This is a genomic window from Pseudactinotalea sp. Z1732, assembly GCF_049724975.1.
GTDB lineage: Bacteria > Actinomycetota > Actinomycetes > Actinomycetales > Beutenbergiaceae > CALKWS01.
Genome location: NZ_JBMPQC010000003.1, coordinates 1 through 112952, shown reverse-complemented (window position 1 = coordinate 112952; position 112952 = coordinate 1). Strand labels below are relative to the sequence as shown.

Here is a 112952-nt window from a genome sequence, read left to right as displayed (position 1 = left end):
GGGCTCGGTCGAAGCCGGGGATGAGATCGTCTACACCTGGACGGTGCAGAACACCTCCCACGCGCAGATCTCCGGCGCCACCGTCACCGCCCAGTTGCGGGATGTGCTCGAGCACGCCGAACTGGTGGAGCCGTTGGCTGAGGAGTTGCGTCTGGTCAGCATCGTCGGTCCGACGATCATGAGGTGGGATGTGCCGGACCTGGCCGCCCACGAGAGCGCCGAGGTGTCCTTCAGTGTGATCGTGCGCGACGATGCCGATGCGGGTGCCGAACTCGCCACCTCGATCACGGCCGGGGCGAACAGTTTCGGCATCACCTACGGGGAGAGGGAGGTCACCCACACCGTTGATCAGCTCTCCTGGGAGGTCAGCGTCCGGGGGGCCCAGGCGAACGGGGTGACCATTCCGCACGAAGGAACCCTCCGCCCGAACGGTCAGGTGAACTACCACGTCGTCGCGGAGAACACCTCCGGGCTGACCATGTCCGAGGGCGCCGTCATCGCGGATGTGTCCGGGCTGCTTCCCTACGCCGACATCGAGGCGTTGACCGCCGGGGCCGAGTTCGACCCGGAGAACGGGCTCGTGCGCTGGTGGTCACCGGAGTTGTCCGGAGGGGAATCGGCCTCCTTCTCCTTCCGGGCGAACCTGCGCTTCGCCGATGCTCCCGGCGCGGTGCTGCCGCTGTCGGTGATCACCCAGGGTCCCGGCGGGGAGTGCGCGAGTGGGTGTGAACTGGTGCACTACGTCACCGCGTTCGAGGCCTCTGTGAGCGCGGACCCGCCCTCCGGGGAGGTGCGGGCCGGGGATGAGGTCACCTACACCTGGCAGGTGCGCAACACCTCTCAGGCACAGATCTCCGGTGCGTATGTCCGCGCCCAGATGGGCGGCGTGCTCGCGCACGCCGACCTGGTCGAGCCGCTACCAGATGGTGTGAACTTCACGATCGGGACCGTGCTGAACTGGTGGATCCCGGACTTGGGTCCCGGTGAGAGTGCCCGGGTGTCGTTCACGGTAGTTGTCGATCAGGACGCGGAGCAGGGCGCCGAGTTCGGGATGTCCATCACTGCCGGTGCGAACAGTTTCGGGATCACCTACGGTGATCAGGAGGTGGACCACGCCGTCACGGTGTCGGTGACTCCTCCGGCCCCGTCACTGCCCCCTGTACTGGCTGTTCTGCTCGGACTGGCCAAGTGGGTGCTCGGTTTCCTGATCTGGCTGTTCTGACCGGTCGAGGTGAGTTGACCGGCTCGGGTGTGTTCCGTCGTCGTCCCGCCAGGACGACGCCGGAACACGGTGTGAGATAGACCGCATCGGAACCGATGCGGGCCGGTTCCATCGAGGCGGATCATGCCGTAAGATTGACCGTTGGGCGCGCTCCGCCATGCTCTCGACCCGGGCAACCGGGCCGGCGGCGCACGGAGCACAGGTCGTACACACGCGCCTCATCGGATCCAGACAGATACTGCAGTTAGCGGAGGATATGGCGAAGAAGGACGGGGTCATCGAGATCGAGGGCCACGTGGTCGAGGCGTTGCCCAACGCGATGTTTCGCGTCGAGTTGAGCAACGGCCACAAGGTACTCGCTCACATCTCGGGCAAGATGCGGCAGCACTACATCCGGATCCTCCCCGAGGACCGTGTGGTGGTCGAGTTGAGCCCCTACGACCTCACCCGCGGTCGAATCGTCTACCGCTACAAGTAACAGACCACGATCTCGCCGCCGCGAGGGGGAGGCCCATGGGAGTTCCCGAGCGTGCGCGGCGGTGCAGAGGAAGCATCATGAAGGTTAAGCCGAGCGTCAAGAAGATCTGTGACAACTGCAAGGTGATCCGTCGCAACGGTGTCGTGCGGGTGATCTGCACCAACTTGCGTCACAAGCAGCGCCAGGGCTGACGCCCTGCGTTCGGGCCGTCCGCGGCCCACCACAACTGCACACCGCCAGCGATCGCCCTGCGATCGCAACCCTCGGCTCGGAGGCCGGGGCCCGCAGCCCGCGGGACGGCGATGTGGAAGACCTCCGATGACTCACAGGAGTGAGAAAACAATATGGCACGACTCGTCGGCGCCGACCTCCCCCGCGACAAGCGGCTCGAGGTGGCGCTCACCTACATCTTCGGCGTGGGCCGCACCCGCGCTGCCGAGACGCTCGAGGCCACCGGCCTGAGTCCGGACCTGCGCGTCAAGGACCTCAACGACGCGGACCTGGTCGCATTGCGCGACTACCTCGAGGGCAACTACAAGCTCGAAGGTGACCTGCGCCGTGAGGTGGCCGCAGACATCCGCCGCAAGGTGGAGATCGGGACCTACCAGGGCCTGCGGCACCGCCGTGGCCTTCCGGTGCGCGGACAGCGCACCAAGACCAACGCGCGGACCCGCAAGGGCCCCAAGCGCACTGTGGCCGGCAAGAAGAAGGCCGCTCGCTAAGCAGTTCGCTCTCCGCCACCGTGCGGATGCGGATCGACGACCTCGAAGAGAAGAGATTTGTAGATGCCCCCCAAGACTCGCCAAGCCGCCGGTGCGCGCAAGCCGCGCCGCAAGGAGAAGAAGAACGTCTCCGCCGGTCAGGCCCACATCAAGTCGACCTTCAACAACACCATCGTCACGATCACCGATCCCTCTGGTGCCGTGATCTCCTGGGCCTCCTCCGGCCAGGTGGGCTACAAGGGTTCGCGTAAGTCGACCCCCTTCGCCGCCCAGCTCGCCGCCGAGGCCGCCGCCCGCAAGGCGCAGGAGCACGGCATGAAGAAGGTGGACGTGCTGGTCAAGGGCCCCGGTTCGGGCCGGGAGACCGCGATCCGTTCGCTGCAGGCCACCGGCCTGGAGGTCGGGTCGATCCAGGACGTGACCCCGCAGGCGCACAACGGCTGCCGCCCGCCGAAGCGTCGCCGGGTCTGAGTCCGGTGTGGTGCGGGCTGAAGCCCGCACCGTCGGTGTGGCCGCCCGCAGGTCGGCCCGCCCACCACCGTTAGTTTCACCCCCGGTTCGGACAGATGGGCCGGGGTCTTGCACGACGTCATATAGCGGACGTTTGCTGAAAGGAATCACCAATGCTCATCGCACAGCGCCCCACACTGACCGAAGAAGTCGTCGACGAATTCCGGTCCCGTTTCGTCATCGAGCCTCTTGAGCCGGGCTTCGGTTACACCCTCGGTAACTCCATGCGTCGTACCCTGCTCTCCTCCATCCCGGGTGCGGCCGTGACCAGCATCCGCGTGGACGGGGTGTTGCACGAGTTCTCCACCATCTCCGGTGTGAAGGAGGACGTCACCGAGATCATCCTGAACATCAAGGACATCGTGGTCTCCTCCGAGCACGACGAGCCTGTGGTGATGTACCTGCGCAAGCAGGGCCCCGGCACCGTCACCGCTGCCGACATCACGCCCCCGGCCGGTGTGGAGGTGCACAACCCGGACTTGCACCTGGCGACCATCAACGCCAAGGGCAAACTCGAGATCGAACTGACCGTCGAGCGTGGCCGCGGGTACGTCTCTGCGGTGCAGAACAAGCAGGCCGACGCCGAGATCGGCCGTGTGCCGGTGGACTCGATCTACTCCCCGGTGCTCAAAGTGACCTACAAGGTCGAGGCCACTCGTGTGGAGCAGCGGACCGACTTCGACAAGTTGATCGTGGACGTGGAGACCAAGCGCTCGATGTCCCCGCGTGACGCCCTGGCCTCGGCCGGTTCCACCCTGGTGGAACTGTTCGGGCTGGCCCGCGAACTCAACACCGAGGCCGAGGGGATCGAGATCGGACCCTCCCCGACCGACGCCGCATTGGCCGAGGACCTGGCGATGCCGATCGAGCAGTTGGATCTGACCATCCGGTCCTACAACTGTCTCAAGCGGGAGGGCATCCACACCGTTGGCGAGCTCGTGGCTCGCAGCGAGGCCGACCTGCTGGACATCCGCAACTTCGGCGCCAAGTCGATCACCGAGGTGAAGGAGAAGCTGGTCGGTCTGGGTCTGTCCCTGAAGGACAGCCCGAGCGACTTCGACCCCTCCCTCGTGGCCTCGTACGACGGCGACGACTACGACTACAACTGAGCGTCGCTCGCACCCTAGGAGATTCCCATGCCCAAGCCCACGAAGGGGCCCCGTCTCGGCGGTAGCCCGGCACACCAGCGCCTGATGCTGGCGAACCTGGCCCAGTCGCTGTTCGAGCACGGCAGCATCCGCACCACCGAGACCAAGGCCAAGCGGTTGCGCCCGTTCGCCGAGCGACTGATCACCAAGGCCAAGCGCGGTGACCTGGCCGCCCGTCGTCAGGTGCTCGCCGTGCTGTCCCGCAAGGACGTGGTGCACGAGTTGTTCACCGAGATCGCTCCGCGATTCTCCGAGCGTCCCGGTGGCTACACCCGGATCATCAAGGTCGGCCCCCGCAAGGGTGACAACGCGCCGATGGCAGTGATCGAACTCGTCACCGAGCCCTACAGCCCGAAGCAGGCCACCGTGAAGGAGGCTGAAGGCGCCACCAAGCGTGGCGCGAAGGAAGCCGCCGCCCAGCAGGCCGCCGAGGCCCCCTCCGCCGAGGAGACCACGGACAGCCCGGACAGCCCCGACTCCCCGGAGTCGGCGGCGAGCCCGGACAGCCCGGATTCGGCACCGTCGGCCGACTCACCCGCCGAGGCCGACGAGACCGAAGCCAAGGACGACGCCGGGGAGGCCGGCAAGTCCTGACCCGACGTTAGTCAGCGCATTCGCAGGCCCGCTGCCGGACCACTCCGGCAGCGGGCCTGCGTGTTCTGTGCCCGGCCCGCTGACCGCTCAGCGCGTGCGATGGTTCGGGTGGCGGCGTGAAGGGCGTGGCACAGTGGTGTCCATGCCCGTGGATCATCAAGACCCTGAGCGCGAACCGGCCTTCAGGGTGAGGGTCGCCCAGCCCGCCGAGCGGGACCGGCCCGGCGAGCCCGGCATGCAGGACGAGCCCGCCCAGCCATCAGTGCTGTTCGTGCACGGCATTCGCAGTTCGGGGACCATGTGGCGGGCGCAGGTGGAGCACCTCAAGGCGCTGGGGGTGACTGCGCGGGCGATCGACCTTCCCGGCCACGGCGCGCAGATCAGTAGTGCGTTCTCGCTCGCGATGTGCCGGGAGGTGATCGAGCAGGCATGGCAGGAACTGCCCGCCGGGAGACGCATCCTGGTCGGGCTGTCGCTGGGCGGCTATCTGGCGTTGGATTGGGCCGCTCGAACAGCGAGTCCGGTCGACGCGGTGCTGGCGGCCGGGTGCAGCGTGCGTCCGCGGGGGGCGCCGCTGGCGGCCTACCGGCGCCTGGCCGGGCTGATCAATCGGTTGCCCGACCGGGGTGGCTGGCTGAATGACACGCTGGCCACCCGGATGCTCAGCCCGGACGCCGCCCGGGACGTCGCTGCCGGCGGGGTGGCGCTGGACGTGATGGTGCCGGCGCTCACGGCGATCGCGCAGGTGGATCCGATCACGGACCTGCGCCGTATCGAGGCCCCGGTGTGGCTGGTGAACGGGGCATGGGACCACTTCCGGGTGGAACAGGGCCGGTTCTGGGCCGCAGTTCGAACAGGTCGGCTGATCGTCCTGCCCCGGACCGGGCACCTGGTCAGTCTGGAGCGCCCGGACCTGTTCAACGCCGTGCTGGCCGCGCTGGTGGCCCAGGTGCGCGAGTCCGGTCCGGACCTCGCCCCGGGCGCCGGTCCGGATGTCTCAGCCCGGCAGTGACCAGGCCCGCACGCCTCCCACGATTCCGGCGCTGTTGGGCACCACGACCACGTCGTCGCCCGCCTTCGCCAGCACCACCGGGGTGATCCGGCGGGAGTTGCCACCGCCCAGGTAGAGCCGGTCCCACAGGAACACCGGGCGCAACGCGTCGATCACGCGGCGGACGCGCCGCGACCACATCGCATCCCCCAACCGCAACCGTTCGTGCTCGCCGACGTACTCGTCGTAACTCAGGCCCCAGCGCACCGGGCTCTGGGACAGTTCCGTGTGCGGGGCCAGCCGGCCGCCGTCGAACACTGCATTGCCCAACCCGGTGCCGAAGGTGAGCATCAGTTCCAGGCCTGCGCCGGCGATCACGCCGGCTCCGTGCACCTCGGCGTCGTTGAGGATCAGGGCGGGCTGGTCGAGCCGCTCCTGTACCGCACGGCGCATGTCGAAGCCCGTCCACGCCGCTCTGAGCTCGGGCAGTACCTTCGTGCGCGGGCCGGCCCGGGTGATGTAGTGGGGGGTGTGCACCACCACACCGTGGCGGATCATGCCCGGCATGCCTACGGTGATCCGGTCGGTGGGGGGCAACCGTTCGGCGAGGTCGGCGATCACCTCGAGCAGGCTCTCCGGTGGCAGCGGGTAGGGTGTGGCGGTGCGTACCGGCTGGGCGTGCATGGTGCCGACATCGTCCAGCACCGAGGCCTTGATGCCGCCGCCCCCGCAGTCCACCGAGAGGGTCACCGGGTCGGAAGTCACACCCTGATGCTACTGGCGCAGCGTGAAGCGGGCCCGCTGTGAACGTGCGGAGCGGACACGATGTGATGAACTGTTCCCGTGTCCGAACCAGACAGGCCCGCAGCGCCACCGGCCGGGAATGAACCGGCTGTGCGCATCCGGCTGGACCTGGCCTATGACGGCACCGAGTTCTCCGGGTGGGCCGCCCAACCAGGGTTGCGCACCGTCGAGGGGGAACTGCGGCGCGGGCTGGGGACCATCCTGCGCACCGAACCACCGCGGCTGGTGGTGGGTGGGCGCACCGATGCCGGCGTGCACGCCAGGGGCTCGGTGGTCCACACCGACGTCGACGCAGCTGCGTGGGAGTCCCTACCCGGCCGATCCGACCGTGCCCCCGCTCAGGCGGCCCTCACGCGGCTGGCGGGCGTGCTGCCACCGGACATCGTGGTACGCCGTGCCACCGTGGTCAGCACCGACTTCGATGCCCGGTTCTCCGCCCTGCGACGACGCTACTCCTACCGGCTGTGCGACCGTCCCGCCCTCGCCGATCCCCTACGTCGAAGGGACACGGTGATCGTGCCCAGACCGCTGGACTCCGAGGCGATGAACACCGCAGCCGACATGCTCTGTGGACTACACGACTTCGCCGCGTTCTGCAGACCACGGGAAGGGGCCACCACGATCCGTACGCTGGAGGACTTCTCCTGGCAACGTCCCACCGAAGGCGTGCTGGAGGGCACCGTGGTGGCCGACGCGTTCTGCCACTCGATGGTGCGTGCCCTGGTCGGGGCGGTGGTCGCCATCGGGCAGGGCCGCCAGGAACCGGGATGGGCCGCCGCGGTGCTGGCTGCCCGCAGACGGGACCCGGCGGTGATGGTGATGCCCGCGCACGGACTGTGCCTGGAGGAGATCACCTACCCGCCCACGCATGAACTGGGTGCGCGCGCCACCCAGGCCCGTGCCGTGCGCGAACTCCCGTGAGGTCTCGAGCGGGAGGTGGCGCGGCGGCGTTCCCGGTGTCGCAGTAGGTGACCGGGGGTCAGAGCGCGGGGTCGGCCTCGTCGTCGGATGCCGGTGTCTCCCACACCTCCGGCTCCTCGATCTCCACGCGCTCATCGATGCCGTCCGGAGTCATCTCATCCGCCACGGTCTGCTCATACAGGGGGCCCGGTGCGTCCGGGGCGTTGAAGCCCTCATCCACCAGGTCCCGCCCGCCGGTGTCCTCCAGGGTGTCCTCGGCGGGCAACTGCCGGATCGTTCCGGTGGCCCCGACATCCGGATCGGCCTCACCGGTGTCATCGGGTTCGGGCTCACCATCCTCTTCGGGGGAGGCGGTGGTGTCCGACGGGGGCAGGTCCGAGACCTGATCGGCGTTGGCCAGTTCCTCCGGGCTGGGCTCGTCCGGAGAGAGTTCCTCGGGGATGGGTGTGCTCGCGTCCATCCACCCACACTGACACTGCCGGCACACCCGCGCATCCGCAGACGTTGCGGCACAGCGGCTCCCGTAAAACGGCTTGGCCCACCGCCACCGGACCGCCATCCTGGGGCCATGGCGCACCTCGATCTGGCCGGGATCACCTACCACCTCCCCGACGGCAGGGTGCTGCTGAACGAGGTCGACGCGCACGTGGGCGAGGGCCAGCGGGTGGCGCTGATCGGTCCGAACGGCGCGGGCAAGAGCACCCTGATCCGGATCGCCACCAAGCAGATAACGCCGCACGGGGGAGCGGTGACCACCGCGGGCGAGATCGGGGTGATGGCCCAGTGGGTGGGTCGCCGCGCGGTGGCACTGGTCGCGACTGCTGACGACGAGGCACCCGGGGCGTGCATGCCCGGCGCCCGGGGTGCGGGTCACCCAGGCGGCGGCGAGGTCCCGGGCAGCGCTGCCGCCCCGCCGCCCGGTTCCGAGCGGGAACCGACCGTGCAGGACCTGCTGACGGCCCATGCGCCGGCGCGTCAGCGCGAGGTCGCCCAGCGGCTGGCCCGAGCCGGGGCGGCGATGACCGGGGCCGAGAACCAGGCCGCCCAGTTCGATTACGCACAGGCGTTGGCAGACTGGGCCGACGTGGGCGGGTACCAGCTCGAGGCGCAGTGGGATGAGATCTGCTCCGACGTGCTCGCCCAGTCCTGGGATCGTGCCGCGTCCCGAGGCCTGTCCACCCTCTCCGGTGGTGAGTCCAAGCGGTTGGTGCTCTCCGCGCTGCTGCGCTCCAGCGCGCAGATCCTCATCCTGGACGAGCCGGACAATGCCCTTGACGTGCCCGCCAAGCGGTGGTTGGAGGCCCGGCTGGGTGAAACAGATAAGGCCGTCTTCTTCATCAGCCACGACCGCGAGATGCTCGAGGCGGTCGCCACCGCCGTACTCACCTTGGAACCGGGGGCGGCCGGGTCCACCGCATGGCGCCACGGCGGTGGCTTCGCGGGCTATGCCCAGGCCCGCACGGATCGGATGAGCCGGCTCGCCGAACTGCGCCGGCGCTGGGACTCCGAGCACGCCCAGTTGCGGACGTTGGTGCAGATGTACAAGCAGAAGGCCAGCTACAACTCCGATATGGCCTCTCGGTTGCAAGCGGCCCGCACCCGCCTGACGGCGTTCGAGAAGGCGGGGCCACCCCAGGCGGTGACTCGTGACCAGCACGTGCAGATGCGGTTGCGGGGCGGACGCACCGCCAAGCGGGCTGTGGTGCTGGACCGGCTCGCCCTGAACAGCCTGACCGAACCCTTCGACGCCGAGGTCTGGTTCGGCGAGCGAGTCGCCGTGCTCGGGGCCAATGGCACCGGTAAGTCCCACCTGCTCCGGTTGCTGGCCGGCGGTGGTACCGATCCCGACACCGGCAACGCCCCGGCCAGCGAGCACCTACCCGCCGCCGTCGCGCACAGCGGCTCCGCGCGGCTGGGTTCCCGGGTACGCCCGGGCTGGTTCGCCCAGCAGGACGCCCCCGCCCACCTGGTCGGACGGACCCTGCTGCAGGTGCTGCACCGCGGTGATGGCACCCGGAACGGAATCGCCCGTGAGGATGCCGGCCGGGTACTGGACCGGTACGAACTGGCCGCCGCGGCCGAGCAACAGGTCCAGACCCTCTCCGGCGGCCAACTGGCCCGGTTCCAGATCCTGCTACTGGAGTTGTCCGGCGCCACGCTGTTGTTGCTCGATGAAGCCACCGACAACCTCGACCTGCACTCGGCCCAGGCCCTGGAGCAGGGGCTGGAGGCGTTCACCGGAACGGTCCTGGCCATCACCCACGACAGGTGGTTCACCCGCTCCTTCGACCGCTTCTGGCACGTCGGCGCCGATGGCAGGGTGAGCGAGACCACCGCCCCGGTATGGGACGATGACGGCGCAGCCCGCCGCCGCTGAGGGCAGAACGTGAGCAATATCGCTCGTGCGGGCCGGTTGGACGGCCCTGCGGCTTTGACCACCGGGCCGGCCTGGCAGTACAGTGACGTGTTGTTGTGCGTCCGTGCTGCCGGTCGGTGTCTCCCACTCACCACCACGCGCGGGCATCGACGCTAACGACCGACCACCGGTTCGGCGGGGCGGATGTGTGCCCAGCCAGACGGGCCCGTGACGCCCGGACCGACCAGACCGCAGCACCGATCCAGAACGAAGGCCAACACCGTGCGTACGTACACCCCCAAGGCAGGCGAGACCGAGCGCGCCTGGTACGTCATCGACGCTACCGACGTCGTCCTCGGTCGGCTCGCCACCCACGCCGCTACGTTGCTGCGTGGTAAGCACAAGCCGACTTTCGCCCCGCATGTCGACGGCGGTGACTTCGTCGTCATCATCAACGCCGACAAGGTCGCCCTGACCGGAAGCAAGGCGGAGCAGAAGACGGCCTACCGCCACTCCGGCTACCCCGGCGGTCTGCGCGCCACCAGTTACGCCGAGCTGCTGGAGAAGCACCCCGAGCGAGCGGTCGAGAAGGCCATTCGCGGCATGATCCCCAAGACCAGCCTGGGCCGGGCGCAGCTGCGCAAGCTCAAGGTCTACCGCGGCGCCGAGCACCCCCACACCGCCCAACAGCCCCAGACTTTCGAGATCACCCAGGTGGCGCAGTAACGCACGGCGTTGCGCGATCTGTAGATGCGAGGAGAACCAGTGACCGAGAACACCGCAGTGGCGGACGTCGAGGACGTTCCCACCGAGTACACCTCCGAGTCGGAGGCCCCCACCGGGCAGGGTACGTCGCGCACCGCACCGGGCGCAGCGCTGGGGCGGCGCAAGCAGGCCGTGGCGCGGGTCCGGCTGATCCCGGGTGAGGGCACCTGGAACATCAACGGGCGCGACCTGGAGACCTACTTCCCGAACAAGATCCACCAGCAGTCGGTCAGCGCGCCGCTGGTGGCCATCGACATGCTCGGCCGCTTCGACGTGATCGCCCGGATCGACGGCGGCGGTACTTCCGGTCAGGCCGGCGCCCTGCGCCTGGCCATCGCCCGCGCGCTGAACGAGATCGACCCCGAGGCCAACCGGCCCGTGCTGAAGAAGGCCGGCTACCTCACCCGCGACGCCCGCGTGATCGAGCGGAAGAAGGCCGGGCTGAAGAAGGCCCGCAAGGCTCCCCAGTACTCCAAGCGCTGATCAGCGCCCGATCGCGGGCCCTCGCGGGCTAGGACGTGGCATCATCGGCCCCGGCGGGAACCCACCCGCCGGGGCCGATGCGCTGCGTGGTCGCGCGGGGCCCGCGTGCGCCGCCGGCGGCGTGGTAGCGGAAGGACAGTGAACGATGGCTCGACTCTTCGGAACCGACGGAGTGCGGGGGTTGGCGAACCGGGAGGTCACCGCCGAGTTGGCGCTGCGCCTGGGCATGGCCGCCGCCTCGGTGCTGACCGCGCACGGCCGGTTCGAGGACCGCAGGCCCAAAGCGATCGTGGGGCGTGACCCCCGTGTCTCCGGCCAGTTCCTGGCTGCGGCCACCATCGCCGGGCTTTCCAGCGCCGGTGTGGATGTGGAGGACCTGGGCGTGCTGCCCACCCCCGCGGTGGCGCACCTGACCAGTGTGGAGGACGCGGACCTGGCCGTGATGATCTCCGCCTCGCACAACCCGATGGCGGACAACGGGATCAAGTTCTTCGCCCGGGGCGGGCACAAACTCGATGACGATGTGGAGGACGCGATCGAGGCTGCCCTCCATGCCCCGGTCGAGCTCCCGGTGGGGGACGACGTCGGACGCGTCGTGCTGGACCGTGGGGTGGGTGGGGACCGTTACGTCCAGCACCTGCTGAGCACCACCTCCATCCCGCTTCGGGGCCTGCGCATCGCGGTGGACTGCGCCAACGGCGCGGCCAGCGAGGTCGGGCCGCAGGCGCTGCGGGATGCCGGTGCCGATGTGGTGGTCATCAACGCCTCTCCCGACGGTCGCAACATCAACGAGATGTGTGGATCCACCCATCCCGAGCAGCTCCAGGCGGTCACCGTGGCCTCCGAGGCGCACCTGGGGGTGGCGTTCGACGGTGACGCCGATCGGTGCCTCGCGGTCGATCACACCGGCGCACTGGTCGACGGCGACCAGATCATGGGCATCCTGGCCCAGGCCATGAAGGAGGCCGGCACCCTGGCCTACGACACCCTGGTGGTGACGGTGATGAGCAACCTCGGCCTGCTGTTGGCCATGCGTGAGGCCGGCATCACCACGGTGCAGACCGGGGTCGGCGACCGGTATGTGCTGGAGCGGATGCGCGCCGGCGGGTTCAGCCTGGGCGGGGAGCAGTCCGGACACCTGGTGCTGGCCGATCACGCCACCACCGGGGACGGCCTCCTCACCGCCTTGCACCTGGCGGCACGCGTGGCCCAGACCGGACGTAGCCTGGCCGACCTGGCCGGTGCGGTCCCGCGCCTGCCCCAGGTGCTCATCAACGTCAGCGGAGTGGACAAGACGCGGGTGGACTCCGATGCGGAGGTGCGTACGGCCGTCGCGGCCGCCGAGGCCCGGTTGGGCGAGACCGGCCGGGTGCTGCTGCGCCCCTCGGGCACCGAGCCGCTGGTACGGGTGATGGTGGAGGCCGCCCAGCAGGACCAGGCCGAGGAGGAGGCCCGGGTACTGGCCGATGTGGTCCGCGCGCGCCTGGCACTGGCCTGAAGCGGATCGGATATCCCCGATGCGTACGCGCTGACCAAGAATTTCGCCGGCGCGGGACTCGCACACGAACTGGTGGTGCCTGAGACCTCTCCGTGACATACGCTGGCGGCGTCGCCACCGGGTGCGGTGGCGTCATGGTCATCGACACCACGCTCGAGGAGTTCATCTGTGATCGACCTGATCCTCGAGGGTGCCGCGTCGCCGTGGTCCCTGGTGGTCCTTCTTGCGTTCTGTCTGATCGACGGGATCTTCCCGCCCGTCCCGAGTGAGTCCCTGGTCATCGCGATGGCCTCGTTGAACGCCCAGGGCGAAGGACAGAGCCTCTGGCTGCTGATCCCGGCCGCCGCACTCGGTGCTTTCTGCGGGGACCTTCTCGCCTACCTGATCGGCACCAAGGTCGACGTGCACAGCCTGCGCCTCTTCCGCGGACCTCGCGGCCGGCGAACCCTGGCCTGGGCGTCCAAGGCGATCCACCAGCGCGGCGGTGCGTTCATCCTCGCGGCCCGGTACATCCCGGTGGGCCGGGTGGCGGTGAACCTGAGCGCCGGCGCCCTCGGTTTCCCACTGCGCCGCTTCATCGGCTTCGCCGCGGTGGCCTCGGTGATGTGGTCGCTGTACTCGGTTGCGCTGGGCGTGGGAGCCGGCGCCTTGCTGTACGGACGGCCCCTGCTGGGTGTCCTGGTCGGCGTCGTGGCCGGGGTGGGCCTGGGAACGCTGATCGACCTGGGGATGCGCAGGTTCTTCCCACCGCCCGTGCCGGCGCCGCCGGTGCTGCCCAACCCCCGCGAGGAGGTCACCGTCAGCGACGGTGGCTGAGAAGGGCGTGCGCCGCACCGACCGTTCGGGCACCCCGGCGAGGCCGACAGGGCCTCAGCGGCCGCGCTCCACCTGCACCGCGATCCGCTCGAAGCGGTAAGGATCCCGGCCGGTCCAGCTCTCGGTGTCGAACACCCGCGCGAACGGTTCGGTCGCGGTGAAGGGGGCCCACCCGGGATCACCGTCGACGATGAAGTCGCCGATCGCCCCGTGCATCTCATCGGCAAGGCCCACCGGGGGTTCCGCACCGGCGGCCCGGGCCACCCGGTCGGCGGTGAGGTTGTGCCAGGCGAAGGGCAGGTCGAGGCAGTGCGAGGACAGGCCCGTCAGCGGTGAGCGCCACCGGAAGTCCCACGCCCAGGTCGGGGCCGAGGTCTCGGCGCGGGCGGCGCCGATGCGCACCACCGGGTACCGGAACAGGCGGTCGGTGATGGCCTGGCCGATCAGTTCGGTGCCGGTCAGATCCGGAAACGCGGCCGGGTACGCCCTGGCCCGGGCGGCAGGCATCCCCAGGCCACGCAGCAGCCGGGAGGTCAGGCCCGGGCCGAGGTCGGTCTGGACCAGCGTCGCGAGATGGTTGAACTCGTGGCTGGTGGCACCCAGGAGCAACGGTCGCTGCGCTGCGGCCAGGTCGGTCATCAGTTCCGAACCCAGTGGTTCTGTTCCCAATACCGGCCCGAACCAGGTGACGTTCTCCCGTTCACGCAACACCCGTCCCAGGTGCCGCAGCCCCTCCCACAGCCCGCCGCCGATCAGCGCCCGCTCCGCGGTCACGAGCTGCTCCCGGGTCACGGCGGACCAGCCGGCCACGGTGTGCTCCACCCCGCAGGCACGGGCCAACTGCTGCCCCACTTCGGCGGCCGTGTCCGCGGTGATGTCGGGCAGTGGTGCCGAGTGGCTGATGGCCCTGCCGAACAGGTCCGCGGTGGCCGGGCTGGCCAGCAGGGCCAGCACGGAGCCACCTCCCGCGCTCTGCCCACCGATGGTCACCCGCCCGGGGTCCCCACCGAAGGCGGCGATATTGCGTTGCACCCACTCCAGGGCGGCGATCTGGTCCAGCAGCCCTCGATTGTCCGGAGCCCCGGGCACGTGGCCGAATCCCTCGAAGCCCAACCGGTAGGTGATCGTCACCGTGACGATGCCCCGGCGGGCGAACCCGGTGCCGTCGAACCAGGCGCCCCCGGGCGCACCGCCGACGTAGGCCCCGCCATGGATCCAGACGTAGACGGGCAACTTCGCTGCCGCGTCGGTGGTGGGGGTGAAGACATTCAGGTTGAGGCGTTCCGAGCCCGGTACGTGCACCTCGGGGACCGTGTGGTTGGCCCGGGTGGGACCCAGGGTGGGGGTGGGTCCGTTCGCCAGCGCCGGCCGCACGCCCTCCCATCCCGGATGCGGCCGCGGGGCGGCGAAGCCGGCCGCACCCTCGGGGGCCGCAGCGTAGGGGATGCCGCGGAAGGTCAGCACATCCGGTCCGGACCTGCCCGCCACCGAACCGGCCTCCGTGGTCACCGGATCGGTGTCCGACACCTGCCCGCCGCGCCGTCGCTCCTTCGGCTCCGGTCCCGGTGCGGGGTCGACGCTGCTCACGGACGTCTCAGATCTTTCGCAACCGGATCCGGGCAAGGCGGTGCTCGGCGTCCTTATGCAGTACCAGGGTGGCCCGGCCGCGGGTGGGCAGGACGTTCTCGATCAGGTTCGGCTCGTTGATCCGGCTCCAGATGTCCAGGGCTTTGGCGCGGGCCTGGGCGTCATCCAGGTCCGCGTAGCGGTGGAAGTACGAGGCTTCCTGGGCGAAGGCGGTCCGGCGCAGCCGCCCGAATCGTTCCACGTACCACTCGCGCACGTGGGCGGTTTTGGCGTCGATGTAGATGGAGAAGTCGAAGAAGTCGCTGACCGCCAGGGAGGGTTCGCCGTCGGCGCTCACCCGGGCCGGTGCCAGCACGTTCAGGCCTTCCACGATGAGCACGTCCGGGCGGTGCACCACGATCTGCCTGTCCGGAACGATGTCGTAGGTCAGGTGGTCATACACCGGCGCCGCCACCGCGTCCGCCCCGCCCTTGACGCGGGCGAGGAAGTTCAGCAGCGCGCGCCGGTCGTAGGACTCCGGGAACCCCTTGCGCTCCATCAGGCCACGCCGCTCCAGTTCGGCGTTGGGGTGCAGGAACCCGTCGGTGGTGATCAGCTGCACCCGGGGTGTCTCCGGCCAGCGGGCCAACATCTCGCGCAGCACCCGGGAGGCGGTGGACTTGCCCACCGCCACCGAGCCGGCCACCCCGATCACGAACGGGGTGGGGCCGTTCTTCTCCCCGAGGAAGGTGGTGGTGGCCTCGCGCAGCCGCTGGCTGGCCGCCACGTACAGGTTGAGCAGCCGGGACAGGGGCCGGTAGGCCGTGTCGACCTCATCCAGGTCGATCGGGTCGCCCAGCCCGCGCAGGTTGTCCACGTCCGCCGCGGTCAGGGGCAGTGGGGTGGAGGCGGAGAGCCGGCTCCAGTTGGCCCGGTCGAACTCCACATAGGGCTCGGCCGATTCCCCGGGCAGGTCGGCCAGGTCAGCGAAGTCGGTCATCACCACGCACCTACTCTCCCACCCCGGGCGGACCGGTGGGGACCGGACCGGACCGCCTCCGGTGTGATGTTGCCGATCGTGGCACCCGGCTTCACGGCAACGCCGGGACGCGGGTTATACAGTGTGCCCCATGTGCGGAATCGTCGGATATGCAGGCCCACCTACCGCTGATGACCGTCCCCTGGAGGTGGTGCTGGAGGGCTTGAAGCGCCTGGAGTACCGCGGCTACGACTCCGCCGGCGTCGCGCTGGTGAACCCGGAGGGACTGGCCACGGCCAGGCGGGCCGGCAAACTCGCCAACCTGCTCGGTGACCTCGAGGCGAACCCGCTGCCGCCGGCCAGTGCGGGCATCGGGCACACCCGGTGGGCCACCCACGGGGCACCCACGGACGCCAATGCCCACCCGCACACCTCCGCGGACGGACGCCTCGCGGTGATCCACAACGGGATCATCGAGAACTTCCACCCCCTCAAGAGCGCGCTGGTGGCCGAGGGTGTGGCCTTCACCTCCGAGACCGACACCGAGGTGGTGGCCCACCTGCTCGGTCAGGCCTATACCGACACCGGAGACCTGACCGAGGCGATGCGTACCGTGGCCGCCCGCCTGGAAGGTGCCTTCACGCTGCTCGCGGTGCACGCCGAGCAGCCCGGCACGGTGGTGGGGGCTCGCCGCAACTCACCCCTGGTGGTCGGCCTGGGGGAGGGGGCGAACTACCTCGGCTCCGACGTGGCCGCCTTCATCGCCTCCACCCGTGAGGCGATGGAGGTGGGTCAGGACCAGATCGTCACCATCACCGGTGATCAGGTGCAGATCATCGACGCCGACGGCGAACCGGTCACCGACGCCAACCGTTACACCGTCGACTGGGACGCCGACGCCGCGGTCAAGGGCGGGTTCGACACCTTCATGGACAAGGAGATCCACGATCAGCCCCAGGCGGTCGCCGACACGCTGCGCGCCCGGATCGGCCCCGACGGGACCCTGATGCTCGATGAGATGCGCATCAGCGAATCGGTGCTGCGCAGTGTGGACAAGATCGTGGTGGTGGCCTGCGGCACGGCCGCCTACGCCGGGCACGTGGCCAAGTACGCCATCGAACACTGGTGCCGCATCCCGGTGGAGGTGGAACTGGCCCACGAGTTCCGCTACCGCGACCCGGTGGTCTCCGAGAAGACCCTCATCGTGGCGATCTCCCAGTCGGGGGAGACCATGGACACCATCATGGCCATCCGGCACGGCCGAGAGCAGGGCGCCAAGGTGCTGGCGATCGTCAACACCCACGGCTCCACCATCGCCCGGGAGGCCGATGCGGTGCTCTACACCCACGCCGGCCCGGAGGTGGCGGTGGCCTCCACCAAGGCCTTCCTGGCCCAGATCACCGGCTGTTACGTGCTCGGGTTGTACCTGGCCCAGTTGCGCGGGTACAAGTACATCGACGAGGTCGCCGGCTACCTCGAGGAACTCGCGGCGATCCCGGCCAAGATCCAGACCGTCATCGACCGCGAGCACGAGGTCCGTGACGTGGCCCGCTCGATGCAGGATGAGACCTCGGTGCTCTTCCTCGGCCGGCACGTGGGTTACCCGGTGGCCATGGAGGGGGCGCTGAAGCTCAAGGAACTCGCCTACATCCACGCCGAGGGGTTCGCCGCCGGGGAACTCAAGCACGGCCCGATCGCGCTGATCGAGCAGGGCCAGCCGGTGTTCGTCATCGTGCCCACGCCGCGCCGCCCCACCCTGCACGCCAAGGTGGTGTCCAACATCTCCGAGATCCGTGCCCGCGGCGCCCGCACCCTCGTGATCGCCGAGGAGGGGGACGAGGAGGTCACCGCCTACGCCGACGTCGTCTTCAGGGTGCCGCGCACCCCCACGCTGATGATGCCGCTGGTGACCGTGGTGCCGCTGCAGATCTTCGCCTCGGCGCTGGCCGCAGCCAAGGGGTATGACGTGGACCAGCCGCGTAACCTGGCCAAGTCGGTCACGGTGGAGTGATCCCCGGGGCGAGCGTCGGAGGAGAGGAACACACGTGATCGTGGGCGTGGGGATCGATGTGGTGGACGTGCAGCGGTTCATGGCCACCCTGCACCGGGCACCCGGACTGCGTGAGCGACTGTTCACCCCCGTCGAGCGGGACCTGCCCGATGCGTCCCTGGCGGCGAGGTTCGCCGCGAAGGAAGCCATCGCCAAGGCGATGGGGGCCCCGGGTGGGATGAGCTGGCAGGACGCCACCGTGCTCCGGATCGCCGGTGGTCCACCGCAGGTGGAACTGACCGGCTCGGTGGCCGCGGCCGCCCAGAACCTGGGGATCCGCAACTGGCTGCTGTCCATCTCCCACGACGCCGGGATCGCCTCGGCGATGGCACTGGCGCAGCGATGATCCGCGGTTACAGCGCCCAGGCGGTTCGCGACGCCGAGGCCCCGGCCCTGGCCGAGGGCCGCCCGCTGATGCGCAACGCTGCCTTCGCCCTGGCCACGCGCACGGTCGCGCTGTTGCGCCGTCACCACATCGCCGTGCCGGGAGCGCGGGCGCTGGTGCTGGTGGGCGGGGGGAACAACGGCGGCGACGGGTTGTACGCGGCCGCGGACCTGATCGATCGTGGCGTTCAGGTGCGGTGCGTCCTGGCCCACGAGCGGCCCCACCCCGAGGGGCTGGCCGCGGCCAGGCGGGCGGGGGCGCAACTGGTGGACCTCGCCGGTGGTGTCGGCGCCGAGGATCTGTCCCGGCTCGGGCAGTGGGCCGATGTGTGGGTGGACGCCCTGGCCGGCATCGGCGTGCAGGGCGCATTGCGCGGCCTACCTGCGCAGGTGGTTCGGGTTCTGCAGCCGATCCGCAGCGGTTCCCCCGTGGACCCGCTCGTGGTGGCGGTGGACGTGCCGAGCGGTGTCGGAGCCGACCCGGTCCGGGCCGCCCCTCCACCTCCTGCGACCGGCGAGAGCGACACCGGCCCGGGCGGGCCGGGTGACCACGATGAGCCGGCCGACGGCGTGCTCCGTGCTGACCTCACCGTCACGATGGGTGCACCGAAGACTGCCCTGCTGATCCCCCCAGGAGCCCAGCACGCCGGCCGGGTGGAGGTGGTGGACCTGGGACTTGACGGGTCGTTCGCCGCGCAGGAGGCGACCGTGCACCGGCTCACGCCCACCGACGTGGCCGACCTGTGGCCCGTCCCCGAACCAGCCGACCACAAGTACACCCGGGGCGTGGTGGGCCTCGTCGCCGGATCACCGCGATTCCCCGGCGCCGGACTGCTGTGCGCGGCGGCCGCCCTGGGAGTGGGCGTGGGCATGGTGCGCTACCTGGGCCGCCGCGAGGTCGCCGATGCGGTGATCGGCGCCCATCCGGAGGTGGTGCCGGAGGACGGGCGCGTGCAGTCCCTGGTGATCGGACCGGGCATGGCCGACGACGACGACCTCGCCGCGGCGATGCGCCGGGCCCTGCGCGGATGGGGCCTGGGCGAGGAGAGCCCCGAGGATGGCGATGCCGCGGTGGCGGTGGTGCTGGACGCCGGCGCCTTGGACCACCTGCCGGACGCCCCGGCCGGGTTGACCCGCAAGCCGGTGGTGCTGACCCCGCACGCGGGGGAACTGGAGACGCTGCTGCGGCGCTTCGGGGATGAGGTCCGGCGCGAACAGATCGAGGCCGACCCATGGACCTGGGCGTACCGGGCGGCCCGGCGCACCGGGACCACCGTGCTGCTCAAGGGCGCCATCACCGTGATCGCCCCGCCCGACGGCGGTCCCGGATACAGCCAGGCCGATGGCACGCCCTGGCTGGCCACGGCGGGTTCGGGTGACGTGCTGGCCGGGATTCTCGGGGCGATGCTGGCTCAGGTCGACTCCGGTGACGTGGCCGCGACAGCCGCAGCCGCCGTCGTCGTGCACGGGCGGGCCGCCCACCTGGCCGGCGGTCCGCTGCGTTCGGTTGACCTGGCCGCGGCCGTCCCGCGCGCGATCGCCGATCTGCTCCGGACGGACCCGAACCGATGAGCACCCGAACCCCGGCGCCGGGCGCCGGCACCGCGAGTGGGGCGCACTACCATCCGGCCGAGGTCATCGTGGACCTGGCAGCCATCCGCGCCAATATCGCCACCCTGGCCGACGCGGCACCCACCGCCGAGGTGATGGCCGTGGTCAAAGCGGACGCCTACGGCCACGGCCTGCTCCCGGTGGCACGTACGGCGCTGCAGGCGGGGGCAACCTGGCTGGGCGTGGCCCAGTTCAGCGAGGCGCTGGCCATCCGCGAGGCCGGGATCACCGCCCCGATGCTGGTCTGGTTGTACACCCCGGGAGCACCGCTGGAGCAGGCGGTGCGGGCCGATATCGACCTGTCGGTCTCGGCCGGCTGGGCCCTGGATGAGGTGGTCCGGGCTGCGCGCAGCAGCGGGCGCACCGCGCGTATCCACCTCAAGATCGACACCGGGATGGGCCGTGGCGGGGTCTTCGCCCGGGCCTGGCCGGATCTGGTGGCCGCGGCCATGCGCGCCCAGGCCGAGGGGGCGGTGCAGGTGGTGGGGGTCTGGTCCCACCTGGCCCGAGCCGATGAGATCGGTCACCCCTCGATCGCGGCGCAGGTGCAGGCGTTCACGGACGCGGTGCACCTGGCCGAGGCCGCCGGTGCCCGGTTGCTGGTGCGCCATCTGGCCAATTCCGCCGGCACCCTGACCGCGCCGCAGACCCACTTCGATCTGGTCCGTCCGGGGATCGCCAGTTACGGGCTGACGCCGGCGCCGCAGTACCGCAGCGCCGATGGGTTCGGCTTGGTCCCGGCGATGCGGATGGAGTCCGAGGTCATGCTGGTCAAGGACGCACCGGCGGACCAGGGCATCTCCTACGCCCACCTCTACACCACCACCGAGGAGACCAGGCTGGCCGTGATCCCGTTGGGGTACGCCGACGGCATCCCGCGGCACGCCTCCAACGCCGGGCCGGTGCGCGTGGCTGGGCGTACCGTGCCGATCGCCGGTCGGGTGTGCATGGACCAGTTCACCATCGACCTTGGTCCCTCACGGCCCGATCACCCCGAGGTGGTACCCGGGGAACGGGCGGTGCTGTTCGGCACCGGCGCCAACGGCGAACCTACCGCCCAGGACTGGGCCGATGCCGCGGGCACGATCAGTTACGAGATCGTGGCGCGGATGGGTGCCCGGATTCCGCGCACGTACCTCAACGCCCTCGGCGTCGATGATGAGTGAGTCGGAGACCGGCTCGGACGGTGGCGACAGCGCCCGCTGGGTGCATCGCCTGGACCTGCCCACCAGCGCCCACACCACCGAGTTCGGCCGTCACCTGGGCACCATGCTGCGGGCCGGCGACCTGGTGGTGCTGACCGGTGACCTGGGCGCCGGCAAGACCACGCTGACGCAGGGGATCGGGTCCGGCTTGGGCGTGCGCGGGCGGATCTCCTCACCGACGTTCATCATCGCTCGCACACACGCCGCCACCGGCCCCGGACCCGCGCTGGTGCACGTGGACGCCTACCGGCTGCGCAGCCTCGCCGAGGTCGATGACCTGGACCTGGACACCACCCTGACGGAGGCGGTCACCGTGGTGGAATGGGGCGCGGGCCTGGTGGAGGGTTTGGCCGAGGACTGGTTGGAGATCATCATCCACCGGATGCGCGGCGCCGGCGGTGATGTGGGAGAGCAACCCCGGTGGGCCACGATCAGCGCCCATGGGGCCCGGTGGGCCGATGTGGCACCGAAGGACCTGACCGGGAGGACCGATGTCGAGGGACACAGTGGTGAGTAAGCACACCGAGGCCGACGCCGGCGAGGGTCTGGTGCTGGCCCTGGACACCTCCAGTGATGCCGCGGTGGCGTTGTGCCGGACCGGGCCGGGGGAGCAATCGGTGCAGGTCCTCGCACGGTCCCGCAGCGGCGATGGCCGCCGGCACGCCGAGACCCTGGTCCCGATGATCCAGCAGGTCCTCACCGGGGCGGGAGCCGATGCAGATCAGGTCGGTGCCGTGGTCGCGGGCACCGGGCCGGCACCCTTCACCGGATTGCGGGTCGGGCTGGTCACCGCGCGCGGCTTCGCTCGTGCTCGCGGCATCAGTGCCTACGGGGTCTGCTCGCTCGACGCCCTGGCGCTCGCAGCCGGTGCCGGCGGGTCGGCTGTCAGCCCCGGTGGTACGGGCGGGCTGGGCACACCGGAGGTACTGGTGGTCACCGATGCCAGGCGCCGTGAGGTCTACTACGCCCGGTACCGGGTGGGCGCCGAGGATGTGACGGCGGTGGCCGGTCCGGCCGTGGCCGCACCGGCCCAGGTGGCCGCCGACCATGCCGACCTGATCGAGGCCGGTGCCGTGTTCGGACCGGCGGCGGTCTTGTATGCCGATGTGTTCACACCCGCCGCCGGCGCCACCCCAGCCGGTGCGGCCGGAAGCGGCGAGGCCGGCCTGGTTCCGGATGGTGCGCTCGCACCCGGTGCGCCGGTGGACCCGGCGCTGCTCGCGCAGATCATGGTGCACCGGCGCTCCCACGATGGGGACCTGTCGCTGGAGCCGAGGTACCTGCGCCGGCCCGATGTGCACCACAGCGCCGGCCGCAAGCGCGCCTCCTGACCACCCGATCAGGCCCTTCGTGCCGGAGCCGCGTCCCGGTAGGCCCGGGTCGCTACGCTGAAATAGGTTGCCAGCCCCTCGACCTGCTTGGCGTCCAGCGTCGCGACCGCGGCTCCGATGGCCCCCCGGACGCCGCCGAGGACCTGGTGCAACTCGGCGGGCAGGTGGCCGGTGTGCGCGATGAGGGTGCGCCGGCGGTCCTGGCTGTCTGTGGTGCGCGAGGCGATGCCGGCCTGCACCAGCCGGTCCACCACCCGGGTAGTCGCGCTGGGGGACAGCCCCAACTCCTCGGCCAGGTCCTGTACGGCCATCGGACCATCCAGGTCCAGCAGGCTGCTCGCCTGATAATCCGTCGGTCCCAGACCACCGGCCTCGGCGGCAGCCAGATGGAACCGCACCACCGTAGCCAGGTAGCGCCGGTAAGTCCCGGTGAGCAGTTTCCCGCCCCGGCCCGCTCCGATGGTGTTCGCTCCCGCCGCACCCGCCGTCGGTGGATCCTGGGGGCGGTGGCGGCGCTGGTCGCGGTCGCGCTCGGCTTGGGCTTGTGGCTGACCTCCCCGGCCCCGCTCGCCCAGACCGGCACGGCGCAGTGCGCAGGCGTGCCGACCACCTCGGCCCTGGATCAGGACGCAACCGAGGACGTGCGTGCCGGTGTCTGTGCGACCATCGCCGGACTGACTCTGGCGTGGGCCGCGCACGACGCAACCGCCTATGGGGCCGGGTTCACCGAGAACGCCACGTACACCACCTTCGCGGGTACCTACTACACCGGTCGCCATGACATCACCGACTCCCACGCCGCGCTGTTCGACGGGGTGCTGGAGGGGACCCGGCTCACGGATGCCTACCTGGGCCTGCAGGTGCTCACCGATGACGTGGCCATCCTGACCACCCGCGGAGACCGGTACGAGAGCGATGACCCCGGCGCCCTGACGAAGGTGCAGACCTACACGCTGGTGCACCAGGAGGACGTCTGGCGGGTGGCGGCCTTCCAGAACACCGCCCGCAGCGAGGCGATGGAGCGCATCCAGTTCATCTGGATGCCGCACACCCGCCCTGCCGCAGAGCGCTGAGCCACCGGGCGCGGCAGCATGGGCACATGTCTGCCGCGCCCCTGATCCGCCCGATGGTCCCCGCCGACCTGGACGACGTGCTCGATCTGGAGCCGGTGCTGTTCGGCACCGGGGCCTGGAACCGGGCCACCTACGAGACGGAACTTGCCATCCCCGGCCGACGTTACGTCGTCGTCGAGCGTGCCGGGGAACTCGGCGGCTACGCCGGGATCGACCTCGCCGAACAGGCGACCATCATGACCGTCGGAGTCGCCCCGGCCCATCGGCGCCGAGGCCTCGGCCGGGCGTTGACGCAGGCCCTGCTGGACCAGGCCGAGGCGGCCGGGTGCGCGGAGGTGCACCTGGAGGTTCGTGCGGACGATCCGGGCGCCCAGGCCCTGTACGCTTCCTTGGGATTCGGGCCCGTGGGGCGCCGGCGCGGTTACTATCAGGGCACCGATGCCCTGACCATGCGGCTGCGGCTGCGCGGGCCGGGTCCGATGGGATCGGAGAGGAGGCAGACGTGAGTGACCACACCACCTTGCGCCGAGGCGTGCTCGTCACGGCCGAGGAACTGGCGCAGATGATGTCGCCGACGCGCACCGACCTGGTGGTCCTGGACGTGCGCTGGTCCCTGGCGGAGCCGGACGGTCACCGCGCCTATATCGCCGGGCACATCCCGGGTGCGCACTTCGTGGATCTGGAACGGGATCTGGCCGGCCCACCGGGATCGGGTGGGCGCCACCCGTTGCCCGACGCTGACGACCTGCAGGCCGCGGCCCGGCGGTGGGGCATCAACAACGGCGATGCCGTGGTCGTCTACGACGACTCCGGGGGCACAGCCGCGGCCCGGGCGTGGTGGCTGCTGCGCTGGGGAGGGCTGTCCGACGTGCGGATCCTGGACGGCGGGTTGCGAGCCTGGAGTCGCAGCGGGGGCATTCTCGAGGACGGCTCGGTCGCGGTGGCCGAAGGCGGTGTGACCCTCTCGCCCGGGCACATGCCGCTCACCGATGCCGAGGGGGCTGCCGACATCGCCCGTCGCGGTGTGCTGCTCGATGCCCGCGACCGGGACCGCTACACCGGAGCGCGTGAGCCGGTGGATCCCATAGCCGGGCATATTCCCGGTGCCCGCAGCGCTCCCACCACGGAGAACCTGCACGAGGACCAGACGTTCCTGACCGACGACGAGATGCGTGAGCACTTCGAGCAGGTCGGGGTGCGCGAGAGTGATCAGGTGGCGGTCTACTGCGGGTCCGGAGTGACCGCGGCGCACGAGGTGGCGGCGTTGAACTCGATCGGCATCAGCGCCGCCCTCTACGCCGGCTCATGGTCGCAGTGGTGCGCCGACTCCGACCGGCCCGTGGCCACCGGATTGGAACCGTCCGGCAACTGAGCGGGCACCGGCTCCGTTGGTCGTGGGGAAGCAGCGACTCAGTGGCCTCGGTCACGCTCGCCCCCGTGGCACCGCCGGATGCGTACCCTGGGCAGGTGCACACTCCCCTGGTCCTGGGCATCGAGACCTCCTGCGATGAGACCGGCATCGCGCTGGTCCGCGGGCTCGATCTGCTTGTCGACGTCACCGCCTCCTCGATGGACGATCACGCGCGGTTCGGCGGGATCGTGCCGGAGGTGGCCTCCCGGGCTCACCTGGAGGCATTCGAACCGACGCTGAACCAGGCGCTCGAGCAGGCCGGGGTGGCGCTGAGCGATGTCGACGCGATCGCCGTGACCTCCGGGCCCGGGCTGGTGGGGTCCTTGACGGTGGGAGTGGCCGCGGCCAAGTCGTTGGCCTTCGGGCTGGGGGTGCCGTTGTACGGGGTGAACCATGTGCTCGGCCACGTGGCGGTGGACGCATTGGTGCACGGCCCGTTCCCGGAGTCCTTCATCGGCCTGGTGGTCTCCGGTGGTCACTCCAGCCTCCTGTTGGTGCGTGACGTCGCCACCGATGTGGTGGAACTGGGCCAGACCCTGGACGACGCCGCCGGGGAGGCCTTCGACAAGGTCGGCCGGCTGCTCGGGCTGCCCTACCCCGGGGGCCCACACGTGGACCGGCTCGCTCAGGACGGTGACCGCACCGCGTTCGCCTTCCCCCGCGGGCTGAGCCGGCCCAAGGACCGGGCCGTGCACGCCTACAACTTCTCCTTCTCCGGCCTGAAGACGGCGGTAGCACGGGTGGTGGAGTCCTTCGAGGATGCCGGCGCGCAGGTGCCCGCCGCCGACATCGCCGCCTCCTTCTCCGAGGCTGTCGCCGATGTGCTGATCGCCAAGACGGTGGCCGCCTGCCGCGAGCACGAGGTCGACACCGTGGTGATCGGGGGCGGCTTCTCGGCCAACTCCCGGTTGCGCGCCCTGGCGGCCGAACGGTTCGTCGAAGCCGGGATCACCCTGCGTCTGCCGCCGGTGCGCTACTGCACCGACAACGGCGCCATGATCGCCGCCCTGGGCTCGGCGGTGGTGGCTTCGGGGTTGGAGCCGTCCCCGTGGGACTTCACCACCGACTCGGCGATGGAACTGACCCAGGTGCTGGCGAGCACCTGAGCGCCGCCGGGGGGGGGCCGGATCCGTGGGTAGCGGCGCGGCGACGTCGTTCGTCACACCAGCCGGGTCTGCGCACCAGGTGCGAGAGTAGGGGCATGCACCACGGTCGATCCCGTTCACGGCGCAGCCCGGTGGCCCTCGGCCTCGCCGCGCTCATCCTGGCCGCCGGGTGCACCGCGCCCGGCGACCAACCCGACACCGGCGCGAGCGACCCCGCGCCCGAGCAAACCGCACAGCCCACACCCACCCCCACGCCGTCGCCCGAGCCGGACCCGGAACCGACGCTGGCCTGGGGGCCTGCGGAGTCCGACCTGGCGTCGGCGACCGAGGTGGCCGAGCAGATGGACGACGACGAGCTGGCCGGTCAGGTGATCATCGCCCGGTACTCCGGAACACACCCGGGCGATGCCGCGGCGCTGGTGCAGACCTACCACCTGGCCGGGGTGATCCTGTTCGCCGAGAACATCACCTCCACCGACCAGGTCCGGGACACCGCCGCTGCCGTCCAGGAGGGGCAGGCCGAGATGGGCCGGGACTGGCCGGCGGTGATCTCGGTGGACAACGAGGGTGGGCCGGTTCAGCGGATGTCGGCTGAGAGGGGGGACTGGACGACGTTCCCGCCGTTCGCCGCCGCCGGGGCCGCCGATCCCGAGGCGGTCTCCACCGCGATGGCGGCGATGGCCACCGAACTGCGTGCCAGTGGGGTGACGATGAACTTCGCCCCGGTCGCTGACGTCTCGATCGGTGCGGCGGACCCGACGATCAACATGCGCGCCGCCGGTGATGACCCCGAACGGGTCTCCGAGACTGTGCAATCGGCCCTGACCGGGTTCGCCGCCGGCGGCGTGCTCACCTCGGTGAAGCACTTTCCCGGCCATGGGGCCCTGACCGTGGACTCCCACTACGACCTACCGGCACTGGAAGCGGGCGAGCAACACCTGGCCGAGCGCGACCTGATCCCGTTCGCCGAGGCGATCGAGGCGGGGGCGCCGATGGTGATGCTCGGGCACATCGCGGTCCGGGCCTGGGACGAGGGGGTGCCGGCTACCTTGTCGCCGCGCGCCTATGACGTGCTGCGGGAGGACCTGGGCTTCACCGGTGTGGCGATCACCGACGGGCTGGACATGGGTGCCCTCACCGCTACTCGCACCTCCGGGCAGATCGCGGTGGAAGCACTGGGCGCGGGTGCGGACCTGCTGTTGACCCCGGCCGACACCGCCGGTGCCCACGCGGCGATCGTGGCCGCGCTCGAGGACGGCTCGCTGGACCGCGATCGGGTGCGGGAGGCCGCGGGGCGGGTGATCGCGCTGCAACGTTGGCAGGCCGGGCTTGCTGAGGAGGCCGGGGAGGTCGACGACGGTGACGTGGGCTCGGCCGCGCAGGCGGCACGGGATCTGAGCGCCGCGGCCATCACCGTGGCGGCGGGGGAGTGCTCGGGGGAACTGGTGGGCCAACGATTGCACGTACGCGGCGGCACGAGTGCGGACTGGACCGCGTTCGCCGAGGCCGCCGAGCGGGCCGGCCTGGACGTGGTGCCGCTGGAGGAGCCCGCCGATACCTCGATCAGGTTGATCAGCGCGGGTACGTCGGCGGCCGGTGGTGACGTGGCGATCGCCCTCGACGGCCCCTGGCAGTTGGCCGGCGCCGACGCCCCCACCTTGATCGCCACCCACGGGCGTACCGCCGGAAGCTTGGAGGCGCTGGTGGAGGTCCTCACCGGTGCGGCCGATGCCCCGGGACGGCTCGCGTTCGCCGTCGAGGGCCTGCCCGCCAGTGCCTGTGCGTGAGATGAGCGTGCGAGACCGGTTGGGCGCCCCTCCGCCCCGGGCGTGAGGTGGCCGCGCCAGCCTAGTCGAACGCCCGCCACACCGGTCGGTCGCGAGGCCGCCTCTCACCGCACCTGACCGGTCTCAGCGGGAGACTGGTGCGGTGGTGCGGCGGTGCTGGTGGCGGGGGAGGAGGCGCCAGAGGCGGGAAGCGAGGACGAAGATGAGAGCGAACGCGATCAGGCTGCCCCAGGAGATACCGGTGAAGGTAGCCCCGAGGTAGGCGTCGTGGGCCTCGGTGGTGATCTGGACGCCGAGGAAGGAGATCCGCACCGGCTCGGCCAGACCGGCACCGAGCAGGGTGTTCAGGCTCCCGAACACGTAGATCGCGCAGGCGAAGAGCCACGCCACCAGGGCCACGGATACGGCCGCGGCCCCGTGGTGCCAGGTGGGCCGGCCGTGAGGCTCGGCGTCCAGGTACTGGCGAGCAAGCGCGCGGGGTCTGCCGTGGTCGCTGATCGCCGCGGACATCCCGTCGCGACCAGCAGCCACCCCCAGGTTGGCCTTGAGTTCGCGCAGCACGTCCTTGCGCCGCCTACGCGGTATCGGGTCCAGCCACAGCGCCACGGTCTGCAGGTACCAGAAGCGTCGCCAACGGTCGGTCAGGGACAGTGCCGCCGGGTCGTCTGGTTCGGTGTTCATACCTCACGCTCCAGATGGGGGATGGCTGTGGTTGGGCGGTCGGTCCGACCTGGCGAAGGGGTCTCGGACAGGATCCTCGTCACCACGTCGCAGAGATAGCCCCAAGATGCCCGGCCGGCAGCCAATGCCTGGCTACCGGCGTCGGTGGGCAGGTAGTACTTCCTCGCGGGCCCCGAACTGGAGGCTTCCAGGCGGGAGGCCAACCTGCCCTCGCGTTCCAACCGGGTGAGCACTGGATAGACCGTGCCGGGGGTGATGGATTCCAGACCGGCCGCGCGCAGCCGGGTCACCAGTTCGTAGCCGTAGGACTCCTGCCGGTGCAACAGGGCCAGCACCAGCATCGGCAGCACGCCTTTGAGTAACTGCGGGTCGCGGGTGACGTCCTCCTGCATGGATAGGAGGCTAAAGCCACTAGTAGGTAATGTCTACTACTAAGAGGTCCGATTAGCCCGCCTGCGTCCCGAGTGCCTCAGTCGATCGGGTGGCCAGCCTTGAACTCCGCGACCAGGTGGGCCACAACCGCGTCGAGTCGTCCGCCATTGCGCCGAGCCACCCGGCGCTGGCGGGACGCGCCGCCACCTGTGTCGATGATCCGGCGCACTCCGGCCAGTTCGCTCGCGCAACCCAGGTCCACCGCGATCGGACCCAGCACCTCCAGCACGTGCTGCAGGTGATCGGTCACCAGTTCCTCGCGGCCGTCGGCGTCCAGGATGATGATCGCCTCCAGGCCGTAGCGAGCCGCACGCCACTTGTTCTCGGCCAGGAACCATGGGGTGATCGCCGGCAGTGCCTCACCGGCATCGATCATCCGGGAGAAGTACTCCACCAGGCAGTGCGTCAGCGCTGTGATCGCGGCCAGTTCGGTGGCGTTGGACAGCCCGTCGCAGATGCGCATCTCGATGGTGCCGAACTGCGGCGCCGGCCGCAGGTCCCAGCGCACCTCGGTGAAGTCCTCGATCACGCCGGTGTGCAGCATGTCGGCCACGTACCGCTCCAGTTGCGCCCAGGTGCGGATCTCGGTGAACGGGAGCCCCGCCGTCGGCAACTGTTGGAACAGGAGTGACCGGTTCGAGGCGTATCCGGTGTCGCGGCCGGACCAGTACGGCGAGGAGGCCGACAGCGCCAGCAGATGCGGGTAGAAGGTGAGCAGTGCCCCCAGGATCGGCAGCACCTTGTCCCGGTCCTCGATGCCGACGTGCACGTGCACCCCGTAGATGAGCATCTGGCGGCCCCACCACTGGGTGCGATCGATCAGGGTGGCGTAGCGCTCCTTGTCGGTGACCTTCTGGCCGCCCCAGTCTGCGAACGGGTGGGTGCCCGCGCACATCAGGTCCACCCGCAGCGGATCGGTGATCGAACGCACCAGGTCCACCGAGCCGGACAGATCGGCCATCGCCTCCGGGGTGGTCCGGCACACCCCGGTGACCACCTCGACCGTGTTCAGGAGTAGTTCCTGGCGGATGGTCGGGTGCTGGGAGCCGTCGTCCGGGGCGACCGCGTCGAGCACCGTCTGGGCTACTTGGCGCAGGTCTCCGGAGTCGGCGTCGACCATCGCCAGTTCCCACTCAACCCCCAGGCTGGACCGGGACGAGGGGGCGAACTCAAGCGTCACGCCCTCATTCTCGTCCCGCGGTCTCGAGCGGGTCCACCACGAGCACCGATTGCTCACCCTGTAGACGGGTGAGCACGATCGTGGCGGAGGCGTCGCCGGAGAGTTGCAGTTGCTGACGCAACTGCTCGGGGACGACGGCGGTGCCGCGCTTCTTGATGGTCACCCGCCCCACGTTCCGGTCGCGCAGGTAGGCCCGGAGGCGTTTCAAGCCGAAGCCGAAATGGTCCAGCACGCGGTAACTGCGGGCGAAGGGAGTGGTTACCGCCTGGGCGGTCGTGATGTAAGCGATCGAGGGATCCACCAGGTGGCCGCCCAGCTGGTCGGCGACGTCGGCGACCAGTCCGGCGCGGATGATCGCCCCGTCGGGTTCGTGCAGGTAGGCGGCGAGGCGGCCGTCGGGCGCCTGGGTCGCGCGGGCATCGGCATCTCCGGACCACCCGAGGTGGTGCGTACCGGCGTCGGTGAGCAGGATCGCGCTGCGGCCGGCACCCTCGGTGGCGAGGCGACCGAACCACAGGCCGGCCTCCACCACCGCTCCGTTCACCGAGACCCATTGGGCGTGGGTGTGGCTGGGCAGCGCGGTGTAGGGGATCCCGGGCGCGACCTTGATGCCCAGGTCGGGAGTCGTGTCGGCCAGGGCGAGCACCGTGTCCAGGTCGGGGGAGTAGGACTTGGGATCGAACACGCGGTTGCCGCGCCGGGTGCGCCGGGCAGGGTCGGCGAAGATCGCGTCCACGCCTTCGGCCACCAGGTCCAGGTCCAGGCCATCGGCGTGGCGCACCTGAGCTTCGGGGAAGGCCCGCAGATTCATCTGGGCGCAGGCGGCGGTGGCCTCATCCTTCTCGATCGCCAGCACCCGCAGGCCCAGGCCCGCCATCGCCAGGGAGTCCGCGCCCAGACCGCAGCCCAGATCGGCCACGAGGCTGGCCCCGGCCCCGGCGTAACGGCGCGCATGCAGCGCGGCCACCTCGAGCCGGGTGGCCTGCTCCAGCCCTTCGGCGGTGAGCAGCATGCCGGAGGCGAACTCGCCGAACTTCTCGACCGCCTTGGCGCGTAGCCTGGACTGGGTCAGGGCGGCCGCCACCAGGTCCGGGTCCAATCCCCGGGCGCGCAAGCCCTCGGAGATGCGCAGGGCTGCGTCCTCCGAGTACGGGGGGAGTTGGCCGAGCAGCGCCCAACCCTCCGGGGTGAGCAGGCGCGCGAGCGCGGCAGGATCCATACTCACGATTCTGCCAGGGTGCACGAGTGCAGCGGTTCGGTGGAGCGACGTGGACCACATGATTAGCACTCACCTTGACCGAGTGCTAACGGCGATCTAGATTGGACCCCGAGGGGCCCCACCCGGGGTCCCGACCGTTCACCAGCGGTGCATGTCCGACCCCCGCGACGGCGGAGGTGCGTAGTTGGTAGCGGTCCATTGTCCTGGTTCCCATCACATGCGAAGGGGAGGTCCGTAGTGTCGGTCTCCATCAAGCCGCTCGAGGATCGGATCGTCGTCAAGACGCTCGAGGCCGAGCAGACCACCGCGTCCGGTCTGGTTATCCCGGACACCGCCAAGGAGAAGCCCCAGGAGGGCGAAGTCCTGGCGGTGGGCCCGGGCCGGATCGATGACAACGGCAACCGCGTCCCGTTGGACGTCACGGTTGGCGACAAGGTCGTCTACAGCAAGTACGGCGGCACCGAGGTCAAGTACGGCGGTGAGGATCTGCTGATCCTCTCGGCACGCGACGTTCTGGCGATCGTCGAGAAGTGACCCGCCGCTAGCGGCTGCGGCTGCTGAGCAAACACCGAGCCCCGGTTCCCTTCAGTGGGAACCGGGGCTCGGTCGCGTTCGGGCGTCCGGGAGGAACTCAGCTGGCGGCGGGCATCCGGGCGGCCAGGATGTCGGTGCGCTCGTCCTCGGTGAGTCCGCCCCAGACGCCGTAGGGTTCGCGCACCTTCAGGGCGTGCTCACGGCACTGCTGGATCACCGGGCACTCGGCGCAGATCGCCTTGGCGTTGGCGTCGCGGCGACGCCTCGATGCGCCGCGCTCGCCTTCGGGGTGGAAGAACTGCTCGGAGCCGGTTGCCCGGCACGCGCCTTCGTACTGCCACTCCCAACGTTCCATGACGGGTCCGGGGAGTCTAGATAGTTCGGCCATCTCAGTCCTTCCATCGGTGGTGGATGAGTTCAACGAGACACACGCTACAACCGCGCCAGAGGTTATTCAAGGGTGATGCGCAAACTATTCGAAGCATTCGTAGATTGTTCAGTGGCGCTCGACGCTTGTTCATGCGTGCGAGTCAACTTGTTCAAAACTGATCCGCCGCCTAGTCTCTAGGGCAGGAATGGCCCGTGCGCGGGCTCGGACAGGTCGCCCGCGTGGGGTCGGTCCGGACAAGTCGCCCGTGGGGGGCCCTGACAGGAAGGGGAGGTGCGCGGTGTCATCAACGTCGCCGGGGCCCCCGGAGGATCTTGGCGACGGCATCCGGTTGACGGTTGCCGGGGTCGCGGCCCGCCTGGGAGTGGCCGCTCCCACGCTGCGTACCTGGGCCCGGCGGTACGGACTGGGACCATCCGGTCACGTGGCCGGCAGTCACCGCCGGTACGAGGCATCCGACCTGGCCAGGCTGGAGACGATGCGCCGCCTCACCTTGGAGGGTGTGGCACCGGCAGATGCCGCCGAAATTGCGCTGCGGGGCACCGATGTGTCCGACGGTGCGGCGAAAGCCGGCGAACCGGACGCGAGGAACGGTGCGGCACCAGCCGGGGAACCGGACGCGAGGAACGGTGCCGCACCAGCCGGGGAACCGGACGCGAGGAACGGCGCCGCACCAGCCGGCGGTCCTGGCTCGGCCGAAGACACCACGCCCGCTGCTGGTCAGCCTGCGCAGAACGGCCGGAAGGGTCATGCGCCGGCTGGGGCCGGGCCGGAGGACGAGGAGCCCATGGTGGCCGACCCGCTCACCGTGGCCGCGGCTGCGGTCGACGGGGATCATCGGCGGCTGGCGCGACTGATCAGGCGAGCCGGACGTGAGCACGGTCTGCTGGACGGTTGGCTGATGGCGGTGCGCCCCGCGATCGAGATGGTCGCCCAGCGCCCGCAGCCGGATCGCCCGGGGCGCGACCCGGAACGGCTGTTGCGTGCCCAGATGCTGACCGTGCTCGCCGAGGCCAGCTCCGAGCCGGAGCCGGATCGGATCCAGGCGTTGGTGCAGTGCGTGCCGTCGATGAGTACCGACGCCCACGTGCTCGCCACCGAGATGACGCTGCGTGGAGCGCACGTTCGGGTGGCGCATCAGCGCCTGGAGGCCGATGGCGGGCAGGCGCTGCTGGACCTGGTAGCCCGCCAGCAGGGAGTGTTGACAGTCATCCTGGGGGAGTCCGAGATCGCAGAGAACCTGGTGCGGGTGCTGTGCGAGCGGGGCGATGAGGTCTTCCTGATCGCCCTCACCGACACCATCGCCCCCCGGGACGGCCTGCACCGCGCCCGCACCCTCAGCGGGGCGCTGCATGAGATCATGAGCCTCCTCACCCAGACCGCTCGATCCTAGATCGCGACGGCCACGTAGACTTGGGGTGTGACCGAACCTCAGCCCGCCGCCACCGCCCCTGATCCCTTCGCGTTCGTCGGACTGACCTACGACGATGTGCTGCTGCTTCCCGGGGAGACCGACGTCATCCCGAGTGAGGCCGACACCTCCACCATCCTGACGCGCCGGATCCCGCTGTCGATGCCGTTGATCTCGGCAGCGATGGACACCGTCACCGAGGCGCGAATGGCCATCGCGGTGGCCCGGCAGGGTGGGCTGGGTGTGCTGCACCGCAACCTGGCCATCGAGGACCAGGCCGCCCAGGTCGACCTGGTGAAGCGGTCCGAATCCGGGATGGTCACCAACCCGCTCACGATCGGCCCCGACGCCACCCTGGCGGAGATGGACGCGCTGTGCGCGCAATTCCGGATCTCGGGTCTGCCGGTGGTCGATCCCGAGGGCGTGCTGCTGGGCATCATCACCAACCGTGATCTGCGGTTCGTGCCCGGCGAGAGTTTCGAGACCACGAAGGTCCATGAGGCGATGACGCCGATGCCGCTGGTCACCGGGGGAGTGGGCATCACCCGGGCCGAGGCCGCGGCGCTGCTGGGTAAGCACAAGGTCGAGAAACTCCCGCTGGTCGATGCCCGCAACGTGCTTCGCGGTCTGATCACGGTCAAGGACTTCGTGAAGTCCCAGCAGTACCCGCTGTCCACCAAGGACGAGGAGGGCCGCCTGCGCGTGGGAGCGGCGGTGGGCTTCTACGGTGACGCCTGGGAGCGGGCCACCGCGCTGGCCGATGCCGGTGTGGACGTGCTGGTGGTCGATACCGCCAACGGCCACGCCCGACTGATGCTGGACATGGTGCGCAGGCTGAAGGCGGATCCGGCCACCAAGGACGTGCAGGTGGTCGGCGGCAACATCGCCACCCGTGAGGGAGCCCAGGCGCTGGTGGACGCCGGCGTCGACGCGGTCAAGGTGGGGGTGGGCCCCGGATCGATCTGCACCACCCGGGTGGTCGCCGGGGTGGGGGTGCCGCAGATCTCCGCTATCCATCAGGCGGCGCTGGCTGCCCGCCCGGCCGGGGTGCCGGTGATCGCTGACGGCGGACTGCAGTATTCCGGCGACATTGCCAAGGCACTGGTGGCGGGTGCGGACTCGGTGATGCTCGGTGGTCTGTTCGCCGGGTCCGACGAGTCCCCCGGTGACCTGGTGCTGGTCAACGGCAAGCAGTACAAGCGCTACCGGGGCATGGCCTCCCTGGGGGCGATGCAGACCCGGGGGGAGCGCCGCTCCTACTCCAAGGACCGCTACTTCCAGGGCGATGTCTCCGATGACGACATCATCACCGAGGGGATCGAGGGCCAGGTGCCCTACCGGGGACCGCTGAGCCAGGTGGTGCACCAGTTGATCGGCGGGTTGCGTCAGTCGATGTTCTACGTCGGTGCCCGCACGGTTCCGGAGTTGAAGGAGCGCGGATCGTTCGTGCGGATCACGCCGGCGGGCTTGAAGGAATCCCACCCGCACGACGTGCAGATGATCGCCGAGGCACCCAACTACGGCGGGCGTCGCTGACGCAGACTGCTCGAGCGGTACTCCCGGCGCCGGCCCCGTCGGACTTGCTCAGGCGACCGAACGGTCGCGGGAGGCCGTGGGCACGGCCGTCGCGTCGTCGTCCTCCCTGCCCAGGGGCCAGTGCAGGCTGGCGCCGGGACCCTCGAACCCGTTGGAGGCGCGCCAGGAGTTGAAGTTCTGCGCCCAGGCCCGGTGCTGCCCGGCCTGCCACTGGTGGAGCTGGTCCAGGTCCTGGGTGAGTAGTTCGGGGTGGCGGTCGGCCTGCGCGGCCAGGACGTCCAGGGTGGCGGCGACGTCGACGTCGGCGGTGTGCAGGTCGCCGGCGTCCTCCACCCCGTACTCCTGGCACAGGTCCACCAGTTTGCGCTTGCCCCGGCGGTAGCGGTCCAGTGCCCGGTCCAGCACCAGCGGATCGATCACCGGCGACAGCGGGCGGCCCAGCCGTTCACCGATCGTGGGCAGCCGGTGGCGTTCCAGTTCGGCCTCGATGATGGTCAGGTCGAAGGTGGCGTTGAAAGCCACCACCGGCACGTCCCGGGAGAAGGCGGCGGTCAGTTCGGCGGAGATCTCGGCCAGGGCCCGCTTCGGGTCCATCCCGTTGGCGCGTGCGTGTGCGGTGCTGATCCCGTGGATCGCGGCCGCCTGCTCGGGGATCTCCACCCCGGGGTTGATCAGCCAGGTGCGCTGCTCGGTGCCGTGCGGACCCCGTCCCACCAGCGCTGCGGTGACGATTCGGTCCCGGAACGGATTCACGCCGGTGGTCTCGGTGTCGAACCCGAGGAGGGGGCCTTGGGTGAGGGCAGTCATGTCAACCTCGCTGGTGCCGGTGGATCGGTATGCCCCGACCATGGCACAGGGCACCGACATCGCCGCTGAGCCGCGCCCGGCGGGTGCCCGGATCGCCCACGCCCCTGCGTACTCCCACCCGCCCGCACCGGTGACCGAGTAGCCTTTGACCCGTGAGTATCGAGATCGAGATCGGACGCGGAAAACGGGGCCGGCGGGCCTACTCCTTCGACGACGTGGCCGTGGTGCCCTCCCGGCGCACCCGTGACCCCGAGGAGGTCTCGGTGGGCTGGCAGATCGACGCCTACTACGTGGACCTGCCGGTGCTGGCCGCTCCGATGGACTCGGTGATGAGCCCGACCACCGCGATCCAACTCGGCAACCTCGGTGGCATCGGGGTGTTGGACCTGGAGGGGTTGTGGACCCGGTACGAGAACCCCGAATCGCTGCTGCAGGAGATCGCCGAGCTGCCGGCCGCCGGCGCTACGAAGCGGATGCAGGAGATCTACTCGGCCCCGATCATTCCTGAACTGATCACCCAGCGGCTGCAGGAGATCCGTGACGCCGGGGTGACCGTGTCCGGATCGCTGTCACCCCAGCGCACCCAGGAGCACTGGCGCACCGTGGTCGAGGCCGGCGTGGACCTCTTCGTCATCCGCGGCACCACGGTCAGCGCCGAGCACGTCTCCGGCCAGGCCGAGCCGCTGAACCTCAAACGCTTCATCTACGAACTCGACGTGCCGGTGATCGTGGGCGGGGCCTCCACCTACACTGCCGCGTTACACCTGATGCGCACCGGCGCCGCCGGGGTGCTGGTCGGTTTCGGCGGGGGAGCGGCGCACACCACCCGCACCACACTGGGCATCCACGCCCCGATGGCCTCGGCGGTGGCTGATGTGGCCGCGGCCCGGCGTGACTACCTGGACGAGTCCGGCGGCCGGTACGTGCACGTGATCGCCGACGGCGGTGTGGGCCGCAGCGGCGACCTGGTCAAGGCGATCGCCTGCGGGGCCGATGCGGTCATGCTCGGCGCGGCACTGGCCCGGGCAGATGAGGCACCGGGCCAAGGCTGGCACTGGGGACCGGAGGCGCACCACCCCCAACTCCCCCGCGGGGAACGGGTGCAGGTTGGCTCGGTGGGCACCATGGAGGAGGTCCTGCTCGGCCCGGGCACCAAGGCCGACGGCACCGTGAACATGTTCGGCGCGTTGCGCCGGGCGATGGCCACCACCGGGTACTCCGACGTCAAGGAGTTCCAGCGCGTGGAGGTCGTCGTCTCTCCCTACCACCCGCGGTGATGTCCGCAGCCGGCGGGGACCCGGGCGGCCTGGGTCCGGCCGGTGCAAGCTCCGCCGGTGTGGGTCCGGGTGCGCCGGGTGTGACGTCCGGGGAGTCTGCCGGTGCGGCGCGCGGGTCCGATGTGATGCCCGACGGCGACACCGGGGGCAGCGGCGTTCACCTCCCGCATGCGCGCGCCACCGAGGCGGACCGGTCGGATGCCGCCGAGGTCATCGCGCTGTGGCACCGCGCGGGCCTGACCCGGCCATGGAATCATCCCGGTTGACTTCCACCAGGCCGGCACCAGCCCGATCTCCACCGTGCTGATCGCCCGCCTACCGGGGCCGGCGGTGATCGAGCAGCACCGGGTGGCCGGGACTCCGGAGGCCTCGCCCCAGCACGGAGACATCGTGACGACCGCCATCGTGGGCGTAGACGGACATCGCGGGTGGATCTACTACTTCGCCACCGACCCCCGGATGCGCGACCGCGGCTACGGGAGCCAGATGTTGACGGCGTGTGAGGAGTGGCTGGCCGGGCACGGCGCCCGCAAGGTGCAGGTGATGGCGCGCCAGGACAACCCGGTGGCGTCCTTCTACACCCGCCATGGCTACACCGACCAATCGGTGACGGTGCTGGGCCGCTGGCTCACCGGGGAATCGAAGGATCCACTCGCCCTGCGTGCCTCCGAGCGCGGAACGAGTACGCCATGACGACCGGCCACCTCGGCGAGTTGGCCGCCGCGATCGAGGCCCTGCTGCTCCCCCCGGAGGGCCCGCCGTCGTGCGTCCCGGTCATGTTCGGGCACTGGCCCGGTGGCAAGCCACTCGATGAGTGGTTCACCGCAGATGCAGTCAGCACCGGTGCCGGTTCACTGCAGGTGAGTTTTGACGAGGGGCAGGACGTGCTCACCGTCGAACACCCCGGACGGTGGTGGTCCGATGAGGACTCGGTGGTGGTCCGCGCCGCACATCGTGTGCACCTGCGCACGCACCGCAGTTCCCCGGCGCCGGCTTACCGCCCCGGGGCACCGCGAACCTTCACCCGTCTCATGGATTACCGCACCGCACGCGGAGTGGTCATCGACCGCGACGGCTCCCGGGCCCGGTGGTATCCACCGGATGCATCGCCACGGCCCTGGCACGTGGGTGCCTCGCGCGCCCCGGCCCTGGAACTGCGGTTGCTGTGGCCTTTGATCGAGGGCGACCGGGCCGGCCGGCGCTAGCGGTGAGCGGGGCCGCAAGCCCCTATGAGGGAGGCTGCGATCGATAGTCGCATGCGCACCGCCAGGGCCGCGACCCGGATCCGCTGAGGCGCCGGTGGGCACGCCGGCGAGATAGGCTGACGGCGACGTTTCCGAGCGTGAAGGTGGAAGAAGTGAACCAGGAGACCGAGTACCGGATCGAGCACGACACCATGGGCGAGGTCCGGGTGCTCAAGAACGCCACCTACCGCGCTCAGACCCAGCGGGCGGTGGAGAACTTCGCGATCTCGGGGATCCCGATCTCCCGGCACCACATCGCCGCACTGGCCCAGGTCAAGCGTGCCGCTGCGCTGGCCAACGCCGAACTGGGCGTGCTGGACCAGGACCGGGCCGAGGCGATCGTGGCCGCCGCCGACCGGGTGATCGCCGGAGAGTTCGACCACGACTTCCCCATCGACGTGTTCCAGACCGGCTCGGGCACCTCCTCCAACATGAACACCAACGAGGTGATCGCGACGCTGGCGAGTCGCTCCGGGGTGCAGGTGCACCCGAATGACCACGTGAACGCCTCCCAGTCCTCCAACGACGTCTTCCCCGCCTCCATCCACATCGCCGCCACCCAGGCGGTCACCACCGAACTGCTGCCCGCGCTGGAGACCCTGGCCGCCGCACTGGAGGCCAAGGCGACCGAGTTCGCCGACGTGGTCAAGGCCGGCCGCACCCACCTGATGGACGCCACCCCGGTCACCCTCGGGCAGGAGTTCGGCGGCTACGCCCAGCAGATCCGCAACGGGATCGAGCGAGTGCGTTCGGCAGTGCCCCGCCTGGCCGAACTCCCGTTGGGCGGCACCGCGGTCGGTACCGGGATCAATACCCCGGTCGGGTTCGGCGCCAGGGTCACCGGGTTGATCGCCGAGCACACCGGACTCCCGCTGACCGAGGCGCCCAACCACTTCGAGGCACAGAGCGCCCAGGACTCCCTGGTGGAGGCCTCCGGGCACCTGCGCACCGTGGCCGTGTCGCTGGTGAAGATCTGCAACGACCTGCGCTGGATGGGCTCCGGACCCAACACCGGGCTGGCCGAGATCGCCATCCCGGACCTGCAGCCGGGTTCCTCGATCATGCCGGGCAAGGTGAACCCGGTGATCCCCGAGGCGATGCTGATGGTGTGCGCCCAGGTGATCGGGAACGACGCGGCGATCGCCTTCGGTGGAACCACCGGGTCCTTCGAACTCAACGTGATGCTGCCGGTGCTGGCCCGCAACATCCTGGAGTCCACCACGATCCTGGCCCGGGCCAGTGAGCACCTGGCGCACAAGTGCGTCGACGGCATCACCGCGAACGTCGAGCGGGCACGGGAACTGGCCGAGTCCTCACCCTCGATCGTGACCCCGCTGAACCGGCTGATCGGATACGAGGCCGCCGCCAAGATCGCCAAGCACGCCGTCACCGAGGGGATCACCGTGCGGCAGGCCGTAGAGGACCTGGGTTACATCGAACGCGGCGAGGTGACACCGGACCAGCTCGACGCCGCCCTGGACGTCACCACGATGACCCACCCCTGACCGCCATCACGCCCCACTGACGGCGCCGGCCCCACCCGGGCGGGACGCCAGGCGTCAGCGGAGGACCCGGTAGCGCAGCGCCCGGCCGACGCGGTGGGCCTGCTCGGTGGCGAACGCGTTCCGGGTGGTGCGCGGAGGCAGCCCCATCGAGGCAGTGTTCAGGTAGACCGTGGTGGCGCCGAAGTCACCCCATCAGCACTCCAGTTTCAGAACATCTCCCCGAAGCCCATCGCGATGAGGTTGTCGCGGGAGATGCGCAGGCACTCGAACACGTCCCGGCCGTAGAACTGGTCCTGCTCCACGAAAAGGTACTCCGCGCCGATCTCGGCCGAGGCGGTGATGATCGAGGGGAAGTCCAGGGTGCCCTCCCCCACCTCGGCGAACTGAACCAGGTCCCGCCAGGCCTCACCGAAGGCGGCGAAGTCCCCGGCCTCGCGGGCCTCGATCGCCTCGGGCGGCATGATGGCGATCCGGTAGTCCTTCAGGTGCACCAACTCGGTCCGCTCGCCGTAGCGGTGCAGCGCCCGCACCGGGTCGTCGCCGCCGCGTTGCACCCAGTGCACGTCCACCTCCAGGCCCAGGTTCGGCGCGGAATCGTAGATGATGTCCAGCAGCGTGCGCCCCTCCAGGCGTCCGTACTCCACGTGGTGGTTGTGGTAGTACAACCGCACCCCCCGTTGGGCCAGTTCCATCGCGACCTTGTCCACACCGGCGCAGAAGTCGGCCACATCGCTGATGCTGGTCAGGTACTGCAGCGGTGCCATCCCGATGCGGAGGTACCGCACGCCCAGGCGCTCGCAGTCGGCGCTGATCTTGTCCAGATCCTCGCTGAGACTGTCCGAACCACGCTGGGGCAGGTAGGAGGCGGACAACGAGGCGATGTCGATACCCAGGTCCTGCTGGGCTCGCTCAATCGCCTCCACGTTCGTCGGCGTCATCGGGATCTGGGACATCTCCACCGCGCGGTAACCGAGTTCGGCCACCCGGCGCAGGGACTCACCTACACCGTGCTCCTTGGCGTGGTCGCGCAGCATCATGGCCTGCACACCGATCGTGGGCATTGTTTTCCTCTCGCTTGCTGGGATGGCTCGTCAAAACGGCCGGACGCCGCGCCACCGGGCTGGATTCAGGCGTGGCGCAGAATCAGTTCATCGATCACGGTGCCGCGTTCGAGCACGTACCCGGACTCCTCGCCCACCATCTGGAAGCCGTTGCGCTTGAGGACCACCACGGCGGCGTCATTGTGCCGCGGGGCGCGAGCCACCACCGGCCGGATCGGCACTTCGTCCAGGAACGCGCGCAACGCTGCGGTGGCCACCCCCTGCCCCCAGTGGGCCCGGTCCACCCAGTAGGAGACCCGGAACTCCCCGTCCACAGGCAGGCCCACGATGTGGCCGAGTACCTCGTCACTCGCGGCGTAGGTGATGGTGCGCGCATGCACCTCGGGATCGCGGAGCAACTTTGCCCATCTGGTCTCGAAGGCGTGCTGATCGTTGGGGTGATCATCGGCGATCGCGGCCATCGCGGCGGCCTGCGGATCGCGCAGGTGCCCGAAGAACACCGGAAGATCCGAGTCGGTCACCTCACGAAGCACCACGTCTGCCCTGTCCTCGGTCACCTGGCCACCTCCCTGGAATCACCCCCATGGTAGTTCGGCGGGCACGCCGGCGCAGCGAACTCGAGGCCCGACATCCTCATCGCGACCACAGCCCGGGCCGTCGCGGCACGCGTACCGAGCGGTGCCCCGGTCGCGGGAGGGCAGATCGGTGCCCCGGCACCGCAGCGCAGAAACGGCCTCAATCGCTGACCACCGAAAGCGCCTGGCCGGCGATCTCCAGTTCCTCGTTCGTGGGTACGACCAGCACCGCCACCGCGGAGTCGTCGGTGGAGATCACGCGGGTGCCCCGCACCGGTGCGGTGTTGCGCTGGGGGTCCACCTCGATCCCCATGCGTTCCAGCCCGGCCAGGGACTCAGCGCGCACCGCCGTGTCGTTCTCCCCGATCCCGGCGGTGAAGACGATGGCGTGCACGTGCCCCAGTGCCGCGGTGTAGGCCCCCACATACTTGCGGATGCGGTAGGTGTAGATCTGCCGGGCCAGGCGCGCATCGGCGTCCCCGGCGGTGATCGCCGCGTCCACGTCGCGCATGTCGGCATGCCCGCTCAGGCCGAGCATGCCGGAGCGGCGGTTCAGCAGTTCGTCGATCTCGTTGATGCCCATCCCCGCGGTGCGGGCCAGGTGGAACACCACCGCCGGGTCGATATCACCCGAGCGGGTGCCCATGACCAGGCCCTCCAGCGGCGTCAGGCCCATCGAGGTGTCCACCGAGCGGCCCTGACGCACCGCGGTGGCCGAGGCCCCGTTGCCCAGGTGCAGCACGATCAGGTTCGCCTCCTCGGGCCCCATGCCCAGGAACCGGGCGGCCTCCCGGGAGACGTACTGGTGGGAGGTGCCGTGCGCGCCGTATCGGTGGATGCGGTGCTCGGCCGCCACCGCCTGGTCGATGGCATAGGTGGCGGCGTAGTCGGGCATGGTCAGATGGAAAGCGGTGTCGAAGACCGCCACGTGTTTCATCTGCGGGAAGTACTCCCGGGCGGCGCGGATGCCCTGCAGGTTCGCGGGATTGTGCAGTGGCGCCAGGTCCACGAGGCTCTCGATGATCTCAATGGCCTCGTCGTCGATGAGCACCGGCCCCCCGAACCTGGCCCCGCCCTGGACCACCCGGTGACCCACCGCGGCCAGGTCCGAATCGTCCAGGTCCGGACCGTGCTGGTCGAAGGCGGACCGCATCAGGGCCATGGCCGCCTCGTGGTCCGGCACGGGCTGTTCGGTGCGCTGGGCCCGGCCACCGTTGGAGTGGGTGCAGATGCCCAGCGGTTGGCCGATGCGTTCGATCAGGCCGGTAGCCAGGGCTTGCTCGGCGCCGGTGTCCACCACCTGGTACTTCAGTGAGGAGGAACCGGAGTTGATCACCAGGACCACCCCGCTGGACCCGCGCGCGCTGCCAGCAGCGGTTGCGCCGTCGTCGCTGGTGGTTGCGCGGCCAGGGGGAGCGCCGCCGTCGCGGGCGTCCGCACCCGGGTTCGCGCCGCCGTCGCGACCGTCGTCGTTCACCATCACCCGATCCCTTCGGTCTGCACCGCCTGGTCGTGCCCGGCTTGAGCAGCGGCCTCGGCCTGCACGGCGGTGATCGCCACCGTGGTGACGATGTCCTGCACCAGCGCCCCGCGGGAGAGGTCGTTGACCGGTTTGTTGAGGCCCTGCAGTACCGGTCCCACCGCCACCGCACCGGCGCTGCGCTGGACCGCCTTGTAGGTGTTGTTGCCGGTGTTCAGGTCCGGGAAGATGAACACCGTGGCGCGGCCGGCCACGGCGCTACCGGGCAGTTTCGCCTTGGCCACCGACACGTCCACGGCCGCGTCGTACTGGATCGGCCCCTCGACCACGAGGTCCGGGCGGCGCTCGCGCACCAGTTCGGTGGCGGTGCGAACCTTGTCCACCTCGGCCCCGGACCCGGATTCCCCGGTGGAGTAGGACAGCATCGCGATCCTTGGGTCCACCCCGAACTGGGCGGCCGTGCGGGCTGAGGAGATGGCGATGTCGGCCAGTTGCTCGGCGGTCGGGTCGGGGTTGACCGCGCAGTCGCCGTACACCAGCACCCGGTCGGCCAGGGCCATGAAGAACACCGAGGAGACGATCGAGACGCCCGGGACGGTCTTGATGATCTGGAAGGCCGGCCGGATGGTGTGTGCGGTGGTGTGCTGTGCGCCGGAGACCATCCCGTCAGCCAGACCCAGGTGCACCATCATGGTGCCGAAGTAGGACACGTCGGTGACGATCTCCCGGGCCCGGTCCATGGTCATCCCCCGGTGGGCGCGAAGCGCGGTGTACTCGGCGGCGAAGCGCTCGGTCAGGTCGGGATCGGTGGGGGAGAGCACCTGCGCGGCGTCCAGGTCCAGGCCGAGACGGCGGGCCCGACCGCGTACCTCGGACTCCTCACCCAGCAGCGTCAAGGCGGCCACGTCGCGGGCGAGCAGGGAGGATGCTGCGCGCAGGATGCGATCGTCGGCGCCCTCCGGCAGCACCACGTGCTTGCCGGCCTGGTGGGCGCGTTCGAGCAGGTCGTACTCGAACATCAGCGGCGTCACGACGTCGGTCCTGGGGATGTCGACCGCATCCAGGAGTTGCTCGCCGTCGACATGGGTGGCGAAGGTGGCTCGGGCGAGGTCGAGTTTGCGCTGGGTGCCCGCGGAGAGCAGTCCCCGGGTCCTGGCGACCTCGCTGGCGGTCTCGTACGTGCCCAGGTCGGTGGTGATGACCGGAAGTTGCAGCGACAGCCCGTCCAGCAACCGCCGGACCGGCTCGGGCGGGCGGAAGCCGCCGTTCAGGATCAGCCCGGACAGGGTGGGGAAGGACTCGGCACGGTTCGCCGACAGCACCGCCAGGATCACGTCGGAGCGGTCGCCGGGCACGATCACGATCGCCCCCTCGGTGAGCCGGTCGAGAATGTGCTCCATGGTCATCCCGCCCACGATCACCCCTTCGGCCTCCCGCTCCAGGAGCGCCTCCTCACCGGCGATCAGGGTGCCGTCGACGGCCTGCATCAGGTCCCGCACCAGTGGCGCCGACAGCAGCGGAATATCGGGCATCACCCAGGCCGGCAGCGGCAGATCGGCCAGCGCCTCACGTACCTTGGGCAACTCATCGGGGTTGGCGCGGTTGGCGACCACCGCGACCACCTTGGCGTGCGCGGAGTGCAGTTCGGCGGTGGCCACGTCCACCATCGAGCGCACCGCCTCAGCAGGCCGGTCGACTGCGGAGGTGACAAGCACGACGGCGGAACCCAGGTTGGTTGCGACGCGGGCGTTGAAAGCCAGTTCGGTCGGGCCGGCCACGTCGGTGTAGTCCGAGCCGACGATCACCACCATCTCGCACTGCCGTTCCACCAGCCGGTACTTGCGGATGATCGTGTTCAGCGCCGCGTCGGGATCGGCGTGCACGTCCTCATACGTCACCCCCACGCACTCGTCGTAGGACAGGTCCACGCCGTCGTGGCTGAGCAGCAGTTGGAGCACCGAGTCCGGTTCGGTGCCGCTGCGGGCCACGGGGCGGAAGACGCCCACCCGGGTGACCCGCCGCACGAACAGATCCACCAGTCCCAGGGCCACCGATGACTTCCCGGTGTGCCCTTCGGGCGAGGTGACGTAGACGCTGGAGACCATGGGATCTGCTCCTCGGGTGGAGTTCAGTGCGGCTGCCTACCCCGCAGGCTATCGGCCACCGGATGCTCCCGCGGCGGGAGCGGGTGTGGGCTGGCTGACGTTGTGCAGGGCGCCGCGGCCAGCGGATGCGCGGATGCCCGAGAGTGCCCGGTTGCGGCTTGGGGGTGTGCCGGCGGGGCGCCCTCGGCGTGGTGATTCCGGCCGCGACGCGGCGTAGGCTGGGTGGGTGGATCAAGGGGTGTGGCGGCAGTGGTTGCGAGCAGCGACCAAGCCTCGCCTGCTCGGAATCCTGGTGATCCTGCTGATCGGTGCGATGGTGTGCGTGCGGTTGGGGATGTGGCAGTTGGAGCGTGCCCAGGTCCGCGGGGACCAGGTTGCGGCGATGGAGCAGGCCGAACGTGAGAGCGCGCCCCCGCAGCCGTTGGGCGAGGTGGTGGGTCCGCAGACCCAACTCGTCCAGGAGATGGTGGGTCTGCGCGTGATCGCCGAGGGAGTGTATGAGCAGGAGGATCAGTTCTTCGTGGTCGGTCGCTCCCACGAGGGTCAGGTGGGGTACTGGGTGCTGACCGCGTTGGTGCTCGGTGAGGGCGAGCACGCCGGAGCCGTGGTTCCGGTGGTGCGCGGCTGGGTTCCCGAGGCCGATCCGGACCTGCTCACCGAGGTGCCGAGCGAGCCGGTGCGGGTGCTGGCGTACCTGGCCCCCTCGGAGGGGGCCGGGGCCCGGCTGCCCGAGCCACACCTGGTGGACGCGGTGAGCTCGGCCCAGTTGGTGAACGTGTGGGGCGGTCCGATCTACTCGGCGCACCTGCGCCTGATCTCCGCCGAACCCGAGGTCGGGCCACCGATGGCGCAGGTCGGCCCACCCGAGATCGCCGACGCCGGACTGAACATCCAGAACCTGGCCTACGCCGCCGAGTGGTGGATCTTCGGCGGGTTCGCACTGTTCCTGTGGTGGCGCATGGTGCGCGATGAGGTCCGGTACGACCGCGAGCAGGCCGCGAAGAGCCGCGCCTCCGCGCCGGCCGGTGCGCCCGGTGGTGGGCCCGGTGGTGGGCCCGGCGGTGACGACGAGGGGGAGGAGGCGCGCCGAGCCGGACCCACCGGTGCTGCCAGCACACAACATGCCGACGACGACGTCGTGCGCGCGCGTGTGCCCGCCCCCTGAGTAGAACGGCGGCGCGGTCAGGAGCCGTCGCGGAGTGCGGCGAGCGTGGTCTCGGTGAACGTGATGTCACTGAAACGTGCGGTGCCGGAGTCACCGGTCGGTGCCTGGGCGAGCATCCCCACCGCCACCGCGTCGGTGGTGGCCAACCGGAACACGCGCACGAAGTCCCACCTGTCTCCGTCGCTGGAGGCGTGCATGGCGTACGCCGGACCGATCCGGGCGATGCGCAGATGGACCGTGTCGCCGTCGACCACCCAGGAGTTCGCGTCGTCGGAGTAGCCGTTCGTGACCACGCTGACCACCATCGCCCCACCCTGCGGCGAGTACTCGAAGCACAGTTTCGCCCAGTGCTCGGCGTCGGCCCACAGGGTCAGCACACCGGCATCGAAGGTGGTCCGGGGACCGGGCACCTGCACCCGGGCGGAGAACTGGAAGTCCCCCTCCGGGACGAACCCCAGGCTGGTGGCGGTCTGCCGGGAGGGCTGGTCTCCCGCGGAGGCGTAGTTGATCCAGTCCACCCGGGCCGCCGAGGTCAGGGTGAGAACACCGTCGGTGAGATCCCACTGACCAGGGCCGTTGGTCCAGGTGAGGTCGGGTAGGCCATCCAGGCGGGGGGCGCTCATCGGTGTCTCCTTGCGTAGGCGGTTGGTGATGAGCACAGCCTGCCAGAGCGCGTCCCCGGCCGTCGGCGGGCTACTCCTGGTTCCAGGACTCCCACAGGGCGGCATAGTCCCCGCCGGCCTCGACCAGGTCGTGGTGCGGGCCGATCTCGGAGATGAGGCCGGCGTCGACGACGGCCACCCGGTCGGCGTCGTGGGCAGTGTAGAGCCGGTGTGCGATCGCCACCACGGTGCGCCCGTGCAGCACCGCCGAGAGGGAACGCTCCAGATGCCGGGCCGCCCGCGGATCCAGCAGCGAGGTGGCCTCATCGAGCACCAGGGTGTGCGGGTCCATCAGCACCAACCGGGCCAGTGCCACCTGCTGGGCCTGCGCCGGGCTCAGGGCGACTCCGCCGGAGCCGACCTCGGTGTCCAGACCGCGTGGCAGGCGCCGGGCCCACCCCAGTGCGTCCACCGCAGCCAGGGCCCGGTGCAGTTCGTCGTCGTCGGCCTCGTTCTTGGCCAGGCGCAGATTCTGGGCCAGTGAGCCCACGAACACGTGGTGCTCCTGGGTCACCAGGGCCACCTGCTTGCGCAGGTCCTCCAGCGGCAGGTCCACCAACCGCACCCCCCCGACGGCCGCCGTGCCGCCGGTGGGCGGGTGGATCCCGGCCAGCATCCGGCCCAGGGTGGATTTGCCCGCCCCGGAGGGGCCCACCACCGCCAGCCGCTCGCCCGGCTGCAGGTCCAGGTCGATGCCGTGCAGCACATCCTGGCCCTCCCGGTAGGCGTACCGCAGGTCCTCGGTCCTGATCTGCTGGTCCTCGGGCTGCTCACCGGAGGCGGTGCGGTCCTTCTCGACCAGTTCCACTCCGAAGATCCGGGAGATGGACGCCGCGCCCACCTGGATTTCATCGAGCCAGAAGATCAACTCCTCGATCGGGTTCATCATCTGCATGGCGTACAGGGCGATCGTGGTGACCGCACCGATGGTGGCGTGCCCGTTTGCGACCAGGTACCCGCCCCACAGCAGGACGGCCACGATCGGCAGGATGAACGCAGCGTCGATCCCGGGGAACAGCACGGTACGCAGCCACAGGGTGTACTTCTCGGCCTTGAACGCCTCGGAGATGTCGGCGTCGATCCGTTCGCGCCGCCGCTTTCCCAGGGACAAGGCGTCCACCGTCCGGGCGCCCTCGACCGACTCGGTCAGGGAGCCGTTGATGGCGGCATAGGAGGCTGACTCGCGCAGGTAGGCCGGGGTGGCCCGGCGCAGGTACCACCGCGTGGCCAGCACCAGCACCGGTACCCCCACGAAGGTGGCCAGCGCCACCAGCGCGTTGGTGAGCAGCCCGGCCACCACGGTCAGCAGGATCGTGGCCAGGCACACCAGCACCCGTGGCACACCGAAGCGCACCGTGTACTGCACCCGGTCGATGTCGTTGGTGGTACGAGCCACCAGGTCACCGGTACCGGTCTGCTCCACCGTGGACAGCGGCAGGGCGGTGATCTTGGCGATGAAGTCCTCGCGCAGGTCGGCGAAGACCTCCTCACCCAGGATCATGGCGTTGCGTTGGGCAAAGCGCACCAGGACCGTCTGGGCGAGCACGGCCGCCACCAGGATGGCCACCATGATGTTCAGCGCGGCGGCGGTGGTGCCGCCGGTGACGTCGTCGATGATCCGGCCCAGCAGCCACGGCCCCACCAGGCCGGCCAGTGCCGCCAAGGTGTGCAGGGTGACCACACCGGTCAGCTTCGCCGAGTGCTGGCGCAGCAGGGTGCCGGTGCGTGAGCGAACCGTCGCCGAGTCGGCCACGGGCAATGTCATCGCGGCACTCCTTCCCCGGTGGCGCCGGCAGGTTCGGTGGAGTCGCGGGCCAGGGTCCGGTCGATCTCGGCCGCGCCCCCTGCGGTCTCGCTGTCATCGGTCTCCCCGTGCCCGGGTTTGCCGTCTGCGAACTCGCCGTCCTCGGCCGCTCCCTCCCCGGGCTCACCCATACTGCGGCTGACCACGTCCCGGTAGCTCCGGGCGTGCTCGAACCCGGCCTCGGCGGCCTCGAGCAGTTCGTGGTGGCCTCCGCGGGCCCGCACCACGCCGTCGGAGCCCAGGAACGCCACCTCATCGACGTGCTCCAGCAGCAGCGGGCTGGCCGAGACGATCACCGTGGTCCGTCCGGCTCGCGCGGTGCGCAGGTTCGCTGCGATCCGGGCCTCGGTGTGGGCGTCAACCGCTGAGGTCGGCTCGATCAGCAGCAGGATCTCGGCATCGGTGGTCAGCGCCCGGGCCAGGGCCACGCGCTGACGCTGCCCACCCGAGAGGGACCGGCCCTTCTCGGCGATCCGCCCGTGCAGGCCCTGCGGCAGCGACTCCAGCACGTCACCGGCGTCGGCGACGTCCAGGGCCGCCAGCAGTTCCTCCGGCGTGGACCCACCGCGGGCGTCGACCTCGGTGGCCAACGTGCCGGTGAATAGGGCGGGTGTGGGCTCACCGAGCACGATCCGCTCGCGCACGGCGGCCAGCGGGTAGGAGCGGATGTCCTGGCCGTCCCAGCACACCGTGGTGTCGGTGTCGATCAGCCGGGACATCCGGATCAGCACATCGGCGCTGGCGTCGGGGTCTGCAGCCACCACGGCCAGGACCTGACCAGGCTTGGCCTCCAGACCCGAGCGCAGGTCAACCAGGGTGGCACCCGGTGCCGGTGCCGCTGCGGTGCCCTCGTCGGCGACGTCCGGGACCACCTGCAGAACCTTGATCATCTTCCGCGCGGCCACCACCGCGCGGGTGCCGTGCTGTACCACCATCGTGGCTGCGCGCAGTGGTTGGGTCAGGAACACCCCGTAGCCGTAGAAGGTGACCAGCTGACCCGGCGTCAGTTCCCCGCGCACGGTCAGGTGCGCACCGAGGAACACCACCAGTGCCAGGAACAACCCGGGCAGCAGTACCTGCAACGCGTCCAGGGTCGACTGGGTCTGCGCCACGGCGGTCCCGCGCCGGCGCACCTGCTGGGACTGGTCGTGGTAGCGCTGCGCAAAGACGTCCTCCCCACCGATCCCGCGCAGGATCCGCAGGCCGGAAACGGTGTCTGAACCCAGCGTGGTCAACCGGCCCTGGGCCTCCCGCTGCGCGGCCTGGCGGCGCTGCAGCGGCCGGACCAGCAGCGCCAGGATCGCCGCCACCACCGGCAGCCCGATCAGCACGGTCAGGCCCAGCGCCGGCGAACTGTTCAGCAGTACCAGGGCGACGACGATGTAGGTCACCACGCCACCCAGGAACCGGGCCATGCCGGCGAAGAGTTCGCCGAACCGCAGCGCGTCGGTGGCCACGGTGGCGACCACCTCACCGGTGGGCAGTTCCTTGGTGATGCCCGCACCGGACCTGGTCACGTGATGGCCCAGCAACTGGGAGGCGTTCAGTGAAGCGCGCAGCCAGTTGGCCACATCGAAGCGGTGCCCGACGGCGTTGGCCACGATCGCGACGGCACCGACACCCAGCAGCACCATGCACCAGAAGATCAACTGCTCGCCCACGCCCGCGGACAGGCCCTCATCGACCGCGCGGCCCAGGATGTAGGGCAGCGCAGCCTGGCACAGGGCACCGAGAACCCCGAATCCGATGGCACCCAGCAGCACCGGCCACTGCCGCTTGGCCTGCCACCAGATGAAGGCGGCTGGACCGGTCAGCGGAGGGCGACCGGGATCGGGGTGAGGAAGGGCTCGCACGAGGGTCAAGGTTAGGCCAGCCCGGACCGGGCGAGCCATGTCTTTTCGGTCACCCGGCCCCGGTGGCGGGAAGGGCGCGGTCTGGCTACGGCGCTGTCGTGCGGCCCGGCGTGGTGGCCGCCTTCACCGGCTCAGGCCGGGGCCTGGTCCAGGGCCGCCGAGAGTTCGGTGGCGGCGCCGGAAAGCGTCGAGCCGAACTCCTCCAGATGCTGTTGTGCGAGCTCGCCGGCACCGGCGCGGTCCAGGTCGGCGCTCGTGGCGTCGAAGTCGGCGCGGGCGGCCCCGATGATGGTCTCGGTCCCGGCCACGTCGTCGTCGGGCCCGCCGTCGGTCAGTTCCCCGTCCCAGGCGCGCCAGGCCCGGGCCAGTTCCGCGGCCTCGAGGGCATCGGCGGCGCACACCGGTGCCAGGTCCACCAGGTAGCACTGGGTGCTCAGCGAGGCTTGGATCTGGTCGTTCGGGATCGCCGCCGCGGCTTCGGCGAGTTCGACGAGCTCGCCCGGGGTGGTGGCCGAGTCGGGGGAGTGTGCGCAGCCGGCCTCGGTGCACCGGAGCGCCTCATCCAGGTCCGCCTGTGCCTCCGCGGCCCCGGCGTGCGCCGCCACCAGCGCCGGGTAGGTCCCGCAGAAGGTCCGCACGGCCGACTCGATGCCGCCGGTGCTGCGCTGGAAGTCCGCCACCGCCAGCTGGTAGTCGCCGAAACGCTGGCCGGTCTCGCCGGCGTCTGGGTGCTCGGTGTCCAGACCCGTCGGAGGTGCCGGGGGTTGGACGGCCTCCTGCCCGGACTGGATGAACGAGGTATAGGCGGTGCACGCGGCGTTGACGGCATCGACGTCGGCCCAGCCTGCGGTGCTGGGTTGCACCGGGTAGCGCACGGGTTGGGTCCAGTCCGGTTCGAACAGCGCGGCAAGGTCGTGCTCGCCGGCCTCGGGGGTGCCGGCCGGGCCGAGCCGTTCTGTGGTGGCCCCGGCCCAGGCATCCAGGTCCGCCGTCCAGGCCTGGACCTGGTCCTGGCGCTGCACGTCGTCCGGGCTCTCCCGGTTCAGCAGCATCACCGCGACCACGATCGCCACCACCGCCATGGTCACCGGCAGCAGCAGCCGGCGGGTGCGCGGCGACGGCCGGGACGGGGTGGGTTCGGCGGGCACGTGTGGCTCCTGGTCGAGGGGCAGGCGTGCCTTAGCGTGCCATGGTCACCGTGGGTCCGGTCGCTACACGCCAGGGTGTGCCCACCTGGGATCAGCCTATCGTGACCTGGAGTAGGAGATCCGGACTGCCCCCGGGGCGCGAGCAAGGACCTGCTGGGCAACTACGGGCGGGGCGGTGACACAATGGGGGGATGACTGAGCCCACGCCCTCCCAGCCCGTGGACCGCAGCGGCGACCGGCCGGCCGGCGGTTCATCCGATGCGCCGGACGGCCACGGTGGACGGGACACCAGCGAGGCCCTGGTCGACTCCAGGGACCGTGGTTCCTTCGCCCGCTACCGGGTGATGGCCTTCATCACCGGCGGGTTCCTGCTGTTGCTGGTGGTGGAGATGTTCCTCAAGTACGCCCTGCAACTCAACGGAGTGCAGGCCGATGGGAGCGCCGCTCCGGTGCTGGGCAACTGGATCGCATTCGTCCACGGGTGGATCTACGTCGTCTATCTGGTGTCGGTGTTCGACCTGTGGTCGAGGATGCGCTGGGGCTTCGGTCGGATCGTGGCCCTGATCGCCGGTGGGGTGGTGCCGGTGCTGTCGTTCGTGATGGAACGCAACGCCCGCACCTGGTTCGAGGAGACCCTCGCCGCCCGCAACGGCCCGACCTGGTCCCCGGCAGAGAACGCCTGAGGCCCGGACGCGGCGCCGGGGTGGGCCGCGGTCTGGCTCAGTCCCGCCCGAACAGGTCGCGGGTGTAGACCTTGGCTGCCACGTCCTGCAGTTCATCGGTGGGCCGGTTGGCCACGATCACGTCGGCGCGGGCCTTGAAGTCCTCCAGGTCGTTGACCACTTCGGAGTGATAGAAGTCCGGTTCATCCAGGTTCGGTTCGTAGACGATGACCTCCACGCCCTTGGCCTTGATGCGCTTCATGATGCCCTGGATGGAGGAGGTGCGGAAGTTGTCCGAACCGGCCTTCATGATCAACCGGTAGACCCCCACCACCTGCGGGTTGCGGCGCAGCACGTCGGCGGCCACGAAGTCCTTGCGGGTGGTGTTGGCATCGACGACCGCTCGGATCAGGTTCTGCGGGACCTCGTCGTAGTTGGCCAGCAGCTGTTTGGTGTCCTTGGGCAGGCAGTACCCGCCGTAGCCGAAGGAGGGGTTGTTGTAGTGGGCCCCGATCCGCGGGTCCAGGCCCACCCCGTCGATGATCTGGCGGGTGCTCAGCCCGTGGGCCGCGGCGTAGGTGTCCAACTCGTTGAAGTAGGCCACTCGCAGTGCGAGGTAGGTGTTGGCGAAGAGTTTGATCGCCTCGGCCTCGGTGGACCCGGTCAGCAGCACCGGCACATCCTTGGCCAGGGACCCCTCCAGCAGGAGATCGGCGAAGGCCCGCCCGCGCTCGGACTGCTCACCCACCACGATCCGGGAGGGGTAGAGGTTGTCCTCCAGCGCCCGGCCCTCGCGTAGGAACTCCGGGGAGAAGAGCACGTTCAGGCCCGGGTGCTCGGTGCGCATCTGTGAAGTGAATCCCACCGGGATGGTGGACTTGATCACCACGGTGGCCTCCGGGGCCAACTCGCCGACCTGCACCAGCACCTTCTCCACCGAGGAGGTGTCGAAGTAGTTGGACACCTCGTCGTAGTTGGTGGGGGTGGCCACGATCACCACCCGCGCCCCCTCCAGCGCCTCGGTGGCCTCGGTGGTGGCGCGCAGGTTCAACTCCTTGGTGGACAGGTACTCCTGGAGCAGCGCATCGATGATCGGGGAGTGGCCGGCGTTGATCTGGGCCACCTTCTCAGCATCGATGTCCAGGCCCAGCACCTGATGATGTTGAGCCAGCATGACGGCCAGGGACAGCCCGACGTACCCGGTGCCCACCACAGCGATCCTCACCCAGCGCTCCTCACTCTCTGTGCGCCGGGCAGTGCCCGACGACGACGCAGCCTCAGTGTGTCACCGACCCCACCACCGGGAGAAGTACTGAGGCGGGGATCACGCGTGCGGGTGCTGTTGTGGCCAGTGGGGTGGCGGCGGCATAGTGCTGGTGATGAGCGATGTCACCCCGGGCGCTGCCGCCGGCACGGCGGGCGAGATGACCGATTGGGCCTGCCGTGCGGTGGCGGCGGTGCGCAGGCGAGCCCGCGGTCCGGCGCTGGAAGGGGACCTGCGGGTGACGCTGAACTTCCACCCCGACCGGCTCACGAATGGGCGGACGGTGCTGGCGCAGATGGCCGAGCACGGTACCTACCGCAGCCAGTTCGAGACCGGCACCTCCGCCGGTGGGCTGAGCGCCCACCCCGGCGGCGACCGGTGGCGCTGGGAGCAGCGGATCTTCGATGGCGCCTATGACGACGCACCACCGGCCCAGCGACCCAAGTACGGCGCGTTGAACCACCGCCGGCGCTCCATCGGGGCGGCCCCCCGGTTCGGGTCGGCCCACCTGCGTCTGGCCCGGCACACTCTGGCGCGCACCACGTTCTGCTTCCCGGATTCGGTGCTGAACCCGCAGGACTTCGCTACCGCCCAGTCCTGTGACCTGATTCCCCTGGCCGAGGAGTTCGCCGCAACGCCACGCACCGAGGCGCAGGAGGCGGCCCTGGGTGGTGCATTGGACGACTACATCGAGGCCCACGTGCACGGGCCGATCCACCTGGCAACCGACGTCGAGGCACTCGTCCTGGATCTCTGTTACGCCGGGACCCTGGTGCAGGATCAGGCGCACGCCCTCGGTGTGCCGGTGGAGTGGCACGAGGGTCGCGTCCTGACCGTCGCCGAGCTGCGGCGACATCCGGACTTCCGTGGTGCTGGGATCGTCGCCGTCGGTGAACAGATCGCCGAGGGCGGACGGTTGGATGCGGCGGTGATCGGACGTGCCGCGGCCACCGGGCGCGCGCACGAGCAGGATCTGAAGCGGGTCTGGCACCTGGTGGCGCGGTTCGGACGGTGAATGCGGCCGGCCCTGGCGCCCTATCCTGGGGTCGTGACCATCGCGCCGCAGACCTCCAGACCGGTACTCGTCGTTGACTACGGGGCCCAGTACGCCCAGCTGATCGCCCGCCGCGTCCGCGAGGCGGCGGTCTACTCCGAGATCATTCCGCGCACCACCACTGTGGAGCAGATGCTGGCGAAGGACCCGGCCGCGATCATCCTGTCCGGGGGCCCGGCCTCGGTGTACGCCGACGATGCTCCGTCGGTGGATCCGGCCCTGTTCACCGCCGGGGTCCCGGTGCTGGGAATCTGCTACGGGTTCCAGGTGATGGCCGCAGCCCTCGGTGGCACCGTGGCACGGACCGGGACCCGTGAGTACGGCGGCACGGTGGTCCAGGTACAGCACACCGGAACGCTGCTCGATGGGTCCACCCCGGAGCAGTCCACCTGGATGTCCCACGGCGATGCGGTACATGAGGCGCCGGAGGGGTTCACGGTGCTGGCCACCTCCGCGGGCTCCCCGGTGGCAGCGTTCGAGGATGCCGCCCGGGGCCTGTACGGGATGCAGTGGCACCCTGAGGTGCGCCACTCCGAACTGGGCCAGGCCACGCTGGAGAACTTCCTCTACCGCGGGGCCGGGTTGGCAGCGGAGTGGACCGCGGGAAATGTCGTGGCCGAGACCGTCGAAGCCATCCGTGCCCAGGTGGGCACCGATCGGGTGATCTGCGGGCTGTCCGGTGGGGTCGACTCCTCGGTGGCCGCTGCCCTGGTGCAGGAGGCGGTCGGGGACCAGTTGACGTGCGTGTTCGTCGATCACGGTCTGCTGCGCGACGGGGAGGCGGAGCAGGTGGAGGAAGATTTCGTGGAGGCCACCGGCGTCAAACTCATGGTGGTCGATGCCCGGCAGCGCTTCCTCGATGCCCTGGCGGGGGTGAGCGACCCGGAGGAGAAGCGCAAGATCATCGGACGGGAGTTCATCCGGGTGTTCGAGCAGGCCGCCCGGGAGGTGGTCGAGGCCGCCGGGAGGTTCGACGACGAGGTGCGATACCTGGTGCAGGGCACGCTGTACCCGGACGTGGTCGAGTCCGGCGCTGACGGATCGGCCAACATCAAGTCCCACCACAACGTGGGCGGCCTGCCCGATGACCTGCAGTTCGACCTGATTGAGCCGCTGCGCACGCTGTTCAAGGACGAGGTGCGCGCGGTGGGTCTGGAACTGGGGGTGCCGGAGTCGATCGTGTGGCGCCAGCCGTTCCCCGGGCCCGGGCTGGGGATTCGGATCGTGGGGGAGGTGACCGGTGAGCGGTTGGACATCCTGCGCCGCGCCGACGCGATCGTGCGGTCCGAACTGACCCGCGCGGGCCTGGACCGGGACATCTGGCAATGCCCGGTGGTGCTGCTGGCCGCTGTGCGCTCGGTGGGGGTCCAGGGTGATGGGCGCACCTACGGCCACCCGATCGTGTTGCGGCCGGTCTCCTCCGAGGACGCCATGACGGCGGACTGGACCCGGTTGCCGTACGAGGTGCTCTCCCGGATCTCCACCCGGATCACCAACGAGGTGGCTGAGGTGAACCGGGTGGTGCTGGATGTCACCAGTAAGCCGCCGGGCACCATCGAGTGGGAGTGAGCCGGGCGGGGCCCGGCTGACTGTGTTCGATATGATGGGACATGGCCACCTGGGACGAGGTCCGAAGGATCGCCAACGCGCTACCCGAGGCCGAGCAGCGCGAGGACAGGCACGAGTGGCGCGTGCGGTCGAAGTTGTTCGCGTTGGAGCGTCCGCTGCGCAAGTCCGATCACGAGGCACTCGGTCAGGCTGCGCCACAGGGTCCCATCCTGGGCGCGTACGTGCCCGATCTGGGCGTGAAGGAGATGCTGTTGTCCACCTCGCCCGAGGTGTACTTCACCACGCCGCACTTCGACGGATTCCCCATGGTGCTCGCCCGGCTAGTGGAACTGCCGGCCGACGAACTCCACGAACTGATCGTCGAGGCCTGGCTGTCCCGCGCTCCCAAGCGGACGGCCCGGGCCTATTTGGCTGAGCGGGGGCTCGATGGCGCAGGTTGAGCCGCCGGGTCGGTGCGACCGGGACGCCGAGCCACCACGAATACCCGGCGGAAGGGCAGCACGGTGCCGTGCTCGGTCTCGGGGTAGGCCTGCCGCAACGCCGCGCCGTACTCGGCGCGGAACCGCTCGAGCAACTGCGGCGGCAGGGCCGCGAGGACCTCGCGCGCGCCGGTCGCGCTGATCCAGGTCAGCACCGGGTCGGGTCCGGTCAGGACGTGCAAGTAGGTGGTCTCCCAGGCGTCCACCCGCCACCCCCGCGCGGCCAGGGCCTCCAGATAGACGTCGGGGTCGTGCGCCTCGGGAAAGGTCACGTTCTCGGTGTACGCGGCATAGGGGTCGCTCCTGGTCAGGCTGCGTAGCAACCGGTGGCTCGGGCCATCGAAGTTGCCCGGCACAGAGAACGCCAGTGTGCCCTGATCGGCGACGTGCTCGGTGAGGTCGCGAAGCAGGTCCAGGTGACCGGGCACCCATTGGAACGTGGCGTTGGAGATCAGCAGATCCACAGGCACCGGGGGGCGCCAGGTGCGCAGGTCGCCCAGGTGATAGTGCACGCCGGGGGCTTGGTGCTCGGTCCGGGCTCGCTCGATCATCTCGGCCGAGGAGTCGAGCGCGTCGATGCGTGCGTGCGGCCAACGTGCCCGCAGGAGGCGCGACAGGTGGCCCGGTCCGCAGCCCAGATCGGCGATGGTGGCCGGTTCGGTGGGGACCCGGGCGAGCAGTTCGGTGAAGGGCCGGGAACGTTCGTCGGCGTAGTGCAGGTAGGTGGCCGGGTTCCAGTTCGCGCTCATCGGTGGCATTCTCCCTCCCCAATTATCTCGACGTCAAGATAAACGTCCTGGATCCCCCCAGCGCGTCCGGTCCCCACAAGCGCGTCGGGCCGCCCCCGGCCGCGCCCCCCGAGCACGCCCGCTCGCCACCGGCCGCGCCCAAACAATCCAATTGGTCCGTTACAGCGCCTGCGGGCTCGTTGTGAGCGCTACAACGATCCAATTGGACTGTTATGGCGCGCGGCGCGAGCGGCGCGGCGTGTGGGCGCTGCGTGAGCGGTCGCCGGGGCGGCGCGCTGGTTACAGTGAGTGGGTGCGCATCGTCCACATCTCCGACTGCTTCGCCCCACGGCTGGGCGGCATCGAGAACCAGGTCCAGGATCTGGGGATCCAGCAAGCGCGGGCCGGCCACGCCGTCCACGTCCTGACCGCCACCGCACAGCACCGTGCCGCGGTGCCACCGGGGCGTTCCCGGCACCGGTTCTCCAGCACCGAGGACGGTGGGCTGCGGGTGCACCGACTGGCCACCCCGGCTACCTTCGGGGTCCCGGTGCATCCGCGGGGACGAGCGCTGATCACCCGGGCGCTGCGGTTGCTCAAACCGGACGTGGTGCACGTGCACGCCGGGGTGGTCTCGCCCTTCGCCTACGCCGGCGCCATGGCGGCCCGGGATGTGGGCCTCCCGTTAGCCATTACCTGGCACTGCGTGCTCTCCGGTGCCCGGCACCTGCTGGGCTGGGGCGCACGGGCGACGCAGTGGGACACCGCAGCGTTCGCTCCCAGCGCGGTCAGTGGCTTGGTGGCCGGGCAGGTCGCCCAGGCATTGGGTCGCTCGGACGTGCAGGTGGTGCCGAACGGATTGGACCTGGCCCCCTGGCGCGGGGTAGCCGTCCGACCCGAGCCCGGTGCCGAGCCCGGCGTGCTGCGTGTGGTGGCGAGCCAGCGGATGGCCTCGCGCAAGCGAACCGTGCCCCTGATCCGGGTGATCGCCCAGGTACACGAGCGCCTCGGCCGCACCGAGCGGGACACCCCACGTATCCACCTGACGCTGGCCGGGGACGGGCCCGGCATGGCCGCGGTGCGTTCGCGGGTCGCCGCCGCCGAACTGGACGATGTGATCACCTTGCTGGGCAGGGTGCCCCGCGACGTGCTGCCGACCCTCTACCGGGCGCAGGACGTATTCGTTTCCCCGACTTCCCTGGAGGCCTTCGGACTGGCCGCACTGGAGGCCCGTGCAGCCGGTCTTGCCGTGGTGGGCATGCGGGACAGCGGGATCGCCGAGTTCATCACCGACGGTGTCGAAGGCCTGCTGGTCCGCGGTGACGCCGGTATGGCCGACGCGCTGGTGCGGCTGGCGCGTGAGCCCGGGTTGCTCCGCACGATCACCACCAACAACCGGGCCGAACCGCCGGCGCTGGGTTGGCCGGATGTGCTGGAACGGGTGGACGGGCTGTACCAGCGTGCCCGCGCTCTGCCACGCTCCACCGAGACCGGTCGCCGCCGGTGAGACCTGCCGCAGCCGAGGCCGGCCTCGCGGCGTTAGACCGGCCTGGAGCGGGGCAGGTCACCCCACCGGTCCGCCGGGCGCGGCGCTTGTCACTGGCCCTGCCGACCCTGTCCGCCCTTGCGCTCGCGGCTGGAACTGCGCAGGGCCGACACGGCGGACCCGATCAGTAGCCCGAACCCTGCAATGATGAACAGCGAGATCAGGGCGATCTCCAGGTCGACCCGTCGGCCGGTGGCCACGGCGATCGCACCCAGGCCAACCAGAACCGCGACCAGGCCCCAGACCATCGTGCCGGTGCGGGCCGGAGGGGGACCCTGCGGGCTCCCGGGGTTGGCGTAGCCGTGCGGTTCGGTCACGGCGCCATCCGCCGCCGGCGGGGACGTGGAAATCGGTTCGGTCGGTCTCATCGTGCTTCACCCCTCGTGTGAAATCGTTGGTCGTTCGGTCGCCTTCTCAGCCTGTTTCGGTTCCCGCCGGGGGTACCTGCCGGATCACGATCGCCCCGGCCCCCACCGCCACGTCAAGTTCAATATCGGGCGAGCCCGATCCGCCGGCGGAGCGCAGGGAGAGGTCCCGTAGCAGGACCACATCGGCGTCGGTGCGGACGCGGGCGCTCTCGGCGAACCAGGTGCCCGGCTGCTCCACCCGCAGCGATCCGGTGCCTTGGACATTGACGTCCACGTCCAGGCCCTGCGGAACGTCCAGGACCAGTTGCCCGGCGGCCAGGGTGATCTCCACCGGCTCGGCCAGCGACGTGTCGGGAGGTAGCGCGCTCAGGTCGGCTCGCAGTCTTCCGGCCGTGTGGACGTGTCCGGCCTCCAGGGCGTCCGCCGAGGACGGTGCCCAGTAGGCATCCCCGACATTGCCCGGGGCCAGGGTGAGCGCGTCGCGCACCTGGGGGGCGACCGCCAGCGCCAGGGTCAGCGGTACCACAACCAGGGCGACCAGCACGGACCAGCCGCCGAGGGCCCCGGCGCGCCGGCCCCGTGCGCCGTTGATCACCAGGCCCACGCCGAGTACGGACAGAACCACGCCCCCGCTCAGCAGCCAGAGCGAGACCTCCCACTCCAGCATCCGGCCCAGGATCTGCACCACGGCCATCCCGACCAGGGCAAGCCCGGCGATCGCGTAGACGATCGAACGGTGGCGCCCGTCCGGCGGAGCCGACGACGGAACGTACGCGGGTGCGCTCGTCGCCGTCGGGGTGCTCGCCGCGGCAGCGCCGGGCCGGGCTCCGTAGGTGCCAGCGGTACCGCTGTGGCCGGTCGATCGGGAAGGGTCGTGCCCGACTCCGTACCCGCCGGCGGACCTGGCAAGGGCGGGAGGCGGTGGTGCAGGACGAGGCTCCGACGCGGGACCACCCGGCGCGCCGGAGGATGGAGCGGAAGGCGCGGATCCGCCCGGATCCGGTGAGGCGGGCGGGGTACCCGTCCCCGGGGCGGGCGCGTCACCACGTTCACCTCGGGCCCTGGGCAGGATCCACAGCAGCACCACCAGCACCAGCGCGGTGACGACCAGGAACCCGAAGGTGGCCCACGGGTCCCCCCACCAGAACCCGTGCCACCACAGGCCGGGCCGGTTCAGACCGATGATCACCAGCACCAGCGCCCCGGCCAGTCCGGCGTCGAACCGGCCACGCAGGGCTTCCTGCAGGTGGATCCGGCCGTCGGACTCCTCGGCGAGCAGCGCCCAGCCGAGGCCGTACAAGAGCAGACCGAGCCCACCGAAGAAGGTGAGCACCACGAACGCCCCGCGCACCAGCAGCGGGTCGACGTCGAGACGGCGCGCCACTCCGCCGGCGACGCCACCGATCCAGCGGTCGGCGGTGCGGATCCATCCGCTGCGGCGCAGGGAGTCGAAGAAGGAGGCACCGGGGCCTCCGTGGCCGGGTCGTTCGGCCCCGGTGCCCGGACTGTGCTCATGGGCGTACTCGGCGCCACCGGACGGCGCGTGCTCGTGCCCGGGCGGGCCCTGCGGTACGACAGGGTCTTGCCGACGGTCGTGATCCATACCCGACAGTCAACTCCGGTGCCACCGACGGGCACCATCGGGGATCACCCTGACCTGCCCCTGGATTACGCTTCCTGAAGCCGGGAGATCGGCCCGGGGGTCCCCTGATTTGCTGGTTCTGCCCTGCCGCTGTGCCGACCCGCGTGACACGATGACGGAGTGAATGCACCCGCACCGGCAGTCGCGAGCAGCCGGGCCAGGCCACCCCTGCGCCGCCCGGAGCGTGGCCGGATCCTGTCCGGCGTATGCGCCGGGCTTGCGGTGCACCTGGACGTTCCGGTGCGCACCATCCGATGGATCTTCGCTCTCACCACCCTCGCAGCCGGTGCCGGGGCGCTGATGTACCTCTGGCTGGCCCTGACCGTCCCCCACGGCTCGGCGAGTGCGCAGCCCCCGCGCCTGGCGCGGCTGATTCCGGCCCTTCGCACGCCGGCCACCCAGGGCGTCGTCGGCCAGGTGTCCCTGGGTGGGATTCTGCTGCTGATCGCCGCGAGCCTGGTGGCGATCCGGTTCGGGGCCGACGCGATGGGCACCTGGCTGCTCCCGGTGGTGGTGTTGCTGGCGGGGGCCGCGCTGGCGTGGAGCCAACTCGATTCCGTCGGTGGCGCCGGTGAGGGGAACCAGTCCCGAGGCGCTGTGCTGGTGCGTGTGGGCGGTGGCGTGGCGTTGTCGGTGGTCGGCGTGGTGCTGCTGATCGGACAGGGGCAGGGCGCCGGCCAGGTGCTGCGCGGCCTGCTCGCCGGGATGGTGGTGCTGGCCGGTGCGGCACTGGTGCTGGCGCCGTGGTGGCTGCGGTTGTGGCGCGAACTCATCGCCGAACGGGCCGCACGCGCCCGGGAGTCCGAGCGGGCAGATATCGCCGCCCACCTGCACGACTCGGTCCTGCAGACCCTCTCGTTGATCCGGTCCCGCAGCCACGACCCGGTCATGGTTCAGCGCCTGGCCCGGGCCCAGGAGCGGGAACTACGGGACTGGCTCTATCGGGATCGCCCCGAACCGGGTGACTCCATCGCGGCGGACCTGAGTAGCCTGGCGGCCGAGGTGGAGGACTTGCACGGGGCGGTCATCGACGTCGTCACCGCCGGCGACGGCTCGCCGTCGGCCGGCACCGAACCGCTGATGGCTGCGACCCGGGAGGCGCTGGTGAACGCCGTGGTGCACGGGGCCGCACCGGTGTCGCTCTACGTGCAGGTGAACGAGACGGCCACCGAGGTGTTCGTGCGTGACCGTGGTGAGGGGTTCGACACGGAACAGGTCGGTGCCGACCGGCACGGCGTGCGCGATTCGATCATCGGGCGGATGCACCGCCACGGGGGTAGCGCCCAGGTGCGCAGTGATCCCGGCCGCGGCACCGAGGTGCACCTGCGGATGCCGGTCAATGGAGGGAAGCAAGGATGAGTCAGGGACTGCGGGTGGTGCTGGTCGATGATCACCGGCTGGTGCGCACCGGCGTGCGCGGCGAACTGGGCGAGGGCCTGGAGGTCGTCGGGGAGGCCGAGGACGTGCCCGGGGCGATCGCGGTGGTGCGGGATGCCCTGCCGGACGTGGTGCTCCTGGACGTGCACCTGCCCGGGGGCCGTGGTGGCGGGGGAGCGGAGGTGATCGCCGGATGCGTCGACCTGCTCGATCGGGTGCGATTCCTGGCGCTGTCGGTCTCCGATGCCGCCGAGGACGTGGTTTCGGTGATCCGGGCCGGGGCCCGGGGATACGTCACCAAGTCCATCGATGGAGCCGAATTGTCCGATGCTGTGCGCCGGGTGGCCGAGGGGGATGCGGTCTTCTCCCCGCGCCTGGCCGGCTTTGTCCTGGACGCCTTCGGCACCGCCGCCTCCGATGTAGCCACCCACGACGACGAACTGGACCGGCTCTCGGCCCGGGAGCAGGAGGTGATGCGGCTGATCGCCCGCGGATACACCTACCGGGAGGTCGGCTCGGAACTGTTCATCTCCATCAAGACCGTGGAGACCCACGTCTCGGCGGTGCTACGCAAACTGCAGCTGTCCTCCCGCAACGAACTCACCCACTGGGCGGCGGCTCGCCGGTTGCTGTGATGTGGGCCGCACCTGGACCGGCGGGGCGCCGGTGCGGGCCGGGACATCGGTAGTGGCCAGTAGGGTGCAGGCATGGAAACTGTGTACCTGATTCTCGTGGTGCTGCACCTGCTCGGCTGGGCGATCGCCTTCGGCGGGGTAGTCGCCGGCATGCGCAAGCCCGTGCTCAACTCCGGGGTGCTGCACGGTGTGCTCACCGCCCTGTTCACCGGCATCATCCTGGTCGGGGTGGCCTCGGCGGGAGTGGCTGGACCGGACATCAACCACACCAAGATCACGGTGAAGCTCATCATCGCCCTCGCGATCACCGCGATGGTGATCTTCGGCGGACGCAACCATGAGAAGACGATCGCCCGCGGTTACCTCGGCGGGATCGCCGGTCTGATCGCAGTGAACGTGGCACTCGCCGTTCTGTGGTGAGGTAACCGGGAGGACGTCGGCGTCACTGCCGGCCGGGCGAATACCAGGGGGATCGAGCGTGCTCAGCGAACTGAACCACGCGGTGCGCTCCGGTGACCCCTTGGCCGCCCGCCGCGTGCTGGGGGCGCTCGCCGAAGCCGGCAGCGCCGGTCGCGAGGACGACGGTACGAACCACGACGACACGAACCCACCGGTCATGCCGGCACGGGTGCTCGAGACACTGGCGCAGGTGGCCGCTGCCGGGGGTGACGGCGCACCGCTGGCGACGGAACTACTGATCGAGAACCTCGATGCCTCCGGTTTGGTGCGCCGGTTCGCCCACCAGGCACTACTGGATCACGCTGCGGTGGACGACGTGACGCAGGACAGCCTGATCTCCATCGCCGAATCCATCGGGTCGTTCCGCGGTAACTCGCAACTGAGCACGTGGGTGCACCGGATCGTGCGCAACCGGGTAGTCGATCATCTGCGGCGGCAACGCGCCACTGCGCCGTTGCCCGCCGATGACGTGGGTCCGGGCGTGCGGATCAGTTCGGTGATCGCCACCCGCGCCACGATCACCGAGGTGCTCGGCTTGCTGCCGGCTCACTATCGTGAACCCGTGGTGCTGCGCGATGTCCAGGGCCTGTCCTACACCGAGGTGGCGCAGCGGCTGGGTGTGGGCCTGAGCGCCACCAAGTCCCGGATCGCCCGTGGCCGCGCCCTGGTCGCGGCGCACTGGCATGAGGGTGACGATCGAGCCCGCCGGTCAGGGAGGTGCCCATGAGTAACCAGGTGGGCCGGTACCGGCTGGAGGGCGTGATCGGGGTGGGCTCCTTCGCCACGGTGCACCGGGCGGTGGACACCCGCCTGGATGATGTGGTGGTGGTGAAGATGCTCGCCGAGAATCACAGCCTCAATCCGGAGGTGCGGGAGCGGTTCATCGCTGAGGGGCGCAGCCTGCGCCGGATTCGCAGTCCGCACGTGATCGCGATCCACGACATCGGTGAGTCCGAGCGCCAACAGCCCTACCTGGTGCTCCAGCACGCCGACCGTGGCACGTTGGCCGAGCGGGTGGGCTACCTGCGCACCCGGGGTTGGTCACCAGCCCGCGCGGATGTGCTGACCGTTGCCCGATCGCTGGCTGCCGCGATCAAGGCGGTGCACCGAGCCGGCCTGGTGCACCGGGACCTGAGCCCGGGCAATGTGCTGCTCACCAGCGAACCAGACCCCGGCGGTGCGGACCGTGGTGACGGTGCACGCGCCGCCGTGGTGGCCCCGGGAGAGCGGCTGGTGGTCGCCGACCTGGGCATGTGCAAGGACCTCGCCCTGAACTCCGGGCTGACCGTGGCCGGTGGCACCGCCGGCTTCCGACCGCCGGAACAGCAGGGCCCGGGCATCATCGATACCCGGGCGGATCTGTGGGCTATGTCCGCCCTGCTGCTGTGGCTGTGCCACCAGGGCGGCAGCGGCGGCGCGGAGTTGCCCGAGGCGCTGTTCGAGGCCCTACGCCGCAGCACCGCCACCGACCCCGCCGACCGGCACCCGGACGTGGCCTGCTGGCTCGCCGACGTCGAAGCTGCCTCGATGCCACCGGCACCCACTGCGGTATCGGCACCACCGGCACCTGCCGGCCATGCGCCCTCTGAGCCACGTGATCCCGGCACCGACGCGGCAGCACCGACGTCTGCAGATGCCGGAGCATCCGGCGCCGCCTCCACGAGCGCACCCAGCCGCCAGCCCCGACACCGCCGCCGGTGGCCCCTCTTCACCGTCGCGCTGCTCGCCGTGGTCCTCGCCGCCGGTGCCGGTTGGCTCGCCGGTTCCCTCCTCGGTCCAGGCCCCACGGACCGTTCGGGTCAGGCCGGCATTGCCATCACTGGTCCCAGCGAGGTAGCGGTGGGACAACCGGCCACCTTCTCCGCCGAGGCCGACCAGGTGGAGGGTTGGGTGTGGACGCTGCCCACCGGACAACACCTGGTGGACCACCCGAGCGTCTCCATCACCGCTGCCGCACCCGGACGGGCAACCGTGGTCCTGCGAGCGCGCGCCCCGGATGGCACCGACCTGGAGGCAGTGCACCACCTCACTGTCACCGAGTGAGCCATCTCACACTCGGGTCGTGCAACTTTTCAGCCCTGGCATGCGACTCACGGGCGAGACTCACCACCCAACAGCAAGGAGAGCCCTGTGACCACCTCCCGTATCTCCCCGTCCCGGCGCCTGCTCGGCGCGATTGCCGGTGTGACCCTGGCCGCCGGCACCCTGGCTGCCTGCGGTCCCGAGGATTCCGCCGAGTTCGACCCCGCCGACCAGACCCAGGAGCCCGCCGAGGATGCGGAGCAGGCGCCCGATGTGGCGGATGGCCCTGACGGAGACGAACAAGACGCGGACGACGACGAGAAGGGAACCGCCGACGACGCCCAGGCAGAGGAGGTCGACGCGGCCTCCGGCGGCACTTATGTGCGCGGCCCCGAGGACGCCGCCGCGACCATCACCTATGACCTGCCGGACGGCGAGATGCAGGTCACCGTCGGGCTGCACTCCCTGCAGGTGGAGGGCGACGTCATGCGCCTGGACCTGTCCTTCAGCCCGGAGGGTGGCCGCGATAGCGACTACACCCTCTACACCCTCAACCAGAATCGCAGGCTCCGGCCCGTCCTGAACGACCGGGAGAACCTCAAGCAGTACTCGGTCCTGGAGGGAAGCGGCGACACCTGGAGTTCCGACTCCACTCCCGCGGGGACCAAGGTCGAGAGCGGCCAGACGCTGATGTACCACGCCTACTACGCCGCACCCGAGGACGACATCGACACCATCGACGTCCTGGTGATCGACGGTCTGGTGGAGTTCTCCGACGCGCAGGTCGAGTGGTGAGTCGGATGCGGACCCTGCACACGGCCCGACCTACCGGCGAGGTCCAGCCGAAAGGTTCCGCGCTGCGGTTGCCTGGGCTGCAGCGCGGCATCCGGTCCGCCTGCGCGGCGCTGCTGCTGGTGATGGCCACCGGTGCGGCCGCTACGGCAGTCGTGGATGACGGCCCGCCCCCGGAGCCGGAGGGCGGGGTCTCCGGTAGCGACAAACGTGGTTCGGTGCGCGTCTTCAGCACCGACGCCGTGCGCGTCTTCAGCACTGATGCCGTGCGCGTCTTCAGCATCGATGGCAGCGTGACCAGCCTCGGCGACGGTGTCGAGGTCGTCGGCGACACGTCGGTGATCTCGTTATCCTCGGACCTGTTGTTTCCGCCGAACAGTTGGGAGCTACCGGTCAGCGCCCCGGGCAAGATCGCCGATCTGGTCTCCGACGTGCCCCAGGGGGCAACCGTGCAGGTGACCGGGCACACCGATTCGGTACCCACCGGCGCAGACTTCGACAACGTCGAACTGTCGCAAGAACGCGCTGAGGCCGTCGCCGGCGCCCTGCGCGATGAACGGCCCGATCTGGACCTGGAGGTCTCCGGGGTGGGGGACGCCGAACCGGCCGAGCGGGAGGACCCGGACGACCCGTCCACCTTCGCGGCCAACCGCCGGGTGGAGATCGCCTACGAGGGGTGAGGTACGCCGTCGCCGGCCCTGCTACTGCTGCTCGGCGAGCGCGCTGAGCGGGTTCGCATCGGCCGGCACCCGCTCACCCTCGGCGACCGGCCCGGGGGGTGAGCCCTCACCGAAGGGACGCCCACCGAGTTCCTCCCGTCCGTGCGGGCTCAGCCAGTCGGCCAGTTCCGGTCCGGTGGGCACGATCTGGGAGGGATTGATGTCGGTGTGCACCACGTAGTAGTGCTCCTTGATCTGGGTGAAGTCCACCGTGTCCCCGAAGCCCGGGGTCTGGAACAGGTCCCGGGCGTAGGCCCACAGCACCGGCATCTCGGTGAGTTTCGCCCGGTTGCACTTGAAGTGCCCGTGGTAGACCGGATCGAACCGCACCAGCGTGGTGAACAGGCGCACATCGGCCTCGGTGATGGTGTCCCCGACCAGGTAGCGCTGGGTGGCCAGGCGCTCGCTGAGGGAGTCCAACGCCGCGAACAGGCGGTGGTAGGCCCGCTCGTAGGCCTCCTGGGAGCCGGCGAACCCGCACCGGTACACCCCGTTGTTCACCTCGGTGTAGATCTCCTGGGCGATCCGGTCGATCTCCTCCCGGTGCGCCTCCGGATACAGGTCCGGGGCACCCTCGCGGTGGAACGCGGTCCACTCGGTGGAGAAATCCAGGGTGATCTGCGGGTAGTCATTGGTGACCACGGCACCGGTGGGCACGTCCACGATCGCGGGCACGGTGATGCCCTTGGGATAGTCGGGGAACCGAGCGAAGTAGGCCTGCTGCAACCGTTCGATCCCCAGCACCGGGTCCACCCCGCCGGGGTCGAGGTCGAAGGTCCAGGAGCGGGAGTCGTGTGTGGGCCCGGGCATCCCCAGGGAGATCGCGTCCTCCAACCCCAGTAGCCGCCGCACGATAATGGTGCGGTTGGCCCACGGGCAGGCCCGTGCCGCGACCAGCCGGTACCGGCCGGCCTCGACCGGGTAGCCGTCCCGCTCATCGGCGGTGATCCGGGTCTCGATGTAGTCGGTGTCGCGGTTGAACTCCTCGCCCGCGGTGACGTAGGACCCCTCGGTGCTGTACTCATCCTGGCTCATACCCCCAGCGTAGGTGCGTCCCCCCGAGCGTGCAGGTGCAGTTCCTCCGCGGGTGTCCAGCGCGGGTAACCGCTATCCTGGGGGCGTGACGAACAACGAGATTCCCCAGGTGTCCCTGTCCGATAGCACATCCATCCCCCAGCTCGGGTACGGGGTCTGGCAGGTGCCCGACGACGAAGCACAGGGTGCCGTCGAGCACGCCCTGTCGGTGGGGTACCGGATGATCGACACCGCCCAGGCCTATGAGAACGAGGCCGGCGTGGGCCGGGCGCTCCGGGCCAGTGGCCTCTCGCGCGATGAGGTCTACGTGACCACCAAACTCGCCAACCCCGACCAGGGCTATGACTCAACGATGCGCGCCTACGACGAGAGCCTGGCGCGCCTGGGTCTGGAGACGGTGGACCTGTACCTGATCCACTGGCCGCTCCCGTCCCAGGACAACTACTCCGCCACCTGGAAGGCCCTGGTGGCGTTGCAGGAGGAGGGTCGGGTGCGCTCCATCGGGGTGTCCAACTTCCACGAGGCGCACCTGGACCGGATCATCGACGAGACCGGAAACGCACCGGTGATCAACCAGGTCGAGATGCACCCCTACCTCCAGCAGGCCGACCTCCGGGCGATCAACGCCGACCGGGGCATCGTGACCCAGTCCTACTCCCCGCTGGGTAGCGGGAAGGGTCTGCTCGAGGATGCGGACCTGACCACGCTGGCCGAGACCAAGGGCGTGACCAGCGCTCAGTTGGTGCTCGCCTGGCACCTTGCGCTCGGTGTGGTCACCATCCCCAAGTCCGTCACCCCGGCACGCATCGAGGAGAACCTCGGGGCAGCCGGTGTGGAACTGACCGAGGAGGAGTTGGCCACGATCGCCGCCCTGGACCGCGGCGTGCGGTTCGGTGGGGACCCGGACAAGGGCTGAGCCGAACGGCTGGGGCCGGCGCCCGAATGCCTGTGGGCGCCGGCTCACACCCAGTTCGGCAGCCACATGTGCAGGTGCCAGATCGAATAGGGCACCCATTGGTTGGTCCAGACCGGCCAGAACCATGCGCTGACCGCCAGGGCGAGCACCACGATCAGCGTGGCCACCCAGATCCCGGGCCGGCGCTGCGGTAGTGGTACCGAGGCCGGACCGAGCAGTTCCCCCAGGGCGTAGGTCAGGGCGAGCACCACGAACGGCACCAACGCCACGGTGTAGAAGGTGAAGATGGTGCGCTCGGTGTACAGCAGCCACGGGGCGTAGGTGGCCAGGTACCCGGCCAGGATCGCCCAGGCCCGCCAGTCCCTGCGCACCAGGGCCGACCACAGCACCAGCACCAGCGCCAGGGCCGCGCCCCACCAGATCACCGGGTTGCCCAGTGAGGTGATCGCTGCCGCGCACTTCTCCGCCCCGCACACCTCCCGGGCACCGTCCTCGGCCTCCAGGGTGCGCCAGGCGAAGGATGTGGGCCGCCACTGGATCAGCCACCCAGCCGGGTGGGCCTGGTAGGTGTGTTCGGACGTCAGACCGGTGTGGAAGTCCCACATCCGCAGGTGGTACTCCCACAAGGAGTTCAGCGCGTCCGGCAACCAGGTGCGTACCGGCTCGGCGGCCACCGCGTTGACATCCCGGGCCCAGTACCGGTTGTAGGACTCGGGGTGGGCGAACCAGTTCGCCCAGGTGGCCAGGTAGGCCGCTGCGGCGGCGGGCACCATCGTGAAGAAGGCCGGCGCACCGTCCCGCAGCACGCCCGAACCGGCCCAGAACCGCACCCCGATGGCATGGCGGGCGCTGATGCTCCAGGCCACCGCGAACACCCCGAACACCGCGACGGCGTAGATCCCGGACCACTTCACCCCGGTGCCGAGTCCGCCCAGCACACCGGCGGCGAGCAGCCACCAACGCATCCCCGCCGGTGGCCCCCACGCATGGGCGTAGCCGCCGTGGGAGGTCAGTTCCCGCGCCCCGGTACGGGCCAGGCGGCGCCGGTGGGAGTCTCGGTCCAGCAACAGCGCCCCGAAGGCCGCCACGATCCAGAACTGCAGGAAGATGTCCAGGATCGAGATCCGCGACATGACCAGGTGCACCCCGTCCACGGCCAGGAGCAGACCCGCCACCGCGCCCAGCAGGGTGGAGTTGAACAACCTCCGGCCGATACGCACCAGCATCAGCACGCTCAGCGCTCCGACGATCGCCGCGCCGAAGCGCCACCCCACCGGGTTGTCCACCCCCACCAGGCGCATCCCGAGCGCGATCATCCACTTACCCAGCGGCGGATGCACCACGTAATCGGCCTGCGGGTTCAGGTCGGAGAAGTCCCCGACCTCGAAGGCGGAATCGGCGTCCTCGTTCCACACCCCCTCATAGCCCAGCGCGAGCAGTGAGTAGGCCTGCTTGACGTAGTAGGTCTCGTCGAACACCAACCGTCCGGGGCGGTCCAGGTGCACCAGGCGCAGGACGGCCGCGAGGGCGGCGACCACCAGGGCCACCACCCAGCCGACCCACGAGCGACCGCTGACCGGGGTGAGCAGCCGGGCAAGCAGGTCCCGCTCCACCGCCTCGGGCGACCGCCCGGCGCTGGGCGGTGGGTCGGTCTGCAGCCGCCGGCGCCACCGGGTCGGCCAGGTGCGTACAGCCCTCAGGTCCGGCAGTCGCCGTCGATCCTCCCGTGCCCGTCCGGGCACCGCGGCACCGCCGGTGGCGGAATGGCGGGCGGCAGGCACGCAGGTGAGTCTAGGTGGGGCACACTGGGATGGTGAGCGTGAGGGACGACGGCGATGCGCGCCCGGCCGCGGACGGCGGGCCTGGCCGGGTGGGTGCCCGGGAAGACGGTGCGACCGGGTCGATCACGTTGGCGGGAACCCCGATCGGTAACGTCGCCGACGCCTCGCCGCGGCTGAGCCGCCTCCTGGAGAGCGCCGACCTGATCGCCGCCGAGGACACCCGCCGTCTCCGCGACCTTGCCGGCCGGCTGCAGGTGGAGGTGACGGCCAAGGTGGTCTCCTACCACGAGCACAACGAGACCGCCCGGGCGGCCGAACTGGTGGCCGAGGCGGCAGCCGGTGCCACCGTGCTGGTGGTCTCCGACGCGGGCATGCCGGGAGTGTCCGACCCCGGGTACCGCGTGGTACGCGCGGCGGCGCAGGCCGGCGTGCCGGTCACGGCTGTGCCCGGACCGAGCGCGGTCCTGACTGCGCTCGCCCTGTCCGGGCTGCCCAGTGACCGGTTCACGTTCGAGGGCTTCCTGCCCCGCAAGCCGGGGGAGCGCGCCCGCGTGCTCGCGGCGCTGGCCACCCAGGAACGCACCATGGTCTTCTTCGAGTCCCCCCGCCGGGCCGGGCCCACGCTGGAGGCCATGGCCCGGGCATTCGGTGCCGACCGGGCCGCGGCGGTGTGCCGGGAGTTGACCAAGACCCACGAGCAGGTTCGGCGCGGCACCCTGGACGAGTTGGCGGCGTGGGCCGGGCAGGGGTTGCTGGGGGAGGTGACCGTGGTGGTCGCCGGTGCCGAGCCGACGATCCCCGATGCCGCCGACGCCCTGGATGCGGTGCTGGACCGGGTACAGGGCGGCCAGCGGCTCAAGGACGCCGCCACCGAGGTCGCCGCACTCACCGGGGCCAGCAAACGGGAACTGTACGAGGCGGCCCTGCAGGCCCGCCGCCCCGACTGACCCAGCCGCCCCGCCCCCGGTTCACCCACCCGCCCGCGCACCCACCTATCCGCGCACCCACCCCGCCGTCGAGACCGGCCGGTTGCGGTGCCACCGGCCTCGCGTCCAACCGGTCGGGTGGTCGACCGGGCTGGACGCAGCGGACCGGCAGGGCAGGATGGTGGCATGGCAGAACCGAGCAAGTGGGTCCCGATGACCCAAGCGAACCCCGACCACTCCACCTGGTACATCGAGCGCTTCCGCGCCATGGCGGCCGCCGGGGCCGACCTCGTGGGGGAGGCGCGGTTGATCGACGCGATGGTCCCGCGCGGCGCCCGGGTGCTGGACGCCGGGTGCGGGCCCGGGCGGCACGGTGGCTACCTCGCCGAGGCGGGCCACGAGGTGGTCGGCGTGGACGTGGACCCGGTGCTCATCGCCGCCGCCAAGGAGGACTTCCCCGGGCCCACCTGGCTCGTGGGGGACCTGGCCGAGCTCGACCTTCCCGCCCGTGGCGTCTCCGAAGGGTTCGACGCGATCCTGTGCGCCGGCAACGTGATGACGTTCCTGGCCCCGAGCACCCGGCGGGAGACCCTGCGTCGGATGGCCCGGCACCTACGCGCAGAGGGTCGGGCGGCGATCGGCTTCGGCGCCGGCCGGGGCTATGACGTCGCCGACTTCCTCGATGACGCCCACGACGCCGGACTGGCCCCGGACCTGTTGCTGTCCACCTGGGACCTGCGCCCCTACACCGAGGACTCCGACTTCCTGGTCGCCCTCCTTCGCCACGCCTGACGCGCGGGTAAGGGGCGCCGGCCGGCGTGGGGCCACCCCGAGGAGTACGCGATCTCTCCGGCCACGGTTCGTGGCAGGCGGTACCGCCACGATCATGCTGCCCGCGCCGCCGCCCCGAGGGCCGCATCGGTATCGGCACCGACGAGGTCGGCGTTGATGTGCCCTCCGGCCAGGGCGCCGGCGGCGGCCGAGGCGCCCACCTGGGTCATCGGCTCGGCTGCGTTGCCGGCCACCCACACCCCGGGCACAGGCGTACTGCCGGCCATCTCGGTGACGAAGTGTCGGCCCGTCCCGCCGGGCAGGTCGGCCATCGGCAACTGCAGACCGTCCAGGCCCTCGGTGCGCACCCGCAACTGTGTCATCACCGTGAGCACCCGGCGGGCCACCACCGTGCCGTCGTCCAGCCGCACGCCGGCGATCCCGCCGGCCTCGTCCGCCACGACCTCGGTCACCGCCCCGTCGATCACCTCGATGCCCCGCACGGCGAACCGGGAACGGGTATCGGCATCGAGGTCTGTCCCGTTGGCGAAGACGATGACGTCCTCGCTCAACTGGCGGAACAGCAACGTGGCGTGTCGCGATCCCGGCCCGACGGCGAGGATCCCGATCGGCTCGTCGCGCAGCTCCCAGCCGTGGCAGTAGGGACAGTGCACCAGGCCGACGCCCCAGTGCTGAGCCAGACCGGGGATGTCGGGCAGCACATCGCGTACCCCGGTGGCGACCAGGATGCGGCGCGCGGTGAGCGTGCGACCGTCGGCCAGGGTGAGGGTGAAGCGGAGGTCGCCATCCGGGCCGGGGGCATCGGGGACGGCGGCGGCGACCGCACCGTCCACGACGAGCCCGCCGTAACTGCGGACCTCCTCGCGCCCGCGCCGGTACAGTTCGGCGGGCGCGATGCCCTCGAGTCCGAGCAGCCCGTGCACCCCTTCGGCCGGGGCGTTGCGCGGACTCGCGGAGTCGATGACGACGACGGTGCGGCGCGAGCGGGCGAGCGTCAGCGCGCCGTTCAGGCCGGCTGCCCCGCCGCCGATCACGGCGACGTCGACGAGCCCGGCCGGCAACTGGTCGTTCCAGGTCTTGGTGGTGGTCTGGTCCATGGTGTCTCCTGTTCGGGTGCTGGGCTCGCCACGCTATGCCTGCATTGCGGTGACGGCATAGCATTGTGCGTATGACGCAAGGAGATGGGGGACTGGAGGGCCTCGTGCGCAACCGGATCCGCGGTCTTCGGGTGTCGCACGGCTGGTCGCTGGAGGAACTGGTCACCCGGGCCAACCTCAGCGCCTCGACGCTCTCGCGCATCGAGACCGGGCAGCGGCGCCTCGCGCTGGACCAGCTCGTGGGCCTGGCCCGCGCCCTGGGTACCACCGTGGATCAACTGGTCGAGGCCGCTCCCGACGACGTGGTCATCTCCCCGGTCACCGACCGGAGCCACGGGTGGCTGCGTTGGCAGGTCCGGGCCGACCCCGGCATGACCGTGGTACGCCAGCGCCTGACCGAGCCGCCGGCGGCCAACCCGGCGCGGATGCACGCCCACCCCGGCCGGGAGTGGCTGGTGGTCATCTCCGGCACCGCGATCCTCATGCTGGGCCAGCGCCGCTACCGCCTCGAGACGAACCAGGCCGCCGAGTTCCCCACGATGCTGCCGCACGCACTCGGCGCCGAGCACGCCCCCACCGAGGTCCTGGGCATCTTCGACCGGGCCGCCCGCCGCGGCCACCGCGACGTCAAGCCCGCCTGAGATCGCGGCCCGGCATCCGAGATTCGTCCCCGTGCATGGGGCGGCGGCGACGTGGCCCCGGCGACGGTGGCTGAACGCGATACCGCCCGCCCACCGGATCGGGGCCGGGGCGTGGGGTGGGGTGGGGTGGGTCCATAGGATGGGAGCGTCCGCCATCCTCCCCGAGTTGTAGTTGGAGTCCTCATGCGCATCGGCCTGATCACTGGTGGCGGAGACTGCGCCGGCCTGAACGCCGCGATCCGTGCGGTGGTCAAACACGGCACCGGTTCAGGGCACTCCATCGTCGGGTTCCGGAACGGGTGGAAGGGCGTGGCCGAAGGCGATGTACTGCATCTGAGCCGGTCCGATGTGCGCAACGTCCTCCCGCTGGGCGGCACCATGTTGGGCACGGCCCGGTTCCACCCGCACCGCGAGGAGGGTGGCGTGGAGGCGGTGCACGCCACCCTGGAGCAGGAGCGGGTGGAGGCGCTGATCTGCATCGGGGGCGATGGCACCCTGCATGCGGCCAGTAAGGTCGCCGAGTCCGGGGTCAAGGTGGTGGGAATTCCCAAGACCATCGACAACGACGTCTGGGGGACCGACAAGGCCATCGGGTTCGACACCGCGGTGCACGTGGCCACCGAGGCGGTCGACAGGCTGCACACCACCGCGGAGTCCCACAACCGGGTGATGGTGGTGGAGGTGATGGGCCGCGATGCCGGCTGGATCGCGGTGCACGCCGGTATCGCCGGTGGTGCCGAGATCATGCTGGCACCCGAGCACCCGTTCGACATCGAGGCCATCGCCCGCGCGCTCCGGCACCGGCACCGCGCGCACGCCTCATTCTCCATCGTCGTGGTGGCCGAGGGCGCGGTCCCGGCACCGGACACCGCCATGACATACACCACCGAACGCGATGAGCTCGGACAGATCGTCGCCGGCGCCACCGCTGAGCGGGTCGCGGGGGAGATCGCCGAGCGCACCGGGTTCGAGACCCGGGTCACGGTGCTCGGTCACATCCAACGCGGCGGCACCCCGCTGCCCAGCGACCGGGTGCTGGCATCCCGGTTCGGCCACGCCGCGGTCGAGGCGCTGAACCACGGACACTCCGAGGTGATGACCGCGGTGCGCGGGGAACAAGTGGAACTGGTGCCGTTGCGCGACATCGCGGGCAAGCTCAAGACCGTGCCGCAGGAACTGCTCAGCGCGGCCCGCGCGCTGGCCTGAGGCCTACCGTGCGGCTCAGAGGGCGCCGGAGGGCACCAGTTCGACGCCCGCGGCGGCCATCCGCTCCCGGGCCTGTTCGCCGAGTTCGGCGCTGACCGGCTCGGTGAGATCGGTCAGGACCCGGGCGCGCAGACCGGACTTGATCGCATCCAGCGCCGTCTCCTTCACGCAGTGGGACTCGGCGAGGCCCACCACGTCGACCGCTGTGATCCCGCCGCGTTGCAGGATCTCCGCCAGGTGCTCACCGTCGGGGTTCGTGCCCTCGAAACCGGAGTAGGCCGCCTCGTACTCCCCCTTCTTCACCGAGTCGTCCGGAGCCAGGTCCACCAGCGCGGGGTGCAGTTCGGCCTCGACGGTGCCGGCGACCCCGTGCGGGGGCCAGGTGTCGATGAAGTCGGGGTTGTCGGAGAAGTGGTCTCCGGGGTCGATGTGCCAGTCCTGGGTCGTCACAACCAGGTCGTACCGGTCCCGGTGCTCGGCGGTGTAGCGCGCGATCTGCTCGGCCACCGCGTTCCCGCCCTCGACGCCCAGGGCGCCGCCCTCGCAGAACGTGGGTTGGACGTCGACCACGAGGAGCGCGCGTTGGGTAGCCATACCCCGACTCTGCCAGGCACCGGGCGTCCCGGCTAGGTCTGGCGTTGATTCGCACCCAACCGGGACCGCTGCCACAGCCATGCCGCCCGATTCTCGGGCGGAGCGGGCTCGCCCACCCCCGGCGACGCCGCTGGATCGCCAGTAGGCTGGACCGTCATGGAGTTCCGTCGTATCCAGGGCCTGCCGCCCTACGTGTTCACCATCATCGACGGGCTGAAGCAGCAGGCGCGTCGAGCCGGTCGGGATGTGGTGGACCTCGGCTTCGGGAACCCGGACCTGCCCTCTCCGCAGATTGCGGTGGACAAACTGGCCGAGGCCGCGCGGAAGACCCGGAACCACCGGTACTCCTCCTCCCGGGGCATCCCGAACCTGCGCCTGGCCGTGGCGCGGTTGTACCAGCGACGTTTCGGCGTCACTCTCGATCCGGACACCCAGGTGCACTCCACCATCGGCGCGAAGGAGGGATTCAGCCATCTGATGTGGGTGCTGCTCGAGCCCGGTGACGCCGCGATCGTGCCCACTCCCTCGTACCCGATCCACATCTGGGGCCCGTACTTCGCCGGTGCCGAGGCCCGCCAGGTGCCGATGGGCGACGGCACCGACGGACCCGGATACATCGACCGGGTGATCGAGGCCTGGGAGATGGGCCGGCCCAAACCGCGGGTGGTGGTGCTCTCCTTCCCGCACAACCCGACCACCTCCGTGGTGGATCTCGCCGATCTGCAACGGCTGGTGGACTGGGCCCGCGAACGCGAGGTAGTCCTCGTGCACGATCTGGCCTACGCGGACATGTGCTTCGACGGGTGGGAGCCGCCCTCCCTGATGCAGTGCGCCGGCGGCGCCGAAGTGGGCGTCGAGTTGTATTCGATGACCAAGTCCTTCTCCATGGCCGGCTGGCGGGTGGCGTTCATGGTCGGGCGCCGGGACGTGATCCACGCCCTCTCCCAGTTGAAGAGCTATCTGGATTACGGCACCTTCCAGCCGATCCAGATCGCCGCCACGGTCACGCTGAACGAGGCCCAGGACTATCCGGCAGAACTGAGCGAGGTGTATGAGTCCCGGCGCAACGCTCTGCACGAGGGACTGAGCCGAATCGGTTGGGAGATCGTCAGACCCCGTGGCACGATGTTCGCCTGGGCCCGGATCCCCCCGGCCTACGCCGACATGGACTCCATCGCCTTCGCAACACATCTGGTGCACGAATGTGACGTCGCGGTCTCACCGGGAGTCGGGTTCGGTGCCGGCGGGGAGGAGTTCGTCCGGTTCGCCCTGATCGAGAACGAACACCGGATCGGCCAAGCGGTCCGGGGCCTGCGCCGCGGGCTGACCCGACTGGAGGCACCGTGACCGATGTTTTCGACCTGGATGACCTGCTGACCCGGTACCAGGTGCCGGACCGGTCCCGGACACATCTGCGGACGAACTTCGTCACCAGCCTGGACGGGGCCGCAACCCACAACGGGCTGACGCAGGGCCTGAACAACGAGGCCGACCACCAGGTGTTCCACACCCTGCGCATGCTGGCCGACGTGGTCCTGGTCGGTGCCGGCACGGTACGCAACGAGGGCTATGAGGAGTTGACCGTCACCGATGCCCGGGCCGACTGGCGCACGGCGCAGGGGTGGCCCCCGCACCCGGTGATGGCCGTGGTCTCCCGCACCCTCGATCTGGATCCGGGCGCCCCGCTGTTCACCCGTGCCCCGGTGCGGCCGATCGTCTTCACCACCACCGAGGCCCCCGAGGGCCCGCGCAGCCGGCTGGGTGAGGTGGCCGACGTCGTCAGTGCCGGAAGCGGGTCGGTCGAGCCCGGGCAGGTGGTCGCCGAACTGACCAGGCGCGGCCTTCCGCAGATCCTCAGCGAGGGCGGGCCGGCCTGGTTCGCCACCATGATCGAGCACGATGCGGTCGATGAGATGTGCCTGACCCTGAGTCCCCTGCTGGAGGGGGGCGATGCCACCCGGATCGTGCGCGACGGTCGCCAGCGCACCAGTGCGATGTCGCTGCTCTCCCTGCTGCGCGCCGAGGACATGCTGATCCTGCGGTACGTGCGCCCGGAACTGGCTCCGGCGGGCTGAGCCACGTCGCCACGCGCAGCCGGGCTGGGACGGCGATCGGCGTCGTCGGGAACGACGGCGACCGGCCGTTAGGATCGGGAGACATGACCCGCATACTCTCCGCGGTGGCCTGGCCCTATGCCAACGGCCCCCGGCACATCGGCCATGTCGCCGGCTTCGGCGTTCCCTCTGACGTGTTCAGCCGGTACATGCGCATGTCCGGCCACGAGGTGCTGATGGTCTCCGGGACCGATGAACACGGGACCCCGATCCTGGTCACCGCCGACGCCCAGGGTGTGAGCCCGCAGGAGTTGGCCGATGAGAACAACGAGATCATCGTCGCCGACCTGGTGAACCTGGGCTTGTCCTATGACCTGTTCACCCGCACCACCACCGCCAATCACATCGAGGTGGTGCAGGAGATGTTCACCACCTGCCACCGCAACGGCTACATGATCGAGCAGACCACCTCCGGTGCGATCAGTCCCTCCACCGGGCGGACCCTGCCGGACCGGTACATCGAGGGCACCTGCCCCATCTGTGCCTACCCGGACGCCCGCGGGGACCAGTGCGACAACTGCGGCAACCAACTCGACCCCACCGACCTGATCGATCCCCGTTCCAAGGTCAACGGCGAGACGCCCGAGTTCATCGAGACCAATCACTTCTTCCTCGATCTGCCCGCCCTGGCCGAGACGATGCAGGAATGGCTGGAGGATCGAGCGGCCTCGGGCACCTGGCGCCCCAACGTCATCAACTTCTCCCTGAATCTGCTCAAGGACATGCGCCCACGGGCGATGAGCCGCGATATCGACTGGGGGATCCCCATCCCGCTGGAGGGATGGCGGGACAACCCGAACAAACGGCTGTACGTCTGGTTCGACGCCGTGATCGGGTACCTCTCCGCCTCGATCGAGTGGGCCCGCCGGATCGGTGAGCCGGAGCGCTGGCGGGACTGGTGGTCCGATCCGGAGGCCCAGTCCTACTACTTCCAGGGCAAGGACAACATCACCTTCCACTCCCAGATCTGGCCGGCCGAGCTACTCGCCTACGCCGGAGCCGGCGACGCCGGAGGGGAGCCGGGAACCTACGGGAAGCTGAACCTGCCCACCCAGGTGGTGGCGTCGGAGTTCATGACGATGGAGGGCCGGGCCTTCTCCACCTCGCGTTCCCACGTGATCTACGTACGCGACGTGCTGGAGCGCTATGGACCGGACCCGCTGCGCTACTTCATCAGCGCCAACGGGCCCGAGACGGCCGATGCCGACTTCTCCTGGGCCGAGTTCGTCCAGCGCAACAACGCGGAACTGGTGGGCGGCTGGGGAAACCTGGTGAACCGCACCGCCACGATGATCCACCGCAACTTCGGGGAGATCCCCCCGGTAGCCGACCTGGAGCCGGTGGACACCGAGGTGCTCTCCCGCGTGCGCGCCGCTTTCGGGACTGTGGGCGACCTGATCGAGCGGCACCGCCAGCGCGCCGCGATCGCTGAGGCGATGGCGGTGGTGGGTGAGGTGAACAAGTACATCTCGGTCACCGAACCGTTCAAACTCAAGGCACCCGAGCAGCGGGACCGGCTGGGCACCGTCCTGCACGTGCTGGCCCAGGCGGTCAGTGACCTGAACCGGATCCTGGCCCCGTTCCTGCCGCACGCCGCCAACCGTGTGCACACCGTGCTCGGCGGGACCGGTGAGTTCATGCCGATGCCGCGCAGTGAGCGCGTGGACGACATGGACGACGCCACCCGCGACTACATGGTGATCACCGGTGAGTACACCCGGACCCCGCCGTGGGCATCGGTGCCGGTGACCCCGGGCACCACGATCGATGCGCCCACACCGGTGTTCACCAAACTGGACACCGAGGTGGTCGAGTCCGAACGAGCGCGGCTCGGGATCCCGGCGTCCTGATGGTCTGCCGAGTGCACCGCTGGGGCCGCCGGCGTCACCGGATGACATGCCTCCAGCACCGCCGGGCTCATCCGGCCCGCCCGATCGCGCGCTTGCCGCATCGCGGGAAGCGCTGATGGCACGGTCGCGCGGGTGGCCACCGGACCCCGAGCCGTTCGACGTCCCGCTGGTGGACAACCACACCCACCTGACTCACGTCGGTGACGTAATGGACGACGGCGTGGGTGACCCGGGCGTGGCAGCGCACCTGCGCCGGGCAGCGGCCGTCGGGGTGGGCCGGGTGCTACAGGTGGGCTGTGACCTGGACAGCGCCCCTGCCAGTGTGGCCATGGCGGCCGAGCACGCGGAGGTGCTGGCCGGTGTGGCGATCCACCCCAACGAGGCACCGCTGCACGACGGGGTGCGGGAGGTGGCACCGGACGGACTGGAGCCGCACGTGCTGGAGCGGCACCGAGTCGGTCTGGACGAGGCCATCGCGCAGATCGCCGGCCTGGCCGGTCACGAACGGGTGCGCACCATCGCCGAGACCGGACTGGACTTCTTCCGTACCGGTGAGCGAGGCCGGGCCGGCCAGCGCCGCTCCTTCCGTGAGCACATCGCCCTGGCCAAGGAGCTGGACCTACCGATGCAGGTGCATGATCGCGAGGCGCACGCGGAGATCCTGGCCGTGCTCGACGCGGACGGGCCACCTCCGGTCACGGTGCTGCACTGCTTCTCCGGTGACGCCGACTTCGCGCGGGAGTGCGCGGAGCGCGGCTTCTTCCTGTCCTTCGCCGGCACGGTGACCTTCAAGAACGCCCACTACCTGCGCGAGGCGGCGCTGGCGGTGCCGGCGAGCCGGTTGCTGGTGGAGAGCGACGCACCGTTCCTGACCCCGCACCCGTGGCGAGGCGCTCCGAACGGCCCGTACCTGGTTCCGCACACGGTGCGGGCCCTGGCGCAGGTGCGCGGTGAGGACCCGGCCGTCCTGGGCGCGGCGATCACCCGCACCAGCGAGGAGATCTACGGGTCCTGGTGAGGTCTCAGCGGCACGGGGACGTAGCGGGACCCGGGATGCCCGCGCGTTGACCCGGACTCTCCGGGTCACCAGCCGGGCAGGAATATCCTCTCCGGGGCTGGCCGAGAAGGTCACAGATCGGTTACGGTCGGGGGTGGCTGTACCCTCCACAGTCGCCACGTAGCCGAAGGACGCCCGTTTCTGTGTCATCCAATTCTGAGTCAACTGCATCCGGGTCCGAGCGCCGCCACCGTGCGGCCGGTTCGACGACCGCTGGGCTACCGAGGTCCCTGAAACGGGCCATCGGTGCCGGTGCCCTGGCAGTGATCATGGCCGGCTCGGTCGGTTTCGCCTCCTTCACCGGGGGTCTCGCGCCGCTGAGCGGGGGATCCACTGATCAGGAGCCCGCAGCCGGACCGGACCTGGACGCCCGCGGCGTCTGGTCCCAGGTCTCCCGCAGTGGCGATGAGCGGACCGACCTGGACTCCCTGGAGGCCGACCCGGTCACCTTCACCGCCACCATCGACGGTGACGAACTGGAGATCACCTCCGGGGCTCCCACCCTTGCCGATGCGTTGATCGATCACGGCATCCTGGTGGGTCTGGATGATGAGGTCTCCGCGCCGATGAACAAGCCGCCAGAGGATGGGGACGAGGTCGAGGTGACCCGCGTCGGCACCGTCTTCGGTGCCGAGACGGAGGAGATCGCCTATGAGACCGAGGAGCGTTACACGAGTTCGCTGACCCGGGGGAACCGCCAGGTCCAGACGGCCGGCGTGAACGGCGAGCGGGTCCGCACCTACGTCGCCACCTACGAGGACGGCGAGGAGGTCTCCCGCACCATCCAGTCCGAGATCCTGGCCAGCGCTCCGGTCACCGAGGTGGTCCTGGTCGGTACTGCCGCACCCCGGCCCGCGCCCACCCCCACTCCCACCAGTTCCGGCTCCTCGAGTTCCTCAAGTTCCGGTTCGTCGAGCTCCGGCTCCTCGAGTTCCTCAAGTTCTGGTTCCTCGAGTTCCTCCGGCTCCAGTTCGTCGGAGCCCTCCTCCTCGGGCTCCTACTCCGGTGACCCCCGGTCGATCGCCCGGCAGATGGTCGCCGACCGCGGCTGGGGCAGTGACCAGTTCAGCTGTCTGGACCGGCTCTGGCAGAAGGAGTCGAACTGGAACCACCGCGCCCAGAACCCTTCCTCGGGCGCCTACGGGATCCCGCAGTCGCTGCCCGGTAGCAAGATGGCCTCGGCCGGTTCGGACTGGCGCACCAACCCCGCCACCCAGATCACCTGGGGCCTGAACTACATCTCCGGCCGGTACGGCAACCCCTGTGCAGCCTGGGCGCACTCCCAGCAGCGGAACTGGTACTGAGGGGCGCCAACCCGTGCCGACCGGCCCTGGGCCGGTCGTGAGTGCGCTCACAGACCCTGGCCCGACGGTCACGATTCGATTACAGTCGCGCGGTGACGTTGCGCCCCGCGCGACGACCGCTCAGCACCAACTCGGCTATCCCTCCCGCCGGTGATCCGGCACGACCCGTAGGACGTTTGTGAGTCTCTTCCGTAAGTCGCGATCCGACAGCCCCGACCAATCGCGGTCCGACGTCGACGTAACCGCCGACGCCCCCGCCGCGAACGACGGGTCCCACCCGCAGCCGGACACCGGTGACCACGCCACGGAGGACGCCGGAGCCGGCGCGGCCGCGCCGCGTCGACGTCGCAGGCTGGTGGCGGCCGGGGCACTGGTCGTGGCCCTGGGCGCAGCGGGCGGACTGACCGCCGCGGCACACAAGACGGTCGAACTGGACGTCGACGGGCAGATCCACGAGGTGTCCACGTTCAGCCGGGACATCGAGGCACTCCTGGTGGCCGAGGGCATCGAACCGGCCGAGCGTGACCTGGTGGTGCCCGCCCCGCAGGAGCGTCTGCGCGACGGAACCCAGGTGGTGGTGCGCAGCGCCCAGCAGATCGAGTTCCAGGTCGAGGGTGAGTTCGAGACCCTGTGGACCACCGCGCTCACCGCGGATGAGGCCCTGGAGCACCTCGCAGCCAGCGGCCGCGAGGTGGCCATGACCGCCTCCCGCTCCTCCGGGCGTGCCGAACTGGCCATGCCGCTGACCCAGGGTGGCCCGGTGCAGATCCACATCGACGGTGCGGAGCGCACCGTCTCACCCAGCGGCACCGCCGATCTGGCCGGTGTGCTGCGCCTTGCCGAGATCGAGATCAACCCGGCCGACCGGGTGAGCCTGAGCATGGGAGACCAGGGCACCCCGGTACTGACCGTGCAGCGGGTTCAGAACGAACGCGTCACCCACACCGAGACCATCGAGCACGAATCGGTCCAGCGCGAGACCGCCGACCTGTACCGCGGCCAATCCCGGGTGGTAGCCGAGGGCGCCGACGGCGAACGCACCTACACCAGTGCCCAGGTCCTGGTGGACGGTGAGGTCGAGTCCACCAAGCACATCGGGGTGGAGGTCACCACCGAACCCCAGGACCGGGTCGTGGAAGTCGGCACCGCCGTACGCCCGGCGCCGCAGCCGGCCCCCACCCGTTCCAGCGACACAAGTTCGTCGGGTTCGTCCGGTTCGTCCGGTTCGGGCTCGTCGGGTTCGTCCAGTTCCTCCGGTTCGTCGGGTTCGTCCGGTTCGGACTCCACCAGCGGCTCCACCGGTGGTGGCTCTGTCTCAGGTGACGTCTGGGCCCGGTTGGCCCAGTGCGAGTCCGGCGGGAACCCGCGTGCGGTCTCCCCCTCGGGCACCTACCACGGGCTCTACCAGTTCTCGGTGGCCACGTGGCAGTCCGTGGGCGGTTCGGGGCTGCCCTCGGAGGCCTCCCCGGCGGAGCAGACCCAGCGCGCTCAGGCGCTGCAGGCCCGCTCCGGTTGGGGCCAGTGGCCGCATTGCTCCTCGGTGCTCGGGCTGCGCTGACGCGAGCCGGTCCCGGGCGGGCGGTCGGTCGGTCCGGTCGCTAGGCTGACCGAGCCTGCACCGCCGACCCGATGGAGTACTCGATGCCCGCACCCATTCCGGATCGTTTCACCGGTTCCACCGTCCTGGTCACCGGCGCCGGGCACGGGATCGGACGTGCCACCGCACAACGATTCCTGGCCGAGGGTGCCCGGGTGGTGCTCGCCGACGTCGACGCCGATGCGGCGGGCGAGGTGGCCGAACAGTACCCGGGCGACCACGCCCTGGCCCTGGCCTGCGACGTCACCAACACCGAGAGTGTGAACGAGGCGGTCACCACCGGCGCCCGATGGGCCGGCGGCTTGGACGTGTTGGCAAACGTGGCCGGGGGAGCCCGGCCGCACCCCCCGATCGAGGAGATGGACGACGACGAGTGGGCGCACGAACTTGATCTGAACCTGACCGGGGTGATGCGCTGTATCCGGGCGGTGGTACCGCACTTGCGGGAGGGTGGCTCGATCGTCTCGGTCAGCTCGATCAACGGCCTCGCCGCCTTCGGCTCTGAGCCGTACTCCTCGGCGAAGGCGGGCCTGACTGCCCTGACCAGGAACCTGGCGATCGATCTGGCCGCGCGGGGGCTACGGATCAACGTGGTGGCTCCGGGCACGGTGCGCACCCGGGTGTGGGACGGTCAGCGCGGTGGTGCGGACCGGAACGCCCCGCTGATCCCGCTGGGCCGCCCCGGTGAACCCGAGGACATCGCCGCGGCGATCGCGTTCCTCGCATCCGCCGACGCCGCGTGGATCACCGGCATCACCCTGCCGGTGGACGGCGGGATGCTGACCGGTCCGCGCCAGATCACCACCACCGCCGCGTGGCGGGACTACCTGGACGCCACCGGCGACGGGTCTGCCCTAGGGTCGTGAGTGTGAGCCCGTCCACAGCCGATGTCCGCCTGCTCACCGGCTCCGACGTGCGCGACCTCGTCCAGCGCCTGGGAGTGCGTCCCACCAAGGCGCTCGGGCAGAACTTCGTCACCGACCCCGGCACCGTGCGCCGGATCGTGCGCGCCGCCGCGGTCACCCCCGGGGAGGTGGTGGTGGAGGTGGGGCCGGGTCTGGGCTCCCTCACGTTGGGACTGTTGGACGCCGGTGCCCGGGTAATCGCGGTGGAGGTCGATCCCGTGCTGGCCGGGGCGCTGCCGGAGACGGTGGCGGTGCAGGCCCCCGGCAGCGGCGCCGACCTGACCGTGCTCACCATGGACGCGCTGGACCCGGCGGAGTTGCCGGCCGATCCGGTGAAACTGGTCTCGAACCTGCCATACAACGTGGCCGTCCCGGTGCTGTTGACCTTCCTGGAGCGTTTCCCCAGCCTGCGCGAGGTCCTGGTGATGGTCCAGTCGGAGGTGGCCGACCGGCTCGCGGCACCGCCCGGATCGCGCACCTACGGGGTGCCCTCGGCCAAGGTGGCCTGGTACGCCTCGGCCGGCAGAGCCGGATCGATCGGGCGCTCGGTGTTCTGGCCGGCGCCCAATGTGGACTCGGCCCTGGTGCGCCTGGTCCGGCGGGATCCGCCGCCCACCACCGCCACCCGGGAGCAGGTGTTCGAGGTGATCGATGCCGCGTTCGCCCAGCGTCGCAAGATGCTGCGCTCGGCGCTGGCCCCCTGGGCCGGGACGACGGCGCGGGCCGAGCAGGTGCTGCGTCGCGCCGGGATCGAGCCCACCCTGCGTGGGGAGCGGGTGGACATCACGGGCTTCGCCGCCATCGCGGCAGCCGGAGCCGGGTTGGGCAGCACCGGCGAGCGCGCCGCCCAGGGCGCGGAGGAGTCCCGGTGAGCGCGGCCACCATGCCCCGGCCGGATGCGGTGCATGTGCGCGCACCCGGCAAGATCAACCTGCGTCTGCGAGTGGGTCCGGTCCGCCGGGACGGCTACCACCCGTTGGCCACGGTGTTCCAAGCAGTCAGCCTGTTCGAGGACGTGCACGCCCGGGTCGCCGATGACATCTCCGTCAGCGTCAGCGGCCGGCACGCCGAGCGGGTGCCCACCGATGAGCGGAACCTGGCCCATTGCGCGGCCACCCTGCTGGCCGATGCCACCGGCACCAGCGCGGGGGTGCACCTGCACATCACCAAGGAGGTTCCGGTGGCCGGCGGCATGGGGGGTGGCTCCGCCGACGCCGCCGCCACGCTGCTGGCGTGCGATCAGCTGTGGGGCACCGGCCTGGACCGGGAGGAACTGGGCCACCTGGCCGCCGAACTCGGCGCGGACGTGCCGTTCGCGCTGACCGGGCAGACCGCGCTGGGCGTGGGCAGGGGAGACATGCTCACGCCGGCGTTGGCGCGTGGGCGATACCACTGGGTGCTGGCGGTCAGCGAGACCGGGCTGCCCACCCCCGAGGTCTTCGCTTCCCTGGACGCCTCCGGAACGATCCCGCCCAACCGACGGGTGAGCGTGCCGCCGTCGATGATGAAGGCGTTGCTGACCGGGGAACCCAGCCGACTCACCAGTCACCTGGTCAACGACCTGGCCGAACCGGCGGTGCACCTGCGCCCACACCTGACGCAGGTGCTGGCCGCGTTCGAGGGTACCGATGCCCTGGCCACAATCGTCTCCGGGTCCGGTCCCACCATCGCCGCGCTCGCGGCCGATCACACCGCGGCGGTGGCGATCGCCGAGCAGGTGCGCCGGTCCCGGGTGGCCGATGAGGTGCTTGTGGTGCACGGGCCGGTGCCGGGTGCTCGGCTCACCGAACAGGTCCGTACCGATCGCTGAACCCGGCCACGAGGAACCGGGCGGGACTGCCGTCGGACTTGATCTGTATCAAGGAGATGGAGTCCCAACGTGGGTAGTTTGAGTATCACCAGCCCGGGCGAGGTGTCCGGAACGGACCCAGACAACCACGAAAGGAGCGCCACGATGAGCGCCACCACCAGTAACACGACCACCACGATCCTGCGGGCCGAAGGCTTCTCCTGCCCCTCGTGCGTGGCCAAGATCGAAAAGCGCGTCGGCAAGGTCAAGGGTGTGGACTCGGTGAAGGTCCACTTCGCCTCTGCCCGCGTCGAGGTCGTGCACGACCCCGAGGTCGCCACCACCGACGATCTGGTCGCCGCTATCGCCAAGGCCGGTTACACCGCGCGCCCATCCGCCTTCTGAACCGAGCCGAGGAGAATCACACGATGTCGAGGCAGTACGTCTTCACCACCTACGGCGGACCCGACGGCGAGAAACTCACCGAACGGCCGGTGCCCGAGCCGGGTACCGGCCAGGTGACCGTGCAGGTCAAGGCAGCGGGGGTGAACCCCGTGGACTGGAAGATCCGCCAGGGCCTGCTGGGCACCCGCGAGCCGGTTCCGGTGCCGATGGGCCGGGAAGTCGCCGGGGTGGTCACCGCCGTGGGCGCGGACGTGGCGGACCTGACGGCCGGGGACGAGGTGCTCGGGCTGGTCGCTCACGGCGAGGGCGGATTCGCCGACCACACCCTCCTGGACGCCGCCGACCTGGTGGCCAAGCCGGAGGACATCTCCTTCGCCACCGCCGCCCTGATCCCGGTGGCCGGAACGACTGCCTACGACCTCACCCACCAGATCGAACTGGAGGAGGGGCAGAGCCTGGTGATCCTGGGCGCCGGCGGCGGGGTCGGGCACCTGGCCGCCCAGATCGGTCGGGTGCACCAGTTCCGCGTGATCGGTGTGGCCTCCGAGGGTAAGCGGGAACTCGTGGAGTCCACCGGCGCGGTGTTCGTGGCAGCCGGTGCGGGGGCGGCCGACGCGGTGCGCGACCTGCTGCCCGAGGGCGCGGACCTGCTGGTGGACCTGGTCGGGGGGCAGGCCCTGCGTGACCTCGCCGCGGTGGCCAAGTCACCGGGCCTGATCGTCTCCGCGGCCGACGGGGACACCGCGGTTGCGCTCGGTGGGTCGGGGCGGGAGGCCGACCCCGAGTCCCTCTCCAAGATCACCGATGTGATCGGCTATCAGGTGATCACGCCTCAGGTCAGTCACACCTTCGGCCTGGACCAGGCCCGCGAGGCGCTGGCCCTGGTCGAGTCCGGCCACGCCACCGGCAAGGTGATCATCGCGCCCTGACCGGCGCCGCTGGTCGCCCCGGCTAGTCGGCGCCGCCGGCGAGCAACTCGCGCACCCGCGGGATCACCTCGGTGCCGTACAGTCGGATCGCCTCCATCGTGTGGACGTGCGGCATCGGCCCGTTGCTGTACTTGAGATCGAACCGGGACAGTCCGAGTTGACGCACGGTGCGGGCGATCTTGGCAGCCACCGTCTCCGGTGATCCGGCGAACACCGCTCCGGAGGCCACCTCGGCCTCGAAGTCGGAGCGGGTGGTCGGTGGCCAGCCACGCTCCCCGCCGATCCGGTCCCGGTTGGCCTTGAAGTGGGGGAACATCAACTCGCGCGCCTCATCGTCGGTGGCGGCCACGAATCCCGGGGCGTGCACCCCCACCGGGAGTTCCTGCAGACCGAACTCGCCCAGGGCGCGCCGGTACAAGTCGGCGAAGGGCGCGAACCGGGCCGGGTCGCCTCCGATGATCGCCAGCATCATCGGGATGTTGTAGCGCGCCGCCCGCAGCACCGACTCCGGGGACCCACCCACCCCGATCCAGGTGCGCAGCGTCCCGGCCTCGGTCTTGGGGTACACCTGGGCGCCCTGCAGCGGACCCCGAACCGTTCCCTCCCAGGTGACCGGGCCCTCCGAGCGCAGGTCGGCGAACAGGTCGAGCTTCTCGCTGAACAACTTCTCGTAGTCGGTCAGGTCCAGGCCGAACAGCGGGAAGGACTCGGTGAACGATCCCCGCCCCAGCGTGACCTCGGCACGCCCGGATGAGATGCCGTCCAGGGTGGCCATCTTCTCGTACACCCGCACCGGGTCGTCCGAGCTCAGCACGGTGACGGCAGTGCCCAGCAGGATCTGCTCGGTCCTACTGGCGATGGCCCCTAGCACGATCTCCGGGGCGGAGATGGCGAAGTCGTCGCGGTGGTGCTCGCCCAGGCCGATCGCGTCCACCCCGACCTCGTCGGCCAGCACGCCCTGCTCGACTACCTCGCGCAGCACCTGGGCCTGGGTGCGCGGGGCGCCGGAGGTGTCGACGGTGACGTCCCCGAAGGTGTCGAGGCCCAACTCGACCTGGGAGGGGGCAAGGACCGGCTGCAGCGGAGGCGTCGACTCACTCATCCGGACACGATACGCCCGGGCGCAGGCTCAGGCGACGGCGGCCAGGTCCATCAGGGCGTCGATGTCGTGGATGATCAGCCCGCGGGCACCCTGGGTGTGGGCGATCCCGGACTGTTGCAGCTTGCGTAGTTGGCGGCTGAGCGACTCGGGCGTGGTGTCGAGCAGCGAGGCGATGTCCTTCTTCGCCAGCGGCAACTCCACCACCACCCCGTCCTCGGTGGTGGTGCCGTGCAGGGAGAGCACGTACTCGGCCAGTCGCGAGGTCACATCACCGGAGATCACCGAGGCCAGCCGGGTCTCGGTCTGGGCCAGGCGCCTGCTGACCTCCTGCAGCATCCGCATCCCGATCGAGGGGTGAGCGGCCACCAGGCGGCCGAGGTCGGCATGGCGGAACACGCACATGCTGCTCGGTTCCAGCGCGGTGGTGAAGTGATCGGGTCGAGCACCGGTCAGGAACGCCGACTCACCGACGAACTCACCCGGCCCCAGCACTCGCAGGATCTGCTCGCGCCCCTCGGCATCGACCCGGGAGACCTTCACCGCGCCGGTGTGCACCACCATCAACTGGGAGGTGTCCGACCCGGCGGCGTACACCTGCTCGCCGGCATCCACGCTCGTGGGAGTGGCGACGTCGGCGACCTTGACCTGATCGTCGAAACTCAGGCCATGAAACAGGGGCACCTGCACCACACACAGGTTCTCCCGGCCCTCCGGGACATGGGTGTCGACCACGCTGCACCTCCTGATGGGAGTCTAGGACAGGCAACGGCTGCCGCCCGGGGGTGCTCGACCGGCACGGGGACGGGCATCATCCTCCTCGACGTCCCGGGTGAGCCGGTGCACGCCACGTCGGGCTCGGCCGAGGTGGGGAGGGAGAGGGCTACCGGGTGGACTCGTGGATGATCGCCTACCAGGGGGACCCTGCGGTTGCCGTCCTGGTCCATGGGGGCGGCCACGGTGCGGGTGCGGCCGGTGAGACCGTCGAGCGTTTCCTCCGGAACGTCAGCCGGTGACGACATCCGACAACTCCAGCCACCGTTCCTCCAGCTGCGCAACTTCGGCCTCCAGCTCACGCAGCTTGTCGGTGTGCTGTTGCAGACCCTCGTAGTCGCTCTGGTCGTGGTCAGCCAGGCGCTGATGCACCGCCTCGATGCTGCCCGCCATCTTCACCAGTCGACGTTCGATCGCGCTGAACTCCTTCTGGGCCGCTCGACGCTCTGCGCCGGACAACGCCGACGCGTCCTCAGAGTCCGACGTCGTCCTCGCCAGGTCGGGCCGGTCGGCCTGCGTCGTCACCTGCGCCTGCCGCAGCCGCAGGTACTCATCGACCCCACCGGGCACGTGCCGCAGCCGGCCGTCAAGGATCGCGTACTGCTGGTCGGTCACCCGTTCCAACAGGTACCGGTCGTGGGAGACGACGATGAGCGTTCCCGGCCAGGAGTCCAACAGGTCCTCCATCGCGGTGAGCATCTGGGAGTCCACATCGTTCGTCGGTTCATCCAGAGCGATGACGTTGGGTTCACTGAGCAGCAACAGCAGCAGTTGCAGGCGACGTTTCTGACCTCCGGAGAGGTCCTCGACGCGGGCGGAGAGGTGTTCGCGGGCGAAGCCGAGGCGTTCGAGCAACTGCGCCGGGGTGTGGTCCTTGCCGTCGATCGTGAACGTGGTCTTGGTCCGGGCCAGCACCTCGCGTACCCGGTCCCCTCCGATCTCGGCGAGCTGGGAGAACTGCTGGTCCAGCACACCGATCCGCACCGTCTTGCCGTGCTTGACCCGCCCGGTCGTCGGCTGCAGCGTTCCACAGATCAATCCCAACAGGGTCGACTTGCCCGCCCCGTTCGCGCCGAGGATGCCGGTGCGCTCACCGGGTGCGAGTCTCCAGGTGATGTCCCGCAGCACCTGGTGGTCACCGAAGCTCACCGAGACGTCCTCGATGTCCACCACGTCCTTGCCCAACCTGGCCACGGCGAGTCGTTGCAGTTCGATCGGGTTGCGCGCCGGTGGGACGTCCTCGATGAGCTGGTTCGCGGCGTCGATGCGGAACTTCGGCTTGGACGTGCGGGCCGGCGCTCCGCGGCGCAGCCAGGCCAGTTCCTTGCGCATAAGGTTCTGCCGCTTCGCCTCGCTCGCCGCGGCCATCCGGTCGCGCTCGACCCGTTGCAGCACGTAGGAGGCATACCCGCCATCGAACGGCTCCACGATCCCGTCGTGGACCTCCCACGTCTGGGTGCACACCTCATCGAGGAACCAGCGGTCGTGGGTGATCACCAGCAGACCGCCGGCGCTCTTCGCCCATCGCCGCTTGAGGTGCTCGGCCAGCCAGGCGACGCCCTCGACGTCCATGTGGTTCGTCGGCTCGTCGAGGGCGAGCAGGTCCCAGTCGCTCACCAACAGAGCAGCCAGGGCGACCCGGCGCCGTTGCCCACCACTCAGGTCGGCGATCTTCGTCTCCCACGGGATATCGGAGGCCAGGCCGCCGATCACGTCGCGGGCGCGGGCGTCGCGCGCCCACTCGTGCTCGGGCCCGTCGCCCACGATCGAGCGGCCGACCGTCTCTTCCGGATCGAGGTCGTCACGCTGGTCCAGCACCCCGAACCGCACCCCGCCGCGACGCGTCACCCGCCCCGCGTTCGGCTCGATCTGTCCGGACAACATCCCCAGCAGGCTCGACTTGCCGTCACCGTTACGCCCGACGATCCCGATCCGATCGCCTTCCTCCAGCCCGAGCGTCACGGACTCGAAGACCACGCGCGTCGGGTACTCCAGACGCAGGCCCTCGGCTCCAAGCAGATGGGCAGCCATCAGACCACCACCGCGGCGGATTGCTCATCCGGGACGTAGTGAGTTGCCCGCACGGCGGTGGATCCGATGCCGTTCATGACCAGCCCGAGCAGACGACTCATGCGCCGGGGCTCTCGAACTGCACGAGCAGGTGCCGCAGGAGGTCGGCCAGGTGGGTCTGCTCGGTCGCCGGCAGCGCCTTCAGCGCGTCCGCCTCGATGCGCAGCAGGTCGCTCATCGCCGCATCCACCGTGGCCATGCCCTCCTCGGTCAACCGCACCTGCACCACCCGGCGGTCGGCGGGGTGGGCGGTGCGCACCACCAGGCCGTGCACCACGAGCCGGTCGATCCGGTTGGTCATGGTGCCGGAGGAGACCATGGTCTGGTTCATCAGCACGCCCGGGGTGAGCTGGTAGGGCTCCCCGGCCCGGCGCAGTGCGGTGAGGACGTCGAACTCCCAGACCTCCAGATGGTGCTGGGCGAACGCGGCGCGGCGGGCACGGTCCAAGTGCCGGGCCAGGCGGGTGATCCGGGAGAACACGGACAGCGGCAGTGTGGGTAGATCGGGGCGCTCCCGATGCCAGGCGGTGACGATCCGATCCACCTCGTCCTGTGATGTGCCCATGCCCCGAGATTACTCGACATCGAGATATCGCACGTGTGGCGGTCCGGCGCCGGGCGTCAGTGGAGTGGTCGGCCCGATGAGGAACGCTCAACTTCGCAGGGCCTCGCGCAGTTTCATCCGGCCCCCGGTGGTGAGCACGGCGCGGGAGTAGATCCGCCCGCCGAGCCAGATCAGCACCGGGATGAGCACCAGGGCCCCCACCACCGCTACGATCAGGTCGGTGGCGGGCACCTCGGTGAAGGCCTGCCGCGGCGGCATCATGAACGGGGCGAAGAAGGGGATCTGGGACAACACCCGCACCAGCAGGGAGTCGGGGTTGGACGGCACCAGCCAGATGCCCAGGTAGAACGGGGCCATCATCAGGATGAACAACGGTGTGGTGACCGATCCGATGTCCTCCTGACGCGAGACCAGCGCCGCGACCCCGCCCACCAGCACCGCGTAGAGACCGAACCCGAGCACGAACCACACCAGCAGCCAACCCAGGGAGGCAGCGATATTGACCTGCACCCCGTCCAGCAGGCCCGTGGCGAGGGCCGCGAGGGTCCCGGCGGTGGCGAACAGCGAGACCTGGACCACCCCGACCACGCCGATACCGAGCACCTTGCCGGCCATCAGCACCCCGGGCCGGATCGTGGCCAACAGGATCTCCACCACCCGGCTGACCTTCTCCTCCACCACCCCCATGGCGATCATCTGGGTGGTCTGCAACAGCGCGAACAGCAGCAGCGAGACCATCACGAACGCCACGACGATCCTGATCGGGTCCAGATCGGCGCCGGTCTCGATCACCTGCAGGGAGGGAACGGCCCCGGCCAGTTCGGACTGAGCCTGCGCCGGGTCCCCGCCCAGGGAGGTGACCAGTTCGGTCAGCGCGTACTGCTGCGTCGCATTGGTGATCGCCGACATCAACTGCACGTCCGGGATGCCGTCCACCGTCACCACCGGTCCCGCCGGTGGCCCGGACAGGTGAGCCGCCAGGTCTCCGTCCAGGACCTGCTGCTCCGCGGCGTCGGCCTCGACCGCGACGACCTCGAGGTTCATCCCCGCCTGGCCCGCGGTCTGCTCCAGCACCGGGGTGAGGGAGGCGGTCTCCTGCGCCACACCCACCCGGGTGGCGGAGCTGTCCCGACCGGCCAGCAACAACGACAGCGCCAGCACACCGCCCACGATCAGCACCACCACCACCACCGTGGCGATGATCGTGGCCTTGGACAACAGCCTGGTGCGGATCTCCCGCCCTGCTACCAGCGCGATCGCGGCGAAGGTACTCATGCGGCGCTCCCGGTGCCGCCGTCGTCGGCGTGGCTCTCCGTGGTGACCACGTTCCGGAACAGGTCCACCAGGGTCGGACGGATCAGCGCGAACTCCCGCACACCGCCGTGCGCCAGGGCGGCGTGCAGCAGCGGTTGCTCGGCGTCGGTGCCGGGCTGCAGCAGTTCGACCACGGTCTCCGCGCCGTCCTGACTGAGCACGCGGGTGCCCGGGACCGCATCCGCCCAGCCCGCTGGTGCGTTGCTGACCACCCGCCAGCGCTGGGTGGGCGTGGTGCGCAACTCCTCGATCGTGCCCACCGCGGCCATCCGCCCGTTGCTGATCACACCGACGCGATCACACAGGCGCTCCACCAGGTCCAGTTGGTGGGAGGAGAACACCACCGGCACCCCCTCGGCGGCCCGTTCGCGTAGCACCTGACTCATCACGTCCACGGCCACGGGGTCCAGCCCGGAGAAGGGTTCGTCGAGTACCAGCACCTTGGGGTTGTGCACCAGTGCCGCAGCCAACTGGACCCGCTGCTGATTGCCCAGGGAGAGTTTCTGGACCTCGTCCCCGCGCCGGGAATCGATCGCCAGTACCTGCGTCCAGCGCTCCATCGCCGCCGTGGCCTCCGGCTTCGACATCCCGTGCAACCTTGCCAGGTAGACGAGTTGGGAGCCCACCTTCATCTTCGGGTACAAGCCGCGCTCCTCGGGCATGTAGCCCACCTGGCGTCGGGCCCGCAGGTCCAGTTCGGCGCCGCTCCAGCGCACCTGGCCAGAGTCGGCCGCGAGTACCCCGAGCACGATGCGCATCGCCGTGGTCTTCCCGGCGCCGTTGGAACCGACGAAACCGAAGATCTCTCCGGCCCCGACGGCGAAACTCAGGTCCGTCAGGGCTCGCAGGGAACCGTAGGACTTGTTCAGGTGATCCAGTTCCAGATGGCTCACCCGCGCGCGCTCCCCTCTGGGGCGGCCGGGGGAGTGGCCGCCGGGCCGTGTGTGCCCCGGGCCCAGCGCTGTGCGCTGACCCGCAGCGCCGCCGGCGTCAGGGTGGGATCACGCTCCAGGCCGCGCAATCCGTTCCAAGCCAAGTTCACCAGATGCGCGGCCACCTGTTGCTTGTCCGGGCTGCGCGTCTCCAGCCACCACTGCCCGGTGAGGGCGATCATGCCCACCAGCATCTGGGCGTAGATGGGGGAGGTCTCGGCCGGCAGGCCCTGGCGTTCGAACGTGGAGGCCAGGATGTGCTCGACCTGGCTGGCCACGTCCCCGATCAGGGAGGAGAACGTCCCGGTCGCCTGGGCCACGGGGGAATCGCGCACCAGGATCCGGAACCCGTCGGTGTGGGTCTCGATGTAATCCAGCAACGTCAGAGCGGTGGCCTGGACCGTCACCTTCGGGTGGCCGCCGCGTTCCAGCGCGCCGGTCAACGCGGCCAGCAGGGTTTGCACCTCACGGTCCACGATGACGGCGTAGACGCCCTCCTTGCCGCCGAAGTGCTCGTACACCACGGGTTTGGACACCTGGGCCCGGGCGGCGATCTCCTCTACCGAGGTCGAGTCGAACCCCTTCTCGGCGAACAGCGAACGCGCCACATCCAGGAGTTGCTCACGGCGTTCGCGTGCACTCATGCGAGCCCGCGGAGGGCGTCTGCTCGACTCGGTCACGGAATCATCCTGCCTGACGTCGGTTCCGCTGCGAGACACTACAGTAGGCTCCGACGCTGGTGCAGACGTTCCCGGGCCCTGAGCCCGGAATCCTCGCAGCATTCCGCCCTGGTGTAATTGGCAGCACGCCGGCCTTTGGTGCCGTGTGGTCCGGGTTCGAGTCCTGGGGGCGGAGCCCTTGCCGCCGTACCCAAGCGAGCAGCGTCTTGATCGACGCTCGAAGTCAGCATTAGTCGGCGGAAAGTACCGCAAAGTCGACTGATGCCGGCCTCGGCGGCATGACGTGGATGGCTGGCGGCGCCACACCAGCAGAGCAGTACAGTGGAGCGCGTGAGCCGACCCGCCCCTGCTGCTGTTGTCATTCTTGCTGCCGGCCAAGGCACCCGCATGCGGTCGGCCAGGGCCAAGGTGCTGCACCCGATCGGGGGAGTGTCCCTGCTCGGCCACGTGCTGGCCACCGCCCGCGCAGTCGAGCCCGAGCACTTGGTCACCGTGGTCCGCCACCAGCGCGAACAGGTGGCCGAGCACATCGAGGCCCTGGATCCCGACGTGCTGATCGCCGACCAGGACGAGATCCCCGGCACCGGCCGTGCCGTGCAGTGCGGCCTGGACGCGCTCGACCTGGCCGCCCAGGGCAGGGCCATGGCCACCAGCGACCAGCGCGAGAAACTCCCCAGGGCGGATGAGATCGCCATCGATGGCACCGTCGTCGTCCTCCTCGGCGACGTCCCGCTGCTGCAGCCGCAGACCGTGCAGGAGGTGCTGGACACCCACCACGAGCAGGACAACGCGGTGACGGTGCTGACCACGCACCTGCCCGACGCGAGCGGGTACGGGCGGATCGTGCGCGATCAGGACGGGGCGGTCAGCGGCATCGTCGAGCACGGTGACGCCACCCCCGAGCAGCGCGCCATCACCGAGATCAACTCCGGGGTGTTCGCCTTCGACGCCGCCGTGCTGCGCGACGGTCTGGGTCAGGTCGATGCGGGCAACAACCAGGGTGAGGTCTACCTGACCGATGTGCTGGCCCACGCCCACCGCGCCGGAAACCGCGTGGGCGCGGTGGTGGTGGCCGACTCGCTGCAGGTCGAGGGCGTCAACGACCGGGTGCAACTGGCCACCCTGGGTGCCGAACTCAACGCCCGCACTCTGCGGCACTGGATGCGCGCCGGGGTCAGCGTCGTGGATCCGACAAGCACCTGGGTGGACGTGGGGGTGGAACTGGAACCCGACGTGACGCTGCTACCCGGCACCCAGTTGCACGGTCAGACCCACGTGCTGACCGGGGCCACCATCGGACCTGACACCACCCTGACCGACGTTCAGGTCGGCCCGGGGGCCACCGTCATCCGTAGCCACGGCGTACAGGCCCAGATCGATGCCGGCGCCACCGTGGGTCCCTTCGCGTACCTGCGCCCGGGCACCGTGCTGGGCGAGCGGGGCAAGATCGGAACGTTCGTGGAGACAAAGAACGCCCAGATCGGGGCGGGTTCGAAGGTGCCGCACCTGTCCTACATCGGCGACGCCACGATCGGACGCGAGAGCAACATCGGCGCCGCCTCGGTGACGGTGAACTACGACGGCGTGACGAAACGGCGGACCACGATCGGAGACCATGCCCGCACTGGTGCGGACAACATGTTCGTGGCTCCGGTGACGGTGGGCGATGGCGCCTATACCGGCGCCGGTACCGTGCTGCGCCGCGACGTGCCACCCGGTGCGCTGGGCATCTCCGGGGGGCAGCAGCGAAACATCGAGAAATGGGTGTTGAGCAGACGGGCGGGAACCCCGGCCGCCCAGGCGGCCCAGGCCGCACTGGAGGCCGATGAGGGCGACGGGGCCTCCGCGGAGCTGTCGCCCCAGGCGCAGGCCGAGCGGAGCCGGGCCGGCACGACGAACAACGCGGCGGATCAGGACACAGGAGCGAACCGGCACGGATCGGCACACCTGGATGAGGAGCGATGACCGGGATCACGAGTTATGGCGAGAAGCGGCTGGTGCTGGTCTCGGGCAGGGCGCATCCCTCGCTGGCGGCCGATGTGGCCGACGAACTGGGAATCGAGATGGTGCCCACCACCGCCTATGACTTCGCCAACGGGGAGATCTACGTCCGGTTCGCCGAGAGCGTGCGCGGTGCCGACGTGTTCGTGCTGCAGTCCCACACCGCCCCGATCAACCAGTGGATCATGGAGCACCTGCTGATGGTCGATGCCCTCAAACGGGCCTCGGCCAAGCAGATCACCGCGGTGGTGCCCTTCTACGGGTATGGCCGCCAGGACAAGAAGCATCGCGGTCGCGAGCCGATCTCGGCCCGGCTGGTCACCGACCTGTTCGCCACCGCGGGCGCGGACCGGCTGATGAGCGTGGACCTGCACGCCGCTCAAACCCAGGGCTTCTTCGACGGGCCCGTGGACCACCTGTGGGCGATGCCGATCCTGACCGAGCACGTTCGCACCCGGGTGGACACCTCCAACGTCACCGTCGTCTCACCCGACGCCGGGCGGATCCGCGTCGCCGAGCACTGGGCCGCCAAACTTGGTGGCGGGCCGCTGGCGTTCGTCCACAAGACCCGCGATGTGGGCCGGCCCAACCAGGCCGTGGCCAACCGCGTGGTCGGTGAGGTGGAGGGTCGCGACTGCGTGCTGGTCGATGACCTGATCGACACCGGCGGCACCATCGCCGAGGCGGTCAAGGTGCTCGAGGGCGCCGGCGCGGCCTCGGTGATCGTGGCCGCCACCCACGGGGTGCTCTCCGACCCGGCCGCCCAACGGCTCTCGGAGTGCGGAGCCCGGGAGGTGGTCGTCACCGACACCCTGCCCATCACGGCCGAGCAGCGCTTCGACACCCTCACCGTGCTGTCCATAGCCCCGCTGATCGCACGCGCCATCCGGGAGGTCTTCGACGACGGGTCGGTTACCTCCCTGTTCGACGGCAACGCCTGACCAGTGACGCCTGATCGTACTCGGCCGGCTTCTCCCCGCTCCGACGCCGCCGCTGCGCCCTCGCCCCGGCCGGTCCTGGTGCTGGACTTCGACGGGACCGTCTGCGTGGGCGAAGCCCCGGTGCTGGGTTACGCCGAGCAGGTGGCCGGCCGGCTACCGCCGTCGGCCGGGGAGCGGGTACGCACCGGGATCAGGGAGTTCCTTGCCGGGAGCCGGGCCCTGCCCGACTGCGAGGACGGGTACCAGGCGGTGGTGGCCCTCAGCGGCCAGGACCTGTCCCAGGAGGACCTGTCCGCGGCCTACCTCGCCTCCCGGGCGGAGTTGGACGTCGACGCGACGCATCCGCCGAACGGGCTGACGCAACTCCTGGACGAGTTGCGCGCCGCCGGTGTGGCCGCGGTCCTGGTGACCAACGCGCCGTTGGTCGGGGTGGATGTGTGGCTGGCCCGGCACGAGTTGGCCGAGCGGCTCGACGCCGTGGTCCCCGACGCCGGTAAGCCGACCCGGATGCGCGCGGTACTCAGTGGCATCCTGACCGAATTCGGGGCCGCACCGGCGCACCTGGCAAGCGTGGGTGACGTGTGGCGCAACGACATCGAACCGGCGATGGCGTTGGGCGCGGTCGGGATGTACCTGGACCGCTTCGGTACGGGGCTGGGGCCGGCCAGCCGGACCGAGACCACGTTCGAGGCGATGTACCCGCACATCCGCCGCTGGGCGCGTGATGCCGGCGCGGTGGCGGACGACCGCACCGGTACGGACACCCAGAGTTCACCTAATTGAGACCTTCCGGGCCTTCCGCCGGAACCGGAGCGTGAACTAGCGTGAAACGTGCGTTCACAGCGCGTGTGCCCGACGAAACGTTGTTGCGCGGGATCCGTAGCCGACCGAGTTGAAGAACAAGGAACCTCCGATGAAGCGAACCACGACCTGGGCGGCGCTGGCCGCCGCCTCCCTGCTCGTCCTGAGTGCGTGCGGCAACGGGGCCGACGACACCGACGCGGACACCGACACCAACGGCGCGGCCGAGGATGTCACCGAGGACGACGGTGACGACGCCGATGACGCCGACTCTGCTGGTGGCGCCGGGGAGGACCCCGACACCCTCGTCCTGGGCCTGGTGCCGTCCCAGGACATGGACAAGTTGGTGGAGGACGCCGACATGCTGGGCGACCTGCTCTCCGAGGAACTCGGCATCGAGGTCGAAGCGGTGGTGACCGAGTCCTACAACGCCTTGATCATCGCGATGGAGACCGGTCAGGCCGACATCGGCATGTTCGGACCGATCGCCCTGGTCCAGGCTGCCGACCGAGCCGGCGCCGAGATCGTGCTGCAATCGGTACGCTTCGGGTCGCCCACCTATCACACGCAGTGGTTCACCAACGATCCCGACACCTACTGCCTGGACGATGTGGTCGAGGTGGAGCAGGAGGACGGTGCGATCTTCACCTTCTGCAACGGCACCGACAGTGCCGACGCCGGTCCGGTGGGTGAGGACGCCCTGGCACTGATCGATGGGGACACCCTCATCTCGATGGTGGACGCCAACTCCGCCTCCGGTTACTACTACCCGGCCACCCAGCTCGAGCGTGTGGCCGGCCTGGACGCGCTGGGGCTGAACACCCAGTTCGCCGGAGGCCACCCGAACTCCATCCTGAACGTGGCCGGTGGCGACTACCCGGTCGGGGTGAGTTTCGACGACGCCCGCGACAACGTGGTGGAGGAGGACCCCGAGATCGGTGAGAAGGTCACCGTGTTCGCGTGGTCCGATGAGATCCCGAACGACGGCGTCGCCGTCGCCGGCTCCCTGTCGGGCGACCTGCAGCAGCGGATCGCCGACGCCATGATGGCGGTCATCTCAACCGAGGACGGCGCGTTCGCCTTCGATGAGGTGTACAGCATCGAGGACCTGGTCCCGGCGGACCTGGACGCGCTGGATGCCGCCCGCCAGGTGGAGTCCAACTTCGGCGAGTGACCATGACCGGGTGGGAGCGGAGGAGCTCTCCGCTCCCACCGGTGTGTGGCCTGTGAGGAAGCAGCGATGATCGAGTTCTCCGACGTGTCCGTGACCTACCCCAACGGGGTGAAGGGGTTGGACGGTGTGGACCTGACGATCCCCGATGGCCAGTTCGTGGTCGTGGTCGGGTTGTCCGGTGCCGGTAAGTCAACCCTGGTGCGTTCCATCAACGGCCTGGTTCCCGTCACCGGAGGTGAACTGACCGTGGACGGGGAGTCGGTCAAGGGCGCCGGACGACGCAAACTGCGGGCGCTGCGCTCGGACATCGGGATGATCTTCCAGTCCTTCAACCTGGTGCGGCGCACCTCGGTGATGAACAACGTCCTGATGGGGCGGTTGCACTCCACCGGTACGCTGCGCTCCTCCCTGGCGTTGTACTCCAAGGCCGACAAGGAGCTCGCCTTCACCGCGCTCGAGCGGGTGGGCATCGTGGAGAAGGCGTGGGTCCGTGCCTCCCAGCTCTCCGGCGGTCAGCAGCAGCGGGTAGCGATCGCCCGGGCGCTGGCCCAGGACCCCAAGATCATGCTCGCTGACGAGCCGGTGGCCTCCCTGGACCCGCCGACGGCGAACCAGGTGATGAAGGATCTGGAGCGGATTAACCGGGAACTGGGCATCACCACGGTGGTGAACCTGCACTTCCTGGACCTTGCACGCCGGTACGGCCAGCGGATCATCGGTATGCGCTCGGGCAAGATCGTCTTCGACGGGACCGGTGAGGAAGCCGACGACGAGGTCTTCGAACGCATCTACGGTCGATCCCTGACCGCGGATGACGTGATCGCCAAGGAGCCCGGAGCGATCGCGTGAGCACCACCGCCACTGCTGGTCGACCCGCCGCGGCGGCACCAGCGCGGCCGCGCAAACCCAAGCCCAGCCCCGCGGTCATCGGGGGAGTGACCATCACCGCGGCGATCACGGTGTGGGCGGGTTGGTCGATCGACTTCACGTTGATGCCGTTGTTCACCGACGTCACCCGCGGCCGGCACGTCATCGCCGAGTTCTTCAACCCCGACTGGACTTTCCTGACGCGCGCGGTGGTGATCGAGTCGTGGCTCACTACGCTCTTCATCGCCATCCTGGCCACCGCGGTGGGCTGTGCGATCGGGTTGGGGATGGCGATGCTCGCCAGCAAGACGTCGGCACCGAACAAGGCCACGTACCAGGTGTCCAAAGCGGTGCTGTCGGTGTTGCGGGCCCTGCCCGATGTGGCGCTGGGATCGCTGTTCGCCGCGATCGTGCTGCCCGGACCACTCGCCGGCATTCTGGCGCTGATCGTGTTCAACATCGGGGTGATCGCCAAACTCACCGGCGAGACCGCCGATGCTGTGGACCCCGGGCCGATCGAGGCGGTGGAGGCCGGCGGCGGCAACCGGATCCAGCGGGCCCGGTGGGCGATCTACCCGCAGATCGCCCCGAACTATCTGTCCTATTGCTTCTACGTGTTCGAGTTGAACCTCCGTGCCTCGGTGGTCATCGGCATCGTCGGCGGTGGCGGCATCGGCGCCTTGATCAGCACGCTGCTCGGGCAGTTCCAGCATGAGCGCCTCGGTGCGATCATCGTCAGCCTGTTCGTGGTGGTGTTCGTGCTCGACCAAGCCTCCCGCGCGGTGCGACGGAGGCTGACATGAGCAACAGGACCGCGAACCCGCGCGCGGGCACCCCGACTCACACCGGGGGCACCCGGCCGGCTCCGCCATCCAAGACCCGCAAGACCCTCGCGATGATCCTTACCCTGGTCATCATCCTGGTGGCACTCTGGCAGGTGGACGCCAACTGGCCGCGACTGGCCAACCTGTTCACCACCGGGCCGGAGTACTTCCGGCTGATGACCCAGGGCGTGCTGCAGAACCCGGTGGTGGATCCGAACACCGAGTACTGGTCCCGTGCGATTTCGCTGATGATCGAGTCGCTGCACATGGCGTGGATCGGCACCATGCTCGGTGCGCTGTTGTCTTTCCCGATGGGTTTCCTGGCCGCCTCCAACGTCTCACCCCGGGCCGTGGTCTTCGTGACACGGCAGATCCTGAACATCATCCGCGCGATCCCCGAGTTGATCCTGGCGATCGCAGTGATGCTCCCGATCTTCGGCCTCGGACCGCTCGCCGGCGCGATGGCCCTGGGGGTGGGTGCTGTGGGCACGCTGGGGAAACTGACCTCGGAGGCGATCGAGGGGATCGACCTGGGGCCGGTGGAGGCCGCCCGTGCCGCCGGGGCGAACAAATGGCAGGTGCTGCGTTGGGGTATCACCCCGCAGGTGATGCCGGAGATCATGGCGTTCTGGCTGTACCGGTTCGAGATCAACATCCGCGCCGGTGCGATCTTGGGGTTCCTCGGTGCCGGAGGGATCGGATCGTTGCTGAGCCAGTTGTTCAACGTACGGGCCTGGGACCGGATCGGCATCACGTTGATGGTGATCATCCTCATCACCGTCCTGGTGGACCAGATCTCCGCGCGGGTGCGAGCCCGGATCATCTCCGGTGACCCCAAGGCCACGCTGGTCGAGGTGGATGCCGAGGTGGTATGAACACCGGACCGCAGGTCCCCGGACTGGGCTCGGTGCCCGGGCGGATCCGGGCCGGGATGGCGATGCTGCACCCGAGCGAGTTGCGGGTAGCCGAGGTCATCGCGAGCCGTCCGGAGTGGGCCATCGAGGCCTCGGCGCAGGAAGTAGCCGATGCAGCCGGGACCTCGCGCGCGACCGTGGTGCGTACCGCCCAGCGGCTGGGCTTCACCGGCTACCCCCAACTGCGGGTACTCCTTGCCCGGGACGTGGGTGCGATGTCCCCGCTCGGACGTCGGTGGGACGAGGGGGATGCCGGACCGGCGGGCAAGGTCGGGGGACCAGCGGGGGCCGACCCGGCCGCCGGCTCGTTCGCGTTGCCCGGCCCGGCCGGTCCGGACGACGCCATCGGGCTGGTTCGTGAGTACCTCGCCCAGGTGCGCACAGCGGTGGAGCACCTTCCGTCCCTGCTGCCCGAGGCCGATCTGGTGCGCGCCGTGGACCTGTTGCACCGGGCACGCAGCGTCCTGGTGGTCGGCACCGGACTATCGGAGCCGATCGCGCTGGAGGCGGCGTTGCGGTTGAATGCCACCGGGATCCTCGTCGAGGCGCCGCCGGACCGGGTCCTGCGCGGTACCCGCGCACGGGCGCTGACCGAGGCCGATGTGTGCCTCGCGATCAGCGGGTCGGGTAGCACCCGGGACACCCTCCAGCCGGCCCGGGCCGCCGCGGCGGCGGGAGCCAGCGTGATCGCGCTGACCGCGACCACTCCCAGTCCGCTGGGGGATGTCGCGACGGTGGCGCTGGTGGCATCGATGGGTGTGAGTGCATCGTTGGGCACGGGCACGTTCGCCGAGGAGATCACCCGCACCCCGAGACTGCCCCAGACCATCGTGGTGAATGCGCTCGTGCATGCGCTGATCGCGCGCGATCCCCAGCGTGCACAGGAAGCACAGAACCGGATGCTGGAGGTCATCGGCGACGCCTTCGCCCAGGACCCCCTCTGAGCGTGTGTGCTCGCACACCTTCGCCCTGCTCGGCCGGTACAGGTGGTGACCCACGGCGGTCATGGGGCTAGGATGGACAGGTTGCCTCGGCGAGGGACGTCGGTTGGGCAGATGCGCCCGCTGTCAGTCCGTGATTCGACGCGGTGGTCCCGACCTTCGCGCGTCGTCCGCCCGGTGTCCCCGCCCGTGGCCCACCCACCGACCTGCACGCTTCCCTTTCGGAGATCCTCACGTGTCTGACAACGACAAGTACACCCTTGAAGCCAATGTCCGTACCGAGTTCGGCAAGGGCGCTGCCCGCCGCACCCGGCGCGCCGGCCTGATCCCGGCGGTGATGTACGGGCACGGGAGCGACCCGATGCACCTGACCCTGCCCGGTCACGAGACGTTCCTGGCGTTGAAGGACAACCCCAACGCACTGCTCACCCTGGTGGTCGACGGCGAGAGCCAGTTGGCCCTGTCCAAGGACGTTCAGCGTGACCCGGTGCGGCGCACGATCGACCACGTCGACCTGGTACAGGTGCGTCGCGGTGAGAAGGTCTCGGTGGAGATCGCCGTGCACATCGAGGGGGAGTCCGCACCGGACACCATCCACACCCTGGAGATGCAGACCCTGCAGGTGCTGGCCGAGGCCACCAACATCCCCGAGTACGTCGTGGCCAACATCGACGGGCTCGAGGAAGGCCACGTGCTGCGCGCCGGCGATCTGCCGCTGCCGGCGGGCGTGGAGTCGGAAGAGGACCCCGACACCGTGGTGGTGCTCATCACCATCCCGCGGGTCTCGGAGGAGGACCTCGAGGCCGACACCGAGGACGCCGACGAGCCGGCCCTGGTCGGGGAGCCCGAGGGCGGGGCCGACGAGGGTGGCGAGTCCGAGGGCTGAGCCCCTCCGCCCGTCGCCTCGCACACATGAATCCGGGTCACGATGAGTGCTGAACTGTGGCTCGTGGTGGGCCTGGGTAATCCTGGGCCCACCTATGCCGGGAATCGTCACAACGTCGGCGCCATGGTGATCGAGGCGGTGGCGGAACAGGTGCCCGGGGAGTTCGTGCGCCATCGGGCGAGGGCGCAGGTGCTCGATGGCCGGATGGGCGTACGGTCCGGTGGAGCGCCCGGGCCGCGCGTGGTGCTGGCCAAACCGTCGACGTACATGAACGTCTCCGGGGCACCGGTGGCGGCCCTGTGCCGGTTCTACTCGGCGCCGCCCGAACGCCTGCTGGTGGTGCATGACGAACTGGACCTGCCCGCCCACACCCTGCGGTTGAAGCAGGGTGGTGGCACCGGTGGGCACAACGGGCTGAAGGCGATCAGTGCGGCGCTGGGCACCCCGGGGTATGTGCGCCTACGGGTGGGGATCGACCGGCCGCCGGGCCGGATGGACCCTGCTGATTACGTCCTGCAGGACTTCCCCGCCGGTGAGCGCACCGAGTGGGCGGTGACCGTGGAGCAGGGCGCCCAGGTGATCCGCGACGTGATCCACGACGGCCTGGAGCGCACCCAGAACGTGCTGCACACCAGCACCTGACGCCCGGCCCGCTCGGCGCGGACGGTTCCGCCGCGCCGAGTGCCTCCCGGACGCCCCCATGCCGCTACTGTGCGTGCCAGGGCGAGACCGCGAAGAGGGGCACCATGACAACGAACGACGGCGGAACACGCGTTCCCGCCAACACCTACCAGCAGCCGGTGGCGCGACACCCCGGGCCCGGGCCCGATGCGGCCCATCAGGTCAGGGGTGGTCGGACGGGGTTGGGCTGGCTGTTCCTGGCCCCGGCGTTGGTGCTGGTGCTGTTCCAGCAGGTCATCCCGGCCGTGCGCACCTTCGTCCTGAGCCTGCAGGACGGGTCGATGCGGACCGGAGGTGCCTGGGTGGGGACGGCGAACTACCAGACGATCGCCACGGAGGGACTGCTGCGAGCAGTCCTCTTCACCGCCCTTGTCGGAGCGGTGATCGCCGTCGTCGGGTTCGCTGCGGGATTCGTGCTGGGACTTCCGGCCAGGGCAGCCACAGGCACCGCCCGCCGGGTCGGCCTGGCGATGGCCGCCTTGGCGCTGACCTTCGTGGCCCCGGTGGCATCGGTGATCGGCGTGAGCCTGTGGGTGAATCCGGTGAGTGCTGCCCGGCTTTCGCAACTCCTGGTGTGGCTGCCGGTGACCATCGCGATCGGTTTCGGAGTGGGTGTGCTCGCGCGTCCCCCGGCGCGTGCCGGGCGTACGTTGGCAGTCGGAGCGGCCGTAGCGGCGATGGCCGGAGCGGCGCTGAGCGTCCAATCACCTGTGGGCGTGCTGGTGGGACTGTCCTTCGCGGATCCGGCGGCAATGATCTACCACTTCTCGTTCCTGCAGTTGCGCACCGGCGCCGGAGCGGCTGTCAGCACGGTGCTGATCCTGGTCACCGCGGTCCTGGGGGTGCTGGCCACACGGGTGCTCCTCGCCTCCCGGCTACGGTTGCGGATCGGCGGTGGGCACACACCTGAGCACCCCGAACGTGGCGAGCACGTGGCTCATCCTGGCCACCCGGCTGCTGTGGGCAACCGCCCCCGGGGCGGCGCCGGTGCGGTGATCGGTGGAGTCGTGGTGCTGCTCCTCGCAGCGGTGGCCAGTGCGCCGTGGTTGTTCGCCGAGGTTTTCGCACCCGGGGACCCGATGCCCAGCGGGCGGGGACTTCCCGCTGCGAATGCAGCGTTGCTCAACACCTGGCTCGGTGGCGCGGGTGAGGTTCTGCTCGTAGTGGTGGTTGCCGGGCTCGCCGGTGCGGGCATCGGCTACCACCGTCCGCTGGGGGAGCGCAGTGTGCCGGTGCTGTTGACGATCCTGTCGCCCATGCTCTTCCTCGGTCTGGTTCCGTTGATGACGGTGCACTACCTGGACCGCTCCGACCTCGGCCTGATCGGGACGTTCCTGGGGACTGTTCGTCCACACCTGGTGGTGGTACCGCTGGTCTTCCTGTGCGCCTACCTGGCCGATGCCCGGCGCACGAGCCTCGCACGGGCGGTCGTTGCTCGCCGGACCTCGCTGGCCGCGGTCGGACTGGCTGCCGGGGTCCTGCTGCTGCTGCGATCAGAATCGATATGGTCACTGCTCGTCGGCCGCCCCGGAGACCAGGATGCGGTGATGATGGCGTTCCAGGCCTGGCAGATGCGGATGATTCCCGAAGCGCTGGGGCTGCTCAAGCCATGGCCGGTGCTGGTGCTGATGGCGGCCCTTCTGGTCACCTGCGCGATCGGTGTCAGCCGCCTGCAACTGGGTCACGAGGAGCCCCGGGCCGCCGGGGTGGGTGCGGGTGGCACAGATGCGTTCGGCGGATACGGCCCGACGGCCCAGGTCTCCATGACGCAGGGTCGGACGGCGCATGGCTCACCGGTGCAGGCCACGCAGCAGTACCCGTATCACGGGCCACCGCCGCAGGCTCCGGGTGCCGGCCCGCAGCAGTACCCGTATCACGGCCCACCGCCGCAGGCACCGCCAGGAGGCTGATGGCGCCCAGGGTGGTCACCCTCACGCCGGCGCCCCGAGCGCCGGTGGACCCACGACGGTAAACTGGGACGCTGTGCGACCCACCCCCGCCTGCGCGCCGTGGCGGGCCGTTCGTGCTGCCTGCAGGCCGCCGCGCGGTGTCCTGTCGGAGCGCGCCCATCCTGCACCACACCGCGAACGAGGACCGTATGAGCCTGGCCGGACTACTTCCCGCCCTGCGCGCCGATCAGGCGCTGACCGAACTCGTTGATGCGGTCGCCGGCCGCGGTGACCTGGACGTCACTGCCTCCGTGGGCGCGCGGCCCGCCCTCCTGGCCGACCTGGCCCTGCGGGGCAACCGCCCACTGGTGGTGCTCACCGCCACCGGCCGGGAGGCGGACGAACTGGCCACCGCACTGGGCGCCTACCTGGACCCGGACGGCATCGCAGTATTCCCCGCGTGGGAGACCCTGCCGCACGAACGCCTCTCCCCGCGCAGCGACACCGTAGCGCGCCGCATCGCCGTGCTGCGGCGCCTGGCCCACCCCGACGCTGCGGGAAGCGAGGTCAGCGGGGCAGCAGGGTCGGGCCGGCCCATCCGGGTGCTGCTGGTGCCGGTACGAGCCGCCTTGCAGCCGGTGGTCAAGGGGCTGGGGGACCTGGAACCGGTGGCGTTGCGCACCGGCCAGCACGCCCCGATGGAGGACGTGGTCCAGGCCCTGGTCGATGCCGCCTACACCCGGGTGGACATGGTGGAACGCCGCGGGGAGTTCGCCGTCCGTGGCGGGCTGCTGGACGTGTTCGCCCCCACTGAGGCCCACCCGCAGCGGGTGGAATTCTGGGGCGATGATGTGGAGGAGATCCGCTGGTTCTCCGCTGCCGACCAGCGCTCCCTGGAGATCAGCGAGGACGGGCTGTGGGCACCGCCGTGCCGGGAGATCCTGCTCACCGAAGCGGTGCGCGAGCGCGCCCGGGACCTGATGCCCGCCCTGCCCGGGGCCACCGACATGCTGGAAAAGCTCGCCGAGGGCATCGCCGTGGACGGCATGGAATCCCTGGCCCCGGCCCTGGTGGACGGGATGGAGCCGCTGCTGGACCTGGTGGACCCCGAATCCTTGGTACTCGTCAACGAACCGGAGCGGGTGCGTCGCCGCGCCCACGACCTGGTGGCCACGACCGAGGAGTTCCTCGCCGCCGCCTGGACGTCGGCTGCCGCCGGGGCGCAGACCCCGCTGGACCTGTCCGAGGCGTCGTTCGAGACCCTGGCCGATACCCGCGAGGTGGCCCAGCGGCGCGGCCTGGGCTGGTGGACCCTGGGGGCGTTCGGCCGGGATGCCGAACTGGCCGACCTCTCCGGTGCCGACGGCGGGCCCACCGAGACCGGCGAGGTGAGTCAGGGAGACGACCCGTTCCCCGCCGCCGACCGCACCGTCGTCGTCGGCTCCCGCGATGTGCGCGGCTACCGTGGTGATACCGACAAGGCAGTGGCTGACTTGCACGGATACACCTCGCAAGGCTGGCGGCTGGTGCTGGTCACCGAAGGCCCCGGCCCGGCCCGGCGGATGGTGGAGATGCTGCTGGACGCCGAGGTCCCGGCCCGGTTGGTCGCCGAGGTGGAACCGGCCGGGGCTGATGCCCGGGCCGGGGAAGACGAAGAACTGCCGACGGCGGGGGTCGTGCTGGTCACGACCGCGTCGGTGGGGCGGGGGTTCGTCAGTGAGGACCTGCGCCTGGCGCTGTTCACCGAGGCCGACCTCACCGGTCGCGCCGGCGCGACGTCGACGAAGGACATGCGCCAGATGCCTTCCCGGCGGCGCAATGTGGTGGACCCGTTGGCACTGCGGCCGGGGGACTACGTGGTGCACGAACAGCACGGGGTGGGCAAGTTCGTCGAACTGCTCAGCCGGACCGTGGGAGCCGGGCGCAACGCCGCCACCCGCGAGTACCTGGTGATCGAGTATGCCCCCTCCAAGCGGGGCCATCCCGGGGACCGGCTGTACGTGCCCAGCGACGCCCTGGACCAGGTGACCAAGTACACCGGCGGGGAATCGCCATCGTTGAACAAGATGGGCGGGTCGGACTGGGCCAAGACCAAGGGCCGGGCGCGCAAGGCGATCCGGGAGATCGCCGGTGAACTGATCCGGTTGTACTCCGCGCGGATGGCCACCTCCGGCCACGCCTTCGGGGCCGACACCCCCTGGCAGCGGGAACTCGAGGACGCCTTCGCCTTCGTGGAGACGCCCGACCAGGCGGTCACCATCGATGAGGTCAAGGCCGATATGGAAAAGCCCGTCCCGATGGACCGGCTGATCTGCGGGGACGTCGGCTACGGCAAGACCGAGATCGCCGTGCGGGCGGCGTTCAAAGCCGTCCAGGACGGCAAACAGGTCGCGATCCTGGTACCCACCACATTGCTGGTGCAGCAGCACTTCGAGACCTTCTCCGAGCGGTACGCCGGTTTCCCCGTCGAGGTGCGCGCACTGTCCCGGTTCCAGTCCAAAGCCGAGGCCCAGGAGGTCAAGGACGGCGTCACCTCCGGTGCGGTGGATGTGGTGATCGGCACCCACCGGCTGCTCACCGGGGAAGTGCGGTTCAAGGACCTTGGGCTGGTGGTGATCGACGAGGAGCAGCGTTTCGGGGTGGAGCACAAGGAGACCCTGAAGCAACTGCGCACCAACGTCGATGTGCTGGCGATGAGCGCCACCCCGATCCCCCGCACCTTGGAGATGGCAGTGACCGGGATCCGGGAGATGTCCACCCTGGAGACCCCGCCGGAGGAACGCCACCCGGTGCTCACGTTCGTCGGACCACATGCGGACAAGCAGATCTCCGCAGCGATCCGTCGGGAGTTGCTGCGTGAGGGTCAGGTGTTCTACGTGCACAACCGCACCGAATCTATCGACCGGGCCGCCGCCCGGATCCGGGACCTGGTGCCCGATGCCCGGGTGGTGGTGGCGCACGGGCAGATGAACGAGCACGAGCTGGAGCGGGTAATCGTCGACTTCTGGAACAAGCGCGCCGACGTGCTGGTCTCCACCACGATCGTGGAAACCGGTCTGGACATCTCCAATGCGAACACGCTGATCGTGGAGCGCTCCGATGCCATGGGCCTGTCGCAGTTGTACCAGTTGCGCGGCCGGGTGGGCAGAGGCCGGGAGCGTGCTTACGCCTACTTCCTGTACCCACCGGAGCGGCCGCTGACCGAAACCGCCCACGAACGTCTGCAGACCATCGCGGCGAACACCGAACTAGGCTCGGGGATGCGGGTGGCGATGAAGGACCTGGAGATCCGCGGCGCCGGGAACCTGCTCGGCGGGGAACAGTCCGGGCACATCGCCGGAGTGGGCTTCGACCTCTACGTGCGGATGGTGTCCGAAGCGGTGGCCCAGTTCCGCGGGGAGGCACCCGAGGAGGTGCCGGACCTCAAGACCGAGATCGCCGTGGATGCGCACATCCCGCACGACTACATCGCCCACGAGCGCTTGCGCCTGGAGGCTTACACCAAACTGGCGCAGGTCACCGACGACTCCGGCATCGAAGACGTGCGGGCGGAACTGGTGGATCGGTACGGGCCCGTGCCCGAGCCCGTGGCCCGGTTGTTCGGGGTGGCGGGCTTGCGGATCAAGGCCCGGGCGGCCGGACTGGCGGAGATCACCGCCCAGGGTAAGTTCCTGCGGTTCGCGCCGGTGCAGCTGGCCGACTCGGCTCAGGTGCGCCTCAAGCGACTGTATCCGGGCACCATCCTGAAGCCCGCGATCCGCACCGCGCTGGTGCCGGCGCCGTCCACCTCCCGGGTGGGGGGAACCCCGTTGCGCGATGAGGCTCTACTTGCGTGGCTGGAGTCGCTGATCGATGCGGTGTTCGCCCCCGGTGCCACGGTGGCGGCTGCGGCCTCGGTGGCCGAGCGGGGCTGAGGCGGAAGCAGGAACCCACCCGCAAGTACCAACCCTTGGTATCGTCGTGGCATGGCTCAGAACACCTCGATCAGCCTGGACGAGCACTTCGCGGACTTCCTCGCCCGGGAGGTCGCCTCGGGGCGCTACCGGTCCGCCAGTGAGGTCGTGCGCGCGGGCTTGCGTCTGCTGGAGGACCAGGAGACGCAGATGGACGCACTCCGTGCCGCCCTCATCGCCGGCGAGCGGAGCGGCGCGCCGCAGACCTTCGACTTCGACGCCTTCGTCGCGGCAAAGAAGTCGTGAGCGCCTTCCGGCTCACTCCGGCGGCACAACAGGACCTCTCCTCGATCTGGGACTTCACCGTACAGCGCTGGGACGTCCGCCAAGCCGAGACCTACGTCCGCGAGATCCAGGCTGCGATCAAGCGCATCGCCGACAACCCGGGCCGCGGACGAACGTGCGAGGAGATCCGTGAGGGATACCGCCGGTACAGCATCGGTAGCCACCTGCTGTTCTACGTCGAGAGCACCGACGGCGTGGACGTGATCCGCATTCTGCACCAGCGCATGGATCCGACACGGCACCTGTAACCGGGGGAGCGCCGGATCCCGCGCCACTCCAGTTTCAGCAGCACCGCCTCGCTCTAGTGCCGACGCCGGCCATCTCCCGGGTCGACAACTCTGGCCACTGCCAAAGCACCAGACGACCTTCCCTCGCCAACTGCGGACAGAGATGCTCCACCGGAAGGATCTGACTAGCGGGGCCTGTCGACCTACCGATGTGCTTGGGGCCAGATTGATTGGACAGTGCACGACATCTCGCTCATATCCGACGAGGCGTTCTTGGGCCAAAGGGCCCGCTTCTCAAGCGTCCGGAATCGGGGCGTCGTCAGCGTGCCACTCAGGACTGGCTTCTGAGCCTTCCGATACGTCCGCCCATCCTGGGAGCGCGGGACCTGGGTAGTTGGACGGCGGCTTTGTACCGGCATATCGCCAGTGTGCTTCGAGGTACTGCGTCCCGCCTACCCCTAGGTAGAACGCTCCGACTGTGTGTCGCCAGGCGACCCAAGCCAGACCGTCGTCGCGTACGCTGAAGTCGATCCCGTGGTCTTCGGGCAGGTTCTTGAATCCTCCTAAAGGGAAAATGACGATCGGGTCGGTCCAGTAACGACTGCCACGGTGCCTGTACAACCCCATCTGCGTATAAAAGAGACCTTCAAGCGCTTCCTTGGTCTCATAAAACTCCCGCCGATCCAACCAAAGGCCATTTTCATCCACGCCTGACCTGCCAGCTTGCTTCCTGAGCCGACGACGACGTTGGCGATTCTGTCGAGCGTTGCTACGGACTGACTGTCGATACTCTCGCATTGTTCGCGTAGCGTCCCTGAACGACCTCTGCTTCGCCAGTTCCGGCAGCCAGCGCCCGGTGAACGAAGTGGCGTATCGCAGGCTGCCGCGCACACCGAGCAGGAAGGCAAGCCGCGCAGGCAAGGGCAGTGCTTCCCTGTCGTTGTGGAATTTCCCTCTTACGAGAGCCGCCTCGCACGAGGCGATCAGCCCGAAGAGATAGAT

112 protein-coding genes and 1 tRNA gene (1 of these 113 running past the window's edge) are annotated in these 112952 nt (G+C 70.0%); 78 read left to right on the top strand and 35 right to left on the bottom strand.

Annotation, left to right across the window (positions count from 1 at the left end):
- The 8 genes from ACPL7H_RS07800 to ACPL7H_RS07765 all read left to right on the top strand — a co-directional run.
- On the top strand, positions 1-1222 hold the 3' end of the coding sequence (locus ACPL7H_RS07800; RefSeq protein WP_424796429.1) for a hypothetical protein. Its footprint begins 2093 nt before the window's first position; only the last 1222 of its 3315 coding nucleotides appear in the window; its start codon lies off the left edge, out of view; it ends in the stop codon at positions 1220-1222.
- 256 nt (positions 1223-1478) lie between these two features.
- Positions 1479-1700, top strand: coding sequence for a translation initiation factor IF-1 (gene infA, locus ACPL7H_RS07795; protein WP_022917277.1), 222 nt, complete (start codon positions 1479-1481; stop codon positions 1698-1700).
- A 77-nt stretch (positions 1701-1777) separates the two neighbouring features.
- Positions 1778-1891 carry a 50S ribosomal protein L36 gene (gene rpmJ, locus ACPL7H_RS07790; protein ID WP_424789003.1) on the top strand — a complete coding sequence of 38 codons (114 nt, stop codon included), beginning with the start codon at positions 1778-1780 and terminating at the stop codon, positions 1889-1891.
- 153 nt (positions 1892-2044) lie between these two features.
- Positions 2045-2422 carry a 30S ribosomal protein S13 gene (rpsM, locus tag ACPL7H_RS07785; RefSeq protein ID WP_424789002.1) on the top strand — a complete coding sequence of 126 codons (378 nt, stop codon included), beginning with the start codon at positions 2045-2047 and terminating at the stop codon, positions 2420-2422.
- A gap of 63 nt (positions 2423-2485) precedes the next feature.
- Positions 2486-2893 carry a 30S ribosomal protein S11 gene (gene rpsK, locus ACPL7H_RS07780; RefSeq protein ID WP_424796428.1) on the top strand — a complete coding sequence of 136 codons (408 nt, stop codon included), beginning with the start codon at positions 2486-2488 and terminating at the stop codon, positions 2891-2893.
- Positions 2894-3045: 152 nt separating this feature from the next.
- Positions 3046-4041: a DNA-directed RNA polymerase subunit alpha gene (locus ACPL7H_RS07775; protein WP_424789000.1), complete on the top strand. Its 996-nt coding sequence runs from the start codon at positions 3046-3048 to the stop codon at positions 4039-4041.
- 27 nt (positions 4042-4068) lie between these two features.
- Positions 4069-4674 (top strand): 50S ribosomal protein L17, encoded by a 606-nt coding sequence (gene rplQ / locus ACPL7H_RS07770; protein ID WP_424788999.1) that lies wholly within the window; start codon positions 4069-4071, stop codon positions 4672-4674.
- Positions 4675-4816: 142 nt separating this feature from the next.
- Entirely contained in the window at positions 4817-5686 is an 870-nt protein-coding gene (locus ACPL7H_RS07765; RefSeq protein ID WP_424788998.1) for an alpha/beta fold hydrolase, read from the top strand.
- Here the strand turns inward: ACPL7H_RS07765 and ACPL7H_RS07760 are convergent.
- Positions 5672-6430, bottom strand: a complete 759-nt coding sequence (locus tag ACPL7H_RS07760; protein ID WP_424788997.1) for an ROK family protein — start codon at positions 6428-6430, stop codon at positions 5672-5674. The genes ACPL7H_RS07765 and ACPL7H_RS07760 overlap by 15 nt on opposite strands.
- Positions 6431-6559: 129 nt before the next feature.
- Here ACPL7H_RS07760 and truA point away from each other — a divergent pair, with 129 nt between their 5' ends.
- Positions 6560-7390 carry a tRNA pseudouridine(38-40) synthase TruA gene (gene truA, locus ACPL7H_RS07755; protein WP_424796427.1) on the top strand — a complete coding sequence of 277 codons (831 nt, stop codon included), beginning with the start codon at positions 6560-6562 and terminating at the stop codon, positions 7388-7390.
- Between the two features lie 58 nt (positions 7391-7448).
- Here the strand turns inward: truA and ACPL7H_RS07750 are convergent, their stop codons facing one another.
- Positions 7449-7850 (bottom strand): hypothetical protein, encoded by a 402-nt coding sequence (locus ACPL7H_RS07750; RefSeq protein ID WP_424788995.1) that lies wholly within the window; start codon positions 7848-7850, stop codon positions 7449-7451.
- 108 nt (positions 7851-7958) lie between these two features.
- Between ACPL7H_RS07750 and ACPL7H_RS07745 the strand changes: the two genes are divergently transcribed.
- The 5 genes from ACPL7H_RS07745 to ACPL7H_RS07725 all read left to right on the top strand — a co-directional run bounded on the left by ACPL7H_RS07745 (position 7959) and on the right by ACPL7H_RS07725 (position 13308).
- Positions 7959-9767, top strand: coding sequence for an ATP-binding cassette domain-containing protein (locus ACPL7H_RS07745; protein ID WP_424796426.1), 1809 nt, complete (start codon positions 7959-7961; stop codon positions 9765-9767).
- 261 nt (positions 9768-10028) lie between these two features.
- Entirely contained in the window at positions 10029-10472 is a 444-nt protein-coding gene (gene rplM / locus ACPL7H_RS07740) for a 50S ribosomal protein L13 (RefSeq protein WP_424788993.1), read from the top strand.
- Between the two features lie 39 nt (positions 10473-10511).
- Positions 10512-10994 (top strand): 30S ribosomal protein S9, encoded by a 483-nt coding sequence (gene rpsI / locus ACPL7H_RS07735; protein ID WP_424788992.1) that lies wholly within the window; start codon positions 10512-10514, stop codon positions 10992-10994.
- A gap of 145 nt (positions 10995-11139) precedes the next feature.
- Positions 11140-12492: a phosphoglucosamine mutase gene (glmM, locus tag ACPL7H_RS07730; protein WP_424788991.1), complete on the top strand. Its 1353-nt coding sequence runs from the start codon at positions 11140-11142 to the stop codon at positions 12490-12492.
- A 168-nt stretch (positions 12493-12660) separates the two neighbouring features.
- Positions 12661-13308, top strand: coding sequence for a DedA family protein (locus ACPL7H_RS07725; RefSeq protein ID WP_424796425.1), 648 nt, complete (start codon positions 12661-12663; stop codon positions 13306-13308).
- A gap of 54 nt (positions 13309-13362) precedes the next feature.
- Here the strand turns inward: ACPL7H_RS07725 and ACPL7H_RS07720 are convergent, their stop codons facing one another.
- Both ACPL7H_RS07720 and coaA read right to left on the bottom strand, forming a co-directional pair.
- Positions 13363-14895: a carboxylesterase/lipase family protein gene (locus ACPL7H_RS07720; RefSeq protein ID WP_424788989.1), complete on the bottom strand. Its 1533-nt coding sequence runs from the start codon at positions 14893-14895 to the stop codon at positions 13363-13365.
- 7 nt (positions 14896-14902) lie between these two features.
- Complete coding sequence (coaA, locus tag ACPL7H_RS07715; RefSeq protein WP_424788988.1) at positions 14903-15874, bottom strand: type I pantothenate kinase; 972 nt, start codon at positions 15872-15874, stop codon at positions 14903-14905.
- A gap of 130 nt (positions 15875-16004) precedes the next feature.
- On the opposite strand from coaA, the gene glmS reads away from it, so the two are divergent.
- The 6 genes from glmS to tsaB are packed head-to-tail and all read left to right on the top strand — an operon-like array spanning position 16005 to position 22434.
- On the top strand, positions 16005-17864 hold the full coding sequence (glmS, locus tag ACPL7H_RS07710; RefSeq protein ID WP_424796424.1) for a glutamine--fructose-6-phosphate transaminase (isomerizing): 1860 nt from the start codon (positions 16005-16007) through the stop codon (positions 17862-17864).
- Between the two features lie 34 nt (positions 17865-17898).
- A complete protein-coding gene (locus ACPL7H_RS07705) occupies positions 17899-18249 on the top strand; it encodes a holo-ACP synthase (protein WP_424788986.1) in 351 nt (116 codons plus the stop codon).
- Positions 18246-19859, top strand: a complete 1614-nt coding sequence (locus ACPL7H_RS07700) for a bifunctional ADP-dependent NAD(P)H-hydrate dehydratase/NAD(P)H-hydrate epimerase (RefSeq protein ID WP_424796423.1) — start codon at positions 18246-18248, stop codon at positions 19857-19859. The genes ACPL7H_RS07705 and ACPL7H_RS07700 overlap by 4 nt, the downstream gene beginning before the upstream one ends.
- Complete coding sequence (alr, locus tag ACPL7H_RS07695) at positions 19856-21064, top strand: alanine racemase (RefSeq protein WP_424796422.1); 1209 nt, start codon at positions 19856-19858, stop codon at positions 21062-21064. Before ACPL7H_RS07700 ends, alr begins: the two co-directional genes overlap by 4 nt.
- Complete coding sequence (tsaE, locus tag ACPL7H_RS07690; protein WP_424796421.1) at positions 21057-21620, top strand: tRNA (adenosine(37)-N6)-threonylcarbamoyltransferase complex ATPase subunit type 1 TsaE; 564 nt, start codon at positions 21057-21059, stop codon at positions 21618-21620. The genes alr and tsaE overlap by 8 nt, the downstream gene beginning before the upstream one ends.
- Positions 21595-22434, top strand: a complete 840-nt coding sequence (tsaB, locus tag ACPL7H_RS07685; protein ID WP_424796420.1) for a tRNA (adenosine(37)-N6)-threonylcarbamoyltransferase complex dimerization subunit type 1 TsaB — start codon at positions 21595-21597, stop codon at positions 22432-22434. The genes tsaE and tsaB overlap by 26 nt, the downstream gene beginning before the upstream one ends.
- A gap of 8 nt (positions 22435-22442) precedes the next feature.
- On the opposite strand, the gene ACPL7H_RS07680 is transcribed toward tsaB, so the two are convergent.
- Positions 22443-22835 carry a MarR family transcriptional regulator gene (locus ACPL7H_RS07680; RefSeq protein ID WP_424796419.1) on the bottom strand — a complete coding sequence of 131 codons (393 nt, stop codon included), beginning with the start codon at positions 22833-22835 and terminating at the stop codon, positions 22443-22445.
- On the opposite strand from ACPL7H_RS07680, the gene ACPL7H_RS07675 reads away from it, so the two are divergent.
- The 5 genes from ACPL7H_RS07675 to ACPL7H_RS07655 all read left to right on the top strand — a co-directional run bounded on the left by ACPL7H_RS07675 (position 22821) and on the right by ACPL7H_RS07655 (position 27811).
- Positions 22821-23507, top strand: a complete 687-nt coding sequence (locus ACPL7H_RS07675; protein ID WP_424796418.1) for an SgcJ/EcaC family oxidoreductase — start codon at positions 22821-22823, stop codon at positions 23505-23507. The two genes, ACPL7H_RS07680 and ACPL7H_RS07675, sit on opposite strands and share 15 nt — an antisense overlap.
- A gap of 26 nt (positions 23508-23533) precedes the next feature.
- A complete protein-coding gene (gene rimI, locus ACPL7H_RS07670; RefSeq protein ID WP_424796417.1) occupies positions 23534-24013 on the top strand; it encodes a ribosomal protein S18-alanine N-acetyltransferase in 480 nt (159 codons plus the stop codon).
- Positions 24010-24879 carry a sulfurtransferase gene (locus ACPL7H_RS07665; protein ID WP_424796416.1) on the top strand — a complete coding sequence of 290 codons (870 nt, stop codon included), beginning with the start codon at positions 24010-24012 and terminating at the stop codon, positions 24877-24879. The genes rimI and ACPL7H_RS07665 overlap by 4 nt, the downstream gene beginning before the upstream one ends.
- Positions 24880-24974: 95 nt before the next feature.
- Positions 24975-26024 carry a tRNA (adenosine(37)-N6)-threonylcarbamoyltransferase complex transferase subunit TsaD gene (tsaD, locus tag ACPL7H_RS07660; protein WP_424796415.1) on the top strand — a complete coding sequence of 350 codons (1050 nt, stop codon included), beginning with the start codon at positions 24975-24977 and terminating at the stop codon, positions 26022-26024.
- Between the two features lie 95 nt (positions 26025-26119).
- Positions 26120-27811 (top strand): glycoside hydrolase family 3 protein, encoded by a 1692-nt coding sequence (locus ACPL7H_RS07655; RefSeq protein WP_424796414.1) that lies wholly within the window; start codon positions 26120-26122, stop codon positions 27809-27811.
- Positions 27812-27934: 123 nt separating this feature from the next.
- Here ACPL7H_RS07655 and ACPL7H_RS07650 read toward each other — a convergent pair whose 3' ends face one another.
- From ACPL7H_RS07650 to ACPL7H_RS07635, 4 genes are all read right to left on the bottom strand, one after another.
- Positions 27935-28492 (bottom strand): hypothetical protein, encoded by a 558-nt coding sequence (locus tag ACPL7H_RS07650; protein ID WP_424796413.1) that lies wholly within the window; start codon positions 28490-28492, stop codon positions 27935-27937.
- Positions 28489-28884, bottom strand: a complete 396-nt coding sequence (locus tag ACPL7H_RS07645) for a PadR family transcriptional regulator (RefSeq protein ID WP_424796412.1) — start codon at positions 28882-28884, stop codon at positions 28489-28491. Before ACPL7H_RS07645 ends, ACPL7H_RS07650 begins: the two co-directional genes overlap by 4 nt.
- A gap of 77 nt (positions 28885-28961) precedes the next feature.
- The gene (locus ACPL7H_RS07640; protein ID WP_424796411.1) at positions 28962-30104 is read right to left on the bottom strand and encodes a glutamate--cysteine ligase; all 1143 of its coding nucleotides are present in this window, start codon (positions 30102-30104) and stop codon (positions 28962-28964) included.
- A gap of 4 nt (positions 30105-30108) precedes the next feature.
- Entirely contained in the window at positions 30109-31323 is a 1215-nt protein-coding gene (locus ACPL7H_RS07635) for a class I SAM-dependent methyltransferase (protein ID WP_424796410.1), read from the bottom strand.
- 237 nt (positions 31324-31560) lie between these two features.
- On the opposite strand from ACPL7H_RS07635, the gene groES reads away from it, so the two are divergent.
- Positions 31561-31857, top strand: coding sequence for a co-chaperone GroES (gene groES, locus ACPL7H_RS07630; RefSeq protein WP_424788970.1), 297 nt, complete (start codon positions 31561-31563; stop codon positions 31855-31857).
- Between the two features lie 97 nt (positions 31858-31954).
- Here the strand turns inward: groES and ACPL7H_RS07625 are convergent, their stop codons facing one another.
- The gene (locus ACPL7H_RS07625; RefSeq protein WP_424789016.1) at positions 31955-32245 is read right to left on the bottom strand and encodes a WhiB family transcriptional regulator; all 291 of its coding nucleotides are present in this window, start codon (positions 32243-32245) and stop codon (positions 31955-31957) included.
- 280 nt (positions 32246-32525) lie between these two features.
- Here ACPL7H_RS07625 and ACPL7H_RS07620 point away from each other — a divergent pair, with 280 nt between their 5' ends.
- Together ACPL7H_RS07620 and guaB are read left to right on the top strand one after the other, a co-directional pair.
- Complete coding sequence (locus ACPL7H_RS07620) at positions 32526-33638, top strand: MerR family transcriptional regulator (protein ID WP_424796409.1); 1113 nt, start codon at positions 32526-32528, stop codon at positions 33636-33638.
- A 27-nt stretch (positions 33639-33665) separates the two neighbouring features.
- Complete coding sequence (gene guaB, locus ACPL7H_RS07615; RefSeq protein ID WP_424796408.1) at positions 33666-35192, top strand: IMP dehydrogenase; 1527 nt, start codon at positions 33666-33668, stop codon at positions 35190-35192.
- 48 nt (positions 35193-35240) lie between these two features.
- Here guaB and ACPL7H_RS07610 read toward each other — a convergent pair whose 3' ends face one another.
- Positions 35241-35999 carry an exonuclease domain-containing protein gene (locus ACPL7H_RS07610; protein WP_424796407.1) on the bottom strand — a complete coding sequence of 253 codons (759 nt, stop codon included), beginning with the start codon at positions 35997-35999 and terminating at the stop codon, positions 35241-35243.
- On the opposite strand from ACPL7H_RS07610, the gene ACPL7H_RS07605 reads away from it, so the two are divergent.
- The 6 genes from ACPL7H_RS07605 to ACPL7H_RS07580 all read left to right on the top strand — a co-directional run bounded on the left by ACPL7H_RS07605 (position 35998) and on the right by ACPL7H_RS07580 (position 40025).
- On the top strand, positions 35998-36141 hold the full coding sequence (locus ACPL7H_RS07605) for a hypothetical protein (RefSeq protein WP_424796406.1): 144 nt from the start codon (positions 35998-36000) through the stop codon (positions 36139-36141). The two genes, ACPL7H_RS07610 and ACPL7H_RS07605, sit on opposite strands and share 2 nt — an antisense overlap.
- 10 nt (positions 36142-36151) lie before the next feature.
- On the top strand, positions 36152-37276 hold the full coding sequence (locus ACPL7H_RS07600) for a GuaB3 family IMP dehydrogenase-related protein (RefSeq protein ID WP_424796405.1): 1125 nt from the start codon (positions 36152-36154) through the stop codon (positions 37274-37276).
- Positions 37276-37542 (top strand): hypothetical protein, encoded by a 267-nt coding sequence (locus tag ACPL7H_RS07595; protein ID WP_424796404.1) that lies wholly within the window; start codon positions 37276-37278, stop codon positions 37540-37542. The genes ACPL7H_RS07600 and ACPL7H_RS07595 overlap by 1 nt, the downstream gene beginning before the upstream one ends.
- A 34-nt stretch (positions 37543-37576) precedes the next feature.
- The gene (locus ACPL7H_RS07590) at positions 37577-37969 is read left to right on the top strand and encodes a GNAT family N-acetyltransferase (protein ID WP_424796403.1); all 393 of its coding nucleotides are present in this window, start codon (positions 37577-37579) and stop codon (positions 37967-37969) included.
- Positions 37966-38481, top strand: a complete 516-nt coding sequence (locus ACPL7H_RS07585; RefSeq protein WP_424796402.1) for a hypothetical protein — start codon at positions 37966-37968, stop codon at positions 38479-38481. The genes ACPL7H_RS07590 and ACPL7H_RS07585 overlap by 4 nt, the downstream gene beginning before the upstream one ends.
- Positions 38482-38633: 152 nt before the next feature.
- A complete protein-coding gene (locus tag ACPL7H_RS07580; RefSeq protein ID WP_424796401.1) occupies positions 38634-40025 on the top strand; it encodes a class II fumarate hydratase in 1392 nt (463 codons plus the stop codon).
- 206 nt (positions 40026-40231) lie between these two features.
- On the opposite strand, the gene ACPL7H_RS07575 is transcribed toward ACPL7H_RS07580, so the two are convergent.
- The 4 genes from ACPL7H_RS07575 to pta all read right to left on the bottom strand — a co-directional run bounded on the left by ACPL7H_RS07575 (position 40232) and on the right by pta (position 45246).
- Positions 40232-41086, bottom strand: a complete 855-nt coding sequence (locus ACPL7H_RS07575) for a sugar phosphate isomerase/epimerase family protein (protein ID WP_424796400.1) — start codon at positions 41084-41086, stop codon at positions 40232-40234.
- Positions 41087-41151: 65 nt separating this feature from the next.
- Positions 41152-41643, bottom strand: coding sequence for a GNAT family N-acetyltransferase (locus ACPL7H_RS07570; protein WP_424796399.1), 492 nt, complete (start codon positions 41641-41643; stop codon positions 41152-41154).
- Positions 41644-41821: 178 nt separating this feature from the next.
- Positions 41822-43141: an acetate kinase gene (locus ACPL7H_RS07565; protein WP_424788958.1), complete on the bottom strand. Its 1320-nt coding sequence runs from the start codon at positions 43139-43141 to the stop codon at positions 41822-41824.
- Positions 43141-45246: a phosphate acetyltransferase gene (gene pta, locus ACPL7H_RS07560; protein WP_424796398.1), complete on the bottom strand. Its 2106-nt coding sequence runs from the start codon at positions 45244-45246 to the stop codon at positions 43141-43143. Before pta ends, ACPL7H_RS07565 begins: the two co-directional genes overlap by 1 nt.
- Positions 45247-45472: 226 nt before the next feature.
- Between pta and ACPL7H_RS07555 the strand changes: the two genes are divergently transcribed.
- On the top strand, positions 45473-46411 hold the full coding sequence (locus ACPL7H_RS07555) for an SURF1 family protein (RefSeq protein ID WP_424796397.1): 939 nt from the start codon (positions 45473-45475) through the stop codon (positions 46409-46411).
- 17 nt (positions 46412-46428) lie between these two features.
- Here ACPL7H_RS07555 and ACPL7H_RS07550 read toward each other — a convergent pair whose 3' ends face one another.
- The 4 genes from ACPL7H_RS07550 to ACPL7H_RS07535 form a co-directional block, all read right to left on the bottom strand.
- Positions 46429-47034 (bottom strand): DUF1349 domain-containing protein, encoded by a 606-nt coding sequence (locus tag ACPL7H_RS07550; protein WP_424796396.1) that lies wholly within the window; start codon positions 47032-47034, stop codon positions 46429-46431.
- Between the two features lie 70 nt (positions 47035-47104).
- On the bottom strand, positions 47105-48838 hold the full coding sequence (locus ACPL7H_RS07545; RefSeq protein ID WP_424796395.1) for an ABC transporter ATP-binding protein: 1734 nt from the start codon (positions 48836-48838) through the stop codon (positions 47105-47107).
- Positions 48835-50730 (bottom strand): ABC transporter ATP-binding protein, encoded by a 1896-nt coding sequence (locus ACPL7H_RS07540; protein WP_424796394.1) that lies wholly within the window; start codon positions 50728-50730, stop codon positions 48835-48837. Before ACPL7H_RS07540 ends, ACPL7H_RS07545 begins: the two co-directional genes overlap by 4 nt.
- A gap of 131 nt (positions 50731-50861) precedes the next feature.
- Positions 50862-51878, bottom strand: coding sequence for a hypothetical protein (locus ACPL7H_RS07535; protein WP_424796393.1), 1017 nt, complete (start codon positions 51876-51878; stop codon positions 50862-50864).
- Positions 51879-52069: 191 nt separating this feature from the next.
- Here ACPL7H_RS07535 and ACPL7H_RS07530 point away from each other — a divergent pair, with 191 nt between their 5' ends.
- Positions 52070-52561, top strand: a complete 492-nt coding sequence (locus tag ACPL7H_RS07530) for a DUF3817 domain-containing protein (RefSeq protein WP_424796392.1) — start codon at positions 52070-52072, stop codon at positions 52559-52561.
- Between the two features lie 37 nt (positions 52562-52598).
- Here the strand turns inward: ACPL7H_RS07530 and ACPL7H_RS07525 are convergent, their stop codons facing one another.
- On the bottom strand, positions 52599-53765 hold the full coding sequence (locus tag ACPL7H_RS07525; protein WP_424796391.1) for a nucleotide sugar dehydrogenase: 1167 nt from the start codon (positions 53763-53765) through the stop codon (positions 52599-52601).
- Positions 53766-53919: 154 nt separating this feature from the next.
- Between ACPL7H_RS07525 and ACPL7H_RS07520 the strand changes: the two genes are divergently transcribed.
- Genes ACPL7H_RS07520 through ACPL7H_RS07510 form a run of 3 tightly spaced genes read left to right on the top strand, consistent with a single transcriptional unit; the run spans position 53920 to position 56867 of the window.
- Positions 53920-54819 (top strand): DUF3626 domain-containing protein, encoded by a 900-nt coding sequence (locus tag ACPL7H_RS07520; RefSeq protein WP_424796390.1) that lies wholly within the window; start codon positions 53920-53922, stop codon positions 54817-54819.
- Between the two features lie 33 nt (positions 54820-54852).
- Entirely contained in the window at positions 54853-56427 is a 1575-nt protein-coding gene (gene guaA / locus ACPL7H_RS07515; RefSeq protein ID WP_424796389.1) for a glutamine-hydrolyzing GMP synthase, read from the top strand.
- 41 nt (positions 56428-56468) lie between these two features.
- Entirely contained in the window at positions 56469-56867 is a 399-nt protein-coding gene (locus tag ACPL7H_RS07510) for an MmcQ/YjbR family DNA-binding protein (protein ID WP_424796388.1), read from the top strand.
- On the opposite strand, the gene ACPL7H_RS07505 is transcribed toward ACPL7H_RS07510, so the two are convergent.
- Positions 56831-57655, bottom strand: coding sequence for a methyltransferase domain-containing protein (locus ACPL7H_RS07505; protein ID WP_424796387.1), 825 nt, complete (start codon positions 57653-57655; stop codon positions 56831-56833). The two genes, ACPL7H_RS07510 and ACPL7H_RS07505, sit on opposite strands and share 37 nt — an antisense overlap.
- Positions 57656-57947: 292 nt before the next feature.
- Between ACPL7H_RS07505 and ACPL7H_RS07500 the strand changes: the two genes are divergently transcribed.
- Positions 57948-59141 (top strand): glycosyltransferase family 4 protein, encoded by a 1194-nt coding sequence (locus ACPL7H_RS07500; RefSeq protein ID WP_424796386.1) that lies wholly within the window; start codon positions 57948-57950, stop codon positions 59139-59141.
- 89 nt (positions 59142-59230) lie between these two features.
- Here ACPL7H_RS07500 and ACPL7H_RS07495 read toward each other — a convergent pair whose 3' ends face one another.
- The gene (locus ACPL7H_RS07495) at positions 59231-59497 is read right to left on the bottom strand and encodes a hypothetical protein (RefSeq protein ID WP_424788944.1); all 267 of its coding nucleotides are present in this window, start codon (positions 59495-59497) and stop codon (positions 59231-59233) included.
- A 97-nt stretch (positions 59498-59594) separates the two neighbouring features.
- Positions 59595-61151, bottom strand: a complete 1557-nt coding sequence (locus ACPL7H_RS07490) for a PspC domain-containing protein (RefSeq protein ID WP_424796385.1) — start codon at positions 61149-61151, stop codon at positions 59595-59597.
- Between the two features lie 159 nt (positions 61152-61310).
- On the opposite strand from ACPL7H_RS07490, the gene ACPL7H_RS07485 reads away from it, so the two are divergent.
- The 7 genes from ACPL7H_RS07485 (at position 61311) to ACPL7H_RS07455 (ending at position 67155) form a co-directional block, all read left to right on the top strand.
- Positions 61311-62549, top strand: a complete 1239-nt coding sequence (locus ACPL7H_RS07485) for a PspC domain-containing protein (RefSeq protein ID WP_424796384.1) — start codon at positions 61311-61313, stop codon at positions 62547-62549.
- Positions 62546-63202, top strand: a complete 657-nt coding sequence (locus ACPL7H_RS07480) for a LuxR C-terminal-related transcriptional regulator (RefSeq protein ID WP_424796383.1) — start codon at positions 62546-62548, stop codon at positions 63200-63202. Before ACPL7H_RS07485 ends, ACPL7H_RS07480 begins: the two co-directional genes overlap by 4 nt.
- A gap of 72 nt (positions 63203-63274) precedes the next feature.
- On the top strand, positions 63275-63622 hold the full coding sequence (locus tag ACPL7H_RS07475) for a hypothetical protein (protein WP_424796382.1): 348 nt from the start codon (positions 63275-63277) through the stop codon (positions 63620-63622).
- A 58-nt stretch (positions 63623-63680) separates the two neighbouring features.
- The gene (locus ACPL7H_RS07470; RefSeq protein WP_424788939.1) at positions 63681-64388 is read left to right on the top strand and encodes an RNA polymerase sigma factor; all 708 of its coding nucleotides are present in this window, start codon (positions 63681-63683) and stop codon (positions 64386-64388) included.
- The gene (locus ACPL7H_RS07465; RefSeq protein WP_424796381.1) at positions 64385-65704 is read left to right on the top strand and encodes a serine/threonine-protein kinase; all 1320 of its coding nucleotides are present in this window, start codon (positions 64385-64387) and stop codon (positions 65702-65704) included. The genes ACPL7H_RS07470 and ACPL7H_RS07465 overlap by 4 nt, the downstream gene beginning before the upstream one ends.
- 87 nt (positions 65705-65791) lie before the next feature.
- Positions 65792-66478, top strand: a complete 687-nt coding sequence (locus ACPL7H_RS07460; RefSeq protein WP_424796380.1) for a hypothetical protein — start codon at positions 65792-65794, stop codon at positions 66476-66478.
- Positions 66479-66483: 5 nt separating this feature from the next.
- Complete coding sequence (locus ACPL7H_RS07455) at positions 66484-67155, top strand: OmpA/MotB family protein (protein WP_424796379.1); 672 nt, start codon at positions 66484-66486, stop codon at positions 67153-67155.
- A gap of 21 nt (positions 67156-67176) precedes the next feature.
- Here ACPL7H_RS07455 and ACPL7H_RS07450 read toward each other — a convergent pair whose 3' ends face one another.
- A complete protein-coding gene (locus ACPL7H_RS07450) occupies positions 67177-68229 on the bottom strand; it encodes a glutathione S-transferase family protein (RefSeq protein ID WP_424796378.1) in 1053 nt (350 codons plus the stop codon).
- Positions 68230-68314: 85 nt separating this feature from the next.
- Between ACPL7H_RS07450 and ACPL7H_RS07445 the strand changes: the two genes are divergently transcribed.
- Complete coding sequence (locus ACPL7H_RS07445; protein WP_424796377.1) at positions 68315-69145, top strand: aldo/keto reductase; 831 nt, start codon at positions 68315-68317, stop codon at positions 69143-69145.
- A 44-nt stretch (positions 69146-69189) separates the two neighbouring features.
- Here the strand turns inward: ACPL7H_RS07445 and ACPL7H_RS07440 are convergent, their stop codons facing one another.
- Positions 69190-70926, bottom strand: a complete 1737-nt coding sequence (locus ACPL7H_RS07440; protein WP_424796376.1) for a dolichyl-phosphate-mannose--protein mannosyltransferase — start codon at positions 70924-70926, stop codon at positions 69190-69192.
- A gap of 29 nt (positions 70927-70955) precedes the next feature.
- On the opposite strand from ACPL7H_RS07440, the gene rsmI reads away from it, so the two are divergent.
- Both rsmI and ACPL7H_RS07430 read left to right on the top strand, forming a co-directional pair.
- Positions 70956-71873, top strand: a complete 918-nt coding sequence (gene rsmI, locus ACPL7H_RS07435) for a 16S rRNA (cytidine(1402)-2'-O)-methyltransferase (RefSeq protein WP_424796375.1) — start codon at positions 70956-70958, stop codon at positions 71871-71873.
- 165 nt (positions 71874-72038) lie between these two features.
- On the top strand, positions 72039-72644 hold the full coding sequence (locus ACPL7H_RS07430; RefSeq protein WP_424796374.1) for a class I SAM-dependent methyltransferase: 606 nt from the start codon (positions 72039-72041) through the stop codon (positions 72642-72644).
- Positions 72645-72736: 92 nt separating this feature from the next.
- On the opposite strand, the gene ACPL7H_RS07425 is transcribed toward ACPL7H_RS07430, so the two are convergent.
- The gene (locus ACPL7H_RS07425) at positions 72737-73741 is read right to left on the bottom strand and encodes an NAD(P)/FAD-dependent oxidoreductase (protein WP_424796373.1); all 1005 of its coding nucleotides are present in this window, start codon (positions 73739-73741) and stop codon (positions 72737-72739) included.
- Between the two features lie 71 nt (positions 73742-73812).
- Between ACPL7H_RS07425 and ACPL7H_RS07420 the strand changes: the two genes are divergently transcribed.
- A complete protein-coding gene (locus ACPL7H_RS07420) occupies positions 73813-74382 on the top strand; it encodes a helix-turn-helix domain-containing protein (RefSeq protein WP_424796372.1) in 570 nt (189 codons plus the stop codon).
- A 183-nt stretch (positions 74383-74565) separates the two neighbouring features.
- The gene (locus tag ACPL7H_RS07415) at positions 74566-75588 is read left to right on the top strand and encodes a 6-phosphofructokinase (RefSeq protein WP_424788929.1); all 1023 of its coding nucleotides are present in this window, start codon (positions 74566-74568) and stop codon (positions 75586-75588) included.
- A gap of 15 nt (positions 75589-75603) precedes the next feature.
- On the opposite strand, the gene ACPL7H_RS07410 is transcribed toward ACPL7H_RS07415, so the two are convergent.
- Positions 75604-76182 carry an isochorismatase family protein gene (locus tag ACPL7H_RS07410; RefSeq protein ID WP_424796371.1) on the bottom strand — a complete coding sequence of 193 codons (579 nt, stop codon included), beginning with the start codon at positions 76180-76182 and terminating at the stop codon, positions 75604-75606.
- Between the two features lie 156 nt (positions 76183-76338).
- On the opposite strand from ACPL7H_RS07410, the gene ACPL7H_RS07405 reads away from it, so the two are divergent.
- From ACPL7H_RS07405 to ACPL7H_RS07355, 11 genes are all read left to right on the top strand, one after another.
- On the top strand, positions 76339-77529 hold the full coding sequence (locus ACPL7H_RS07405) for an aminotransferase class I/II-fold pyridoxal phosphate-dependent enzyme (protein WP_424796370.1): 1191 nt from the start codon (positions 76339-76341) through the stop codon (positions 77527-77529).
- The gene (locus ACPL7H_RS07400) at positions 77526-78257 is read left to right on the top strand and encodes a pyrimidine reductase family protein (protein WP_424796369.1); all 732 of its coding nucleotides are present in this window, start codon (positions 77526-77528) and stop codon (positions 78255-78257) included. Before ACPL7H_RS07405 ends, ACPL7H_RS07400 begins: the two co-directional genes overlap by 4 nt.
- Before the next feature lie 83 nt (positions 78258-78340).
- Positions 78341-80146 (top strand): methionine--tRNA ligase, encoded by a 1806-nt coding sequence (gene metG, locus ACPL7H_RS07395; protein ID WP_424796368.1) that lies wholly within the window; start codon positions 78341-78343, stop codon positions 80144-80146.
- A gap of 115 nt (positions 80147-80261) precedes the next feature.
- Positions 80262-81164, top strand: a complete 903-nt coding sequence (locus tag ACPL7H_RS07390; RefSeq protein WP_424796367.1) for a TatD family hydrolase — start codon at positions 80262-80264, stop codon at positions 81162-81164.
- Positions 81165-81346: 182 nt separating this feature from the next.
- Positions 81347-82507, top strand: coding sequence for a G5 domain-containing protein (locus tag ACPL7H_RS07385; protein ID WP_424796366.1), 1161 nt, complete (start codon positions 81347-81349; stop codon positions 82505-82507).
- A 178-nt stretch (positions 82508-82685) separates the two neighbouring features.
- Positions 82686-84065, top strand: coding sequence for a transglycosylase family protein (locus ACPL7H_RS07380; RefSeq protein ID WP_424796365.1), 1380 nt, complete (start codon positions 82686-82688; stop codon positions 84063-84065).
- Between the two features lie 83 nt (positions 84066-84148).
- The gene (locus ACPL7H_RS07375) at positions 84149-84970 is read left to right on the top strand and encodes an SDR family NAD(P)-dependent oxidoreductase (protein ID WP_424796364.1); all 822 of its coding nucleotides are present in this window, start codon (positions 84149-84151) and stop codon (positions 84968-84970) included.
- A 2-nt stretch (positions 84971-84972) separates the two neighbouring features.
- Positions 84973-85881 carry a 16S rRNA (adenine(1518)-N(6)/adenine(1519)-N(6))-dimethyltransferase RsmA gene (gene rsmA / locus ACPL7H_RS07370; protein WP_424796363.1) on the top strand — a complete coding sequence of 303 codons (909 nt, stop codon included), beginning with the start codon at positions 84973-84975 and terminating at the stop codon, positions 85879-85881.
- Positions 85878-86819, top strand: a complete 942-nt coding sequence (locus tag ACPL7H_RS07365) for a 4-(cytidine 5'-diphospho)-2-C-methyl-D-erythritol kinase (protein WP_424796362.1) — start codon at positions 85878-85880, stop codon at positions 86817-86819. The genes rsmA and ACPL7H_RS07365 overlap by 4 nt, the downstream gene beginning before the upstream one ends.
- A 144-nt stretch (positions 86820-86963) precedes the next feature.
- Entirely contained in the window at positions 86964-87203 is a 240-nt protein-coding gene (locus ACPL7H_RS07360) for a heavy-metal-associated domain-containing protein (RefSeq protein WP_424788917.1), read from the top strand.
- A gap of 23 nt (positions 87204-87226) precedes the next feature.
- Positions 87227-88132, top strand: coding sequence for an NADP-dependent oxidoreductase (locus ACPL7H_RS07355; protein ID WP_424796361.1), 906 nt, complete (start codon positions 87227-87229; stop codon positions 88130-88132).
- A 22-nt stretch (positions 88133-88154) separates the two neighbouring features.
- On the opposite strand, the gene ACPL7H_RS07350 is transcribed toward ACPL7H_RS07355, so the two are convergent.
- The 7 genes from ACPL7H_RS07350 to ACPL7H_RS07320 form a co-directional block, all read right to left on the bottom strand.
- Complete coding sequence (locus ACPL7H_RS07350; protein WP_424796360.1) at positions 88155-89234, bottom strand: LLM class flavin-dependent oxidoreductase; 1080 nt, start codon at positions 89232-89234, stop codon at positions 88155-88157.
- A gap of 27 nt (positions 89235-89261) precedes the next feature.
- A complete protein-coding gene (locus tag ACPL7H_RS07345; RefSeq protein ID WP_424796359.1) occupies positions 89262-89966 on the bottom strand; it encodes a Crp/Fnr family transcriptional regulator in 705 nt (234 codons plus the stop codon).
- A gap of 270 nt (positions 89967-90236) precedes the next feature.
- Entirely contained in the window at positions 90237-92036 is a 1800-nt protein-coding gene (locus ACPL7H_RS07340) for an ABC-F family ATP-binding cassette domain-containing protein (protein ID WP_424796358.1), read from the bottom strand.
- A gap of 97 nt (positions 92037-92133) precedes the next feature.
- A complete protein-coding gene (locus tag ACPL7H_RS07335) occupies positions 92134-92640 on the bottom strand; it encodes a MarR family winged helix-turn-helix transcriptional regulator (protein ID WP_424796357.1) in 507 nt (168 codons plus the stop codon).
- A gap of 87 nt (positions 92641-92727) precedes the next feature.
- Positions 92728-93915, bottom strand: a complete 1188-nt coding sequence (locus ACPL7H_RS07330; protein WP_424796356.1) for an ABC transporter permease — start codon at positions 93913-93915, stop codon at positions 92728-92730.
- Positions 93912-94847 (bottom strand): ABC transporter ATP-binding protein, encoded by a 936-nt coding sequence (locus ACPL7H_RS07325; protein ID WP_424796355.1) that lies wholly within the window; start codon positions 94845-94847, stop codon positions 93912-93914. Before ACPL7H_RS07325 ends, ACPL7H_RS07330 begins: the two co-directional genes overlap by 4 nt.
- Positions 94844-95530: a TetR family transcriptional regulator gene (locus ACPL7H_RS07320; protein WP_424788030.1), complete on the bottom strand. Its 687-nt coding sequence runs from the start codon at positions 95528-95530 to the stop codon at positions 94844-94846. The genes ACPL7H_RS07325 and ACPL7H_RS07320 overlap by 4 nt, the downstream gene beginning before the upstream one ends.
- A 138-nt stretch (positions 95531-95668) precedes the next feature.
- Between ACPL7H_RS07320 and ACPL7H_RS07315 the strand changes: the two genes are divergently transcribed.
- From ACPL7H_RS07315 to ACPL7H_RS07245, 15 genes are all read left to right on the top strand, one after another.
- Positions 95669-95741: transfer RNA gene (locus ACPL7H_RS07315), tRNA-Gln, on the top strand.
- Positions 95742-95896: 155 nt separating this feature from the next.
- Entirely contained in the window at positions 95897-97531 is a 1635-nt protein-coding gene (gene glmU / locus ACPL7H_RS07310; protein ID WP_424796354.1) for a bifunctional UDP-N-acetylglucosamine diphosphorylase/glucosamine-1-phosphate N-acetyltransferase GlmU, read from the top strand.
- The gene (locus ACPL7H_RS07305) at positions 97528-98508 is read left to right on the top strand and encodes a ribose-phosphate diphosphokinase (RefSeq protein ID WP_424788032.1); all 981 of its coding nucleotides are present in this window, start codon (positions 97528-97530) and stop codon (positions 98506-98508) included. Before glmU ends, ACPL7H_RS07305 begins: the two co-directional genes overlap by 4 nt.
- Before the next feature lie 3 nt (positions 98509-98511).
- On the top strand, positions 98512-99291 hold the full coding sequence (locus ACPL7H_RS07300; protein ID WP_424796353.1) for an HAD family hydrolase: 780 nt from the start codon (positions 98512-98514) through the stop codon (positions 99289-99291).
- Between the two features lie 130 nt (positions 99292-99421).
- Entirely contained in the window at positions 99422-100483 is a 1062-nt protein-coding gene (gene phnD, locus ACPL7H_RS07295; protein WP_424796352.1) for a phosphate/phosphite/phosphonate ABC transporter substrate-binding protein, read from the top strand.
- Between the two features lie 66 nt (positions 100484-100549).
- Complete coding sequence (gene phnC / locus ACPL7H_RS07290; RefSeq protein ID WP_424788035.1) at positions 100550-101332, top strand: phosphonate ABC transporter ATP-binding protein; 783 nt, start codon at positions 100550-100552, stop codon at positions 101330-101332.
- Entirely contained in the window at positions 101329-102153 is an 825-nt protein-coding gene (gene phnE / locus ACPL7H_RS07285; protein WP_424796351.1) for a phosphonate ABC transporter, permease protein PhnE, read from the top strand. Before phnC ends, phnE (ACPL7H_RS07285) begins: the two co-directional genes overlap by 4 nt.
- Complete coding sequence (gene phnE, locus ACPL7H_RS07280; protein ID WP_424796350.1) at positions 102150-103049, top strand: phosphonate ABC transporter, permease protein PhnE; 900 nt, start codon at positions 102150-102152, stop codon at positions 103047-103049. Before phnE (ACPL7H_RS07285) ends, phnE (ACPL7H_RS07280) begins: the two co-directional genes overlap by 4 nt.
- The gene (locus ACPL7H_RS07275) at positions 103046-104032 is read left to right on the top strand and encodes a MurR/RpiR family transcriptional regulator (RefSeq protein WP_424796349.1); all 987 of its coding nucleotides are present in this window, start codon (positions 103046-103048) and stop codon (positions 104030-104032) included. The genes phnE (ACPL7H_RS07280) and ACPL7H_RS07275 overlap by 4 nt, the downstream gene beginning before the upstream one ends.
- A gap of 232 nt (positions 104033-104264) precedes the next feature.
- A complete protein-coding gene (locus ACPL7H_RS07270; RefSeq protein ID WP_424796348.1) occupies positions 104265-104915 on the top strand; it encodes a 50S ribosomal protein L25/general stress protein Ctc in 651 nt (216 codons plus the stop codon).
- A gap of 42 nt (positions 104916-104957) precedes the next feature.
- Positions 104958-105557 (top strand): aminoacyl-tRNA hydrolase, encoded by a 600-nt coding sequence (pth, locus tag ACPL7H_RS07265; RefSeq protein ID WP_424796347.1) that lies wholly within the window; start codon positions 104958-104960, stop codon positions 105555-105557.
- A gap of 104 nt (positions 105558-105661) precedes the next feature.
- Positions 105662-107506, top strand: coding sequence for a hypothetical protein (locus ACPL7H_RS07260; RefSeq protein WP_424796346.1), 1845 nt, complete (start codon positions 105662-105664; stop codon positions 107504-107506).
- Positions 107507-107694: 188 nt separating this feature from the next.
- The gene (gene mfd / locus ACPL7H_RS07255; RefSeq protein WP_424796345.1) at positions 107695-111399 is read left to right on the top strand and encodes a transcription-repair coupling factor; all 3705 of its coding nucleotides are present in this window, start codon (positions 107695-107697) and stop codon (positions 111397-111399) included.
- Positions 111400-111450: 51 nt separating this feature from the next.
- Positions 111451-111684, top strand: coding sequence for a type II toxin-antitoxin system ParD family antitoxin (locus tag ACPL7H_RS07250; RefSeq protein WP_424796344.1), 234 nt, complete (start codon positions 111451-111453; stop codon positions 111682-111684).
- Positions 111681-111971 (top strand): type II toxin-antitoxin system RelE/ParE family toxin, encoded by a 291-nt coding sequence (locus tag ACPL7H_RS07245; protein ID WP_424796343.1) that lies wholly within the window; start codon positions 111681-111683, stop codon positions 111969-111971. Before ACPL7H_RS07250 ends, ACPL7H_RS07245 begins: the two co-directional genes overlap by 4 nt.
- A 273-nt stretch (positions 111972-112244) precedes the next feature.
- Here ACPL7H_RS07245 and ACPL7H_RS07240 read toward each other — a convergent pair.
- Positions 112245-112952: hypothetical protein (locus ACPL7H_RS07240; RefSeq protein WP_424796342.1), on the bottom strand; the 708-nt coding region annotated here is incomplete at its 5' end.

Bases quoted from the DNA above. Each gene is read 5' to 3' on its own strand.
- ACPL7H_RS07700 (WP_424796423.1), top strand. From the start codon at position 18,246: ATGATCCGCGGTTACAGCGCCCAGGCGGTTCGCGACGCCGAGGCCCCG.
- ACPL7H_RS07650 (WP_424796413.1), bottom strand. From the start codon at position 28,492: ATGAACACCGAACCAGACGACCCGGCGGCACTGTCCCTGACCGACCGT.
- ACPL7H_RS07750 (WP_424788995.1), bottom strand. From the start codon at position 7,850: ATGGACGCGAGCACACCCATCCCCGAGGAACTCTCTCCGGACGAGCCC.
- mfd (WP_424796345.1), top strand. From the start codon at position 107,695: ATGAGCCTGGCCGGACTACTTCCCGCCCTGCGCGCCGATCAGGCGCTG.
- ACPL7H_RS07520 (WP_424796390.1), top strand. From the start codon at position 53,920: ATGAGCGATGTCACCCCGGGCGCTGCCGCCGGCACGGCGGGCGAGATG.
- ACPL7H_RS07645 (WP_424796412.1), bottom strand. From the start codon at position 28,884: ATGCAGGAGGACGTCACCCGCGACCCGCAGTTACTCAAAGGCGTGCTG.
- ACPL7H_RS07275 (WP_424796349.1), top strand. From the start codon at position 103,046: ATGAACACCGGACCGCAGGTCCCCGGACTGGGCTCGGTGCCCGGGCGG.
- ACPL7H_RS07490 (WP_424796385.1), bottom strand. From the start codon at position 61,151: ATGGATCACGACCGTCGGCAAGACCCTGTCGTACCGCAGGGCCCGCCC.
- ACPL7H_RS07410 (WP_424796371.1), bottom strand. From the start codon at position 76,182: ATGGCTACCCAACGCGCGCTCCTCGTGGTCGACGTCCAACCCACGTTC.
- ACPL7H_RS07605 (WP_424796406.1), top strand. From the start codon at position 35,998: ATGTCAACCTCGCTGGTGCCGGTGGATCGGTATGCCCCGACCATGGCA.
- ACPL7H_RS07545 (WP_424796395.1), bottom strand. From the start codon at position 48,838: ATGACATTGCCCGTGGCCGACTCGGCGACGGTTCGCTCACGCACCGGC.
- ACPL7H_RS07320 (WP_424788030.1), bottom strand. From the start codon at position 95,530: ATGAGTGCACGCGAACGCCGTGAGCAACTCCTGGATGTGGCGCGTTCG.
- ACPL7H_RS07405 (WP_424796370.1), top strand. From the start codon at position 76,339: ATGGAGTTCCGTCGTATCCAGGGCCTGCCGCCCTACGTGTTCACCATC.
- ACPL7H_RS07420 (WP_424796372.1), top strand. From the start codon at position 73,813: ATGACGCAAGGAGATGGGGGACTGGAGGGCCTCGTGCGCAACCGGATC.
- ACPL7H_RS07425 (WP_424796373.1), bottom strand. From the start codon at position 73,741: ATGGACCAGACCACCACCAAGACCTGGAACGACCAGTTGCCGGCCGGG.
- ACPL7H_RS07335 (WP_424796357.1), bottom strand. From the start codon at position 92,640: ATGGGCACATCACAGGACGAGGTGGATCGGATCGTCACCGCCTGGCAT.
- ACPL7H_RS07350 (WP_424796360.1), bottom strand. From the start codon at position 89,234: ATGAGTGAGTCGACGCCTCCGCTGCAGCCGGTCCTTGCCCCCTCCCAG.
- ACPL7H_RS07745 (WP_424796426.1), top strand. From the start codon at position 7,959: ATGGCGCACCTCGATCTGGCCGGGATCACCTACCACCTCCCCGACGGC.
- rplQ (WP_424788999.1), top strand. From the start codon at position 4,069: ATGCCCAAGCCCACGAAGGGGCCCCGTCTCGGCGGTAGCCCGGCACAC.
- ACPL7H_RS07625 (WP_424789016.1), bottom strand. From the start codon at position 32,245: ATGGCCGAACTATCTAGACTCCCCGGACCCGTCATGGAACGTTGGGAG.
- pta (WP_424796398.1), bottom strand. From the start codon at position 45,246: ATGGTCTCCAGCGTCTACGTCACCTCGCCCGAAGGGCACACCGGGAAG.
- rsmI (WP_424796375.1), top strand. From the start codon at position 70,956: ATGGTGAGCGTGAGGGACGACGGCGATGCGCGCCCGGCCGCGGACGGC.
- ACPL7H_RS07635 (WP_424796410.1), bottom strand. From the start codon at position 31,323: ATGGATCCTGCCGCGCTCGCGCGCCTGCTCACCCCGGAGGGTTGGGCG.
- glmS (WP_424796424.1), top strand. From the start codon at position 16,005: ATGTGCGGAATCGTCGGATATGCAGGCCCACCTACCGCTGATGACCGT.
- ACPL7H_RS07455 (WP_424796379.1), top strand. From the start codon at position 66,484: ATGCGGACCCTGCACACGGCCCGACCTACCGGCGAGGTCCAGCCGAAA.
- rimI (WP_424796417.1), top strand. From the start codon at position 23,534: ATGTCTGCCGCGCCCCTGATCCGCCCGATGGTCCCCGCCGACCTGGAC.
- tsaB (WP_424796420.1), top strand. From the start codon at position 21,595: ATGTCGAGGGACACAGTGGTGAGTAAGCACACCGAGGCCGACGCCGGC.
- ACPL7H_RS07655 (WP_424796414.1), top strand. From the start codon at position 26,120: ATGCACCACGGTCGATCCCGTTCACGGCGCAGCCCGGTGGCCCTCGGC.
- ACPL7H_RS07390 (WP_424796367.1), top strand. From the start codon at position 80,262: ATGGCACGGTCGCGCGGGTGGCCACCGGACCCCGAGCCGTTCGACGTC.
- phnD (WP_424796352.1), top strand. From the start codon at position 99,422: ATGAAGCGAACCACGACCTGGGCGGCGCTGGCCGCCGCCTCCCTGCTC.
- ACPL7H_RS07375 (WP_424796364.1), top strand. From the start codon at position 84,149: ATGCCCGCACCCATTCCGGATCGTTTCACCGGTTCCACCGTCCTGGTC.
- ACPL7H_RS07505 (WP_424796387.1), bottom strand. From the start codon at position 57,655: ATGAGCGCGAACTGGAACCCGGCCACCTACCTGCACTACGCCGACGAA.
- ACPL7H_RS07305 (WP_424788032.1), top strand. From the start codon at position 97,528: ATGACCGGGATCACGAGTTATGGCGAGAAGCGGCTGGTGCTGGTCTCG.
- phnC (WP_424788035.1), top strand. From the start codon at position 100,550: ATGATCGAGTTCTCCGACGTGTCCGTGACCTACCCCAACGGGGTGAAG.
- ACPL7H_RS07775 (WP_424789000.1), top strand. From the start codon at position 3,046: ATGCTCATCGCACAGCGCCCCACACTGACCGAAGAAGTCGTCGACGAA.
- ACPL7H_RS07565 (WP_424788958.1), bottom strand. From the start codon at position 43,141: ATGGTGAACGACGACGGTCGCGACGGCGGCGCGAACCCGGGTGCGGAC.
- ACPL7H_RS07585 (WP_424796402.1), top strand. From the start codon at position 37,966: ATGACGACCGGCCACCTCGGCGAGTTGGCCGCCGCGATCGAGGCCCTG.
- pth (WP_424796347.1), top strand. From the start codon at position 104,958: ATGAGTGCTGAACTGTGGCTCGTGGTGGGCCTGGGTAATCCTGGGCCC.
- alr (WP_424796422.1), top strand. From the start codon at position 19,856: ATGAGCACCCGAACCCCGGCGCCGGGCGCCGGCACCGCGAGTGGGGCG.
- ACPL7H_RS07575 (WP_424796400.1), bottom strand. From the start codon at position 41,086: ATGCCCACGATCGGTGTGCAGGCCATGATGCTGCGCGACCACGCCAAG.
- ACPL7H_RS07595 (WP_424796404.1), top strand. From the start codon at position 37,276: ATGTCCGCAGCCGGCGGGGACCCGGGCGGCCTGGGTCCGGCCGGTGCA.
- ACPL7H_RS07475 (WP_424796382.1), top strand. From the start codon at position 63,275: ATGGAAACTGTGTACCTGATTCTCGTGGTGCTGCACCTGCTCGGCTGG.
- phnE (WP_424796350.1), top strand. From the start codon at position 102,150: ATGAGCAACAGGACCGCGAACCCGCGCGCGGGCACCCCGACTCACACC.
- ACPL7H_RS07675 (WP_424796418.1), top strand. From the start codon at position 22,821: ATGGAACCGCACCACCGTAGCCAGGTAGCGCCGGTAAGTCCCGGTGAG.
- ACPL7H_RS07355 (WP_424796361.1), top strand. From the start codon at position 87,227: ATGTCGAGGCAGTACGTCTTCACCACCTACGGCGGACCCGACGGCGAG.
- ACPL7H_RS07465 (WP_424796381.1), top strand. From the start codon at position 64,385: ATGAGTAACCAGGTGGGCCGGTACCGGCTGGAGGGCGTGATCGGGGTG.
- metG (WP_424796368.1), top strand. From the start codon at position 78,341: ATGACCCGCATACTCTCCGCGGTGGCCTGGCCCTATGCCAACGGCCCC.
- rpsK (WP_424796428.1), top strand. From the start codon at position 2,486: ATGCCCCCCAAGACTCGCCAAGCCGCCGGTGCGCGCAAGCCGCGCCGC.
- ACPL7H_RS07430 (WP_424796374.1), top strand. From the start codon at position 72,039: ATGGCAGAACCGAGCAAGTGGGTCCCGATGACCCAAGCGAACCCCGAC.
- ACPL7H_RS07330 (WP_424796356.1), bottom strand. From the start codon at position 93,915: ATGAGTACCTTCGCCGCGATCGCGCTGGTAGCAGGGCGGGAGATCCGC.
- tsaE (WP_424796421.1), top strand. From the start codon at position 21,057: ATGAGTGAGTCGGAGACCGGCTCGGACGGTGGCGACAGCGCCCGCTGG.
- ACPL7H_RS07765 (WP_424788998.1), top strand. From the start codon at position 4,817: ATGCCCGTGGATCATCAAGACCCTGAGCGCGAACCGGCCTTCAGGGTG.
- ACPL7H_RS07610 (WP_424796407.1), bottom strand. From the start codon at position 35,999: ATGACTGCCCTCACCCAAGGCCCCCTCCTCGGGTTCGACACCGAGACC.
- ACPL7H_RS07530 (WP_424796392.1), top strand. From the start codon at position 52,070: ATGACTGAGCCCACGCCCTCCCAGCCCGTGGACCGCAGCGGCGACCGG.
- ACPL7H_RS07250 (WP_424796344.1), top strand. From the start codon at position 111,451: ATGGCTCAGAACACCTCGATCAGCCTGGACGAGCACTTCGCGGACTTC.
- infA (WP_022917277.1), top strand. From the start codon at position 1,479: ATGGCGAAGAAGGACGGGGTCATCGAGATCGAGGGCCACGTGGTCGAG.
- rpsM (WP_424789002.1), top strand. From the start codon at position 2,045: ATGGCACGACTCGTCGGCGCCGACCTCCCCCGCGACAAGCGGCTCGAG.
- ACPL7H_RS07480 (WP_424796383.1), top strand. From the start codon at position 62,546: ATGAGTCAGGGACTGCGGGTGGTGCTGGTCGATGATCACCGGCTGGTG.
- rpmJ (WP_424789003.1), top strand. From the start codon at position 1,778: ATGAAGGTTAAGCCGAGCGTCAAGAAGATCTGTGACAACTGCAAGGTG.
- ACPL7H_RS07360 (WP_424788917.1), top strand. From the start codon at position 86,964: ATGAGCGCCACCACCAGTAACACGACCACCACGATCCTGCGGGCCGAA.
- ACPL7H_RS07510 (WP_424796388.1), top strand. From the start codon at position 56,469: ATGGCCACCTGGGACGAGGTCCGAAGGATCGCCAACGCGCTACCCGAG.
- ACPL7H_RS07550 (WP_424796396.1), bottom strand. From the start codon at position 47,034: ATGAGCGCCCCCCGCCTGGATGGCCTACCCGACCTCACCTGGACCAAC.
- ACPL7H_RS07450 (WP_424796378.1), bottom strand. From the start codon at position 68,229: ATGAGCCAGGATGAGTACAGCACCGAGGGGTCCTACGTCACCGCGGGC.
- glmM (WP_424788991.1), top strand. From the start codon at position 11,140: ATGGCTCGACTCTTCGGAACCGACGGAGTGCGGGGGTTGGCGAACCGG.
- coaA (WP_424788988.1), bottom strand. From the start codon at position 15,874: ATGACCGACTTCGCTGACCTGGCCGACCTGCCCGGGGAATCGGCCGAG.
- ACPL7H_RS07415 (WP_424788929.1), top strand. From the start codon at position 74,566: ATGCGCATCGGCCTGATCACTGGTGGCGGAGACTGCGCCGGCCTGAAC.
- ACPL7H_RS07340 (WP_424796358.1), bottom strand. From the start codon at position 92,036: ATGGCTGCCCATCTGCTTGGAGCCGAGGGCCTGCGTCTGGAGTACCCG.
- ACPL7H_RS07260 (WP_424796346.1), top strand. From the start codon at position 105,662: ATGACAACGAACGACGGCGGAACACGCGTTCCCGCCAACACCTACCAG.